The 111,271-nt window shown below is 58.3% G+C and carries 109 protein-coding genes and 1 tRNA gene (2 of these 110 cut by a window edge); 45 read left to right on the forward strand and 65 right to left on the reverse strand.

What is annotated here, in order from left to right; all coding sequences use genetic code 11:
* Nucleotides 1-450, reverse strand: partial view of a DASH family cryptochrome gene (locus tag FIV08_RS01250; protein WP_152437093.1) — the 5' portion only. 876 nt of this gene lie to the left of the window's left edge; 450 of the gene's 1,326 nt are visible here — the first part of the coding sequence; the start codon lies at nt 448-450; its stop codon lies beyond the left edge, outside the window.
* A 153-nt stretch (nt 451-603) separates the two neighbouring features.
* Here FIV08_RS01250 and FIV08_RS01255 point away from each other — a divergent pair, with 153 nt between their 5' ends.
* Nucleotides 604-1,716: an S-(hydroxymethyl)glutathione dehydrogenase/class III alcohol dehydrogenase gene (locus FIV08_RS01255; RefSeq protein ID WP_072678730.1), complete on the forward strand. Its 1,113-nt coding sequence runs from the start codon at nt 604-606 to the stop codon at nt 1,714-1,716.
* Nucleotides 1,717-1,796: 80 nt separating this feature from the next.
* Here FIV08_RS01255 and FIV08_RS01260 read toward each other — a convergent pair whose 3' ends face one another.
* The gene (locus FIV08_RS01260; RefSeq protein WP_152437094.1) at nt 1,797-2,480 is read right to left on the reverse strand and encodes a type 1 glutamine amidotransferase domain-containing protein; all 684 of its coding nucleotides are present in this window, start codon (nt 2,478-2,480) and stop codon (nt 1,797-1,799) included.
* A gap of 174 nt (nt 2,481-2,654) precedes the next feature.
* Between FIV08_RS01260 and FIV08_RS01265 the strand changes: the two genes are divergently transcribed.
* From FIV08_RS01265 to FIV08_RS01275, 3 genes are all read left to right on the forward strand, one after another.
* Entirely contained in the window at nt 2,655-3,422 is a 768-nt protein-coding gene (locus FIV08_RS01265) for a substrate-binding periplasmic protein (protein ID WP_152437095.1), read from the forward strand.
* A complete protein-coding gene (locus tag FIV08_RS01270; RefSeq protein WP_152437096.1) occupies nt 3,419-4,801 on the forward strand; it encodes a ribonuclease J in 1,383 nt (460 codons plus the stop codon). The genes FIV08_RS01265 and FIV08_RS01270 overlap by 4 nt, the downstream gene beginning before the upstream one ends.
* A gap of 71 nt (nt 4,802-4,872) precedes the next feature.
* On the forward strand, nt 4,873-5,565 hold the full coding sequence (locus FIV08_RS01275) for a cytochrome b/b6 domain-containing protein (protein WP_152437097.1): 693 nt from the start codon (nt 4,873-4,875) through the stop codon (nt 5,563-5,565).
* Nucleotides 5,566-5,579: 14 nt separating this feature from the next.
* Here FIV08_RS01275 and FIV08_RS01280 read toward each other — a convergent pair whose 3' ends face one another.
* The gene (locus FIV08_RS01280; protein ID WP_072678726.1) at nt 5,580-6,044 is read right to left on the reverse strand and encodes a c-type cytochrome; all 465 of its coding nucleotides are present in this window, start codon (nt 6,042-6,044) and stop codon (nt 5,580-5,582) included.
* 137 nt (nt 6,045-6,181) lie between these two features.
* Here FIV08_RS01280 and FIV08_RS01285 point away from each other — a divergent pair, with 137 nt between their 5' ends.
* Nucleotides 6,182-6,610 carry a hotdog fold thioesterase gene (locus FIV08_RS01285; RefSeq protein ID WP_106694311.1) on the forward strand — a complete coding sequence of 143 codons (429 nt, stop codon included), beginning with the start codon at nt 6,182-6,184 and terminating at the stop codon, nt 6,608-6,610.
* Here FIV08_RS01285 and FIV08_RS01290 read toward each other — a convergent pair.
* The 5 genes from FIV08_RS01290 to FIV08_RS01310 form a co-directional block, all read right to left on the reverse strand.
* Nucleotides 6,591-7,352 carry an ABC transporter gene (locus tag FIV08_RS01290; RefSeq protein WP_152437098.1) on the reverse strand — a complete coding sequence of 254 codons (762 nt, stop codon included), beginning with the start codon at nt 7,350-7,352 and terminating at the stop codon, nt 6,591-6,593. The two genes, FIV08_RS01285 and FIV08_RS01290, sit on opposite strands and share 20 nt — an antisense overlap.
* Complete coding sequence (locus FIV08_RS01295; RefSeq protein WP_172972235.1) at nt 7,342-8,268, reverse strand: metal ABC transporter solute-binding protein, Zn/Mn family; 927 nt, start codon at nt 8,266-8,268, stop codon at nt 7,342-7,344. The genes FIV08_RS01290 and FIV08_RS01295 overlap by 11 nt, the downstream gene beginning before the upstream one ends.
* Nucleotides 8,258-9,379: a porin gene (locus FIV08_RS01300; RefSeq protein ID WP_228715469.1), complete on the reverse strand. Its 1,122-nt coding sequence runs from the start codon at nt 9,377-9,379 to the stop codon at nt 8,258-8,260. The genes FIV08_RS01295 and FIV08_RS01300 overlap by 11 nt, the downstream gene beginning before the upstream one ends.
* Before the next feature lie 84 nt (nt 9,380-9,463).
* On the reverse strand, nt 9,464-10,762 hold the full coding sequence (locus FIV08_RS01305; protein ID WP_228715470.1) for a hypothetical protein: 1,299 nt from the start codon (nt 10,760-10,762) through the stop codon (nt 9,464-9,466).
* A 45-nt stretch (nt 10,763-10,807) separates the two neighbouring features.
* Complete coding sequence (locus FIV08_RS01310; RefSeq protein ID WP_152437099.1) at nt 10,808-11,446, reverse strand: DUF1826 domain-containing protein; 639 nt, start codon at nt 11,444-11,446, stop codon at nt 10,808-10,810.
* A gap of 235 nt (nt 11,447-11,681) precedes the next feature.
* On the opposite strand from FIV08_RS01310, the gene FIV08_RS01315 reads away from it, so the two are divergent.
* Nucleotides 11,682-12,518, forward strand: coding sequence for a substrate-binding periplasmic protein (locus FIV08_RS01315; protein WP_228715471.1), 837 nt, complete (start codon nt 11,682-11,684; stop codon nt 12,516-12,518).
* Here FIV08_RS01315 and FIV08_RS01320 read toward each other — a convergent pair.
* Nucleotides 12,513-13,472 carry a sensor domain-containing diguanylate cyclase gene (locus FIV08_RS01320; RefSeq protein ID WP_152437100.1) on the reverse strand — a complete coding sequence of 320 codons (960 nt, stop codon included), beginning with the start codon at nt 13,470-13,472 and terminating at the stop codon, nt 12,513-12,515. The genes FIV08_RS01315 and FIV08_RS01320 overlap by 6 nt on opposite strands.
* 165 nt (nt 13,473-13,637) lie before the next feature.
* Between FIV08_RS01320 and FIV08_RS01325 the strand changes: the two genes are divergently transcribed.
* The 4 genes from FIV08_RS01325 (at nt 13,638) to FIV08_RS01340 (ending at nt 16,090) form a co-directional block, all read left to right on the forward strand.
* On the forward strand, nt 13,638-14,312 hold the full coding sequence (locus tag FIV08_RS01325; RefSeq protein WP_138436969.1) for a hypothetical protein: 675 nt from the start codon (nt 13,638-13,640) through the stop codon (nt 14,310-14,312).
* A gap of 70 nt (nt 14,313-14,382) precedes the next feature.
* Nucleotides 14,383-14,850 carry a YchJ family protein gene (locus tag FIV08_RS01330; protein WP_228715472.1) on the forward strand — a complete coding sequence of 156 codons (468 nt, stop codon included), beginning with the start codon at nt 14,383-14,385 and terminating at the stop codon, nt 14,848-14,850.
* Nucleotides 14,851-14,963: 113 nt separating this feature from the next.
* Nucleotides 14,964-15,860 carry an EamA family transporter RarD gene (rarD, locus tag FIV08_RS01335; protein WP_152437101.1) on the forward strand — a complete coding sequence of 299 codons (897 nt, stop codon included), beginning with the start codon at nt 14,964-14,966 and terminating at the stop codon, nt 15,858-15,860.
* Nucleotides 15,857-16,090, forward strand: a complete 234-nt coding sequence (locus FIV08_RS01340) for a DUF3565 domain-containing protein (protein ID WP_072678718.1) — start codon at nt 15,857-15,859, stop codon at nt 16,088-16,090. Before rarD ends, FIV08_RS01340 begins: the two co-directional genes overlap by 4 nt.
* On the opposite strand, the gene FIV08_RS01345 is transcribed toward FIV08_RS01340, so the two are convergent.
* Nucleotides 16,069-16,950: a LysR family transcriptional regulator gene (locus FIV08_RS01345; protein WP_152437102.1), complete on the reverse strand. Its 882-nt coding sequence runs from the start codon at nt 16,948-16,950 to the stop codon at nt 16,069-16,071. The genes FIV08_RS01340 and FIV08_RS01345 overlap by 22 nt on opposite strands.
* A 93-nt stretch (nt 16,951-17,043) precedes the next feature.
* Here FIV08_RS01345 and FIV08_RS01350 point away from each other — a divergent pair, with 93 nt between their 5' ends.
* Nucleotides 17,044-17,817 carry a cation diffusion facilitator family transporter gene (locus tag FIV08_RS01350; RefSeq protein WP_072678717.1) on the forward strand — a complete coding sequence of 258 codons (774 nt, stop codon included), beginning with the start codon at nt 17,044-17,046 and terminating at the stop codon, nt 17,815-17,817.
* A 16-nt stretch (nt 17,818-17,833) separates the two neighbouring features.
* Here FIV08_RS01350 and FIV08_RS01355 read toward each other — a convergent pair whose 3' ends face one another.
* Entirely contained in the window at nt 17,834-19,183 is a 1,350-nt protein-coding gene (locus tag FIV08_RS01355) for a CHAD domain-containing protein (protein ID WP_152437103.1), read from the reverse strand.
* A 233-nt stretch (nt 19,184-19,416) separates the two neighbouring features.
* On the opposite strand from FIV08_RS01355, the gene FIV08_RS01360 reads away from it, so the two are divergent.
* The 7 genes from FIV08_RS01360 to FIV08_RS01390 all read left to right on the forward strand — a co-directional run bounded on the left by FIV08_RS01360 (nt 19,417) and on the right by FIV08_RS01390 (nt 28,532).
* Nucleotides 19,417-21,093 (forward strand): methyl-accepting chemotaxis protein, encoded by a 1,677-nt coding sequence (locus FIV08_RS01360; protein WP_152437104.1) that lies wholly within the window; start codon nt 19,417-19,419, stop codon nt 21,091-21,093.
* Nucleotides 21,094-21,203: 110 nt separating this feature from the next.
* Nucleotides 21,204-22,274 carry a TRAP transporter substrate-binding protein gene (locus FIV08_RS01365; protein WP_416376903.1) on the forward strand — a complete coding sequence of 357 codons (1,071 nt, stop codon included), beginning with the start codon at nt 21,204-21,206 and terminating at the stop codon, nt 22,272-22,274.
* A 130-nt stretch (nt 22,275-22,404) separates the two neighbouring features.
* Nucleotides 22,405-23,526 (forward strand): spermidine/putrescine ABC transporter ATP-binding protein PotA, encoded by a 1,122-nt coding sequence (gene potA / locus FIV08_RS01370; protein WP_152437105.1) that lies wholly within the window; start codon nt 22,405-22,407, stop codon nt 23,524-23,526.
* Entirely contained in the window at nt 23,519-24,376 is an 858-nt protein-coding gene (potB, locus tag FIV08_RS01375; RefSeq protein WP_072678713.1) for a spermidine/putrescine ABC transporter permease PotB, read from the forward strand. The genes potA and potB overlap by 8 nt, the downstream gene beginning before the upstream one ends.
* Nucleotides 24,373-25,143, forward strand: coding sequence for a spermidine/putrescine ABC transporter permease PotC (gene potC, locus FIV08_RS01380; RefSeq protein ID WP_058093013.1), 771 nt, complete (start codon nt 24,373-24,375; stop codon nt 25,141-25,143). The genes potB and potC overlap by 4 nt, the downstream gene beginning before the upstream one ends.
* Complete coding sequence (locus FIV08_RS01385; RefSeq protein WP_152437106.1) at nt 25,140-26,177, forward strand: extracellular solute-binding protein; 1,038 nt, start codon at nt 25,140-25,142, stop codon at nt 26,175-26,177. The genes potC and FIV08_RS01385 overlap by 4 nt, the downstream gene beginning before the upstream one ends.
* Nucleotides 26,178-26,375: 198 nt before the next feature.
* A complete protein-coding gene (locus FIV08_RS01390) occupies nt 26,376-28,532 on the forward strand; it encodes a sensor domain-containing diguanylate cyclase (protein ID WP_172972236.1) in 2,157 nt (718 codons plus the stop codon).
* A gap of 2 nt (nt 28,533-28,534) precedes the next feature.
* Here the strand turns inward: FIV08_RS01390 and FIV08_RS01395 are convergent, their stop codons facing one another.
* The 7 genes from FIV08_RS01395 to FIV08_RS01425 form a co-directional block, all read right to left on the reverse strand.
* Nucleotides 28,535-29,947 carry an alanine/glycine:cation symporter family protein gene (locus FIV08_RS01395; RefSeq protein WP_058093010.1) on the reverse strand — a complete coding sequence of 471 codons (1,413 nt, stop codon included), beginning with the start codon at nt 29,945-29,947 and terminating at the stop codon, nt 28,535-28,537.
* 156 nt (nt 29,948-30,103) lie between these two features.
* On the reverse strand, nt 30,104-30,547 hold the full coding sequence (locus FIV08_RS01400) for a universal stress protein (RefSeq protein ID WP_152437107.1): 444 nt from the start codon (nt 30,545-30,547) through the stop codon (nt 30,104-30,106).
* A 33-nt stretch (nt 30,548-30,580) separates the two neighbouring features.
* Nucleotides 30,581-31,867 (reverse strand): TRAP transporter large permease, encoded by a 1,287-nt coding sequence (locus tag FIV08_RS01405; protein WP_072678711.1) that lies wholly within the window; start codon nt 31,865-31,867, stop codon nt 30,581-30,583.
* Nucleotides 31,868-31,904: 37 nt separating this feature from the next.
* The gene (locus tag FIV08_RS01410) at nt 31,905-32,501 is read right to left on the reverse strand and encodes a TRAP transporter small permease (protein WP_152437108.1); all 597 of its coding nucleotides are present in this window, start codon (nt 32,499-32,501) and stop codon (nt 31,905-31,907) included.
* A gap of 115 nt (nt 32,502-32,616) precedes the next feature.
* Entirely contained in the window at nt 32,617-33,645 is a 1,029-nt protein-coding gene (dctP, locus tag FIV08_RS01415; protein ID WP_152437109.1) for a TRAP transporter substrate-binding protein DctP, read from the reverse strand.
* A gap of 247 nt (nt 33,646-33,892) precedes the next feature.
* A complete protein-coding gene (locus tag FIV08_RS01420) occupies nt 33,893-34,216 on the reverse strand; it encodes a high-potential iron-sulfur protein (protein WP_072678708.1) in 324 nt (107 codons plus the stop codon).
* 127 nt (nt 34,217-34,343) lie between these two features.
* Nucleotides 34,344-34,883, reverse strand: coding sequence for an alpha/beta fold hydrolase (locus FIV08_RS01425; protein WP_152437110.1), 540 nt, complete (start codon nt 34,881-34,883; stop codon nt 34,344-34,346).
* A gap of 112 nt (nt 34,884-34,995) precedes the next feature.
* Here FIV08_RS01425 and FIV08_RS01430 point away from each other — a divergent pair, with 112 nt between their 5' ends.
* Nucleotides 34,996-35,535, forward strand: coding sequence for a glutathione peroxidase (locus FIV08_RS01430; RefSeq protein WP_152439565.1), 540 nt, complete (start codon nt 34,996-34,998; stop codon nt 35,533-35,535).
* On the opposite strand, the gene FIV08_RS01435 is transcribed toward FIV08_RS01430, so the two are convergent.
* The 3 genes from FIV08_RS01435 to FIV08_RS01445 form a co-directional block, all read right to left on the reverse strand.
* Nucleotides 35,502-36,521: an LLM class flavin-dependent oxidoreductase gene (locus FIV08_RS01435; RefSeq protein ID WP_152437111.1), complete on the reverse strand. Its 1,020-nt coding sequence runs from the start codon at nt 36,519-36,521 to the stop codon at nt 35,502-35,504. The two genes, FIV08_RS01430 and FIV08_RS01435, sit on opposite strands and share 34 nt — an antisense overlap.
* A gap of 147 nt (nt 36,522-36,668) precedes the next feature.
* Complete coding sequence (nadN, locus tag FIV08_RS01440; protein WP_152437112.1) at nt 36,669-38,489, reverse strand: NAD nucleotidase; 1,821 nt, start codon at nt 38,487-38,489, stop codon at nt 36,669-36,671.
* A gap of 122 nt (nt 38,490-38,611) precedes the next feature.
* Nucleotides 38,612-41,086: an ExeM/NucH family extracellular endonuclease gene (locus FIV08_RS01445; RefSeq protein WP_152437113.1), complete on the reverse strand. Its 2,475-nt coding sequence runs from the start codon at nt 41,084-41,086 to the stop codon at nt 38,612-38,614.
* 212 nt (nt 41,087-41,298) lie between these two features.
* On the opposite strand from FIV08_RS01445, the gene FIV08_RS01450 reads away from it, so the two are divergent.
* Both FIV08_RS01450 and FIV08_RS01455 read left to right on the forward strand, forming a co-directional pair.
* Nucleotides 41,299-42,444: a mechanosensitive ion channel family protein gene (locus FIV08_RS01450; protein WP_152439566.1), complete on the forward strand. Its 1,146-nt coding sequence runs from the start codon at nt 41,299-41,301 to the stop codon at nt 42,442-42,444.
* A gap of 28 nt (nt 42,445-42,472) precedes the next feature.
* Complete coding sequence (locus tag FIV08_RS01455) at nt 42,473-43,231, forward strand: putative 4-mercaptohistidine N1-methyltransferase (protein ID WP_152437114.1); 759 nt, start codon at nt 42,473-42,475, stop codon at nt 43,229-43,231.
* Between the two features lie 115 nt (nt 43,232-43,346).
* Here the strand turns inward: FIV08_RS01455 and FIV08_RS01460 are convergent, their stop codons facing one another.
* On the reverse strand, nt 43,347-44,132 hold the full coding sequence (locus FIV08_RS01460) for a GntR family transcriptional regulator (protein ID WP_152437115.1): 786 nt from the start codon (nt 44,130-44,132) through the stop codon (nt 43,347-43,349).
* Nucleotides 44,133-44,350: 218 nt separating this feature from the next.
* Between FIV08_RS01460 and FIV08_RS01465 the strand changes: the two genes are divergently transcribed.
* From FIV08_RS01465 to FIV08_RS01480, 4 genes are read left to right on the forward strand one after another with little or no spacing between them, the layout of a single operon-like run.
* Nucleotides 44,351-46,045, forward strand: a complete 1,695-nt coding sequence (locus FIV08_RS01465) for an L-lactate permease (protein WP_152437116.1) — start codon at nt 44,351-44,353, stop codon at nt 46,043-46,045.
* Between the two features lie 60 nt (nt 46,046-46,105).
* On the forward strand, nt 46,106-46,933 hold the full coding sequence (locus FIV08_RS01470) for a (Fe-S)-binding protein (RefSeq protein WP_152437117.1): 828 nt from the start codon (nt 46,106-46,108) through the stop codon (nt 46,931-46,933).
* On the forward strand, nt 46,930-48,372 hold the full coding sequence (locus tag FIV08_RS01475) for a LutB/LldF family L-lactate oxidation iron-sulfur protein (protein WP_152437118.1): 1,443 nt from the start codon (nt 46,930-46,932) through the stop codon (nt 48,370-48,372). Before FIV08_RS01470 ends, FIV08_RS01475 begins: the two co-directional genes overlap by 4 nt.
* A complete protein-coding gene (locus FIV08_RS01480; RefSeq protein ID WP_152437119.1) occupies nt 48,372-49,043 on the forward strand; it encodes a LutC/YkgG family protein in 672 nt (223 codons plus the stop codon). Before FIV08_RS01475 ends, FIV08_RS01480 begins: the two co-directional genes overlap by 1 nt.
* Here the strand turns inward: FIV08_RS01480 and FIV08_RS01485 are convergent, their stop codons facing one another.
* From FIV08_RS01485 to FIV08_RS01510, 6 genes are all read right to left on the reverse strand, one after another.
* Nucleotides 49,044-50,441 carry an NAD(P)(+) transhydrogenase (Re/Si-specific) subunit beta gene (locus tag FIV08_RS01485; RefSeq protein ID WP_152437120.1) on the reverse strand — a complete coding sequence of 466 codons (1,398 nt, stop codon included), beginning with the start codon at nt 50,439-50,441 and terminating at the stop codon, nt 49,044-49,046.
* Between the two features lie 2 nt (nt 50,442-50,443).
* Complete coding sequence (locus FIV08_RS01490; protein WP_058092994.1) at nt 50,444-50,731, reverse strand: NAD(P) transhydrogenase subunit alpha; 288 nt, start codon at nt 50,729-50,731, stop codon at nt 50,444-50,446.
* Nucleotides 50,731-51,891 carry a Re/Si-specific NAD(P)(+) transhydrogenase subunit alpha gene (locus tag FIV08_RS01495; protein ID WP_152437121.1) on the reverse strand — a complete coding sequence of 387 codons (1,161 nt, stop codon included), beginning with the start codon at nt 51,889-51,891 and terminating at the stop codon, nt 50,731-50,733. The genes FIV08_RS01490 and FIV08_RS01495 overlap by 1 nt, the downstream gene beginning before the upstream one ends.
* On the reverse strand, nt 51,888-53,405 hold the full coding sequence (gene mqo / locus FIV08_RS01500; protein ID WP_152437122.1) for a malate dehydrogenase (quinone): 1,518 nt from the start codon (nt 53,403-53,405) through the stop codon (nt 51,888-51,890). The genes FIV08_RS01495 and mqo overlap by 4 nt, the downstream gene beginning before the upstream one ends.
* Before the next feature lie 106 nt (nt 53,406-53,511).
* Entirely contained in the window at nt 53,512-54,249 is a 738-nt protein-coding gene (gene nfsA, locus FIV08_RS01505; protein WP_152437123.1) for an oxygen-insensitive NADPH nitroreductase, read from the reverse strand.
* A 155-nt stretch (nt 54,250-54,404) separates the two neighbouring features.
* Complete coding sequence (locus FIV08_RS01510) at nt 54,405-55,454, reverse strand: cytochrome-c peroxidase (protein ID WP_152437124.1); 1,050 nt, start codon at nt 55,452-55,454, stop codon at nt 54,405-54,407.
* 248 nt (nt 55,455-55,702) lie between these two features.
* Between FIV08_RS01510 and FIV08_RS01515 the strand changes: the two genes are divergently transcribed.
* Complete coding sequence (locus FIV08_RS01515) at nt 55,703-56,248, forward strand: rhodanese-like domain-containing protein (RefSeq protein ID WP_152437125.1); 546 nt, start codon at nt 55,703-55,705, stop codon at nt 56,246-56,248.
* 42 nt (nt 56,249-56,290) lie between these two features.
* Here the strand turns inward: FIV08_RS01515 and FIV08_RS01520 are convergent, their stop codons facing one another.
* Together FIV08_RS01520 and FIV08_RS01525 are read right to left on the reverse strand one after the other, a co-directional pair.
* Nucleotides 56,291-57,253 carry an SLAC1 anion channel family protein gene (locus FIV08_RS01520; RefSeq protein WP_152437126.1) on the reverse strand — a complete coding sequence of 321 codons (963 nt, stop codon included), beginning with the start codon at nt 57,251-57,253 and terminating at the stop codon, nt 56,291-56,293.
* Between the two features lie 83 nt (nt 57,254-57,336).
* Nucleotides 57,337-57,789, reverse strand: coding sequence for a hypothetical protein (locus FIV08_RS01525; RefSeq protein WP_152437127.1), 453 nt, complete (start codon nt 57,787-57,789; stop codon nt 57,337-57,339).
* A 90-nt stretch (nt 57,790-57,879) separates the two neighbouring features.
* On the opposite strand from FIV08_RS01525, the gene FIV08_RS19880 reads away from it, so the two are divergent.
* The 4 genes from FIV08_RS19880 (at nt 57,880) to FIV08_RS01540 (ending at nt 60,262) form a co-directional block, all read left to right on the forward strand.
* The gene (locus tag FIV08_RS19880; protein WP_267313113.1) at nt 57,880-58,008 is read left to right on the forward strand and encodes a hypothetical protein; all 129 of its coding nucleotides are present in this window, start codon (nt 57,880-57,882) and stop codon (nt 58,006-58,008) included.
* 174 nt (nt 58,009-58,182) lie between these two features.
* A complete protein-coding gene (locus tag FIV08_RS01530) occupies nt 58,183-59,049 on the forward strand; it encodes an MBL fold metallo-hydrolase (protein ID WP_152437128.1) in 867 nt (288 codons plus the stop codon).
* Between the two features lie 27 nt (nt 59,050-59,076).
* Nucleotides 59,077-59,502, forward strand: coding sequence for a TIGR01244 family sulfur transferase (locus tag FIV08_RS01535; RefSeq protein WP_152437129.1), 426 nt, complete (start codon nt 59,077-59,079; stop codon nt 59,500-59,502).
* 133 nt (nt 59,503-59,635) lie between these two features.
* Complete coding sequence (locus tag FIV08_RS01540) at nt 59,636-60,262, forward strand: peroxiredoxin (RefSeq protein ID WP_152437130.1); 627 nt, start codon at nt 59,636-59,638, stop codon at nt 60,260-60,262.
* Nucleotides 60,263-60,318: 56 nt separating this feature from the next.
* On the opposite strand, the gene FIV08_RS01545 is transcribed toward FIV08_RS01540, so the two are convergent.
* Nucleotides 60,319-61,422: a PilT/PilU family type 4a pilus ATPase gene (locus FIV08_RS01545; protein ID WP_152437131.1), complete on the reverse strand. Its 1,104-nt coding sequence runs from the start codon at nt 61,420-61,422 to the stop codon at nt 60,319-60,321.
* Nucleotides 61,423-61,517: 95 nt separating this feature from the next.
* Between FIV08_RS01545 and FIV08_RS01550 the strand changes: the two genes are divergently transcribed.
* On the forward strand, nt 61,518-62,345 hold the full coding sequence (locus FIV08_RS01550; protein ID WP_228715473.1) for a fructosamine kinase family protein: 828 nt from the start codon (nt 61,518-61,520) through the stop codon (nt 62,343-62,345).
* Nucleotides 62,346-62,417: 72 nt separating this feature from the next.
* Here the strand turns inward: FIV08_RS01550 and FIV08_RS01555 are convergent, their stop codons facing one another.
* The 4 genes from FIV08_RS01555 to FIV08_RS01570 all read right to left on the reverse strand — a co-directional run bounded on the left by FIV08_RS01555 (nt 62,418) and on the right by FIV08_RS01570 (nt 66,608).
* A complete protein-coding gene (locus FIV08_RS01555; protein ID WP_152437133.1) occupies nt 62,418-63,302 on the reverse strand; it encodes a mechanosensitive ion channel family protein in 885 nt (294 codons plus the stop codon).
* Between the two features lie 56 nt (nt 63,303-63,358).
* Nucleotides 63,359-64,672, reverse strand: a complete 1,314-nt coding sequence (locus tag FIV08_RS01560; protein ID WP_228715474.1) for a peptidoglycan DD-metalloendopeptidase family protein — start codon at nt 64,670-64,672, stop codon at nt 63,359-63,361.
* 130 nt (nt 64,673-64,802) lie between these two features.
* Nucleotides 64,803-66,167, reverse strand: coding sequence for a cytochrome P450 (locus FIV08_RS01565; RefSeq protein WP_416376913.1), 1,365 nt, complete (start codon nt 66,165-66,167; stop codon nt 64,803-64,805).
* Nucleotides 66,168-66,287: 120 nt separating this feature from the next.
* Nucleotides 66,288-66,608 (reverse strand): 2Fe-2S iron-sulfur cluster-binding protein, encoded by a 321-nt coding sequence (locus tag FIV08_RS01570; protein ID WP_152437135.1) that lies wholly within the window; start codon nt 66,606-66,608, stop codon nt 66,288-66,290.
* Between the two features lie 161 nt (nt 66,609-66,769).
* Here FIV08_RS01570 and FIV08_RS01575 point away from each other — a divergent pair, with 161 nt between their 5' ends.
* Nucleotides 66,770-67,822, forward strand: a complete 1,053-nt coding sequence (locus FIV08_RS01575; RefSeq protein ID WP_152437136.1) for an AraC family transcriptional regulator — start codon at nt 66,770-66,772, stop codon at nt 67,820-67,822.
* 29 nt (nt 67,823-67,851) lie between these two features.
* Here the strand turns inward: FIV08_RS01575 and FIV08_RS01580 are convergent, their stop codons facing one another.
* From FIV08_RS01580 to FIV08_RS01615, 9 genes are all read right to left on the reverse strand, one after another.
* Nucleotides 67,852-68,091 carry a sulfurtransferase TusA family protein gene (locus FIV08_RS01580; RefSeq protein WP_152437137.1) on the reverse strand — a complete coding sequence of 80 codons (240 nt, stop codon included), beginning with the start codon at nt 68,089-68,091 and terminating at the stop codon, nt 67,852-67,854.
* Nucleotides 68,084-68,209, reverse strand: a complete 126-nt coding sequence (locus FIV08_RS19885) for a hypothetical protein (RefSeq protein ID WP_267313114.1) — start codon at nt 68,207-68,209, stop codon at nt 68,084-68,086. Before FIV08_RS19885 ends, FIV08_RS01580 begins: the two co-directional genes overlap by 8 nt.
* The gene (locus tag FIV08_RS01585) at nt 68,206-69,378 is read right to left on the reverse strand and encodes a formate dehydrogenase subunit gamma (RefSeq protein WP_152437138.1); all 1,173 of its coding nucleotides are present in this window, start codon (nt 69,376-69,378) and stop codon (nt 68,206-68,208) included. Before FIV08_RS01585 ends, FIV08_RS19885 begins: the two co-directional genes overlap by 4 nt.
* 85 nt (nt 69,379-69,463) lie before the next feature.
* Nucleotides 69,464-70,072: a formate dehydrogenase FDH3 subunit beta gene (gene fdh3B, locus FIV08_RS01590; protein ID WP_058092956.1), complete on the reverse strand. Its 609-nt coding sequence runs from the start codon at nt 70,070-70,072 to the stop codon at nt 69,464-69,466.
* A 15-nt stretch (nt 70,073-70,087) separates the two neighbouring features.
* Nucleotides 70,088-72,973, reverse strand: coding sequence for a formate dehydrogenase subunit alpha (locus FIV08_RS01595; protein WP_152437139.1), 2,886 nt, complete (start codon nt 72,971-72,973; stop codon nt 70,088-70,090).
* An 89-nt stretch (nt 72,974-73,062) separates the two neighbouring features.
* On the reverse strand, nt 73,063-73,251 hold the full coding sequence (locus tag FIV08_RS01600; protein WP_058092954.1) for a twin-arginine translocation signal domain-containing protein: 189 nt from the start codon (nt 73,249-73,251) through the stop codon (nt 73,063-73,065).
* 41 nt (nt 73,252-73,292) lie between these two features.
* Nucleotides 73,293-73,904, reverse strand: coding sequence for a TorD/DmsD family molecular chaperone (locus tag FIV08_RS01605; RefSeq protein ID WP_152437140.1), 612 nt, complete (start codon nt 73,902-73,904; stop codon nt 73,293-73,295).
* Nucleotides 73,905-74,011: 107 nt separating this feature from the next.
* Nucleotides 74,012-74,626: a DUF3306 domain-containing protein gene (locus tag FIV08_RS01610; RefSeq protein WP_058092952.1), complete on the reverse strand. Its 615-nt coding sequence runs from the start codon at nt 74,624-74,626 to the stop codon at nt 74,012-74,014.
* Complete coding sequence (locus FIV08_RS01615) at nt 74,626-75,204, reverse strand: DUF3305 domain-containing protein (protein ID WP_152437141.1); 579 nt, start codon at nt 75,202-75,204, stop codon at nt 74,626-74,628. Before FIV08_RS01615 ends, FIV08_RS01610 begins: the two co-directional genes overlap by 1 nt.
* Before the next feature lie 152 nt (nt 75,205-75,356).
* Here FIV08_RS01615 and FIV08_RS01620 point away from each other — a divergent pair, with 152 nt between their 5' ends.
* The 4 genes from FIV08_RS01620 to FIV08_RS01635 are packed head-to-tail and all read left to right on the forward strand — an operon-like array spanning nt 75,357 to nt 79,374.
* The gene (locus tag FIV08_RS01620; protein ID WP_152437142.1) at nt 75,357-77,336 is read left to right on the forward strand and encodes a 4Fe-4S binding protein; all 1,980 of its coding nucleotides are present in this window, start codon (nt 75,357-75,359) and stop codon (nt 77,334-77,336) included.
* 18 nt (nt 77,337-77,354) lie between these two features.
* Entirely contained in the window at nt 77,355-78,200 is an 846-nt protein-coding gene (locus FIV08_RS01625) for an Mrp/NBP35 family ATP-binding protein (protein WP_076657196.1), read from the forward strand.
* Nucleotides 78,197-78,901: a biotin/lipoate--protein ligase family protein gene (locus FIV08_RS01630; RefSeq protein ID WP_152437143.1), complete on the forward strand. Its 705-nt coding sequence runs from the start codon at nt 78,197-78,199 to the stop codon at nt 78,899-78,901. Before FIV08_RS01625 ends, FIV08_RS01630 begins: the two co-directional genes overlap by 4 nt.
* Complete coding sequence (locus FIV08_RS01635; RefSeq protein WP_152437144.1) at nt 78,898-79,374, forward strand: DUF6505 family protein; 477 nt, start codon at nt 78,898-78,900, stop codon at nt 79,372-79,374. Before FIV08_RS01630 ends, FIV08_RS01635 begins: the two co-directional genes overlap by 4 nt.
* Here FIV08_RS01635 and FIV08_RS01640 read toward each other — a convergent pair whose 3' ends face one another.
* The 7 genes from FIV08_RS01640 to FIV08_RS01670 form a co-directional block, all read right to left on the reverse strand.
* A complete protein-coding gene (locus FIV08_RS01640) occupies nt 79,375-80,652 on the reverse strand; it encodes a molybdopterin-binding protein (RefSeq protein ID WP_152437145.1) in 1,278 nt (425 codons plus the stop codon).
* Entirely contained in the window at nt 80,649-81,140 is a 492-nt protein-coding gene (mobB, locus tag FIV08_RS01645; RefSeq protein WP_152437146.1) for a molybdopterin-guanine dinucleotide biosynthesis protein B, read from the reverse strand. Before mobB ends, FIV08_RS01640 begins: the two co-directional genes overlap by 4 nt.
* Nucleotides 81,137-81,724 (reverse strand): molybdenum cofactor guanylyltransferase MobA, encoded by a 588-nt coding sequence (gene mobA, locus FIV08_RS01650; protein ID WP_152437147.1) that lies wholly within the window; start codon nt 81,722-81,724, stop codon nt 81,137-81,139. Before mobA ends, mobB begins: the two co-directional genes overlap by 4 nt.
* The gene (locus FIV08_RS01655) at nt 81,717-82,586 is read right to left on the reverse strand and encodes a formate dehydrogenase accessory sulfurtransferase FdhD (RefSeq protein ID WP_152437148.1); all 870 of its coding nucleotides are present in this window, start codon (nt 82,584-82,586) and stop codon (nt 81,717-81,719) included. Before FIV08_RS01655 ends, mobA begins: the two co-directional genes overlap by 8 nt.
* Before the next feature lie 65 nt (nt 82,587-82,651).
* On the reverse strand, nt 82,652-83,458 hold the full coding sequence (locus FIV08_RS01660) for a substrate-binding domain-containing protein (protein ID WP_152437149.1): 807 nt from the start codon (nt 83,456-83,458) through the stop codon (nt 82,652-82,654).
* Nucleotides 83,459-83,525: 67 nt separating this feature from the next.
* The gene (locus FIV08_RS01665) at nt 83,526-84,269 is read right to left on the reverse strand and encodes an ATP-binding cassette domain-containing protein (protein WP_152437150.1); all 744 of its coding nucleotides are present in this window, start codon (nt 84,267-84,269) and stop codon (nt 83,526-83,528) included.
* A complete protein-coding gene (locus tag FIV08_RS01670) occupies nt 84,266-84,964 on the reverse strand; it encodes an ABC transporter permease (RefSeq protein WP_152437151.1) in 699 nt (232 codons plus the stop codon). Before FIV08_RS01670 ends, FIV08_RS01665 begins: the two co-directional genes overlap by 4 nt.
* A gap of 118 nt (nt 84,965-85,082) precedes the next feature.
* Here FIV08_RS01670 and FIV08_RS01675 point away from each other — a divergent pair, with 118 nt between their 5' ends.
* Entirely contained in the window at nt 85,083-85,967 is an 885-nt protein-coding gene (locus FIV08_RS01675) for a helix-turn-helix transcriptional regulator (RefSeq protein WP_058092940.1), read from the forward strand.
* 20 nt (nt 85,968-85,987) lie between these two features.
* Here FIV08_RS01675 and pelG read toward each other — a convergent pair whose 3' ends face one another.
* The 9 genes from pelG to FIV08_RS01720 form a co-directional block, all read right to left on the reverse strand.
* Complete coding sequence (gene pelG / locus FIV08_RS01680; RefSeq protein ID WP_152437152.1) at nt 85,988-87,364, reverse strand: exopolysaccharide Pel transporter PelG; 1,377 nt, start codon at nt 87,362-87,364, stop codon at nt 85,988-85,990.
* The gene (gene pelF / locus FIV08_RS01685; RefSeq protein WP_152437153.1) at nt 87,364-88,872 is read right to left on the reverse strand and encodes a GT4 family glycosyltransferase PelF; all 1,509 of its coding nucleotides are present in this window, start codon (nt 88,870-88,872) and stop codon (nt 87,364-87,366) included. Before pelF ends, pelG begins: the two co-directional genes overlap by 1 nt.
* A complete protein-coding gene (locus FIV08_RS01690; protein ID WP_152437154.1) occupies nt 88,869-89,855 on the reverse strand; it encodes a polysaccharide biosynthesis protein in 987 nt (328 codons plus the stop codon). The genes pelF and FIV08_RS01690 overlap by 4 nt, the downstream gene beginning before the upstream one ends.
* Nucleotides 89,852-91,195 carry a PelD GGDEF domain-containing protein gene (locus FIV08_RS01695; RefSeq protein WP_152437155.1) on the reverse strand — a complete coding sequence of 448 codons (1,344 nt, stop codon included), beginning with the start codon at nt 91,193-91,195 and terminating at the stop codon, nt 89,852-89,854. The genes FIV08_RS01690 and FIV08_RS01695 overlap by 4 nt, the downstream gene beginning before the upstream one ends.
* Before the next feature lie 3 nt (nt 91,196-91,198).
* Entirely contained in the window at nt 91,199-91,744 is a 546-nt protein-coding gene (locus tag FIV08_RS01700) for a hypothetical protein (RefSeq protein WP_152437156.1), read from the reverse strand.
* A gap of 12 nt (nt 91,745-91,756) precedes the next feature.
* Nucleotides 91,757-94,930: a tetratricopeptide repeat protein gene (locus FIV08_RS01705; RefSeq protein ID WP_152437157.1), complete on the reverse strand. Its 3,174-nt coding sequence runs from the start codon at nt 94,928-94,930 to the stop codon at nt 91,757-91,759.
* Between the two features lie 3 nt (nt 94,931-94,933).
* Complete coding sequence (locus FIV08_RS01710; RefSeq protein WP_228715475.1) at nt 94,934-97,624, reverse strand: endo alpha-1,4 polygalactosaminidase; 2,691 nt, start codon at nt 97,622-97,624, stop codon at nt 94,934-94,936.
* A 247-nt stretch (nt 97,625-97,871) separates the two neighbouring features.
* Nucleotides 97,872-97,948, reverse strand: a tRNA-Arg gene (locus tag FIV08_RS01715).
* A 91-nt stretch (nt 97,949-98,039) separates the two neighbouring features.
* Entirely contained in the window at nt 98,040-98,585 is a 546-nt protein-coding gene (locus FIV08_RS01720) for a YaeQ family protein (RefSeq protein WP_138436852.1), read from the reverse strand.
* Between the two features lie 69 nt (nt 98,586-98,654).
* On the opposite strand from FIV08_RS01720, the gene FIV08_RS01725 reads away from it, so the two are divergent.
* The 5 genes from FIV08_RS01725 (at nt 98,655) to FIV08_RS01745 (ending at nt 102,013) form a co-directional block, all read left to right on the forward strand.
* Complete coding sequence (locus FIV08_RS01725; protein ID WP_152439568.1) at nt 98,655-99,020, forward strand: CidA/LrgA family protein; 366 nt, start codon at nt 98,655-98,657, stop codon at nt 99,018-99,020.
* A complete protein-coding gene (locus tag FIV08_RS01730) occupies nt 99,013-99,738 on the forward strand; it encodes an LrgB family protein (protein ID WP_072678684.1) in 726 nt (241 codons plus the stop codon). Before FIV08_RS01725 ends, FIV08_RS01730 begins: the two co-directional genes overlap by 8 nt.
* A 97-nt stretch (nt 99,739-99,835) precedes the next feature.
* Nucleotides 99,836-100,042 carry a bacterioferritin-associated ferredoxin gene (locus FIV08_RS01735; RefSeq protein ID WP_061333472.1) on the forward strand — a complete coding sequence of 69 codons (207 nt, stop codon included), beginning with the start codon at nt 99,836-99,838 and terminating at the stop codon, nt 100,040-100,042.
* A 129-nt stretch (nt 100,043-100,171) separates the two neighbouring features.
* Nucleotides 100,172-100,648 (forward strand): bacterioferritin, encoded by a 477-nt coding sequence (bfr, locus tag FIV08_RS01740; protein ID WP_152437159.1) that lies wholly within the window; start codon nt 100,172-100,174, stop codon nt 100,646-100,648.
* Between the two features lie 9 nt (nt 100,649-100,657).
* On the forward strand, nt 100,658-102,013 hold the full coding sequence (locus FIV08_RS01745; protein ID WP_152437160.1) for a phosphomannomutase: 1,356 nt from the start codon (nt 100,658-100,660) through the stop codon (nt 102,011-102,013).
* A 179-nt stretch (nt 102,014-102,192) separates the two neighbouring features.
* Here the strand turns inward: FIV08_RS01745 and FIV08_RS01750 are convergent, their stop codons facing one another.
* Together FIV08_RS01750 and FIV08_RS01755 are read right to left on the reverse strand one after the other, a co-directional pair.
* A complete protein-coding gene (locus FIV08_RS01750) occupies nt 102,193-103,311 on the reverse strand; it encodes a phospholipase A (RefSeq protein ID WP_072678682.1) in 1,119 nt (372 codons plus the stop codon).
* Nucleotides 103,312-103,320: 9 nt separating this feature from the next.
* The gene (locus FIV08_RS01755) at nt 103,321-103,653 is read right to left on the reverse strand and encodes a hypothetical protein (RefSeq protein ID WP_072678681.1); all 333 of its coding nucleotides are present in this window, start codon (nt 103,651-103,653) and stop codon (nt 103,321-103,323) included.
* A 214-nt stretch (nt 103,654-103,867) separates the two neighbouring features.
* On the opposite strand from FIV08_RS01755, the gene FIV08_RS01760 reads away from it, so the two are divergent.
* Nucleotides 103,868-104,281 carry a c-type cytochrome gene (locus tag FIV08_RS01760; protein ID WP_072678680.1) on the forward strand — a complete coding sequence of 138 codons (414 nt, stop codon included), beginning with the start codon at nt 103,868-103,870 and terminating at the stop codon, nt 104,279-104,281.
* 67 nt (nt 104,282-104,348) lie between these two features.
* Here FIV08_RS01760 and FIV08_RS01765 read toward each other — a convergent pair whose 3' ends face one another.
* The 3 genes from FIV08_RS01765 to rep form a co-directional block, all read right to left on the reverse strand.
* Nucleotides 104,349-104,888 carry a hypothetical protein gene (locus tag FIV08_RS01765; protein ID WP_152437161.1) on the reverse strand — a complete coding sequence of 180 codons (540 nt, stop codon included), beginning with the start codon at nt 104,886-104,888 and terminating at the stop codon, nt 104,349-104,351.
* A 10-nt stretch (nt 104,889-104,898) separates the two neighbouring features.
* Nucleotides 104,899-107,202, reverse strand: coding sequence for a galactose oxidase-like domain-containing protein (locus tag FIV08_RS01770; RefSeq protein WP_152437162.1), 2,304 nt, complete (start codon nt 107,200-107,202; stop codon nt 104,899-104,901).
* Nucleotides 107,203-107,316: 114 nt separating this feature from the next.
* Nucleotides 107,317-109,335 (reverse strand): DNA helicase Rep, encoded by a 2,019-nt coding sequence (gene rep / locus FIV08_RS01775; protein WP_072678677.1) that lies wholly within the window; start codon nt 109,333-109,335, stop codon nt 107,317-107,319.
* A gap of 144 nt (nt 109,336-109,479) precedes the next feature.
* Here rep and FIV08_RS01780 point away from each other — a divergent pair, with 144 nt between their 5' ends.
* Both FIV08_RS01780 and FIV08_RS01785 read left to right on the forward strand, forming a co-directional pair.
* A complete protein-coding gene (locus FIV08_RS01780) occupies nt 109,480-111,213 on the forward strand; it encodes an EAL domain-containing protein (protein ID WP_152437163.1) in 1,734 nt (577 codons plus the stop codon).
* A 52-nt stretch (nt 111,214-111,265) separates the two neighbouring features.
* Nucleotides 111,266-111,271: the start of a Tex family protein gene (locus FIV08_RS01785; RefSeq protein ID WP_152437164.1), read on the forward strand. Its footprint extends 2,325 nt past the window's final position; the window shows 6 of its 2,331 coding nt (coding positions 1-6); the start codon lies at nt 111,266-111,268; its stop codon lies beyond the right edge, outside the window.

The raw sequence follows: 111,271 nt of genomic DNA on the forward strand, positions 1-111,271 counted from the left end.
GGAAAAGGTTCCGGGCAGCTCGCTGACAGGCATAGGCAGCGAGCCTTCTGTATACAGGCTCAGGGTTTCGAACTCCTGAAACAGGGTGTTTGGCAGCTTCTGTTGAAGCACCTGCCACTGTTGCGCTTCGATGGTGCCGGGCTGGCGTGAGCGAATAACGCGATCAATGGAATGCTGGTGAACCAGCCCAGGGAGTGCCTGCTCCGGTTCTGCGAAGGCAATGTGCAGCCGCTGCCCCAGGGCCCGCAGGCGGCGCTCCAGGTCGGTCAGACTTTGCCACAGAAACCGCCATCGATGCTCACCCATCGCCCGGCACTGGAATGGCCCGTTGGCAAACCATCGTGGATCCACCACGTACACGCACAGCAACATGTCAGAGCGGGCCGCTGCCAGCAGCGCTGCGTTGTCGTGCATTCGCAGGTCGCGGGTAAACCAGTAAAGCGTTTTCAAAGTATTAAACCTTCTGAAAAAGTTACCGGAACATACGTCAGTAATTGCCCGGAGGATTGGCATCTGTTTCAGGCCTTGAGGGCACTGACGTGCTAAAGTCCAAGGTTAATGCTGGCAGGCAATTCGACTCAACCGGATACCAGGAGATTGAAAGTGATTAAATCCCGCGCGGCTGTAGCGTTTGAGGCTAACAAGCCACTGGAAATTGTGGAAGTGGATGTGGCACCGCCTCAAGAAGGCGAAGTGCTGGTGAAGATTGTCGCCACCGGTGTGTGCCATACCGATGCCTACACTCTGTCTGGTGCCGACCCGGAGGGCCTGTTTCCGACCATCCTGGGCCATGAAGGTGGGGGTATTGTGGAAGCGGTTGGCCCGGGCGTGAAAGATCTGAAAGTGGGTGACCATGTCATCCCCCTGTACACCGCTGAGTGTGGCGAGTGTAAGTTCTGTACGTCTGGCAAGACCAACCTGTGCGGTGCGGTGCGGGCGACCCAGGGTAAGGGCGTGATGCCCGATGGTACTTCCCGTTTCTCGTACAATGGCCAGCCGCTGTACCACTACATGGGCTGCTCCACCTTCTCCGAATACACCGTGCTGCCGGAAATCTCCCTGGCGAAGATCCCGAAAGAGGCGCCCCTTGAGAAAGTGTGTCTGCTCGGTTGTGGTGTGACCACGGGTATCGGTGCGGTGATGAACACCGCCAAGGTGGAAGAGGGTGCCACCGTGGCCATCTTCGGCCTGGGGGGTATTGGCCTGGCTGCTATTATCGGCGCCACCATGGCCAAGGCCAGCCGAATCATCGCCATCGACATCAACCCGGGCAAGTTTGATATCGCCAGGCAACTGGGTGCCACCGACGTGGTCAACCCCAACGACTATGACAAGCCGATCCAGGAAGTCATTGTTGAGATGACCGACGGCGGTGTGGACTATTCCTTCGAATGCATCGGTAACGTCAAGGTGATGCGCGCGGCCCTGGAGTGCTGCCACAAGGGCTGGGGTGAGTCGGTGATTATCGGCGTGGCCGGTGCCGGCGAAGAAATCAGTACCCGCCCGTTCCAGCTGGTGACCGGTCGGGTCTGGAAAGGCTCAGCGTTTGGTGGCGTAAAAGGCCGTACCGAGTTGCCGTCCTATGTGGAGAAAGCCGAGAAGGGTGAGATTCCGCTGGATGTATTCATCACCCATGAAATGCCGCTGGAGGACATCAACAAGGCGTTTGACCTGATGCACGAAGGCAAGAGCATTCGTACGGTGATTCACTTCTGATCAGGGATTTACCCGTATCAGAATGTCAAAGGGGAGGCCGCCGGCCTCCCCTTTATTTTTGCGGTCATGGACTCAGCCTGTTAGCTGGCCTGTAACGCCTGTACCACGGCCTTGGCGGTGCCCTCGGAAGAGGCCGGGTTTTGCCCGGTGATCAGCTTTCCATCCACCACGATGTGCGGTGCCCAGTCGTCGCCCCGACTATAGCGGGCGTTGTTCTGCTTGAGCATGTCTTCCAGCAGAAAAGGCACGATGTTGGTAAGCTGAACGGCGTCTTCTTCGGTATTACTGAAACCGGTGACTTCCCGGCCGCCTACGATGTTCTGATCCGGCTTGACGAACACGTTCTTGAACACGGCAGGCGCGTGACAGACAGCGCCGATCACTTTGTCCTGCTCGTAGGCCGTCTTGATCAGGGCGATGGACTTTTCATCCTCTGCCAGATCCCACAGCGGGCCGTGGCCGCCGGGGTAGAAAATGGCATCGAACTTGTTCATGTCCACATCCGCCAGTTTTTTAGTACTGGCAAGCATTTCACGGGCGTGGGTGTCGTCCATGAAGCGGCGGGTGGATTCGGTGAGGGCGTCTTCGGCTTCACTGTTGGGGTCTACCGGCGGTTGACCGCCTTTAGGGGACGCGAGGGTAATGTCGGCGCCGGCATCCTTGAAGACGTAGAACGGTGACGTGAACTCTTCCAGCCAGAAGCCTGTCTTGTGGCCGGTATCGCCCATTTGGTCATGGGAAGTCAGTACCATCAGTATCTTCATAGTGGTCGATCCTTGTGTCGGAGTTCAGAAACGAGTTTGATGTGCCTTACCCCGAGACCTTGTGACGGGATGGCGATATTTCAACAGGGATTACGGTTACAGGTAGGTTATGGATGCTGCGGCCTACTATACTGTCATCGTTTTACACTCATTTGACCATGGATTGAGGCCGAAATGGACGTGAGAAACACACCGCTGTGGCTGGCATCTTTACTGCTGGCGTTCTCCTTGTCAGCACAGGCGCAACAGGGCACGGAAACCGTCGAACCACTCACGGTGACCGTCGGGGTGAACCATTCTCCGCCCTACCGAATACTGGAAGCCGGTCATAAAGGTGGCCTTTATCTGGAGATTTTCGAGGAAATTGCCGATCGCCTTGGTTGGCAGGTGCAGTACCGGGAAGCGCCGTTCCGGCGTGTTCTGCTGATGCTGCAAAAAGGGGAAGTGGACGTGATGCTGGGGCCGCTGAGAACCGACGGTCGCGAGGACTACATGACCTTCGTTGCCCCCGCTTTTCCACCGGAACGCCGTCTTTTCTTCTATCTGAATGCCGAGCACAGGATCACCCGCTACAGTGATCTTTACGGACGAACGCTTGGAGTCCTGGACGGCGCCACTTACTTCAGCCGGTTTGATCGCGACGGAGATCTGATTAAAGAATCGGCACCGCACTATGAGAACCTGATGCTGATGATGGAAAAAGGCCGGGTGGATGTGGTGATCGCTCCGGAACTTGTGGGCCTGTACACCATCCGTCGATTGCAACTCCCGGCGCAGGTAGCTCCGTTTTTTGTGCCGGGCGAACGTTCCTGGATTGCGGTGTCGGATAAATCCCCTGCGCTAAAATATGCCGATGACATTCGCGCGGCCCTGAAACTGATCGAACGTGAAGGTATCAAGGAAAATCTTGTGTTGAAGTACCTGGAACAGCCCGCCCAATGACCCCTGACCACAACGATTTATGGTTTTTGCCCCTTGGCGGCACGGGTGAAATCGGCATGAACCTAAACCTCTACGGCCACGATGGCCAGTGGTTGATGGTGGACTGCGGGGTGACCTTCCCCAAACCGGGCCGTATCGCGGCCGATGGCACAGTGCACCATCGTGGTGAGCCACCGGTGCAGATGGCAGACCCGGCGTTTATCGCCGACCGGCGGGACAAACTGGCGGGGTTGATCATTACCCATGCCCACGAAGATCACATCGGCGCCGTGCCCTATCTCTGGCCACTGCTGCAGTGCCCTGTCTACACCAGCCGGTTTACCGCTGAAATCCTGCGCCGAAAGCTGGCGGAGTTTGATCTGTTGCATCGGGTGCCGATCATCGAGGTGGACACCGGCGAGCGCCGGCAGATCGGCCCGTTCAATGTGCAGTGGCTGGCACTCACCCATTCGATTCCCGACCCCAATGCCCTGATGATCCGCACCCGGATTGGCAACATTTTCCACAGTGGTGACTGGAAACTGGATGATAATCCGTTGGTTGGTCACGGTTACACCACATCCACGTTTACCGATCTGGCGGAAGAAGGTGTGGCCGCCATGGTCTGTGATTCCACCAACGCCACCGTGCAGGGCCACTCGGTGTCCGAGGCGGCGCTGCACGAAGGCCTGCGGGACCTGATTGCGGTGGCCGAGGGGCGGGTGATTGTCACCTGCTTCGGCAGCAATATTGCGCGCCTGCACACGCTGGCCAGTATTGCCCGGGAAACCGGCCGCTACATGGGACTGTTGGGCCGCTCGTTGGTAAACATGAGCGGTGCGGCCAAGGCTACGGGGCTTTGGCCGGGCTCAGACAAACTGATCAGCCCCGCACACCTGGGTTACCTGCCGCGCCATGAGGTGCTGGGTGTGGCCACCGGCAGCCAGGGAGAACCTCGAACCGCGTTGCGGCGCCTTGCCCAGGGCAGCCACCCGGATTTTGAGCTGGAAGCCGGTGACACGGTCATTTTCAGTGCCCGGGCAATACCCGGCAATGAAGAAGCCATCGAGGCGCTGATCAGCCAGCTGCGCAAACTGGGGGTGATTGTCATTACCGCCGAAGACGCCGGTGCACCCATTCATGCCTCAGGTCACCCGGCACAGGATGAACTCAAGGCGATGTATCGCTGGGTTCGGCCCCGCATTGCCATTCCAGTTCATGGCGAGGCTGAACACATGGACGTACATGCCGACCTTGCGAAAGGCGCAGGCGTGCCCAGGGCCATGGTTGGCCGTAATGGCGACCTGTTCATGGTGCGGCCAGTACCGGGCATTCGGCGTCAGGTTGTCGAAACCGGGCGGCTGGGGTGGCAGAAGCAGGAGTTGGTCAGGGTCTACTGATGGTTGCAAGGAACTTAGTAAGCTTATGATGGTCTATGTCGCCAATCCGTGAGTGACGCAAGGGAATGAAGATGACCACTATTCGATTATGGGATCTACCGGTCAGGCTGTTTCACTGGTTGTTGGTGTTGGCGGTGGTTGGTGCCATCGCGACCACCAAGCTCGGTGGCAGCTGGATGGTTTGGCATGAGCGATTTGGTTTGCTGGTTGTTGGCTTGCTGGCCTTTCGTATCGCCTGGGGCTTTCTGGGTTCCAGTTACGCAAGGTTTACCCGTTTTGTACGCGGCCCCGGCGCTATCATGGCCTATCTCAAAGGCGGGTGGCAGGGCGTGGGCCACAACCCGCTGGGTGCTTTATCGGTTCTGGCCCTGATCGGCCTGTTCGGTTTTCAGGCCGTGACTGGGTTGTTCGCCAATGACGAAATTGCCTTCTACGGCCCTCTGTACCCGCTGGTGTCGTCAGATCTAAGCGGCACCTTGAGTGGCTGGCACCGGCAAACCGAATGGTATCTGTACGGCCTGGTGGCCCTGCATGTGGCAGCGGTGGTGTTCTACACCCACGTGAAGAAAGACAATCTGGTGAAACCGATGATCACCGGCAGGAAAGTGGTCTCACAAGGGCGCGCCGAAGATGCTAAAGGCGGGGGTGCGATGGCATTCGTGGTGTCTCTGGTGCTTGCACTGGCGGTGGTGTGGGCGGCCAGCGGTGAGCTTGTATCACCACCGCCGGCACCCGCACCTGCACCCCAGGATCTGGGCTGGTAGGTTAACTGCGCTGATCAGTCGGCGCGGAAGTTGTCGTGGCAGGCCTTGCAGGTTTGCCCGACAGCACTGAACTGGCGCGCCAATGCACCACGGTCACCGGTGGCAGCCACTTCCTGCAGTTTGTTGGCTTCACGAACAAAGTTGGTGCCGACTTCCCGGACTTTATCCGTTTGCTGGAAAAACTCAGGCTTCAAACGGGTGTTCTCTGCTTTGTCCATGGTCGAGTCCGGGCTGAACAGCGCGCCCATACCAGAGTTGGCAATGGCGGCAATGGCATTGGCTGCCGCTTTCATCTGGTCAGCATTGAATTCCACATCGCCATCAACCGCCTGGGCTTTGATCTTGCCCATGTTCCAGGCCATGAACTGGTAGCCAGCCTGGCGTGCTTCGATCTGGTCTTCCACACTCAGTTGAGCCGCGGCAGGCATGGCAAACGAAGTGGCAAGTATGGCGGCGGCAATCACACCGGTTTTTTTCATCTCAGGTCCCTCTCTTTTAGTCTGATTGGTTAGGTTACCAAAATGCTCTATAAAGGCATGGTTATGAGCATCCTACCTGTATAGACTCATTGCTGACAGTTATAACAGACCAAAGTTCAATCTGGAGAATTTCGCATATGGCGATCTGGACAGTAACCCCAAACCTGGAACACATGGCGGAGGCAAGTAAAAACACCGCCGTCAGCCACATGGGTATTGAATACCTCGAAATTGGTGACGATTACGTGAAAGGCCGCATGCCGGTGGACCAGCGCACGGTTCAGCCGTTTGGCATCCTGCACGGCGGTTCCTCAGTGTTGCTGGCGGAAACCCTGGGCAGCATGGCGGCCAATTGCTGTCTGAAAGACAAGAACACCGTGGCGGTGGGGCTCGATATCAACGCCAACCACATTCGCCCGGTGACCGGCGGCTGGGTATACGGCACGGCCCGCGCCCAGCACATCGGCAGCACCACCCAGGTTTGGGAAATCCGCCTGGAGAACGAGCAAGGCAAGCTGACCTGCATCTCCAGGCTGACAATGGCGGTTACCAAGCGTCCCGGTTGATGGGTTTGCGCGCCAGCACCGCCACACTGGCACAGGTGGCCATGGCAGCGATAACCACGGTTGGCCCGGTTGGCAGATCCTGCCAGGCTGAGATCAGAAGCCCCAGACTGTGGCCCGCCAGGCACGTGAGTATGGCGAAGACGATGCTGGTGCCACGCAGGTGTATCAGTAGCAGTGGGGCGGCAATCAATGAGGTGAACACCACGTAGATGCCGGCCAGGTCGACCGTCAGTGTGATGGCGATAGCGAACATTGGCAGGAACAGCCACCCCCTGTAACTCTGCGGCAGGACGTATTGCCATACAAGCACGGCCAGTGCCAGCAGCACCATCGGGCCCAGCGCCGTGGGTGTGGTCCAGAGCAGATCTCCGTTCAGGGTATGGGCAAGCCTCTGTGCGCCGTGGGGGTCCTGGCTTACCAGCAAGGTGGCCAGGCACGCGCCCAGTGCGTAGAGCAGGCCGATCATGGCTTCACGGTGACGGGTCAGATACCGTAAAACCAGGCTGACCAAGGTAACAGCCAGCAGAGCAAGGGCCAGGCTCCCGGAGAGGCTCAGGGCAGAGCCGCCGGCGGGTAATACGGTACCGACCAGTAAAATGCCCAGCGCCGCCCACTGGGCGATCGCCAGATCCGCAAATACCATACCCCGCTCAAGTACCCGGTTGCCCAGAGGCACCAGGGCGACTGCAGTCAGCGTGCTGGCGGTGAGTGCCGGCCACATCCAGCCCCACTCAGTCCACATTCGTTGGCTCCTGATGATTCAACAGTGTGTCGACGATCAGGTTGATAACTTGCGCCAGAGTCTCTTCACCCGGTTGGCCGGTGACGGTGCCAGGTAGCACTCTCGCCGGTACCCCGGATTGTGACGATAACCACCGGGCCGGACGATCATCCTGATAGGAGGCAAGCATAATCACGCTGGCGCGAGCCAGGTCCGGGGTGGCCAGTACGTTCCGCAGGTGCGTGCTGCCGGGTGGTAACCCGGGTTTCGGCTCCAGGTCGGCAATGACCTCGATGCCCAGCCAACGCAGCAGGTAATCGAAGGTGGAGTGTTGGGTAATCACACCGGTCCCTGTCAGTTGACGGGCCGCAGTGCGCCAGGATTGGCGGTGCTGGTTCCACTCTCCCCGCCACCGAATGTACCTCACTTGAATCTGCGCCTGCTGATCGGGGACCAGAGATGCGAGTCGCTCTGCGAGGGCACTGGCAACCAGGGGAATGGCGTCTGGAGACAGGTGCAGGTGCGGGTCGCCCTCTGGGTGGACATCCCCCATGCTGCGGTCAACGTGCTCATGACTCTGATGCAGCGGCGCATGGTCGGCGGCAAAGAACAGCCCATCGCTACCGGGCTGGATCTTGCGATTGGCCGCCCTTGAGATCAGCGAAGGTAGCCAGCCGGCTTCCAGCGACGCACCCGTGCACACGGCCAGGTCGGCTTTACGCATGGCGGCAATCAGGCTGGGCCGGGCCTCGATGTAGTGCGGGTCTTGCCAGGCGGTGGTCGCGGTGGTGATGTTTGCATCCGGCAGCAACACCGAGACCAGGCTGGCCCACTCCGGTTCGCAGGCGAACACATTCAGATTGGCGCTGGCCGGCATGCTGGCAAACGCCAGCAGCCAGCCAAACGCCCACGCCAGGCGGTTGGGCTTAGAAATCATGGGCACCATGAGCTCCGAAAGTCATCACGTATTGCAGGGTGACGGTGTTGTCGGCGTCCTCGAAACCATGTGCGCTCTGGTGCGTGTACTGCAGACGCAGAGTCGAGAAGTGGGACCGGGACCAGGCCAGCATCACATCGGTTTCTTTCAGTTGCTGATCGTGGAAGTGGTCACCATGGGCTTCCTTGAGATCCACCCGGCCATAGCGGGCTCCGACAGACCACTGTGGGGTAAAGCGGTAGACAGCGGAGGTATACCAGCCCTGGTGGTAATCTGAGGAGCGGGCATGTTCGTTCAGTTCGTCCGCGTACAGGTATTCGCCGCTGAGCGTCAGCTGTTGCTGTCGGGTGTTGCCGTTAGGCGACCATTTCCAGACCAGGTCGGCGATATAGAGGTTCTCGCCGGTGTAGGCGGCGGCATGGCTGTGGTCATGATCACCGTGGTCATGATCATGGTCATGATCGTGATCGCCGTCATGGTCACCATGAACCTGGCGGTTGTTCAGATAGGACAGCCCGGCCTGCCAGCTTTGTGACACCCCAATGTCGCCACCGAAACGAGTGTTGACGGTGTACACACCAATGTCTTCGTCACCTTCCGTCAGGCGATTGCCGTTGAAAGCTTCCGCCCCGATCTGCCAGAAAAACGGTGTGGGCATCAGCAGGTTGACCCGCAGACCGTCGTCGAAGTAGTGGCTGCCCAGCAGAGCCCGATAGGCTGCGGGGCGCTCGACAAAGTTGTCCTCATGCATGTGGCGACTGTTCAGGTAACCGACCTGGGACAGGAATCGGCCGCCCCGAACACTCAGGTTCCAGGGCATGCCGGTGGTCTGCAGGTAGGCTTCTTCCAGTGCTACTTCGGTTTCGCCGTGATGTTCTTCCAAAACTGCAGTCAGGCGGCCTGTGAACAGGTCATCGATGGGCGCAGACAATGACAGCTCGGTGTGCCCAAGCCCAAAACCCTCGTCCCGGTGGGACAGCGCGGTGGCGTTCTGTTTGTAATAACCGTCCAGAACCACGCTGATGTCTGGGTTCATTTCATTGGCCTGGGCCGACGCAAATGGCATCAGCAAGGTGGAGAACAGGCCGGCTTGAAGGCGGGTAAAACGCATGTTGAATCCTCGTACTGCTTGCATAGGAAATGGAGTCGGCGCCGGCGATGCGTTAAGCAGCCGGCGCGGTGTCATTGGTGTTGGTTAGTGAGCGTGATCGTGGTCGTGATCATCCATCAGGCCAAGCCAGACCAGGCTGGCGGCCTGGAAGTCCAGGGCGATGGTCCGCAGAACCTCCCGCTCATGGGTGTCGATTTCGATGATGGACTGACCGTCCGGTGTCAGTACAAACAGGCGGTCTTCGCTGGCCGATTCGGTAAACGCAACTTGGTCGTCCTCTGCCAGAGGCGCCATAACGTCCAGGGTGGCAACCAGTAGCCAGCTGTCGGCAGGGTCGAACAAGCGAAGCTTGCCGTCATTACCGAACACGTAGAAGGTTTCGCCATGACCATCAAAACCCTGGGCAACGCGAGTGACGCCTTCGCCCAGAGTCAACTCCAGGTAGGGCTCGGCGTCTTCCGGGTTGATGACGAAAAGCTGGTTTCCGGCAACACCGACCAGGGCGTCGACGTCATGATGAGCAACCAGGGTGCCAATGCGACTGCCGTCGATCAGGGTTGGTGGGTTATCCAGTTTTTCCGCGGGGAAGGTATCGTCTTCCAGATCGATCACCAGCACACCATCGGAGCAGCCGAAGGCCAGGGCGTGGTGATTGGCTGCCGCGCCATGCAGGCGTGGGCATTGTTCAGCGTAGAGGTGTTCGTGTGTGAAACTGCCACCGTCCAGCTGGTACCGCTCAACTTCCGCCGGCAGGGTCGTATCGGTAATCGATGAATCACGACGGGTGACGAACAGGCGATCCCCTACCATCTTGGCAACGCCATGCATGTTGTTGTCGCGACCCAGAGATGCGACCTCACTGTTACTTTCCAGGGAGTGGTCGGAGAACACTGTCACCTTGGCGTTGGCCGCGCTGGCTGCGCCGTCGTAGAACACCACGCCATACTCTTCGCCGAGGGAATAGTGGGTGGGCCGGTGATCGTTCAGCGTCAGGCTCAGCATGGATGGCGTTTCCGCGTAATCATGCATGTGGTCGCCGTGGTCTTCGGTATAGAGTCCGCTGTCCACAAAGGACACCAGGTCATCTCCGCGCTGGATGACTACCCCATACCGTGCGTTGGGTGATCGGTACAGGCGGGGTGCCTCACCGTCCAGAGGGAATTGTTCCAGGATGCTTCCGTCGTCCAGGTCCATCACCTTGATCTGTGAGCCGGTGCTGTCATAAATGGCCAGGCGCCCGGCGGTATCGATCTCTGTGTGGTCGTGACCGTCACCGGAGCTGCTGCCGCCGCATCCAGAAAGCATAAGCGCTGAGGCTGCGACAATGGATGTAATGATCAGCCTTGGTGTTACCGGCTTTTGAGCGGGAGGTGCTAGTTTCATTGAGTTCTCACTCCTTTGTTCATGTTATAACGTTGCATTTAAAGTTCAGGATGAAAGCCAGTCGAGGCCAACAATCAGTCTTGGGGTGCCATTCGGTTGCGGTGAACGGTGCACCAGTCCCCGGCCCTCATTGCCCTCCCATGCCTCGCCCTTCAGAAGGGCGACAGCGGCAGTGGGTATGGTTTGAATCTGATCTGAGGGAACGCTTTGCTCTGGCAGGGGGCCTTCACCAGCAGGACGGGCAACGAGGGGTTCGGGTAGCCACTCGGTTCCGGGCCCGCGGTAAGTGCAAAGCAGCCGCACCGGTACCCGATCCACATGAAATCTGGGGCACATAGTGTCAGCCAGAACATGTATGCGAAGACCTATCGCTTCAGGCTCAAATAGGCACTGATACATCTCTGCCAGCTCGTCGACATCGGCAATCCAGTGGTTGGAACCCTCGATATCAAGAGCCCACCCGGGCAACGCAGTGGCCGCACTTTGCCCACGTTCGAGGCTGACGAAACGCTCAAGGTTCCCCGCGCGGTTACAGAATTCATTTACGAATGCGGCCCAAAGGTTGTTCCGAGGTCTCTGCCAGACGGCCAGGTTAACGTTGTCACGGAGTATTTCCGCAAGGCACTGTACATTTTGCCCGTGGACACTCAGGGAGTGTTCGAGGTTATGAGGGTGTTGTGTCATTGCTAGAACCTTTTGGTCTGGCGAGAGAAGCCGAATCCGGGCTGACAATGTTATGTTATAACATATGATTTGTGAAGGGCTGACACGAATTGGCGAAACTGGTTTGAGGAAGTTGACCGGGGTTTGAGAGATATCAAGTTTTCAGCCTGCCGGTCGGCAGGATCGGTGATACACTCAATTTAGTTCATTTTATCAACCAGTTTGCAGCGGATGCGTTCTCGCATCAGGAGACTGTGTGTTAATCAAAGTGACGATTGGTGGGGCGATGACAAGGTTCGTGGTTGCCTGCTTGATGATGGTGTCGGTAAGCCATCACGGGGTTGCGGCCGGAGAGTCTGAAAGGTTCGTATGCACCACACTCGTGGCCAGTGGTAATCCTCAGTACCCACCTCTGCTTTGGCGTTCAGACCGGTCGCCCGGGGAGCTGGTTGGCGCTATACCAGCATTTTTGCGGGAGCTGACAGAGCCGCTCGGAGTTAAAGTTGAGGTTCGGGACAAGGGTTCCTGGGCCAGGGTGCAGCATCTTGCAAAGCTGGGTGATCTTGATCTCGTGGCCGGCGCCTTTATGACATCGGAGCGCATTGGTTATATGGATTATGTGTTGCCGCCGATGACTCACTTACCCACCAGCGTCTGGGTGCCAAAAGACCGGCCTTTTGAGTATCGCCATTGGCCGGACTTGTTGATGAAGCGGGGCAGCACCCTGATCAACAACAGTTTTGGTCAGCGTTTCGATCAATACGCAAAAGCAAACCTGATGATCGAGGGGGTGCGCACGATAGAGCAGTCATTCCTCATGGCGAGGGCGGGCCGAGTTGACTATGTGTTGTACGAGCAACTTCAGGGGCAGGTGAAACTCCAGAAGCTCGGGCTTGCCGGCGATTTTATTGCACTGGACCCACCGATTTCGAGGGAGGGGCTGTTCTTTGCGTTTCCGAAAGGCTCACCGTGCAATTCAGAATCCTTCAGGGAAGCTTTTATGGAACGGCTCTCGCACCTGACGGTGAACAGAAGATTGCCAGCGCTTATCGAGGAATATACGGCGCGGTACGTTGGCAATCAGGGCTTATAGCGGTGCATCGAGGTTGACCTGACAACGTCCAAGCTCTTTCGAGCGATAGAGTGCCCGGTCTGCTCTGTGTAGCAGGTCTTCCAGGCGCTGGTCTTGCCGCCCCAGACTGGTGATCCCGAAACTGGCGCTGATCTGGATTGCGCAGCCCCGATAATCTACTGTGAGGCTGGTCAGCGCACTCAGAAGTCGGTGAGCGGTATCCAGAGCTTCCTGCTCCGTGGTTTCCGGGAGCAGGAGTGCGAATTCTTCGCCGCCCATCCTGGCAAGGATGTCATAGTCGCGGATGTTCTCCCCAAGCGTTGAAGATACCTTGCGAAGCACCTCATCGCCCGCCTCGTGACCATGGGTGTCGTTGACTTGTTTGAAATGGTCGAGGTCCATCATGATCAGTGCCGTCGGGGACTGTTGTCGCAGGGCGCGGCTGAGTAGCTGATTGCCGAACTCAAAGAACGCCCGGCGATTCCTGAGCCTGGTCAGTTCATCCTCGAACGCGGCGGCCCGAGCCCGCTCGTGGGCTTCGTGTAACGCCAGCTCCATGTTCTTTCGTTCAGTTATGTCAGTTGCAATCTCCAGCCTCGCCAGCCGACCATCGGTCCACTGAATAGCCTGGTCCCGGCACTGGTACCAGCGTTGGTCGAGCTGGTTCTGGAACTCCCAGACATGAGGTGCGTTGGCGGTGCCGTCATCGGCGACAAGCAGGTCATTCGTGCAGAAAGAGCAAGGGCCGTCGCTGTCTTGCAGCACCTGCCAGCATTTGCGGCCGTCGATGCTGCCCCAGATGCGGCGGCCGTAGGCATTCATGTAAAGTAATTCGTGGGTCTCGAAGTCAGATACATAAACCAGGGCATCGAGATTGTCGAGCACGGCCTGCAGGCCCTCGGCGGAGGTACTGGTGTCCGGAACCGGTTTTTCCGGTTGGGCGGGTAGGTTGATGGATGGTATCCCGGATCTCATTGGTACTTTTGTCTTCGTTTGATTTTTCGCCAATGTGTTGCCGAGTATGGCGTCTTTGGCCGTCGCCTGCACCCGGAATCTGTCCTATTCTTCGGCTTGTACCTACGATTACCTGATGACTTCGGATGGTGTAAGTCAGAGATAAAATGTTTCAGGAGCAACGGTATGGGGCATCGATCTTTGCCACTTTGGTGGTTGGCGTTTGCAGCGGCACTGATTCCCTTGCTGACAATTCACCTCACCTTTGCCGTATCGGTAATGGAGGGACATGTTTCCTGGTGCGTGCCGTACTGGGACAGCTGCACCAGTATCAGCCGAACCGGTCGCCACGGTACCGCCTATTTCATTTTTAAGGGGACCATGTTGCCGGCAGCACTGCTGGGGATTCTGTTCTGGTGGCTGAATGGTCTCTGGTTGCGCCAGCTTGGTGTTCAGGCTCGGCGCGTTGCCTGGATTCCGTGGCTCGGGTTGATTGCCTGTGCTGCCCTCGCCTTTTATACCCTGGCGCTGGGTCATGCCGGGGACGGTTTTAACCTGACTCGCCGTATTGGCGTTGTTCTGTATTTTTCATTCACCTATCTGTGCCAGTTGCTGGTCAGCGCCTGCCTGATGAATCATCCGAGGTGGTACACCTCCGGCCTGCGCTTGTTGCGCCTTTGCCAACTGACGCTGGCAGTGGGTATTCTTTCGGTGATTCTGACCGCGGTGGTGCCGGACTGGTATAGCCAGAAAGACGATGCCTTTGAATGGGTGCTGGCGCTGCTGATCAACCTGCACGCGCTCTGGCTGGCATTGCTGTGGCGGCGCAGCGGGTTCCGGGCGCGCCTGTGGGCAGATTGACAGCCGCGGGGACAGCCCGGGCTTGTCTTGATAGACTGCTGCCCAAACGAACTTTTCAGAGCCTTCCTTCATGACTGTCACTGCATCATCAGACCCTTGTCCCTGCTGCAGCGGCAAGGCCTACCTTGAATGCTGCCAACCCTGGCATTCCGGGCAGCCGGCGCCCACCCCGGAGGCGCTGATGCGCTCACGCTATGCTGCGTTCGTGCTGCGCAATCCGGACTACCTGCTGGCCACCTGGCATCCGGATACCCGGCCCGGGGAGCTGGAGCTGGAACACTCTCCGGACTGGGCATCGTTACAGATTCTGGGTGCCAGTGAGCAGGACTCCCGTGGGCGCGTTCATTTCCGTGCGGTCTACCGGGCTGGAACCGGTTGGGGCTATCTGGAGGAGGTTTCAGACTTTGCACGGGTAGACGGTTGCTGGTACTACGTGGCCGGAGAAACGAGCGAGGGTAGCCTCAAGCCCGGCCGCAACGAGCCTTGCCCGTGTGGCAGCGGGAGAAAGTACAAAGCCTGTTGCCTTAAAGGCGGATAACAGGAAATCCTGCAACATTGAGGAGGTCAGTCGTTGGTGCCGGGGTGGGATAATTCATTGGGTTCCCGTCGCCCTTGGTGTGCTAGATTATCTCGTCCAGTGATGAGGAACCTATGCACTCAAAGACCCCGGTCAACCCGGAAACCACCAAAGGCGTTCTCTATGGGCTGGCTGCCTACACCCTGTGGGGCAGTTTTCCCCTGTACTTCGCGTTGTTTGAGGGAATTCCCGCCTGGGAAGTTCTGATTCACAGGGTAATCTGGTCCTGCCTGTTTCTCGCCATCGTGATTTCCCTTCTCACACGCTGGCCGGCGGTAATCGCAGCGTTGAAGCAGCCAAAGAGGCTGGGTTTCGTACTCGGTTGCGCGGTGTTTATTGCCCTGAACTGGGGTGTTTACATTTATGCGGTGGAAACCCGGCACGTGCTGCAGGCCAGCCTGGGCTATTTCCTTACCCCACTGGTGAACGTGGCGATGGGGCTGCTGATCCTGGGGGAGCGAATTTCACGCCTGCAAGTGGTTGCGGTGGCCCTTGCGGCGGTGGCGATTCTGTACCAGTTTGTCCTGCTGGGTGAGCTGCCCTGGATTACTCTGGTGCTGGCGTTCAGCTTTGGCACCTATGGGCTGCTTCGAAAGAAAGTCGAGCTGGATGGACTGTCGGGCCTGTTTGTGGAAACTCTGCTGTTGCTTCCGCTGGGGCTGTTGACGCTGGCCTGGCTGTCCTCGGAGGGTTTGTCTCACTTTGGCGGCACCAGTTACAGTACCTTGCTGCTGCTTTCCAGCGGTGCGGTTACCGCCATTCCCCTGCTGGCCTTCGCCGGTGCCGCCCGGCGGCTGAAGCTCTCGACGGTGGGATTCCTGATGTACATCAACCCCACCATCCAGTTCCTGATTGCGCTTTTTGTGTTCCACGAGCCCTTGAGCACCGCAAAACTGGTGAGCTTTGGCATGATCTGGATGGCGCTGGGGATCTATTCCTGGTCGGCTTGGGGGCAAAGGGGGAGATCGTGAAACAGCGCATCACCGGCTATCACCAAGACGATGAAAATCATTGGGTGGCGCAACTGGCCTGCGGGCATAACCAGCATGTGCGTCATGATCCGCCCTGGGTGAACCGGCCATGGGTTGTTACCCCGGAAGGGCGGCAGTCCATGCTGGGGTTTGAGCTGGACTGCAAGAAGTGTGATGAGGGGGCGCCGGCAGACGAGCAGCCAGGCCCTCAGGCCATCGTCTCCAGATAGGCTTCCAGTTCGTTGGCCAGCCAGCCTACCACGGCGCCGCCCTGGGCTTGTTCTGACTCCAGGGCGCTGAACACCTTCCACCAACGCGCGCTGCGGTGATGGATGGTTTTCAGCTGTTCTTTCCGCAGTGCCTCAGCAATCAATGGTAACGGCAGGTCCGCCCAGCCGGCGCCGTCCATCACCGCATCGCGGATCAACTCGTACTGGGTAAATGCCAGGTAGTTGGCGGTTTCCGGTGAGTCTGCCACCAGCACGGAATCCTGCATGTAGGCAATGGTGATTTCGGTATGGCTGATCAGATCATCCTGGGTTACCCGTTTCAGTTGGCTAAGCGGATGCTCGGGCGCAGCGACGGTCAGCATGCGCACGTCAGCCAGCTCGCGGAACCATTGGTAGCCTTCATTCATCAGTTCCGGCATCAGCCCGTAGGCGACATCCACCGACTGGTTTCGGACCAGCGAGGGCAGTTCTCGTGGGGGCGCCAGGTAGATCGACAGGCTGGTTTGCGGAAATCGCTGTTTCAGGCGGCGCAGAATGTCCCGCCAAATGTCCTCGGGAATGGCATCGTCCCGGGCGATGCGCAACACCGATTCGGCCCCGCTCAGGTGGTGCTGGCAGCGGGCCTGTATCTGGCCGGCTACCTGATCGAAGCGCCGGCAATCGGTGAGAATGGACTGGCCGATGGAGGTCAGATGCAGCTGGTTACCGCTGCGTTCAAACAACTCAACTCCCAGTTCATCCTCCAGCGAGGCCAGCACGGTGCTCACTGTGGTTCGGCTGCGGTTCAGCTCCCTGGCGGCTGCGGCAACGCTGCCGTTCCGGACCACGGACAGAAAGATTTTTATCTGGGAAGTCTTCATGGTTATCTCGTTGCGCCGGATTTTCCGTCGCTCAGCGACTCACGCCTTCGTGGTGATGCCGATAATATGGCCGGCAATTCTCAGGAGGTCAAAATGTTTACTTCTCTGGCGCGGGAAAATATGGCGCTGACATTATCTGCGGCCGGTGCGGGCTTGTTTGCTGTCGTCGGTATCGGCTGGGGGCTTTGGGTTGATTCCCTGGTCATTCTTTTCGATGGCGCCTACTCACTGATCAGCCTGGCGCTGTCCCTGCTTTCACTCTATGCCGCTCGCCTGGTGCGTCGGCCAGCAACAGAAGACTATCCGTTTGGTTTGGGTGCGGTGGAGCCGCTGGTGATTGCGGTGAAAGGCCTGGTTATTGCCCTGGTGTGTGTGCTTTCGCTGGCCTCGGCGGTGGTTTCGTTGCTGCAGGGTGGCCGTGCGGTGGCCGCCGATATGGCCATGGTGTTTGGTGCGGTGAACGTGGTGGGTTGCCTGGCCGTGTGGGTGTATCTACGCTGGTCCAGCTTTCAGAACGACTCCGGCCTGGTCAGGGCCGAGCAGAGGCAGTGGCTGATGGACAGCGCCCTGAGTGCTGCCGTGATGATCGGTTTTGCCGCCGCCTGGATGCTGGAGAAAAGCCAATGGTCTGCACTGGCAGTCTATGCAGACCCGGTGATGATGCTGGTGATCTCGGTGTATTTCATGACCGTGCCGGTGAGGATGATTCTGGAGTCAGTGCGGGAGTTGCTGCTGGCGGCACCCTCGGAAGAGGCCATGGACGATATCCAGGAAACCCTGGAAGACCTTGGCTTGAATCCGGGCCAGGTGAGAGTGGCGAAGTTGGGCCCTAACCTGCTCCTGGAAGCTCGTATGGTCAGAATCTGAACCTGGTGTTCTGGCATCAGCCAGCCTTCAGCCCGCCGATGGACAGAATCAGTCTGCGGGTGTCGTCCTTTTCGACGGCCAGGTAGTCCAGCAGGGCCTGAAGCGCGCCGTTTGGATCCTCCGGGTGGTTTGAAGCAAACCGTTTGACCAGCTCAATCTGGACATGCAGATCCTGGAAACGGCCATAGAGATCCTGGCGCTGTCGTAGGGTCTTAAGGGCGGATTTCCAGCTGTCGATGTCCAGTTCCATGAGGTAGCGGATGCGCTTCAGGAGTTTGCGGAGATTGTGGATGTCCTCATCTGGCGCGTCGTGCAGCAGTTCGGCGGTTTTCCGGTTGAACATGCGCAGCCGGTGTTCAACGCTTTTTTGAACGTCCCTGGTACTGAGTTTGTCGATCAGTTTGCGGAACTCCCTTGACTGCAGCTCGTCCTCCCAACTGTGCAGGCTCTGCCGGTAACGTTTGCTTCCAAGCCGTTTCGCCAGTTTTTTCTGTTCCTTGCCCACCCGCGCGCAGACCCATTGCTCCAGTGCCCGCAGGAGCTCTGGCTGGTCACTGCATAGCTGCGGCAGATCCTGGCGGAAGACGTGCAGATCCCGCAGGTTACTCGTGGCCTGGGCGTGTCGTTTCAGGTGGGAAATGTGGCTCTTCAGTGATTTGTTTCCGGTTACCTCGGCCAGGGATTCGGCCACGGCGCGGCTGCGACGAAGGGCAATGCGATACTGGTGGAGAAACTCATCGTCCAGGCCGAGCATCACCCCCCGATGTAACTGGTTAAGACTCTCGGCCTGCCCCAAAAGCACTGACGGAGTGTCTTTGACCGTCGCTTTGCCGGCGTTCTTGTGCCGTTTCTGGTTCTTGCGTTTGAACGCCTCATAACTGAAGTCCACCGGGGTTAGAAAGGTTTCAAGCCGACCTTCCCGTTTGCCGAGTTTGCGCCAGTGTTTGATTGGTAAACGTATGTGAATAAAACTGGCGGTGGGGAGTTCAAAGGGAGCGTGCGGCACCAGGGTGGCTGCCAGTTCCAAAAGCGCCGGGTTGTGCCCGACAATGGCCAGGGTTTGCGCCTGATTGTCACAGTTCTGCAGCCACTGTAATAGACGCCGGTAATCAAAGGTATAGAGTTCCGGGTTAGTGTAAATCTGCGCTTCACCCATCGAGGGATGCAAAATGCCTTTAAGCGTTTGTTGGGCGCGCAGGGCAGGGCTTACGTGAATCTCTCCTGCCATGGCCCCGTAACGCAGCAGCGCCTTCCCGAGCGGTGCCAGCTGTTGCTCGCCTCGTGGGTTTAGCGGGCGGTCCTTGTCGCTGAGGTTGTCGTTATCCCAGCTGGACTTGGCATGGCGGATGAGAAAAAGGTGTTTCACGGTGAGCTCTCCCCGGCACGACTGACATGAAACTTTAGTCTGACACAAGCTCAAGTCGTTTACATGACGGCCGATACCCGAACTACCTGAAAGGCTTGATACAAATGGCCTGGCTACCAAGTCGACATGTTTGTACTTGAGTATTGGTATACAGGCGTTAACAAACTGGAACAGCCTTGTACGTGGCACTGTGGATAATCCCGAGGCCAGAGCAGACAATCCGGAGCAGAACCATGACATTGTTGAGCAACCTGACCATCCGAGCCCGCCTGTTGATTGGTGTACTGGTGCCGGTACTGATTACGGCGGGTACCATTGCCTGGATCACCGCCAGCCAGATTCAGGCAAACGGAGAAGCCGAGTTGGAACGCCTGGAGGAAGAGCTTCTGGATGCCCGTAAGGAAGGCCTGAAGAATCTCGTGGAAACGGCCCGGGCAGTGGTCATGGATGCCAAGAACAACTCTGGGTTGTCTGATAGAGACGCCCGCGAGGAGGCTCGCAAACGGCTACGCTCCATCACATTCGGGCAGGATAACTACGTTTTTGCCTACGCCCGTAATCTGGATAATCTCGCCTACGCTCCGGACCCTTCCCGCGAGGGGCCGACGACCAACCCCAATACACAGAAACTGGTTCGGGACCTGTTCTCAGCGGCGGGAACCGACGGCTTTTATGAGTACGACTGGACAAACCCCGCCTCGGGCGAGGTAGAGCCGAAAGTGTCTTATTCAAGCATCATCCCGGGCTGGGACTGGATGATGGGTGCCGGTATCTACGTCACCGATATCGAGCGGGTAGTGGTTGAGGCACGAAAGGAAATCGATTCGGCTATGGCGGCCGCCATGGGCTTTATCCTGTTGGTGACCTTCATTGTGGTTGCTGTGTCCTTGATCATCGGCCTGGTGATCGGCCGCACCGTGACAGCGCCCCTGAATAAAGTCAGCGATATGATGCAGGAAATCGCCGACGGTGATGGCGACCTACGCCAGCGTCTGCCGGAAGACGGCAAGGATGAGTTGGCTGAGCTAGGCCGCCGGTTCAATCATTTCGTGATCAAGATTCAGGATACTATTCGTGAAGTGGGCTCAACCACCGATCAGGTCGCCTCGGCCGCCGAAGAGCTGAGCCGTGTGGCCAACGAAACCCGCCAGTCGGTTCAGGAACAGGGCTCGGAAACAGACCAGATTGCGTCGGCGATCAATGAAATGGCAGCCACCATCCAGCAGATTTCCGGCAATGCCAACGAAGTGGAAAGCGCCGCTTCAGACGCCGACCGCATGGCCCGTGAGGGTGGTGAAACGATCACCAGCGCGCAAGGTGCCGTCAACCAGTTGTCCGAAGAAATGGAGAGCACGGCGGCCAGCATTAACGCCCTGGCGGAGAAGTCCAATGATATCCAGCAGGTTCTGGATGTGATCCATGCCGTCACCGAGCAGACCAACCTGCTGGCGCTTAACGCGGCCATCGAGGCTGCACGGGCGGGTGAGCACGGTCGTGGCTTCTCGGTGGTGGCGGACGAGGTTCGGCAGTTGGCCAAACGCTCTGCGGAATCCGCCGATCAGATTCGGGAAATGATTGACGGCTTTGTGGCCGAATCCAAGGCTTCTGTTGAACGGATGAACCATTCCCGCAAGAGTTCCGAGGCTACCGTCGAACGCATCAATCACGCCACTGGTGCGCTGAACACCATTGTGACATCGGTGACCCAGATCCATGATCAGGTTACCCAGATTGCCACGGCGGCGGAGCAGCAGAGCCAGGTGGCCGAGGAAATTAACCAGAATGTGGTGCGTATTGTCGACGCTGCCCAGCGTAGCGACACCGGGGTTAACCAGACCAATGAAGCCAGTCACGAGCTGGCGCGGCTGGGTGAAAACCTGCGTGAGCTGGTGAGCCAGTTCAAGGTCTGATTCCGGCGAGGCCGGCCTGCCGCATTGGCGTGGCTGGCCTCCACGGTTATCATGGCTTTCCGTTATTTGTTCGTTTTACCCTCAAAGCAATAACAATGGAAGCCAACACCATGTCTATGCACAGAATCTTCGTGGCGGCCCTTACGTTGGTTGCCCTGCTGACCAGCCCGTTTGCGGCGGCCGAGAAAACCTACACCATCCGCCTGGCTGAAACCTGGGGCCCGAACTCCAAAATCCTGGGTGAGACTCCTCGCAATATGGCCGCGATGGCGGAGCGGATGTCCAGCGGCCGCCTGAAGTTCCGGATTGATTCTTCGAACAAGCACAAGGCGCCCTTCGGTATTTTTGACCTGGTGCGCAACGGCCAGTATGACATGGGCCACACCGCCTCGTACTACTACAAGGGCACCATCCCCAACGCCATGTACTTCACCACCATACCGTTTGGCATGATCACGCCGGAAATGTATGCCTGGTTCTACCACGATGATGGCATGGCGCTGATGCAGAAGGTCTACGAGCCCTATGGCCTGCTGTCGTTTCCGGGCGGTAATACCAGCAACCAGATGGGTGGTTGGTTTCGCAAGGAAATCAATTCCCTGGACGACCTCAAAGGCCTGAAAATGCGCACCCCAGGCTTTGCCGGAGAAGTGATGGCCGAGCTGGGTGTGGCGGTTACCAACCTGCCGCCAGGCGAGCTATACACCGCCCTGGAGCGGGGCACCATTGATGCCGTGGAATGGGTTGGACCAGCTCTGGATTTCCAGATGGGATTCCATCAAATCGCCAAATACTACTACTCTGGTTGGCAGGAGCCCAACGCTGAAGTTCAGTTCCTGATCAATAAGAAAACGTGGGATTCGCTGCCGGCTGACCTCCAGGAAATCCTGCGGGTGTCCATGCGCACGGCGGCCTACGACATGTACATCCAGAGCACCCACGAGAGTGGTGTCGCCTGGAGCCGCATGACTGAGGATTATCCGGAGGTGACCCACAAAGTGTTCCCGCCAGAGGTAATCAATGCCCTGCGTGACACCACCAATCGCCTGCTGGACGAGTTCGCAGAGAAGGATGAACTGGCCCGAGAGATCATTACGTCGCAACGCGACTATCTCAGCCAGGTACGGCCCTGGACCAATATTTCGGACAAGGCGTATCTGGATAGCGTTGCAGATCAGTGAGCCGCATTTCGGCAAGCGTGCCGAAGTGAGCTGAGATCAAGGGGCGTCGGGATTGCGGATTATCCCGACGCCCCTTTCTGTTTGCCCCTGTTTCTGGAAAAATAAGCCGCTCATTCTGTGGGCAGGGCCGATGAAACAGACACTGCTATCTCTGAGCAACCTCGCCAAGCAATTTGACGGCAAGACGGTACTGGATTCGCTGGACCTGGAGATCCTTGATGGCGAGTTCATTACCCTGTTGGGGCCGTCCGGTTGTGGCAAAACCACCCTGTTGCGGCTGATGGCCGGTTTCGAGCATCCGGATGACGGTACCATTCTGCTGGGTGGCCAGGACCTGACCCACACACCGCCGGAGAAACGCCCGCTCAACACCGTGTTCCAGAACTACGCGCTGTTTCCCCATATGTCGGTGTTCGACAACGTGGCCTATGGCCTGAAAATGGAAAAGCGCCCGAAGGAAGAAATCCGCCAGCGGGTCGACGAAGCCCTGGCCATGGTTCAGTTGGAGGAGTTTGCCAGGCGCAAGCCGCATCAACTCTCCGGTGGTCAGCAGCAGCGGGTAGCGATTGCCCGTGCGGTCGTCAAACGGCCGAAGATGCTGCTGCTGGACGAGCCCCTGTCAGCCCTGGACTACAAATTGCGGCGCACCATGCAGGTGGAGCTCAAGCGCCTGCAGCGGGAACTTGGGATTACCTTCGTGTTCGTGACCCACGACCAGGAAGAAGCCTTGTCCATGTCAGACCGGGTCGTGGTGCTCAAGGATGGCCTGATCCAGCAACTGGGCACTCCCAGGGAAGTCTATGAGCGACCAGCCAACCTGTTCACCGCCCGGTTCGTGGGCGAAACCAATTTCTTCCCCGGCCGCATCGATAAAGCCAACGGCGATGACACCATTACCGTGGATGTGTTTGGCCTGAAACGCACCTTTCGCAAACCCGACTTCCCGGTGGCCGCCGGCCAGCCCCTGCACGTTCTGTTGCGCCCGGAGGACATCCGGGTTCTGGCGCCGGATGACGATGACGGTGTGGCCGGCAAGGTGGTGGAGCGGAACTACAAGGGCAGCACCCTGGATTCGGTTATTCACCTTGAGGACGGCACCGAGGTACTGGCGTCGGAATTCTTCGACGAAGACGATCCCACCTTTGACTACCGATTGGGTGAGCCGGTGAAGGTGAGCTGGGTAGATGGCTGGGAATGGCTGCTTCCCATGGAGAGCCCGGAAGCTGAAGCGGAAGCCAACCTGGATGAGTAGCGTCACGCAGCAGCCGTTTCGCACGGCGGTACTGGTGCTGGTCTGGGGTTGGCTGCTGTTCCTGGTGCTGACCCCGAATCTGCTGGTGGTGGGCGCCAGTGTGATGACCCGGGACCCAGGCAGCTTTCTGTCCCTGCCTCTGAACCTGGACGCCTACCGGCAGTTGATGAATCCCCTGTATCTGGATGTGTTCCTGCACTCCCTGTACATGGCCGCCATGACTACCCTGATCTGCCTGCTGATTGGCTACCCGTTTGCCTGGGCGCTGACCAAGGTTGGCAAGCAACGGCAGATGCTGCTGATTTTCCTGCTGATCGTGCCCTTCTGGACCAACTCCCTGGTGCGCACCTATGCCCTGAAGCTGCTGCTGGCCACCAATGGCCTGCTGAATAACGCGCTGATGTCCCTGGGCATAATCGACGAGCCCCTGCGGATGCTTTACACCGAGGGAGCCGTGATTGTCGGCCTGGTGTATTTGCTGCTGCCGTTCATGATCCTGCCGCTGTACGCGGTCTTTGATGACCTGAGGGAAGATTTGCTTCGGGCGTCTCACGATCTTGGCGCCGGCCGCCTGGCGACGTTTGTCCACGTGATTGTGCCGCTTACCCTGCCCGGTGTGCTGGCGGGCGTTATGCTGGTGCTGTTGCCGGCCATGGGGCTGTTCTTTGTGCCGGATATTCTCGGCGGCTCCCGCAACCTGCTGGTGGGTAACGTCATCAAGAACCAGTTCCTGGATGCCCGTAACTGGCCCTTCGGCGCCGCTGCCAGCATCGTGTTGACCCTGGCTATGGCGTTTTTGATGTTTGCTCACCGCCTGAGTAAACGGCGCATCGGGGAGGACGGTGTATGAGCCGCTGGTTGCCCCGCACCTACCTGACTCTGGTGTATGTCCTGCTGTACGTACCCATCATCGTGTTGGTGGTGTTTTCCTTTAACGATTCCCGCAGCGGCTACGAATGGGGTGGTCTTAGCCTGCGTTGGTACGAGGCGCTGTTCAATAACCGGGCCATGGTGCAGGCCATGTGGAACTCCCTGTGGCTAGCCCTGTCTGCCGCGACCGTCTCAACCATGATTGGTGCCCTGACCGCCCTGGCCCTTCATCGGTACCGGTTCCGGGGCAAGAAACTGCTCAATGGTATGCTGTTTATCGTGATGATGTCGCCGGAGATCGTGCTGGCGATTTCGCTGTTGGCGCTGTTCCTGTTAGTGGGCCTGAAACTGGGCTATGTGTCGTTGCTGCTGGCCCATGTCACATTCTGTCTGCCGTTTGTGGTGATTACGGTCATGGCACGCCTGAGTGGTTTTGACGAACGCCTGCCGGAAGCGGCCAGGGATTTGGGCGCCAGCGATTTCACCATGACCCGCACGGTGCTGATCCCGGTGATCATGCCAGCTTTGGTGGCAGGCTGGCTGCTGGGGTTTACACTGTCACTGGATGATGTGGTCGTCAGTACCTTTGTTAGCGGCCCGAGTTACGAAATACTGCCCCTGCGTATCTACTCCATGGTGCGGGTGGGGTTGAAACCGGAAGTGAATGCATTGGGCACACTGTTGCTGGTGTTCTCACTGTTCATGCTGATCTTGTCTCAATGGATACTGTTAAGGAGTCGACGATGAAGAAACTGGCACTGGCCGGCCTGCTGGCCGTAGGCCTGACCGGGTGTAGCTCTGAAGACCCGCAGGTGCTGAACCTGTACAACTGGTCCGAGTACATGCCCCAGGAAGTCCTGGACAGGTTCACCGAGGAAACCGGTATTCAGGTGGTTTACACCACCTACGACAGCAACGAAGCCATGTATGCCCGTCTGAAGTTGCTGGATGAGAGTGCCGCCTATGACCTGGCCGTGCCTTCCACCTATTACGTCAGCAAGATGCGCCAGGAAGACCTGCTGATGCCCATTGATCGCAGCAAGATCGAAGGCTTTGGCAACCTCGACGATGATCTGATCAACCTGGACATTGACCCGGACAACCAGTACAGCATTCCTTACCTCTGGGGCACCACCGGCATTGCCGTCGACACGGATGACGTGGAAGGCGAGGTGACCGCCTGGGCAGATCTCTGGGACGAGCGTTTCCAGGGTCGTGTCATGCTGACCAACGACATGCGCGAGGTGTTCCACGTGGGCCTGCGGGTACTGGGTTACTCCGGGAACAGCACCGACCCGAAGGAAATCGAGGAAGCCTACGAAAAACTGGCGGAGCTGATGCCCTCGGTACGCACCTTCAACTCCGATGCGCCCCGCATGCCCTACCTGGAAGGCGAAGCCGACGTGGGCATGATCTGGAACGGCGAGGCGGTTATGGGTAAGGAGACCATGCCGAGCCTGGAGTATGTCTATCCACAAGAGGGCATTATCGCCTGGCTGGACAGCTTCGTGATTCCCAAAAATGCCCGTAATCCGGAAGCGGCCCACCAGTTCATCAGCTTTGTGTTACAGCCTGAAATCGCGGCGTTGATCAGCGAGGATATTGGTTATGCCACGCCCAACCAGGCGGCGCTTGAGTTGCTGGACGAGTCTGTTGCCAACGACCGCGCTAGCTACCCGACCGATGCGGATATGGAGAATGCTGAATTCCAGGCGGATATCGGTGATGATGCTTTGCAGATCTACGCAAAGTTCTGGGAAATGCTGAAATCCGGCCGTTGAGGCCTCCTGCCAGGGCGGCGTCAGTGCCGCCCTGAATTCTTCCCGTCAGAATAGTTCTGTAACTGCTGCCTACGGTTTATACTGAAAACATAGCGTCCAACAGCAGGTTTCGCTTTGCGCCCCTCTTCCTGTCGCACTTTATTCTGCCTTGCCTCACTCGTTTTGGCGCTCTGCCTGTCCCAACCGGCGTTGTCTGCCATGCAGCCAGTGGATGAAGGGTGGCAATATCGCTGGGGCGACTCCCCCTTCCTGGCTGACGGCACACCGCTTTGGCTGGACGAACCGGACAGTGCCGAACACTGGCATGACATTGCTTTCCCTTCCAACCCTCCCGGCCGAAAAGGGCAAGAACATGCCTGGTTCCGGGTGACATTACCGGATGGGGAGTGGTACGCGCCGGCACTATACATCTACAGCGTCGACATCATCCTGCAGGTCTGGTTTCGGGGCGAGTTGCTGTACCAGTACGGCACCTTCGACGAGCACGGCCGTGGCAAATTTGAAGGCTGGCCCTGGCACGAGATTCCGTTGCCTGATGGCTACGAAGGCGAAACCATGTACTTCCGTGTGTTCTCCAATTACACGGATATCGGATTATGGGGAGAGGTGGCCATTCTCGATCACCCTGACCTGGTGCTGCACATCGTTGGCAACTCGGCCGAGAGTCTGGTTATTGCGGCGTTATCCGGACTGATTGCACTCCTTGCCCTGGTATTTGCCCTGATCCAGCGAGGCCAGAGAAGTTTCGCCAGCATTGCCCTGTTTGCATTCCTGACCGGTGTAATGCTGCTGGCGGAAAGCCAGGCCAGCTTGCTGATCCTGTATCAGCCACTGCTGTGGGACTATCTGGCAGCGGGCTCTTATTATTTGATTCCGGTTGCACTGGCGCTCTTGCTTAGCCAGTGGCTCGACGCCCGGCGCCCCCGCCTGGTTCGCTGGCTGATGTGGCTGCATCTGGTATTTGCGGCCCTTGCCCTTATGTTGGCGCTACTCGGGTTAGTGAACCTGTCCTCCACATTCCCGGTGTTTGACGGTGTTTTGCTGATCTCCCTGGCATTAATGGTTGCAGTGGTTGTCAGGAATTTCAGTAGCCTGTATCGGGAGCAGCAGGTGTTTCTGTTTACCTGTGGCGTATTTATCGTTCTGCTGATTCTGGATATGGCGGTAGCTCATGGCTTTCTCCCCTGGGGGCGGGTGCCGGTCAGTTGGGGGGCGCTGGCGTTCTCGCTGGCGCTTATCAGTATTTCGGTGTGGCATTACGGTAAAACCCAACAGGCGTTGCATCAGTTGACCGTTCAACTGGAACAGAAGGTGGCTGAGCGCACTGCTAGAGCTGAAGCGCTTGCTGAGCGAGAGGTAGAGCGGTCAAGGCTGTTAGCGCTGGAGAGCAAGAAAAGTCAGAAATTGGCCGATACCATTGCTGCCCTGCAGGACTGTGCGGGTGTGGAAGAGGCTTTCCAGCCTTTGCTTCAGGCGCTGCCGCAACTGTACTTGCCGATTGCCGGCTGTTTCTACCGGCGCAACCCGGGTGGTGGCTATGATCGGGCCAGCCTCTGGGGTAGATCCGCTGCCAATATCTTTCCACCCAGCCTGACACAGGATCTTTCCGGCCTGACGGAGACCGTTTTGCCTGTGCGGAGCCAGGACGTACCTGCACAACTCTGTTTCCTGCTCCGGGTTGAACCAGCCCAGTTCGGGAATGTTCCTGAGGGCGTGTTGCTTTTGGAGCGCCCGAATCTGCCAGACGTCGTGAAGGATTATGGCACCGCCCGGGTGGTTGCCTGGGTGTATCAGTCTGTCGAGAAGATCGGGATTACCCTGTCCGGGTTGGCCCTGCGATCCGAATTGCAACGGTTTTCCTATGAGGACAGCCTGACGGGTCTTAAAAATCGGCGCTACTTTGATGAGTTATTCCGACATGAGCGGGAGGTCGCCATCCGCTCAGAGCGCCCACTGAGCCTTCTGATTTTCGATATCGACCACTTCAAGCGCTTCAACGACAGTCATGGCCATGATGCCGGAGATGAGGTTCTGCGAATGGTTGGGAGAGTCCTTGAGAACTGTTTTCGCGGGAGCGATACGGTATGCCGTTATGGGGGAGAGGAGTTTACGGTTCTGATGCCTGGGGCGTCACGGGAGGAAGCCCGCCAGCGGGCGGAAAATCTTCGGGTAACCATCGCCGAATCTCAGGTTGAATACCTTGGAAAGCAGTTGGGCAACCTGACGATATCGGCAGGTATTGCATGCTGGCCGGAAAGTAGCCCGGAGTTCGACGAGCTGTTCCGGGCAGCCGACCGGGCGCTTTATCAGGCCAAGGCCGCTGGCCGTAACCGTGTGGTTACGGCCAGCGTTTGAGCTTAATGCCAGATGTTGCTGTCGATTTTCTCGTGCAGCTCCGGGTAATCCTTTGACTTGAAGTGGGGTACCAGTCCCTCTTTCCGTTGGGCCAGGTAGTCCTTGGTCAACTTGGCTACCGTGCCGGACAACAGCACAATCGCCACCAGGTTGATGGCCGCCATTAGTCCCATCGAGGCATCCGCGGCGTTGAATACCGTAACCACGGCTTCATAGCCACCCCAGATCACCATGGCCAGGGCTGCCAGGCGAAGCAGGGTGAGCCCGAGGGTGCTGCCGCCCTTCAGGTAGATCAGGGCGTTCTCGGCATAGGTGTAGTTGGCCACGATGGACGTGAAGGCAAAAAACAGGATGGCGACGGCAATAAAGTAGCCACCGAATTCACCCAGGTGGACTTCCATGGCCTGCTGGGTCAGTTGCGTGCCGGTGATGCCAGAACCGGGCTCCAGCACGCCGGCCAGCAGAATCATCACGGCTGTGGCGGTACAGATAATGATAGTGTCGACAAACACACCAAACGCCTGAACAAGGCCCTGTGACGACGGGTGGTGCGGTGCCGGTGTTGCGGTGGCCGCGATATTGGGGGCAGAACCCATGCCGGCTTCGTTGGAGAACAGGCCCCGCTTGATGCCGTTGAGCATCGCGGCGGTCACCGAGCCGGCGGCGCCCCCGGCGGCTTCTTCCAGACCGAAGGCGCTTTTGACGATCATCGTCAGAATGCCCGGTACCTCGGTGATGTTCATGGCCATCACGCCAAGCGCCAGCAGCACATAGGCGCCCGCCATAAACGGCACGACGAACTCGGCAAAGCGAACGATCTTGCGCAGACCACCAAAAATCACGATGCCGGCGAGCGCCGCGATGACCACACCAACACCCAGTTTGGGCGCACCAAAGGCACCCTCCATGGCGTCGGCGATGGAGTTTGCCTGTACAGCATTGAACACCAGGCCAAACGAGATGATCAGGCAAACTGCGAAGATGGCCGCTGCCCAGGGGGCTTTCAGGCCCTTGGCAATGTAAACCGCCGGCCCGCCCCGATATTGGCCCTTGCCGTCACGCACCTTGTAGAGCTGCGCCAGGGTGCTTTCGGCATAGCCCGTGGCCATACCCACCAACGCCACCATCCACATCCAGAAAATGGCACCGGCACCGCCGAGGTACAGGGCCACGGCCACGCCGGCCAGGTTGCCGGTGCCGACCCGGGAGGCCAGGCTGGTACACAGCGCCTGGAAAGGTGAAATACCGTGAACGTCGCTTTCACGGGAGCCGCGAATGGCCCTGACCATTTCGCCGAAATTGACGAATTGCAGAAAACCCAGGCGGATGGTGAAGAAGACACCAACGGCCAGAAGGCCGTAGACGAGGACATAACCCCAGAGAATCGAGTTGAGAAAATCGACAATTGCAGTCATGGGTAGACGCCTTGTGATTTGAATGTTGTGAATTGAAAGTAATGCAAGGCGGGGGAGTCTAGCACGGTGAAAATCTGATCAGACTGCGGAAATCCGTGATTGTCAGGGGGCCGGTATTTTGCAACACCGGCCCGAGATTTCAGTATCAATGTCTGTTCAGACCACCAATACCGGGCATTTGGCATGGGATGCCACCCGGTGGGAAACACTGCCCAGGAACATGCCGTCTTTATCACTGTTGGTGCCTTTGGTACCAACGACGATCAGATCCGCCTCTTTGTCCTGAGCGAATTTGACGATCACCTTGGATGGCCGGCCTGCCTTCACAAAGCCGCGCACTTTGGTCGCACCGTGTTCCTTGGCCAGTTCCTTGGCATGGTTAACGACGCCCTTGGCGTAGTCCGACAGCACTTTGTCCGGAATGTCCATGTCGTCGGGGCGGCCGATCGACAATGACGCTTCAAACAGGCTGTGGTGCTTGTAGACACACAGGATGAAAATCTCGGCACCCGGAATCAGCTTCTGCAGGTCAATTGCCTTATCCAGCGCCTTCAGCGAGGTTTTGGAGCCGTCGACGGCTACCAGAATCCGTTTGAACATAGGTCTCTCCTGTTACTGGCCGGGGAACCCGGCTCAGTCTCGGTAAGCCAGGTCCCTCAGGAACAGGGCGATATCCGGGAAGGCAATGATCAGCCCGGCGGCCGCCACCAGCATGAAGATAAACGGTGGCGTCCCCCGGATCACTTCCATGTAGGGTCGTTTGAAGATGGCGATGGCGGTAAATATGTCACAGCCAAACGGTGGCGTGGCCGAGCCTATGGCCACCTGCAGGGTGATCAGCACCCCTACCAGAACCGGGTCCAGCCCGGTTGCCTGGATGGCTGGCGCAAAGATGGGTGTGAGCACCAGGATGACCACAATCGGGTCAACAAACATGCAGGCGATGAAGAAGGCAATACAGATGGCAATCAGCACACCCACCGGGCCGGCTTCGTTTACGCCGACGGTTTCCAGGATGGCCTGGGGAATCTGGGCGAAGGAGATAATCCAGGAGAAACCATTGCCAACGGCAACCAGAATAAACACCACGGCGGTGATCAGGCCGGTGGACTTGGCGATCTTGTAAACGTCCCTGAGCTTCAGGGAGCGGAAGATCACGAACTCCAGCAGGAAGGCGTAAAGCACGCACACGGCAGCAGCTTCGGTGGGGCTGAAAATGCCGCCGTAGATACCGCCAACAATGATCACCGGGAACATCAGCGGCCAGGAGGCATCCCGCACCGACAGCGCCCGTTGTTTCCAGGTGGCCTTTTCTTCGGTTGGTACATTGTGCTTGTACGCATAGAAAAGGCAGTACAACGAGAACATGAACAGAATCAGAACGCCCGGACCGATACCGGCAATGAACAGCTCGGCAATAGAGGTCTCGGAGATAACCCCGTAGATAATCATCCCGATACTCGGGGGAATCAGGAACGCGATATCACTGGCGTTGATGATTAGGGCGAGCGTGAACGGGTCAGAGTAGCCCGCTTTCAGCATCTTCGGGCGCAGAGGCGAGCCTACCGCCACCACCGTGGCCTGGGTGGACCCGGAAACCGCCCCAAACAGTGTGCAGGAGGTGGCGGTACTGATGGCCAGGCCACCCTTGATGTGGCCGATGAAGGACATCACCATGTTGATCAACCGGTCGGCCGACTGGCCCCGGGTCATGATGTCGGCGGCCAGAATAAACATGGGTACCGCAATCAACGACGCCGGCCGGATACCACCCATCATTTGCTGGATGAAGGTTTGCATCTGGCCGAAGCCGTCGAACATCATTACAAAACCAACCACCGCCGCGGTGGTCAGTGGGATCATCATCGGGAAGCCCAGCAGCAGTAGCCCGATCATGATCAACATCAGAATGGTTGCCATAAGTAATCTTCCTGTTCCTTATCGGGTTACGGCTGTCTCAGACCTCGGACTCGGTATCAGCGTAGCCATCCACCACGCCGGTCGAGAGGTAGACGTCCTTGCTGGTGAGGTTCTTGATGGCTGTCAGGAAATACTGGATGCCGGTAATGGCGAAACCGATGGGCGCCCATATATAGATGATCCAGATGGGTATGCCCAGGGCGGGCAAAATGCGGCCACGGCCGTACAGGGTTTCGATGTAGCCGTAGGCGTGGTAACACAGGAAAAACATAACCACCGAAGTGAACAGGGCGATGAAGATCATCAGTACCTTTCGGCCCTTGGCGGGCAGAGCGTCGTATACCGCGGACATCCGGATGTGACGGCCATGGCGGGCGGCGTAACCAATACCGGCGAAGGTGATCAGAATGATCAGGATGCGGTTGATCTCACCAGAGAAAAACAGGCCTTCTCCGAACACAAAACGCCCGATCACGTTGGCGCAGGTGTTGATAGCCATGAGGATAACGCCAGCGGCGAGCATGACGGCCTCGACCTTGGCGATCCATTCATCGATGGTGCCCAGAAAGCCCGGCAAACCGGACTCGTAGGTACCGGTATCGTCTTCAACAACCTCCTGGGGATGTTCAGACATGGATTCCACTCCAGAATCATTTGCTCCCGGCCGGTAAAGACCCCGGCGGGGCGGGGGTTAAACCAGGGCCGGACATCAAGGGGTGGCTAATTGCCACCCCTTGAATCCTGCCGTTTTACTGTCCCTGAACGGCTTCGAGATCGGCCTTGAACTGGTCAAGCAGCTGCTTGCCACGTTCGCCGGTCATGTTGATGAAGCGCTCTTCCACCTGCGGTGCGCGGGCGCGGAAGGCTTCAATCTGCTCGTCGTTCAGGCGGGTAACGGTAACCCGATCACTGGCTGCCTGGATTTTCTCCAGGGCTTCATCGGCCAGGCCATCGATGTGCACGATGATTTCCTCAAAGGCGTAGTCCGCAGCATCGCGAACCAGCTTTTTGTCTTCATCAGACAGGCCGTTGTAGAAATTCTGGTTCGCCATCATGGCGGTGGTAAACCAGCCGTGGCCGGTGAATACCAGGTTCGGGGATACCTCGTACAGGCCACCGGATTCAATCCAGAAAATCGGGTTTTCCTGACCCTGGATCATGTTGGTCTGCAGGGCACCGTACACTTCACCCCAGGGCAGCGGCGTGGGTGTGGCACCAAAGGCGGAATAGGTTTCAGACAACAGCGGGTTGGTCATTACCCGGATTTTCTTGTTGCGGAATTCTTCCGGTGAGGTGACTGGCTCATCGACCGTGACCACCATTTCACCCTCAGGGTACATCTTCAGCAGTTCCAGGCCCTGCTCGGAATAGAGCTCCGGGAAGTCTTCGTTGATGGCCTTGGATTCCCGGAAAAACGTGATGACCGTTTCCATGTCGGTCGGCATCAGGTAGGGAATGAAGAAGATTTGTGCTTCGGGAATCAGGGAGCCGGTGAAGCCTGGTGACTGGTTTACGAAGTTGAGAATGCCAGCCTGGGTTTGCTCCATGATGTCATCAGACTCGCCCAGTTCGCCGAAGCGGAACACCTGGACCGTGTGGTCGGAATTCTCCTCAACGTATTCCTTGAATTTGTAGGCGTAAACGTCCTGAACATCACCCTCGTATTCTTCATGGGCATAGCGCCAGTTGGCTGCGTTTACCGAGTTTGCCGCAGTGATCGCTGCAAAGGCGAACGCCGAAAAACCGGCCAGTTTCCTGAATTTACTTGTGTTGCTCATCGCGCTGTCTCCGTTTGTTTTTTTGCTGAAATCCTTTGTTACATTATTAAAGACTGGCAAAACATGAGGGTTTTCGCAAGGAAATGGCCAAAATCAGATAATTCAGGCGACAGGTTTTTCGGCATCGCAAGTTTATGAAATTTCGATTTATTCAGCCGGGAGGTGGCACGGCGGAGGGAATGCCGGATTATTTTCTGAGCAAAATATAACCAGAAGGCGGCCAGTTACGGCCGCCTGTGAAATGGCATCAGCCGCCGGGTACCCAGGTGTTACACCAGCCGTCGGCGTTGACCAGAACATCGCTGAACTGCGGGTGACGACAGCCGCCCCACCCCCCGGAAACTTCCCCGGCCCAAAACGCGCAGTTGGAGCACTTGTTTCCATCCTGATATTTCTCATGACCGCTGGTACTACCGTCGTTCACGTAGTCCAGGGCATGGCCGTCCTCCGCTCTCGGCTTCTCGGCTCGGGCTGCCGGAACGTGTGTGGCCACCCGTGCCAGTGGAACGGCAGCGACACCTAACGCGGCAGTGCGCAGGAATACCCGTCGACTTTTATTGAAATCGCTCATTGGTAACTCCTTTCTCTCTCATCATTTATGGATTGCCCTGCCGGAACCGAGGTTCAGGCAACGGCGAGGGCAGCAGAACCACCCTACCAAAATGATTCGGTCGTGCACCGCGATTGGATGACATCGGTCAATGATGACGCGGGTTTAATCCGGCGTTCATGAGAAAGGCACGGAACTCATCGGCAACCCGCGCAACGCTATGCTCCAGCCGGTGGTTATCGGGTAGCAGCAGGATTGGGAGTTTCTGGGCCTGGGCCAGTTCGACGACTGGCATGGGTGGTACCACGTCGTCCTGCCAACCGTGGATGATCTGGGTATACCGGGCCTGAATGCGTGGCCGGCTTTGGGGGTAATCGGGCAGGGCCAGGGCTGGCGCCAACAGGAAGCACCCCAGTACCGGTGTGTCTGCACTGGTCTGCGCGCACACCCAGCCGCCCATGCTCGAACCGGCAAGGATGGTCCGGGCCGGGTCGGCACCCGCTGCCGCCATGGCATCGCGCATTTGCCCAAAGCGCTGGGCCGGGTCTTTGGTGCTACGATGATCAACGGCTTCGGCGTGGACGCCGGCAAACGACTCCGCCACCGTTTTAAGGGCCTGGATTTTGGTACTCCCGGGGCCGCTTTCGAGCCCATGGGAAAGAAAAACGAAAGTTTCGGGTGCAGACACGGGAATCTCTCCGGTAGTTAATCGTGGGTTTTGCCGTGAAGCCAGGTTATGAGCGGATTGCCCATCTCTGTCGTATCTCTGTATTCAGCAGAACAGGAGTCTAACAATGCACATGACACTATGGCAGCGGTGGTCGCTGATCGCTCTTATGTTTGCGGTTATGCCGGCCTGGGCCGCCGAGTGCCCCGCCTTTCTCGACCATGACCAGCGCAAGCTGCACTCCAGGGATTCCGTCAACCTGTGTGACCTGGCCGCCGGCCAGCCGATGCTGGTGGTGAACACCGCAAGCCGCTGTGGTTATACCGGCCAGTTTGAGGGCCTCGAAGCGCTGCATCAGACATTCCGCGACAAGGGCCTGGTTGTGGTGGGCTTTGCCAGCGATGATTTCCGGCAGGAGGCGAGCACCGAAGAAGAAGCCGCCGAGGTCTGTTTCGTCAACTTTGGCGTCACCTTCACCATGATCGCGCCCGGGCCGGTGACCGGTTCCCAGGCGAACCCGGTATTCCGCGAGATCAACCGTCAGAGCCAGCCGCCGCGCTGGAACTTCACCAAATACGTACTGGATCGGGACGGCAAGGTTACCGCCAGCTTCCCCAGCCGGGTTCGCCCGGACGATCCTCAGTTAATGGAAGCCATCGAAGGGGTGCTCTGATCCCGGGTTTGCGCCAGGATATCAAGGGCATGGCGTCGCTGCGCCGGATCATAGATATCGACGGTGAACATCAGTTCGTCTACGTTGATATCCGCCAGCAGATTATCGAGTTGGTGGCGGATATCATCGGCGTTGCCCATCACCTGTAACGCCAGGAAATCCAGTACGCTGAGCTTCTCACCGGCGTTCCACAGGCCGTCCATGGATTCAACCGGCGGTTTCATCCACAAGGGCTGGCCACGGAACAGAGACAGAATGCGCTGGTAACTGGTGGTGGCCAGAAACTTTGCCTGATCCAGGGAGTCGGCCGGAATGGCCGGAATGGCGAGCATAGCGTAGGGCCGGTTTAATTGGGGGGAGGGCTGGAAATTATCCCGGTAAACCCTCAGGGCTTCCCGGTACAGCCTTGGAGCGAAGTGCCCGGCGAAGGCATAGGGCAGGCCCCGCGCTGCTGCCAGCTGGGCGCTGAACAGGCTTGAGCCCAGAAGCCAGATCGGCACCTCGGTGCCCGCGCCGGGTATGGCCTTGACCGGTTGGCCCGGTTGCAGTGGGCCGAGCAGACTTTGCAGGCGGGCAACATCTTCCGGGAACTTTTCTGCCCCCAAGCCTTCACGGCGTAGTGCCCTGGCCGTGATCGGGTCGGTACCCGGTGCCCGGCCCAGGCCAAGGTCAATGCGCCCCGGATAAAGACATTCCAGGGTGCCAAATTGTTCAGCCACCACCAATGGCGGGTGATTGGGCAGCATGACGCCACCAGAGCCAACCCGAATGGTGTTGGTTCGGCCAGCGATATGGCCCACCAGCACAGACGTGGCGGAACTGGATATGCCCTCCATGTTGTGGTGCTCGGCCAGCCAGAAGCGCTTGAAGCCCAGTGTTTCGGCATGTTGGGCGTAGGCAACACTGTTTGCCAGTGTGGTGCTCACCGAATCACCTTCGCGGACGGAGGCCAGTTCGAGCAGGGAATAATCGGGCAGGGTAGGCATAGTTCTCCGGTGGCTGTTGTAATCAATGGACAGGCAACCATGGTGATGTCGGCGGCCTATTTCAAGAATAGCGAAGAAGTATACCGGGAGGGTAGGTGAAGCCCGGCCAGTCGGGAATGACTGGCCGGAGGTTACCAGGGCGCTGCTTCAGAGGGCTGGTATATAGTTCTGGGTTGAATATTCGTCTGCGGACGGCTTGCTCAGGGAGCCTACCTCAAGAACGTAATCGACAAACGACTGGGCATAATCCAGGAACGTATCGGTTGCCCGTCCGTCGTCAGACACCGCGCCAAAGGTCACATACCCATCGCGGCCGCCGGCGGTGAAGCTGTTGGTAACCACGTTCAATTCCTCGTCATCGGCCAGGGCGCGCCATTCGGCCGAATTACGCGGGTTGACCTCAATGTTGAACAAGCGCTCGCCTTCCGGCCGGTTCATGTCCACTTCCCAGCGCAGCCCTGCCGCGTAGGGGTAGGCTCCGCTGGAGCCGCCCTCAACATGGGCAAACTCAACCGCTTCGTTTAACACCGCCCGGATTTCCGCGCCAGACATGGCCAGATCCGTCAGGGTGTTGGCAAACGGCAGAAGTGTGTAGGCGTCGCCAATCGTGATGCTGCCAGCAAACAGGTCGGTTCGGACGCCACCACCGTTCTGGATGGCCACATCGGCGTTCTTGCTAAGGAACAGGAAGGCCTGGGCGACAAGGTTGGAGATGTCGCTGCCGCGGTTGGGGTCTTCGCCTTCGCACGTGTCATCCCCATAGGGCCGGCCGGGAATTCTGGCCAGGCAGAGATCTTCGGTGGCGGTTCCGATTATCCGGTTGCGGAAGTCATCCAGCTGGTTGGTGTAGTAGGCCAGCAGCTGTGCGGATGTTGGGTCTGGGGTTACCAGACTGAGCTGGTCATCGGCGTCGATGGCCGCCAGGATGTCGGCGCGCTCGCTGCCTTCCGGCTGGTAGTTGTTATCTTCGGCGTCTTTGCGCGTGAAGTTATCACCCAGGAGCAGGTGGGGCGTGCCGCTGCACGAGGTCACTACGCCGTTTTCGTCCCAGGTAACGCTGAGCTCGCCAACCACTCGGGAATACTGCCACGCCTGGGCTACGCATACTTTGTTACCATCGGCATTGGTCAGTTCTGTTGGGTAGGGCCCTGCAGCAGACAGTCCGTAGGCATCGAAGTCTCCGAGCAGGCTATGGGAATCACCACCAATGATGACATCCACACCGGACAGCGACGCTGCCAGGTTCAGGTCGTTTTCGTAATGATAATGGGTTAGCAACACGATCTTGTTGATGCCGGACGCCTCGAGCTCGTCAATCATGGCCTGCGCCGTTTCCATCTCATCGAGGAATTCGGTGGTCGCCAGCGGGCTGGAGCTGTTGCGGGTTTTATTGGCTATGTCGATGCCGACTATGGCCACCTGCTCACCACCGATTGATTTGATGACGTAGGGCTGGATGTAGTCATCCTCGGCAATCGGTGCCAGGGGAGTACCAACCTGGGGCTTGACGTTGGCGGCCAGTACCGGCGTCTGACAACTTCCGCTATCCAGCAGATCCAGGAACTTCTTCAGCCCCTCATCGCCCCGGTCGAACTCGTGGTTGCCCAGTGCAAACGCATCGAAACACACCTGGTTCATCAGTCGGGCATCGGCCTCTCCCTCAAACGATGAAAAGTACAGGGTGCCGGTTATGGCATCGCCCGCGTGCAGTTTCAGAACGTTGTCCAGGGCCGCTTCCCGCTCTGCAATTTTTCCGGCCACTCGTGGAAAGCCGCCAATCGGAAAGGACGTGCTCTTGCCGGCAATCATCAGGGACTGGGAGCCTTCTTCCAGATGGGAGTGGTGGTCGTTGATGTGCAGGATGTTGGCGGTAAAGCTGCTGGCTTCCGGGGCGTTGTTATTGCTGTCGCTGTTGCAACCGGCCAGCGCAGCGAGGGGTAATGCAATCCATAGGGTTTTGCGGATCATGCCTGAACTCCTTGTTGGGTGACTACAGGGAGTCTGCGTTGTTGAGGTGTCAAAGCCGTGATGATTTTGTTGCAGTTTGAAGGGCACAACACCTGCCAGCGGGCAGGTGTTGTGCGACCGGATTATCGGCCTCGAATGGCGTGCACTAGAGCCAGGAAGTCCTGGCCATCCACTTTGCCGTCTGCGTTTATGTCGTAGGTTGGCGCCGGGGCCTTACCAAACAGGGTTGCAAGAATAAAGCGGGCGAGGTCGCGGCCATTCACCCGGCCGTCGCCGTTCAGGTCTGCCCGGTCGGCTGCGGTGCGGGTGTCCATCTCAAGCGCCACCAGCACCGGGTCATGGTCGGAAGCGCGGTAGGGGTCCGGGGCATAGAAGCTGGCCTGTTGCTCAGGAGTCTTGAACTCGGTGTTGTAGTCCAGCGCCCGGGGTTCGTCAGCGTTGATGGTCCAGATGCGGGTGTCCTTGACCTTGCCTGCCAGTGCTTCATTGGCAAGGGCGTGATCAAGGTAACCTGCCTGGCCGAAAAACACGTAAGAGTAAGCCTGTTCGCCTTCGTGGACGGCTACGAGATCCTGATATCCCCGTGCGTTCAGGGCGCGAATCGGATCTTCCTTGGCGTAGGCATTGAGGTCACCGATGATCAGTACATCCTGTTCGCCGGTGCCCGTGGCATCGTTAGCCAGCCAGTCCGCCAGGGCGTTGGCGGCCAGGGTTCGCTCCGGGTTCCAGCAACCCTGACCATCACCCTGATCGGCGTTGGCGCCGTCAGCGTTACTGCAGCCCTTGGATTTGAAATGGTTGACCGCGATGGTCAGGCCATCCTCTGATCCGATCAATCGGAAGGTTTGAGCCAGTGGTTGGCGGTGTAGCTGGTCGAACGGGGCGGTGCTAATGGTGGCTGCGCCGCCAACTGTCTCAACCCGGTCTGTCCGGTAAAGCAGGCCGACGGCGATCGCATCGCTGCCCAGTTGTGCCTGGCCCGGGTTCACATACTGCCAATGGCTCCCCAGAGTGGATGCCAGCTCGGCAATGGCACTGTTGCTGTCGTAGCCGTCATTCTCAATTTCCATCAAACCGATGATGTCAGCATCCAGGGCGGTTAAGGCACTGGCGAGTTTGGCAGTCTGCCGGCTGAGTTCTTCTGGGTTGTCGGCACCACGGGCGGTCGGGAAACCACCGCCCATGCCGTCACCATTGAAAAAATTCAGCACGTTGAACGACGCCACCAGCAGGTTTCCCCGCTCCTCAAGCCGTGGTTCGGTGGGCCGTGGGTTGGTCTGGCTGAAGCTGGGAACGCTGGTTGGTTGCAATCGCCACTCGGAGAACCGGTAATCCAGAATGCCTTGCAGGTCGTTTACCGTATCACCGGCGCGGACAGTCTGGCTGGCACTGAGCTGGGGTGAAGGGTAAGGCACGATGGTGGGGTTCTGTCGATTACTGCCATCGTCCAGAATGATTCTGTCCAGGCCATTCATTTCGGCGACTAATGCGGCATCTGGGCCTGGCAGCGCTACGTTGGTGGGAATGAAGTGCCGTCCGCTGCCCAGGGTCAGGCTGCCGAATCGGCCAAGATCGTAGTTGTCGTTAACCACCAGCGCCTCATTGAAGACGACGCGCATGGATTCGAAGGCTTCCGGAGAACCCAGATCCGGCCATGGCAGGGTCAAAGATACGGGTGGGGGCAGCTCGCCGGAACCACAGAGGGTACTGTCGATGATGTCGGTCAGCTCGGTCAGTCCCTGATATTCCACTACCTTGCCGGCGATTCGGATTCGTTGGCCGGCCTCTACTGCAAGATTGGGTGCGAAGACGAAAATGCCTTCGGATGTCCTCGGATCGTCATCCCTGTGCTGCAGTTCTTCTTCCATAAAAAAGCCGCCCAGTTGTCCGTCTCTGTTGAAACTGGCGGTGACGACCGCTTCAATAACCGCCGTATGGCCAGCCAGCGGGCTCTGGTCCGTAAGGCCCTGGATTTCGGAAATACGGGTTACCTCAGCGCCACAGGTGAGGTCTGGCGTCTCTGGCTCAAGTGGGCCATCGCCGCCGCCGGCTTGACCGAGATCTGAAAAATCGTCCTGTGGGAAACCATCGAAAGCGATGGCAGGGTCGTATGTATCGAACGGATTGGTGTCTGCTACTGCACCGGCTTTTCGGCGCAGTGTACGGTTCTGGGTTCGGGTATCCCCTGAGCCCCAGTAGCTGCCGGGGTCGAAACCGACCTGGCCGATACTGTCAGCCACGGCGCCACCCTTTAGCAACACGACGGCGTCGTCACCATTGAACAGCCCGGCGCCGGTGGTTTGATCGGCCACGGCCAGAATCGCCGGGTCGGCGCTGCTGTGGGCGAACACAAAGTTGGTGCCAGGTGCCACATTGCCGGTCAGATTGAAGGTCTGACCAGCTACGTCCGACCCGTTGAAGTAAACCTGAAGTTCCCAGGCGGCCAGATCAATGCTGGCATCGGTGGTGTTCAGTAACTCAATAGCCTTGTTGTTGCTCGAGCCTTCAACATATTCGCTGATCACCAGGCCGGCCTGGGCCTGGCCGGCCAGCAAACCGCTGATGGTGGCTGCCAGAAGTGTATGCTTCATCGTCATGGTTCTGTCCCTGAGTCATTGTTGGTTAGCGGGAAGCCCGCTACCGACAATTTGGCGAACATCTGTGACGATGGCGTGTGATTTGTATGACCGGTTTTTATCCTGTGGCTTGCGGAAAACAGCCAACGGGAAGATCCGCGACTATGCTTTGAGCGATGACAGCGCGAAGCACCGGGCGTCAGTTACTGACCGATGACAAACAGGAAGCCAACATGATTGAAGGTTTTACCGGGGCAGTAGGAGAACAACTGAAACAGAACCTGGGTGATACCCTGGAGGCGATGGCCGGTGGGCAGGTGGATTGGGCTGAGCTGGCGGTCTACGTGTTCAGCCAGGTGCTGGTGTCGGCTATCTACCTGGGCCTGTTTATCGGTGGTTACCTGTTGATTATTGGTACGTTGCGAATCGTTGTTGGCAAGCGGCGATCTCAGTCTGCACTGTTTTCACAGGTTCGGACCGGCCTGAAATATCTGTTTGCCCTTGGGGCGTTGTTGGTGATTCTGGCCCAGTTCGGGGCTGGCCCAGGGTTTCTCAAAGCGATGGCGAGGGCGGGATTCATGGCCTTGGGCTTCTTTGTGGGTTGGCTGGTACTGGCTCGACTGATGAAAGAGGCAATCGGCCGATATGGCATGGATCCATCCATCCGGCAGCTGATTGAGAACCTGTTCGCGGTGCTGATGGTGACCTTTGCGGTGGTGGCGATTCTGGCCCAGTTCGGGTTTGACGTGTTGTCGATTGTTGCGGGCCTGGGGATTGTCGGTATCGCGGTTGGCTTTGCGGCACAGTCCACTCTGTCGAATTTTATCGCCGGTATCACGTTGTTGATAGAGCGTCCTTTCCGGATCGGTGACTGGGTCAGCATCAACGGTCAGGATGGCAAGGTCGTGAAAATTGCTTTGCGCACAACCTGGCTCCGCACACGGGACAACATATTCACCATGATTCCCAATGACAGCGTGGCGTCGTCGGATATTGTCAATTACAGTGCCGAGGGCGCAACCCGGTTGAACATTCCGGTGGGCATCGCCTATAAGGAATCGGCCCGGGCCGCGCGGGAGGTGATCATGCCCGTTCTTCTCTCCCACCCTGAGGTCCTGAAAGGTGGTGCGATGGAGCCCCGGGTGGTGATGAAGAGTCTGGGGGATTCGTCGGTGGATCTGGAAGTGAAGATATGGATTACACCGGACAATCTGGACGTGCAGCCACGAATCATGGCGGATGTGCTGGAGCAGATTAAAGAGGCACTGGATGCTGCCGGGATTGAAATACCTTTCCCGCATCTTCAGTTGTTTATCGACGACGCCAAGGGTTTGAAGCCCCTGGTGGAACCGCTTTATCCAAAATTGGTGGAAAAGTGAATTTAAGAGCTTTAACCAGGAGACAACCATGAACCGACCGGCGGGCTATTACGAAGACAACACCACTCTGGCGCAATACCTGGAGTTCCACTTCGGAGAGTCCTGGCACGGTGAAGCAAATTTTCCCAAAGAGCTGGCGGACGCCGCCATGGAAGCCCTTGATGGCCGGGAACTGTGCCGGGCCCTCGACATCGGGTGCGCCGTGGGCCGCACGACGCTGGAGCTGGCACGGCATTTTGACCATGTGGACGGAGTGGATTTCTCGCAGACGTTTATCGACAAATGCCGGGAAGTCGTGGCTGACGGCGAGGCCCGTTACGCGAGGCCGGAGGAAGGAGATCTGGTGAGTTATCAGGCCCGTGCGCTGTCGACCCTGGGGCTGGCGGAGGCAGCGCAACGTGTGGCGTTTCATCAGGGAGATGCGTGCAATCTTGGGTCTGACTACCGGGATTACGATCTGGTGCTGGCGGGTAACCTGATTGATCGGCTGTACAAACCTTCGTTGTTTCTGGGGAGTATTCACGAACGCATCAACGATCTTGGTTTGTTGGTCATTGCCTCGCCGTATACCTGGCTGGAGGAGTACACGCCGAAATCCGAATGGGTGGGCGGTTTTATGAAGAACGGCGAGCCTTTCACCACGCTCGATGGCCTTAAAGACATGCTGGGGCCTCATTTCAGGCTGCTGGGCGAGCCCAGAAGCCTGCCGTTCGTGATCCGGGAAACCCGCAACAAATTCCAGCACAGCTTTTCCGAACTGACCATCTGGGAAAAGTTGCCGGATTAACAGGCATTGTCATTGAATGGTCATGTAGGCGGGTTATCGTCAAAACTCATCAGGACGACACGCATAGTGTTGGTGCATCGTGTGATTGCTTTGGCCGGGGTTTTCCCCGGCTTTTTTATGTCTGTTCGTCAGCGTTGTGCCGTTCCCGGCGCAAGGCCCGCTGTTTTCGCCGTTCGTTTTCCGAGTGTTCCGAGATGGTCTGCTGGACAAACTCGATATGGTGGCCGGCAATGGCCCGGGCATCCTCGGCCCTTCCTTCCATAATTGCCTGAAACAGCCGGGAATGCTGGTCTACCAGGCCCTGCCGGGTTTTGGCGGCTCTGGCATACATGCCGCCGATGTTGGTCACGATGTTGTTCTTGAGCATGTTGAACAGGTTACGCATGGTGTGCATCAGCACCACATTATGGCTGGCCTCGGCGATGGCCATGTGGAAGCGGGCATCAGCTGCGCCTTCGGCTTCCAGGTTGTTGCCGGAGCTGTCGCGGTAACAGGCATCCAGGGCGGTCCAGGCTTGAGTGAGGTACTGGCGGTCAACTTCGGTGGCTCTTTGCGCTGCGTAAAAGGCGCAGTCTGCTTCCAGCGTGCGGCGAAATTCCAGCAGGTCGCGATGGGCTTCCGGGTGCGTTTCCAGCAACTTGATCAGTGGGTCACTGAAACTGGCACCCAGCGTTTCGGTGACAAAGTTGCCCCCTCCCTGGCGGCTGTGGAGCAGGCCTTTGGCAGCCAGTTTCTGGATTGCTTCTCTCAACGATGGCCGGGACACGCCGAATTGCTCTGCCAGCACCCGCTCCGGAGGTAACCGCTGGCCCGGTTGCAATGTGCCTTCCAGAATCATGGTTTCCAGTTGTTCAACGATGGTGTCGGCGAGGCGCCTGGGCGCCACCTGATTGATGGCCATGTACGGCTCCGGTTGATCAATAAATTGGTCTTACCAATAAATATTAGCCTTCTTTGTTCTTGTTTTCCCAGTAAAACCCATAGGCAATTAGACGAATGTCGAACGCCATGCTTTTGACAGCCCAAAGGGTGTTCAAATAACGTACTTGGACAGACTTGTAAATTGGTATTACCAATTATCCAAAAATAGTATCCAACAACAATACCCTGGAGAAAATCATGTCGTCCGGATTGCTCGCCCTGCTGGCATTTGCCCCGATTCTGCTAGCCGGAATCCTCCTGATTGGCCTGCGTTGGCCTGCCCGCCGCGCCATGCCCGTGGTGTTCCTGGTTACTGCGCTGATCGGTTACAGCGCCTGGGATATGACCCTGAACCGAATTCTGGCCTCTACCCTGCAGGGTCTGGTGATTACCATTGGTCTGCTGTGGATTATCTTCGGCGCTATTTTGCTGCTGAACACGCTGAAACATTCGGGGGCCATCACCACCATTCGGGCGGGCTTTACCAACATCACCCCGGACCGCCGTATTCAGGCGATTATCATTGTCTGGCTGTTCGGTAGCTTTATTGAAGGCGCCTCCGGCTTCGGGACGCCGGCGGCTATTGCCGCGCCCTTGCTGGTCGCGGTTGGCTTCCCGGCCATGGCGGCGGTGATGCTGGGCATGATGGTGCAGAGCACGCCGGTGTCCTTTGGTGCCGTGGGCACTCCTGTGGTGGTTGGGGTAACCACGGGTCTCGACCGTGCCACGATTACCGAAAGACTGGAGGCCGTGGGCTCCAACTGGGAGGCCTACCTGCAGTTGATTACCTCGGAAGTCGCCATTACCCACGCCATTGTTGGTGTGGTTATGCCATTGCTGATGGTGACCATGATGACCCGCTTCTTCGGCAGGAACAAAAGCTGGAAAGAAGGGTTGGAGGTGCTGCCGTTTGCCTTGTTTGCCGGTGTTGCCTTTGTGGTTCCCTACGCGCTGACCGGTGTGATTCTGGGGCCGGAATTTCCGTCTCTGCTGGGTGGCCTGATTGGTTTGGCGATCGTGACCATGGCGGCGAAGAAGGGCTTCCTGATGCCCAAAAACGCCTGGGATTTTGCCGACCGCAAGGACTGGCCCTCCGAGTGGCTGGGCAGTATCGAGATGAAGCTCGAAGACATCGCGGCCAAGCCGATGAGCGGTTTCCGCGCCTGGGTGCCCTATGTACTGGTGGGCGTCGTGCTGGTACTGAGCCGGACCGTCGACCCGATCAAACAGGCCTTTACCAGCGTTGGTGTATCGTTCTCGAATATTCTGGGTGAGGCCGGCATCAATGCCGGTGTTCAGCCTCTGTACCTGCCGGGCGGTATCCTGGTGATGGTTGTTCTGGCAACGTTCTTCATTCACCGCATGAGCGCTCGTGCCCTTGGGAATGCCGTCAAGGAATCCAGCGGTGTGTTGCTGAGTGCAGGCTTTGTTCTGCTGTTTACGGTGCCGATGGTGCGGATCCTGATCAACTCGGGCGTTAACATGTCCGATTTGCCCAGTATGCCGCTGGCCATGGCCACCTGGGCCGCCGACGCGGTTGGCGGCATCTACCCGCTACTGGCTCCGACAGTGGGGGCGCTGGGTGCCTTCCTGGCGGGCTCGAATACCGTCTCCAATATGATGTTCAGCCAGTTCCAGTTTGGTGTTGCTGAAAGCCTTGGCCTGTCCACCGCCCTGATGGTGGCGGTGCAGGCCGTGGGTGCCGCTGCCGGTAACATGGTGGCCATCCATAACGTGGTGGCGGCCTCAGCCACGGTTGGCCTGTTGGGCCGTGAAGGACAGACCCTGCGCAAGACTGTGTGGCCGACCCTATACTACCTCTTGGCGACCGGTTTGATTGCATTGCTGGCGGCCTATGGCCTGGGTGTGATGGACCCGTTAATGGGCCGGTAACGCTGACATAACGATGACGGGCGAGCGGCCGGTGGCCGTATCGCCCGGAGGCAATGACTGATGAGTGAGCTGTTCTACGATGCCGCCCCGAACGCTACCCGTGTGGCCCCGGAGCGCCCCAAGCCCCGGAGCTACCCGGCCAAGCCGACGGAGGTCACGCTGTTTGGTACCTGCGTGGTGGATCTGTTCTTCCCCGAAGCCGGGCTGGATGCCATCCGCCTGCTGGAACGGGAAGGCATTCGCGTGCACTTTCCCCAGGCGCAATCCTGCTGCGGCCAGCCCGCCTGGACTTCGGGTTACGTGAACGAGGCCCGGGAGGTGGCGCGGGCACAGCTCAACCTGCTGGATAACGACTTGCCGGTGGTGGTGCCTTCTGGTTCCTGCGCCGGCATGTTCCGGCAGCACTACCGGGAGGTGTTTGCTGAAGAGCCGGATACCCTCAAGCGAGTGGAAAGCCTGGCCGAGCGCACGTTCGAGCTGACCGAGTTTCTGCTGCATGTGTGCAAGGTGGATTGGCAGGATCTGGGCCAGCCCACGCAGATTGCCCTGCACACCTCCTGTTCTGCCCGCCGGGAAATGAATACCCACCTGCACGCCCGTGAGCTGCTGGGCAAGCTGGCGAACGTAGAGCGTCTGGACCACGACCACGAAAGCGAATGCTGCGGATTTGGCGGGACGTTCTCCGTGCGTATGCCGGAAGTCTCTGGCGCCATGGTGCTGGACAAAACCCGTTCGCTGCGGGAATCTGGCGCGGCGGAAATGATCACCGCCGATGGCGGCTGCCTGCTCAACATCAATGGTTCCCTGGAAAAACAGCAACAGGCCTTCCGGGGCCGGCATCTGGCCAGTTTCCTGTGGGAGCGGGTCAGCGGTGAGGTGACATCATGAGCCAGCGCATACCGGTCAAAGAACTGACCGACAGCTTCCGTGGCCGTGCGGTGGGCGCCCTCGCGGACGACCAGCTGCGCACCAACTTTCGGGTGGCCATGGACTCCCTGATGAAAAAGCGCGCCGATGCGTTCCCGGATGAACACGAGCGCGAGGGCCTGCGGGAGCTGGGCAATCACATCAAAGCCCGGGCCCTGTCTCAGCTGCCGGATCTACTTGAACAGCTGGAAGCCAAGCTGACCGACAACGGTGTGAAGGTGCACTGGGCCGAGACCACGGAACAAGCCAACCGCATTGTGCACGCCATCATCGAGGCGAAACAGGGCTCTCAGGTGGTGAAAGGCAAATCCATGGTCAGCGAAGAAATGGAGATGAACGACTACCTGGCCGAGCGCAATATCGAGTGCCTGGAGTCCGACATGGGCGAGTACATCGTCCAGCTGGATGGCGAAAAGCCCTCCCACATCATCATGCCGGCCATTCACAAGAACCGCTTCCAGGTCTCCAGACTGTTCCATGACAAGCTGGGCGTGGAAGAAACCGAGGATGTGAACGAGCTGATCCAGATCGGCCGGCGCACCCTGCGCCAGAAATTTCTGGAAGCGGACGTTGGGGTGTCTGGTGTTAACTTCGCCATCGCCGAAACCGGCACTCTGCTGCTGGTGGAAAATGAAGGCAATGGCCGCATGAGTACCACCGCGCCGCCGGTGCACATTGCCGTCACCGGCATTGAAAAGGTGGTGGAAAACCTGCGGGACGTGGTGCCCCTGTTGTCGCTGCTGACCCGTTCCGCGTTGGGCCAGCCCATCACCACCTACGTGAACATGATCTCCGGCCCCCGCAAGGCGGATGAGCTGGATGGCCCGGAAGAAGTCCACCTGGTGCTGCTCGACAACGGCCGCAGCGGCGCCTTTGCCGATGCCCAGCTGCGCCAGACCCTGAACTGTATCCGATGCGGCGCCTGCATGAACCATTGCCCGGTGTATACCCGGGTGGGCGGCCATACCTATGGCGAGGTGTATCCGGGGCCGATCGGCAAGATCATTACGCCGCACATGGTGGGCCTGCACAAGGTGCCGGATCATCCCAGCGCGTCGTCATTGTGTGGTGCCTGTGGCGAAGTGTGCCCGGTGAAGATTCCGATTCCGGAGATGCTACAGCGATTGCGGCAGGAGAACGTGAAAAGCCCGGCGGAGCAGCCGAAAGTGAAAGACGGCGGTGCCAAATACTCCCGCAAAGAGCGTGTGATTTGGCGCTTCTGGGCCAGACTGAACACTTCGCCGATGTTCTACCGGTTGTTCCTGTGGGGCGCGACCCGCTTGCGCAAGCTGGCACCGAAAAACGTCGGCCCGTGGACCGAGAACCACTCAGCACCGGTGCCGGCCCGCCGGTCGTTGCACGATCTGGCCAAAGCCCATCTGAATCAGGGGGATCGGTGATGAGCGCCCGCAGCAATATTCTGAACAAACTTCGTGCCGGCCTGGCCGGCACCACGCCCCGGCCTGATGATTTCGACGAGGGTCTGGTTACCAACCCCTGGCAGTATGCCCCGGAAGACCGGATTACCCGCCTGCGCTCTTTGATGGAAGCGGTACACACCGAGGTTCATCAGGTCACCAGTGCCCAGTGGCCTGCCAAAGTGCAGGAATTGCTGGAGAGCCGAGGTTTGGGCAATCTGCTATACGCCCCAGGCACCGCCCATGGCAGACAGCTGGCGGTGCATTGGCAGAGAAGCAGTGCGAAAGTTCAGTTGATGGTCTATGACCGGCCCATCGAGGAATGGAAAGATGAGCTGTTCTGGAAGGTGGATGCCAGCATAACTGGTACTGTGGGGGGCATTGCAGCCACCGGTTCTCTGGTGCTCTGGCCGGATCGCCACGAACCTCGCTTGATGAGCCTGCTGCCGCCGCTGCACATAGCCTTGCTTAAGGCCAGTGAGGTGGAAGACAACTTGTACGGCATGATGCAGAAGCACAACTGGTCCGCCGGTTTACCGACGAACCTGTTGCTGGTCTCCGGCCCGTCCAAAACCGCAGATATCGAGCAGGTGCTCGCGTACGGGGCCCATGGCCCGAAGGAACTGGTTGTCCTCATCCTTGAGGACGCCTGATCAGAGATCTTTGATTGCGGTGGTGGTTGCCTGAAGTACTTCCTTGGCATCACCTTTCACCATCAGGCTGTTGTCCCGAATGAACAGGCCGTTGGGAATGCCCGCGAAGCCAGCGGACAGGCTTCGCTTGACCACCACCACGGTTTTTGCCTTGTGAACATCCAGGATCGGCATGCCGAAGATGGGCGAGTTCGGATCTTCGGCGGCGGCCGGGTTCACCACGTCATTGGCTCCCAGCACGATGGCCACATCGGCCTGAGGCAGTTCCGGATTGATCGCCTCCATATCCTTCAGCTGATCATAGGGAATCTCAGCTTCCGCCAGCAGCACATTCATGTGCCCCGGCATGCGCCCGGCAACCGGGTGAATGGCGTAGCTGACTTTCGCACCACGGCCCTCAAGTTGGTTGGCCAGTTCCTTGACCGCGTGCTGGGCCTGCGCCACCGCCAGGCCATAACCCGGCACCATGACCACATTGCGGGCGCCATCCAGTAGCAGGGCCAGATCGTCAGGCGTGGCGTATTTCACCTTGCCATCATAGAACTCGCCTTCGTCCTGCTTGTTGGCGCTGTTGCCAGTGGCGCCGAAGACGCCACCGAATAGCACGTTGGGCAGGGAACGGTTCATGGCTTTGCACATGATGGCCGTCAGGATCAGCCCCGATGCACCCACCAGAGAACCGGTGATGATTAGCCCCTGGTTACCCAGCACAAAACCGGTTGCGGCGCCGGCAAGCCCCGAGTAGGCATTCAAAAGTGCCACCACCACCGGCATATCGGCACCGCCAATCGGCTGGACCAGCCCAACCCCGAGCAGCAGGCAAAGGCCGATAAGTGCAGCCAGTGCCAGCGGGCTGGTGCTGGCTTCGGTCGTGAACAGAACGGCACCAATCAGAGCTGCGACCAGTGTGATCAGTGTGACGCTGTGCCACAGGCGGTTATTGCGGCTGTCCCCAATGTTGCCTTTCAGTTTCAACACGGCCACCACTGAGCCGGTCAATGTCACCGAACCAATAATGATTGAGACAAGAATCGCTGCCGTCCAGCCATTGCTGCCCGCACCGGACGAGGCAACCGTTTGAATCCAGGTGCTGGCGGCCACCGCGACCGACGCGCCCCCGCCAATACCGTTCAGGCTGGCCACCAGTTCAGGCATTTCGGTGGTGGCGGTGCGCCGGGCCAGCCAGATACCGATACTGCCGCCTAGAATCATACCGGCGAGGATAGCGGTGTAGTTGATGATTCCCTGGTGCAGGAGGGCGGAAACAACGGCGATCAGCATACCGATGGCGGCGATCTGGTTGCCGCGAACCGCGGTTTTCGGGCGGGTCATGCCTTTAATGCCAAGAATGAAGCAAACCGCCGCAGCCAGGTAAGACAGGTTGATTAGTGCAAACATGATTATCCCTTTCGCTTAAACATATTCAGCATGCGATCTGTAACCATAAAGCCGGCTACAATGTTGATGCTTGCCAGAGTCACGGCGATAAAACCGAGTACGCCGGCAACATTGGGAGAGAGGTCCGAGCTGCCAGCGCTGATGATGGCGCCCACGATGACGATCCCGGAAATGGCGTTGGTGCCACTCATCAATGGCGTGTGGAGTGTTGGTGGCACCTTGTTGATCAGTTCAATGCCAACAAACAGTGCCAGAATGAAAATGGTGAAGCTGAGAACAAACAGTTCCATCAGGCGGTTTCCTTGCTTTCGGTGGGTTCGTTTTTTGGGGCGGAAGGCTCAGCGCCGTGAAGCACCTGTCCGCCCTGGGTGACCAGGGTTGCGGACACAATGTCGTCGTCAAAGTTGGGAACAAGCTGCCCGGCTTTGGTCATGTTGAGAAGGAAGGCGGTTATGTTCCTGGTCAGCAGTTGGGAGGCATGAACCGGCACCCGGGAAGGGTGGTTGGCGTGCCCGACAAGTGTTACCCCATCCACCACGATTTTTTTATTCAGCACGGTGCCCTCTACGTTGCCACCTTTATCGGCCACCAGGTCGACAATCACCGAGCCACTCTTCATGCGATGAATCATGTCGCTGTTAATCAGTTTCGGTGCCTGTTTGCCTGGAACCGCCGCGGTCGTGACCACCATATCCGCCCGTGCAACACAATCTGCCAGTTGCTGGCGCTGTGCTGTATAGAAGGCTTCGCTCTGGGCTTTTGCATAGCCGCTGTCGCCGGTGGTCTCCGATGATGGCACCTGAATTTCGATAAAATCGGCTCCCAGGCTCTGAACCTGCTCTTTTACTTCTGGTCGCAGATCGTAAGCCTCGACTACGGCGCCCAGGCGCCGCGCGGTAGCGATGGCCATCAATCCGGCGACGCCGGCACCGATGACAAGTACCCGCGCCGGGTGAATGGTGCCGGCGGCGGTCATCAGCATCGGGAAGTATCGTGGCAGTGCCATGGCGCCGCTGAGCACGGCTCGATAGCCACTGATGCCGGCCATGGCACTCAGCACATCCATCGGCTGCGCCCGGGTTGTTCTGGGCACGAGGTCTAGCGCAAATGCCTGTACTTTTCTGGACGCAAACCGCTCCAGAAGTGGCTTGTTGAACCATGGGTTCAGCAAGCTGATGATCGTACTCTCTTCCTGAATAAGATCGGCTTCCTCGAGGGTGGGGGCCAGCACTTTTAGAATGACGGATGCTTGCCGATACAGGGCACTGGCATCGTCAGCGATGATTGCGCCGGCATGGCGATAATCGTCATCGGTAAAGTGTGCGGCCAATCCAGCGCCGCTCTCGACGATGACTTCGTAGCCAGCTTCGAGCAGCGTCGAAACACCGGTGGGTATGATAGCGACCCGGTTCTCATTCGGGACTCGCTCTCGGGGTATGCCAATCATCATGCGTAAAGGCTCCGTTCAGTTTGAGTGTTTTCCATGCCATTACCCAATGCCAGGGTACTGAGGGTGTGCTTGCGGATGTCTGCCAGAAGCTGGTGATCCTGCTGCAGCGACTGGCCGTAGCTGGGGATCAGTGCCTGAAGGGTTTGTAGGGAGGCGCCCTGAACCAGTTCGGGCAGGCAGCGCTCTATCACATCGAGCATGGCGGCGACGCAGGTGGACGCGCCGGGGGAGGCGCCCAGCAGCGCTGCCAGACTGCCATCGCTGGTGCTCAGGACTTCCGTGCCGAACTCCAGTAAACCGCGGCCTTGGCTATCGGGTTTAATGATCTGCACCCGTTGCCCGGCTCTCACCAGCTTCCAGGCGTCGGGATCAATGTCCGGGATAAAACGCTGCAGCTGCTCAAGGCGCGATGATTTCGGGCTGAGCGACTCCTTGATCAGATAGCGGGTCAGTGGCCAGTTGTGGATAGCCACATCAAGCAGCGGCTTCAGGTTGTGGTGTCTTACTGACCGAACCAGATCCATCACGCCACCTTCTTTGAGAAAGCGTGTTGTGAAACCGGCGAAGGGACCGAACAGCAGAGCAGCCTTACCGTTGATAAAACGGGTATCGAGGTGCGGAACAGACATGGGCGGAGCACCCACCGGGGCCTGACTGTAGACTTTGGCGTTGTGCTGGAGAGCCAGGCTCTGGTCATTGCAAGCCAGCCATAGTCCGGAAACGGGGAAGCCGCCATACCCGCGGGCTTCCTGAACCCCCGCTTTTTGCAACAGGGGCAGCGCGGCGCCACCGGCGCCGATAAAGACAAAGCGGGCCGTGAGAACCTGTTGTTCGCCACTCTCATGATTGGTAAGCGTCACCCGCCATCCGCGGTTGTGACGTTCAAGCCCCGTCACCCGGCGCTGAAGGCGGATATCGCAGGCCCCGGACTGGGTGAGTGAACGCCCCAGCAGGCGGGTCAGCGAGCCGAAATTGACATCACTGCCATGCGTTACGCGGGTGGCTGCCGAGGGTGTGAATGTTTGCTGCGCTCCGTGGATCAGAGGCAGCCAGTCTGAGAGCGTCGAATCCTGATCAGTGAATTCCATACCCTGGAAAAGTGGGTGGGTCTGCAATGCGCGGTGCCTGGCGCGCAGGAACCGGCAGTCGTCCTGGCCTTGCACCCAACTGAGGTGCGGTACGCTGCGGATAAAGTTTTCAGGCCCCGGCAGCAGGCCCTTCTCGACGAGTGAACTCCAGTATTGAAGGGATACCTCAAACCGCTCATTGATGGCCAGCGCCCTGTCAATGGCGACGCTGCCATCGCCCTGTGCCGGGGTATAGTTGAGCTCGCAGTAGCCTGCGTGACCCGTTCCGGCATTGTTCCAGGCGTCGGAGCTCTCGCCGGCCAATTGCCGGCCCTGCTCGACCAGTGTCATCGAGCGCGAGCTGTCCAGCTGTGAAATAAGAGACGCCAGCGTAATGCTCATTACGCCGCCGCCAATCAGAAGTACATCTGTATCGAAGCTCGCCATAGTATGACCCTTTCGGTAGCAAACGAATAAAAGGGTTCATACTTTAGTCGAACGTCTGGTTCGTAAAAATCGTGTTTCTTGGTATTAAAGGATCGAAAAAACCGACCTATTTCAGGCCGAAGCCTCTTTTATTCAGGAACTCCTTCATGTGCGGCCGGAGCTTGCTGGTAAACAGCGGCTTGAGCTGTTCAGACCAGCTGGTGTCTTTGTTGCCGCCGGTGCGCTCGCGGTAATAGCGGGCCATTGTATCGTCGAAGCTGGCGACCAGCCGCTCGTCAGTTGAGTCGTCGTAGCTGTCTTCCTTGAGAATGGCTGCCAGAGGCAGGCGCGGCTTCACTTCCGGTTGCTGGTCCGGATAGCCCAGGCACAGACCAAATACCGGGTACACATGTTCCGGTAATTTGAGTAGATCGCTCACTTCCTGCGGGTTGTTGCGAATACCGCCAATGTAGCAGATACCCAGTCCTTCCGATTCAGCCGCTACCACCACATTCTGCGCAATCAGGGCGGTATCAATGCTGGCCACCAGCAGTTGCTCGGTCATACCACGAATCACATCCGCTCCGGCTTTCTCTGCCGATTCGGTGGCCCGCTTCATATCGGCGCAGAACACCAGGAAATCCGAGCAGCTTTCCACATAGGTCTGCCCCCCAGCCAGTTCTGCCAGTTTCCGACGGCTTTCCGGATTGACCACATGAATAATGGTGTAGGCCTGGACGTGGTTGGAGGTAGCTGCGCATTGCCCGGCACGGATCAGGTCTTCAAACAGTTCCCGGGGAATCTGCTGATCCTTGAATTTGCGGATGGAGCGATGGGATTTCAGGAGTTCAATGGTCGGATTCATAGGACCTCATCTGCTGCAGGTAAAGGCAGACGATAGCTTGCTTATCAGGACGGACACAACAGGACAAAGGTGGGGATTTGTTCGTATGGCCCCGTGCCCTGAACGAAAAAGCGCGCCCGTAGGCGCGCTGTAAACGATGTCAGCCGATCAGACGATCACGGCACCATATCGGTTGGCCGGGGGGTAGTGGCTGTGCTCGGCGGCAGGATCGGATACCGGATTTCCGGCACGTTACCGGTCAGGGTCTTGAGGAAGGCAACGATGGATTGAACCTCGCTGTCGTTCAGCTCAGTGCCCAGCTGCGCAGTACCCATTACAGCGACGGCTTCATCCAGGCTCCAAACCGCACCAGAGTGGAAGTACGGAGCAGTCAGTTCGATGTTGCGCAGTGGCGAGGCACGGAACACATACTCGTCGGTGGCTGTCTGGGTCACTTCGAAGCGGCCGCGGTCACCCTCGGGCAGAATGGCACCGCCTGGGCGTTCGACCAGACCAAACGGATAGTATTCCTGGCCACCCAGGTTCACACCACTGTGGCAGGCCGCGCAGCCACGATCCATGAACAGGGCCAGTCCCTCTTTCTCTTTTTCATTCATCGCCTCAGTGTTGCCACGCAGGTACTTGTCGAAATCTGAGTCCGGAGTGATCAAGGTTGCCTCGAAAGCTTCGATGGCAATGGCCATATTATCGAAGGTTACCGGGTCATCCTGTCCCGGGAAGGCATCGCCAAAGCGCTCAACATAATCCGGCATACTCTTCAGGGTAGAAACCACTCGCTCCGGCGTGCTGCTCATTTCCACGCCCGCCTGAACCGGGCCCTTGGCCTGTTCGGCAAGGTCGGCTGCCCGGCCATCCCAGAACTGCGCTGCGTTGAACACCGCGTTGAATACCGTCGGGGAGTTACGGGGGCCTTTCTGCCAGCCGTGACCGATGGACACCGGCAAGTAATCATCTCCGCCTAAACCGACGTTGTGGCAGGTGTTACAGCTGATCAGATGGCTGGAAGACAGGCGCGGTTCGAAGAACAGCATCTTGCCCAGTTCCACCTTGGATTGGGTCAGCTCGTTGCCGTCAATCACTGGCGGGTATTTGGGAATCGGTTCGAAGGTGCTTCTGGCCCGGTCGAGCAGCTGATCCGCGGCAGCGGAACCTGCCATGAATCCAAGACTCAGAATCAGGGCTTTGGTTAACGGACGTTTTATCATGGTTCACTCTCCTTATGAGACAGGTCTGGTCTCTCTGAACCAAAGTTAACAAATGCCCCGGCAACTGCACGGAAAACCGGTCAGAGTTGGCGTCATAATTGATGTCTGTCAATTTTCACTTTTTGTCGTGGATATTCAGGGTTAGCTGCGACATTTCGCCGCTGAACGAAGCGGTTTGGTGGGTGTAAAATGGTAGGTTATATCGTTATGCTCGAAGAGAGATCCTAGACTCAAAACAGGAGATTGCCATGAAATCGTTACTCGTGATGTTGCTGTTCAGTTTTGGCCTGGTGACCACGGCCCAGGCAGAGGAAGCGCTGTCAGTGACACCACAGGAAACCCTCGATATGGTTCAGGAACAGGGTGACCAGGTGCTGTTCATTGACGTACGGGACCCAGTGGAAATCATGTTCATCGGCTTTACCGATGCGGTGGATCTGAACATTCCGTTCCAGGTGGTGGATCGCACCCGGTTCAATGAAGAAAAAGCCGTCTTCGCCATGGACATCAATGAAAATTTCGTCGCCGAGGTGGACGCCGCGCTGGCCGAAAAGGGCCTGGATCGGGATTCGCTGATCATCACCATGTGTCGTTCAGGTTCTGCCCGTGGTAAGCCCAGCGCAGACTATTTGCTGGAGCGCGGCTTTACCAACGTGAAGTATGTGGATCACGGCTTCCAGGGGGACTCCCTGAAAGAAGGCCCCCAGAAGGGCATGCGCCTGAAGAATGGCTGGCAGAATTCCGGAATGCCCTGGTCTACCAAAGCCAACCCGGAAAAAATCTACCGTCCTTAATCGTTGGGGTGCCTGCGATGGCAGGCACCCGTTCTCTTCCAGTTATTCCTCAATGCAGATTTCCCGTCGGCGTACGGCAATCGCCGTTCTCAGCACAAGCCCCGCGATCAACACCACCAGAATTAACAGCAGGCCAACGCCCAGCCATTTGAAGAACGGGCTGTCCAGGCGCTGATACATGGTTAATGTAGCGATGGTGATGGCGGCCATCGGAAACGAATAAGCCCACCAGGACAGGAAAAACTGCAACTTCAGGAATCGCGACACCTGGGTAAACAGCATCAGGGTGAGAAACAGGGCGCTGTAATAAAGCACCCGGGCAAAGCTGTCGAGTTCACCGGTAAGCTGGAGCCAGGACACGAAGCCTACTCCCGGCGGCGCGATCAGGATGAACAATGTGGGTAGCAGCTTGCCAGGCAACGGGTGGTGGAAAAACATCCGGTTGAAGATGATGGTCAGTAACACCAGCCAGAACACCAGGCCAATGCTGAAGAAAAACCAGGAAAGCTCGGTAAAACCATGTTGCACCCCGGCAATGGGCACCAGAATGTTACCGACAATCGGGATGAACCAGGCCGGGTTCATGTGGTTGATCTCGAAGTGAGTGTGGTGAATCCATGCCGAGAGCACGTAAAGCGTGAAACCCAGATGCAGTACTGTGCCTAAACCCCAGATAATCAGAGACGCGCCCTGACGGTGAGGGAGCAGAGCAATACTGATCAGAATCAACCCGATGGAAATGGTCGGAGCAAAATTGAGTTTGATCGGGTGGTTCAGTTCTGCCTTCACCTGCTGAGGGTATCGTGCCGCCTTCAGGGCATAGAGCAATGCCAGGCTGGTAAACACCGTTATGGTCAGAACCAACGCGGTGAGGCTGGCGGTTGAGGGAAGGCCAAAGACCGCCTCGGCCCGATGCAAGGCAATGGTCAGGCCGGCCAGGCCCATCACCGTGGCAAACCATGAGACGGGGAAGTTTTGCAGGCGGGAGGATTCAGCTTGGGCCATTGTTTACCTCAGTTGTCTGTTTAGAACCTGAAACGCCAGCCCTAGGGCTGGCGTTGTCGCTATAACGCGGCTACCCGATCACCTCAGAAGGTGAAGGTGCGCATTTTGCGGTCTAGCATCTGGTCGGCCATCTGCGGCGGCATGGCGACACCAATACCGTCAATCAGGTCGTCTTTGCCGTGGTCGCTGTTAGGCAGGTACAGCGCACAAACGTGTGCAGTACCACCCGCTTTCAACAGTCCACGCAGCATTTGACCGGGCGTCACGTTACGCGGTGCCAGGGCTTCGCCTTCATAGGATTTCAGAGCCAGGTCACCGGCTTCATCGCACAGCAGCACGTTAACCTTGGCGCCTTTCTCCGCCATGGTATTGGCCAGCACCATAGCCATGCCCTGAGTCTGGAGGGAGTCGCTGGACAGAATCACCAGAACTTCTTCTACGGCGTTACCTTTGTTCCCGTGGCTAGCGGCCATCGCGTGCATCGGTGCCAGTGTAACCAGAACGGCCAGGGTGAAAAGTTTGAGAATATTTGTCATTGGTTGGGCTCCTTGAGTGAGTATGTCGCTTACCAATATAGAGCGGCGATGGGAGCGAGTTCAGTGACATTGTCACTGTCGGGCGAAAGAGTGAGATGCAAATTCAGGGTAGTGCCCGGACTGTCTGCCCACGTCTACATGGCCACCATTGGCACGACGGTGACCAGTCAGATCAAGCCCATGATCACCGGTTACGAAGATCTTGAGGAACGGCACTAGCCGCTCCTACTCACCGTCCTCGTTATTCATTGATTGCTATCGAAAATAGTTGGTCGATTACCTTCCCCTATAATCGATATAGAAATGTATATTGCTAATAGGTATATCGTTATTCATTTATGTATGGTTTAGTGGTCGGCGAGTGATCCACACCATTCCGAGGAGGAAACGACTATGCAACAGCCAATAGTCACCCACTTCTTCGACGAAGCGACCAATACCTTCAGCTACGTCGTGAAAGATCCGGGCAGTGATGCCTGTGCCATTATCGATTCGGTGCTTGATTTCGATTACGCCGCTGGCCGTACCGATGTTCGCTCAGCCGACGAGATCGTGCGTTATGTCCAGGACAACGGCCTGGTGGTGGAATGGATTCTGGAAACCCATGTCCACGCGGACCACCTCTCGGCAGCGCCGTATTTGCAGGAGCGGCTTGGCGGTAAGACCGGTATCGGCGCGCGCATCATTGTGGTTCAGGAAATCTTTGGTAAGGCCTTCAATGCCGGTACCGAGTTTGCCCGGGACGGCAGCCAGTTCGGACAGTTGTTCGAAGAAGGTGACCGTTTCCGGATCGGTGCGCTTGAGGGTTATGTGCTTCACACCCCCGGCCACACACCGGCCTGCCTGACCTATGTCATCGGCGACGCTGCGTTTGTCGGGGACACCCTGTTTGCCCCGGATTCCGGCACGGCTCGGTGTGATTTCCCGGGGGGAGACGCCAAGGTGCTCTATCAATCAGTGCAGAAGGTGCTGGCACTGCCGGTCGAGACCCGCATTTTCCTCTGCCACGACTATAAAGCCCCGGGCCGGGATGAGTATCAGCATCAGACCACGGTCGCTGAACAGCGGGCACGCAATATCCACGTTCGCGAGGGTATGGCGGAAGAGGAGTTTGTGCGCCTGAGAACCGAGCGGGATGCCACCCTGGATATGCCGCGGCTGATTCTTCCTTCGGTGCAAGTAAACATGCGCGCCGGAGAAATGCCTGAGGCGGAGCAAAACGGTCAAGTTTATCTGAAAGTACCGGTCAACCGGTTTTGAGCAGGTTGACCCAGAGGAGAGCAAGTAATGAAAGTGCATTTTGTTGAACCCGGATTTGCGATTTCGGACGAGATTACCCCTGAGGATTTCGAGAGCGTTCGCCAGCAGGGTTTCAAAGCGGTGATTTGCAACCGGCGGGTGGGCGAAGAAGGCTACGAAAGTGAGGATGTTTTTCGTGAGTCAGCGGAGCGCGCGGGGTTGCAATGGTTCTGTGTGCCGGTGGCCTCCGGCGAGTACACCGCCGCCGATGTCGAAGCGTTCGGCAAGGCGCTGGATGCGGCGCCGACACCAATCCTGGGCTTTTGCAGGACCGGCCGGCGAGCGGTGCATATGTGGGCCCAGAGCCGCGCCCAGAATCCGCAATGCAACATCCCGATGTTGCTTAAGGCCGCGCACGAAGCAGGGCACGACCCGCAATCCATCCGTGATTTGCTGGATAAGAAGGCAGGATGATCAAGCCATCGATCATTTGCTTAAAACTAATAGACCTATAGATATATTGAAATTGATATAACGAAAGGACTCGCTTACTCTGAACTTGCTGTTAACAAAACCACTGATGTGAAAACCCGACAGGAGAAATGACATGACAATTCGACTCGGCGAAACCGCCCCGGATTTCAACGTAGACACCACCAAAGGCAAGATGAGCTTCCACGAGTGGGCAGGCGATTCCTGGGTGTTCTTCTTCAGCCACCCGGCGGACTTCACCCCGGTATGCACCACTGAAATGGGCCGGACTGCCCAGCTGGCGCAAGAGTTCGCAGCTCGCAACGTCAAGCCTCTGGGTCTGTCTACCGACTCGGTAGAAGAGCACCTGAAGTGGATTGACGACGTTAACGACACCCAGAGCTGTGATCTGCAGTTCCCGATCGTTGCCGACGAAGACTTCAAGATTGCTCAGCTGTACGAAATGATTCACCCGGGCGAGAGCGAAACCGCCGCTGTGCGCAGCGTGTTCATCATCGACCCGAACAAGAAAGTACGCCTGACCATGACCTACCCGATGGCGGTTGGTCGTAACTTCGACGAGATCCTGCGCGCCATTGACGCACTGCAGTTTGCGGATGCCAACAAGTGTGCGATGCCCGCCGACTGGCGCAAGGGTGGTGAAGTAATCATTCCGCCGTCTATCGACAACGAAAAGGCCAAGGAAATGTTCCCGCAGGGCTGGAACGAACTGCGTCCTTACCTGAGAATGACCAAGATCTGATCAGGTCTCCGGTCCAGAAAGCGCCCCGTTAATCGGGGCGTTTTTCGTTGTAAAACTCAGCTTTCGTCAATGCTCAGCAGGTCGCTGGGCGATTGCAGGCCACCGCTGGCCAGGCGGATCTTCACCTCAAGGTTGTGCCTGGAGTTGGCATTGCTGAGTGCCTCTTCCCGGGTAATCTTGCGCTGATCGTAAAGTTCAAGAATGGCCTGGTCGAAGGTCTTCATGCCCTGTTCGCCGCCCCGGGTCATGATGTCGGCAATGCCATCTATCTCACCCTTGGAGATCAAATCCCGAATGTAGGGGCTGGCAAGCATTACTTCCACGGCGACCACCCGTTTGCCGTCTTTGCCCTTCAGCAGTCGCTGGGCCACCACCGCTTTCAAGTGCATGCTCATATCCATGAACAGCTCCTTGTGGGCGTGCTCGGGAAAGAAGTTCACAATCCGGCGCATGGTATGGTCCACGTTGCTGGCGTGCAGGGTGGAGATGCACAGGTGGCCGGTTTCAGCATAGGTGAGGGCGTGTTTCATGGTGTCCCGATCGCGTATTTCGCCAATCATGATGACATCCGGCGCTTCCCGCATGGCCCGGCGCAGGGCTTCGTTATAGGAGCGGGTGTCTACCCCCACTTCCCGCTGGTTAACCACACTTTTCCTATGGTTGTGGGTGTATTCAATGGGGTCTTCCACCGTCAGAATGTGGCCAGACTGGTTGCCGTTACGGTGGTCAATCATCGAGGCCAGGGTGGTGGATTTACCGGAGCCGGTGGAGCCAACCACCAGTATCAGTCCACGGGGTTCCATAATCAGTTCTTTCAGCACCGATGGCAGGCCAAGACTTTCAATGGAGGGAATGTCGTTGCGCAGATGGCGCACCACCATACTGACTTCGCCGCGTTGCCAGAACACATTCACCCGGAAGCGCCCAACCTCGTTCACCCCGATTGCCATGTCCAGTTCCAGGTTCTTCTCGAACTCGGCCCGCTGCTTGTCGTTCATCACCGAATAGGCCAGTTGCCGGACCGCGCCCGAGGCCAGGGGGTTCTGGGTGATCGGGCCGGTTTTGCCCTCGACCTTCATCATCACCGGTGAACCGGTAGAAAAGAAAAGGTCAGAGGCGCCCTTGTTGGCCATGACTTTCAGGTAGGCGGGCAGTTCCATGGAGGCTCCTTGAATGGCTTTCCTCGAAGCATAGGCTAGACCCAGGGTTATGGCGATTGGCCGGACAACCCTATTTTTACTTGCAGGTAAAAATTATGCTTTACGTTTTGTGCCGATATGCAGAATTTTATCTAGTAAGGAGGCACTTTTGCCCCCACGGTCGAGGTGATCGAATGTTCGTCAAAACCAACACCACCGGATTTTCTGATGCATTAACCCGCGAGGCGGAGGGGCTCGAAAGCCTTCGCGAAGCGTTGGTGCAGGTTGGTGTCGAGCATTTGAGAATTCCGCAAGTGGCTGAGGTCGATCAGCACCAGCTGGTGATGACCCAGATCGTGTCGGTTGCCCCGGACGACCGATGCCTGACCCTGCTCGGTGAAGGCTTGGCCCGATTACACCAACAAAAGCGGGAACACTACGGCTGGGGCCGGGATAATTACATCGGTTTGTCACCGCAACCCAATGAGTATATGGACTCCTGGGGGCGGTTCTTTGTCGACTATCGACTCCGGTACCAGGTCAGCCGGATTGCTGATCCGGTTATTAGAGAAAGGTTTCAACGCGTTCTTGACCAAAGTAGCGCTGCGCTTACCCGCTGGCTGGACAGCCACTGCGAGCACCCCAGCCTTCTGCACGGTGATTTGTGGAATGGCAACGTGTTGTTCGATTACGACGGCCCTTGGTTAATTGACCCTGCGGTGTACCAGGGTGACCGGGAAGCGGACATTGCCATGACGGAAATGTTTGGCGGCTTTGGTGCGGCCTTTTATAGCGCTTATGACAGTGTTTATCCTCGCTCAGAGGTCTATACCACCAAGCGCGAGATCTATAACCTCTACCATTACCTGAATCACTACAACCTGTTTGGCGCCGGTTATCTGGGGGGATGCGAACGGGGTATGAAGGTAGTTGCGAGGGTCTGACCAGCAGATGCGACCACTGAAAGCAGATCAAAACGACAAGGTTCGACTATTTTTGACAACTGGAAGTTTGAACTATTCCTTCGTGGGTTTGCTTGTTTCGGGCTCAGCTTTCTTGGCAGAAAAATCATTGTTCAGAAAAACCTCTGACAGAATGGCCTGCTCGATATAACTGCGTTGCCCAGTGCGGGTGGGTAAGCGGACGGTTAGATGAATCTCTCCGGCGGCTGGAGCCTGGATCGTGACCCTGGGATCGACAGAGGGCACTTCCAGTCCTCGGGCCGTACCCACTTTGCTCATGTACTTGCGGGCAATATCTAGATACGGCTCGCAGTGGTGGTTTGCGGCATTTAACAGGGCCTCCCGGGCCGCTGGCCAGTTATCTTCGCGTTTGAAAGGCACAGTAAAGACATGAAAATCCCAGTGGTCGGTAAAACTCTCATTAGTGACTGGCTCCGATACAAACAACGCATTGGGCAACACGATCATCCGCCCGGTGCGCTGATGGCTGGCCTTGCCGGGCCCAACTTCCAGCAGCGTGGTGGTCAGCAGGGTCTGGTCGATCACATCACCCCTAAAATCCTTTACCTGAATACGATCGCCAATGCTGAATGAGCCGGCACCGCCTTTGAGAATGGAGCCGGACACACAAAGAATCAGTTCCTTGGTGGCCACTACAAACGCTACCGCGATGGCGACAATCGACAGGGCCAGGGAGCGAAGCTGCTCGCCCCAGATAAAGACCAGGCCGAACACCGCCAGTAACACCAGTGCGTTTCGGGAATTGACCAAGAGCCGGCCGCGCAGTTCAGAAGACGCCACGTTGCGCCGGATAACCCCTGCGATGACAACCCTCAGGGCAATCACACCAAGGATCAGGAGCGTGGTGCTGATCAGCAGTGGTAAGGCGGAATCCGGCAGGGTGAGGTTGTCTGGAAACCAGGCCAGGCTTTCGGGCATAGCTAGCATCCTTGGGCTATAAGCGGTTGATGGTTACCCGTGCTGAATGGTCGGGTTCAGTCAAACGAAACCCGAGCGCCCGCCAACATCAGATTCGAACGGCTACCCGCCCGCTCCATCACCGCCAATTTGTAGGAAGCGTCCTCTTTGAACGCCTTGGCGTATTCGCTGGGGATGTCTGCGGCGGTGGGAATGTCAGCCTTGAGAGGATTCACCGGCCGGCCATTCACGTGCAGTTCAAAGTGCAGGTGAGGGCCGGTGCTGCGTCCGGTGTTGCCAGACAGCGCAATTCTCTCACCCCGCTGAATGGACTGTCCTTTCTTGACCAGAATCTTGTGCAGATGCAGGTAGCGGGTTTTGTAAGCGTTGCCGTGGTCGATGTCGATGTACTTGCCTGCGAAAGGATGGTTACCTACTCGCTGCACGATGCCATCGCCGGTACTGAAAATGGGGGTGCCAATGGGGGTGGCCAGATCAACGCCGTTGTGCGGGGCGATTCGCTTGGTTACCGGGTGCTTGCGGTTCAGATTGAAGTGGGAGCTGACCCGGTAAGGCGTCTGGGTGGGCCAGCGGCGAAACGCGGGCAGCACACTTTTTCCGTTTTGGTCGTAGTAATTGCCGTCCTCAAACCGGAACGCGGTGTGTGTGCGACTCCCCCGCTTCAGCGAAACCGCTTCAACCCGGGTTTTACCGGTGCTTTGATCATCGGTCATTTCATGGCTGATGATGACGGCAAACTGGTCGCCGGCACGTAAATCCCGCCGGAAATTCAGGCGGTTTTCAAGCAACTGGTTGACCGAGGCAATCTGGTGCGCGGTGAGCCCTGCTTTTACCGCAGAAACGTAGAAGCTGCCTTCAATGGAACCTCTCAGCACTTCAGACACCCAATGAGTGTCTGCTTCCATCCGTCGGTATTCGAACTGGTCATCGTCGGTGCGGGTATAGAAAACGGTTCGGGCGGAATCAAGCACAAGGGCAAGCTCGGTGAACCTGTCCTGATCGTCAAAGGTCAGCCGCAGCTGGGTGCCGGGTTGCAGGGTTTCCAGGGCCAGGTATTCCACATCCGTTTCCATGATCTTGTACAGATCAGACGTGGGTGCCCCGTGGCGGCTGAAAATACTGCTCAGGGTATCGCCGGGCTGAACTTCGTGGTGCTGGGTGCGGGTGTCTGAACGGGATTCGGCAAGCGTATTGGGCAGCGTCTCAACGCTGGCAGAGGGATCTGCAGGGGTAACCAGGGGCTCAACCGGAAGGGCGGGTATCTTCGCGGATGAGCTTTGTGTGGACCAGAAGCTGGCAATCAGCACCATGAGCACGGTGATGCCAAGCAGCACCTTGTGAGTTGGAGTGAATGCCTGTTGCTTTGCCATCGTTCAATAAACCCCGCTCGCCCTGAAACCGTTCCGACAAGCTTTAAACCTGATTGCGTACTGCACGCCCTGCGGGCATGCTCCGAAAGCAGTTTAACAGGTGATGCCCATCCGGTGTTAACCCTCCTCGTCAGGGCTTGGCGGAGAGTTTTACCGTCATCGCACTGTAGCCTCGTACAAAATTGGACTGAACGTACTCGGGCTCTGCCAAAACTTCAATACGGTCAAAGCGTTTCAGTATCTCCTCCCATAAGATCCTGAGCTGCAATTCTGCCAGGCGGTTACCCATGCAGCGGTGCACGCCGAAACCGAAGGAAAGATGCTTACGCACGTTTTTCCGATCAATAATGAACTGGTCCGGGTCTTGCTCGAAGGCCCGCTCATCCCGATTGCCCGAGGCGTACCACATCACCACCTTGTCACCCTCTTTGATGATCTGGCCGTTTAGTGTCACGTCTTTTTTGGCCACTCGGCGCATGTAGGCCAAGGGTGTTTGCCAGCGGATGATCTCGGACACCATATTGGGAATCAGCTCGGGATTCTGTTTGAGTTTTGTGAACTCCTCTGGAAACTGGTTAAGCGCCAGCACGCCTCCGGTCATGGAATTACGGGTGGTATCGTTGCCGCCGATGATCAGCAGCACCATGTTGCCCATAAACTCCATGGGGTGGTTGATCATATCCCGGGTGTCCTCGTTGGCCAGCAGCAAGCTGATCAGATCGAATCCGGTTTCTTCGCCAGCAGCTTTCCGTGCCTCCTTTTCTCGCCACAACAACGACATCTGCTGCGCCATATCGGCGGCCGCCCGGAAAAACTCGTCACGGTTGGCGTGCCCCCCGGTGGATTCCGGCGCGCCGGAGGCCACATCCGACCAGTAAGCCAATTTGTGGCGCTGCTCAAAGGGGAAATCGAACAGGGTGGCCAGCATACGGGAAGTGAGTTCAACCGATACCCGTTGGACCCAGTCAAAAGGCTCATCCACCGGCAGGTGGTCCAACACGTCGGCGGTGCGGCTACGAATCAGCGCTTCCATTTGTGCCAGGTTCTTAGGCGCCACCACTCCCTGCACGGCCTGGCGCTGGGCGTCGTGTTTGGGCGGGTCCATGGCAATAAAGGTTTCAATCTCCAGGCCCTCGGGCTGAGGCCCGATGGAAATGATGGGTTCCGCAGAGAACAGGTCATGGCGGGTGTCGACAAATAGGATGTCTTCATAGCGGGTGATCGACCAGAACGGGCCGAACGGACTGTGCTTCTGGAAATGCACCGGGCACTCATCCCGCAACCGCTTGAAATAGGATCGCCACAGGCCTTGTCGATACAGGAAGGGGTTGCTGACGTCGATGTCTTGCAGTGCCAGGGTCGATACATCCGGCAGCGGAGCCTCCTGGAATACTGGGACGGCCCGGCTCCTGCCGGTCCGCTGTTTGACGTTCTGAACGGCGTGGGCGCCGCGGACTTGCCAGTGAACAGGGATCATCGCCGCAGCCTTATCCATAACCGGCTTCAGTGCGGGCTCAATCAGTGAACTCAGAAGGCTCATACAATACCTCGTTTAACTCCGTTGTTTGGTCATCGCCGAATATGCTGCGCCGGCATCTACAACCCTGTTGGCCGCCTACATCTGAAACTCGGGCAGACGCACGATCAGGCCATCCAAGGCTTCCGAGACGGTGACCTGGCAAGACAAGCGGGAGGTGTCGGTTTTCTCCGGTGTGAGGCCGAGCATGCCCTGTTCATCGGCATTGATGTTGCCGGTGGACTGAATCCAGTCCTGATCAACAATCACATGGCAGGTGCCGCAGGCACAGGCGCCGCCGCAATCGGCGTCGATTCCGGGGATGCCGTTGTCAACGGCGGTCTGCATCAGCGTCTGGCCCTCGGCAATCTCGACCACATGGGTGGTGCCGTTGTGCTCGATAAATGTGATCTGACCCATAGGTGCTTTACCTCTGTTGTTTTTGGAGTTAACTCAGTGAAGGCCAGATTACGTTCAGTGAGAGGTGGGTGGCAGGTCATTAATTGACAGAGCGGGGTCATTTAAAGACACTCAAAACATCCGCCTGTCTGCATTAGCGGACGGTTATCCGGCGCTCATACATGGATACAAGAATAACGATGCGCGACATTGACCTGAGCCAGCCGTGTATTCCCTCGAACTACAGCCGTTTGATTGCCCGGGAGCTGGGCTTGCAAGCCAGGGGTGTGTCAGACCTGCTGGCGATGACTCAGTTGTCGGTTGATCAGCTCCTGCAGGAAGACACCTTGCTGACCCCGCAGCAGCAACTGCAGATACTGCAAAACAGTTTGCAGCTGGCGAATGACGACACCTTCGGGTTACGCCTGGGCCGGCGCCTGACGTCGCCCACCCACGGCGCCATGGGGTTTCTGGTCAACAGCAGCCCGGACCTGCTGACGGCCATTCGGGCTTTCCAGGTCTTCCTGCCAACCCGGATGAACCTCGCCCGCCTGGAAATGGCCACCAGGGATGGCTGGCTGGAGCTGACCTGCCATTTTCATATGGAGCTGCCCGAGCAGCTGCAGCGGGTGCTGAGTGAAAGCTTTGCGGTGATCTTTTTTGATTGTGCCGAGTTTATCGTGGGCCGGCCGGTGAAGGAGGTGGCGTGTGGTTTCCTGCATGAGGCGCCGGCTTACCGGGATTGCTACGCTGACTACATTCCCGGTGCGATTACGTTTGGGGCAACCTCCCTGGCGCTGAACATCCCGCTCGACGTGTGCAAGGAGCCCAATGCGTCCGCCAACCATGAGAACTACATGATGGCGCTGAAGCAGTGTGAAGGCATGCTGGCGCAATTGCAGTCAGACCGTGAGAGCTGCAAATACCAGGTACAGAAAATGATGCTTTCTCATCCGCCGGGAGTCTTGACAGAGGAAGAGGCCGCCGCCGCGCTGTTTATCTGCAAGCGCACACTCGCCAGAAGACTGAAAGCGGAAGGCACCAGCTTTCGACAGCTCAGGGACGGCATCCTGTCGCAGCAGGCGATCGGATATCTCCGCGACAGCTCGGTGTCTGTTGAAGCCATTGCGGAGCTGCTTAATTACCACGATGGCGCCAATTTCCGCAGGGCATTCAAGCGGTGGTTTGGCGTTGCGCCGGATCAGTATCGTCGGCAGCTGATATCACAACCGTGATTGTCGGGGCCGACGCGGTGGGCTTGGTCTCAGGCGAGACAAATACGATAACGGATCACACCGTTATCTTCTTCGTGGACCGATTCAATCCTGTGGCCCGTGATCTCGCACAACGCCTGTAGATCACGGCGGCCGCTGACGTCATCCGCCAGGAATTCCACCCGGGTGCCACTGGGCAGTCCCTGAGTGCGTTTCTTGAAGCGCAGAACCGGAAGCGGGCATACCAGACCGACAGCGTCGATCTGGTATACCTCTGCCTGGTCAGTCAAGGCGCACACTCGTGGAGCTGCCTTGTTCCGCAGAGGACCAGCCAAACTGGTTCAGTACCACCGGCGCACAAACGGCAATGACCAGGGCCACAACAAACGCGGCTGCCATAACTTTCATGATGAACCCCCTTTGCCTTGTTTCGCTTCAACCTCTTCCACCCACAGGTCGTGATGCTGGCGCGCCCATTCACGGTCAACCTGGCCGTTGCCCATGGCATCAAACGCGCCTTCCATGCCAACCGAGCCGATGTAGATATGGGCGATGATGGCCACCATCATCGCGAAGGCAACGATTGAGTGCCAGATATTGGCGTATTGCATTTCTTCATGGGGTGTCAGCGCGGTCGGGAAGTCGGTACCGATAACGCTATTGATGACGCTGAAGGTGCCGGCGAACATGGGCATTTCAAACGGGAACAGCAGCGACAGGCCTGACAGGGACACAGAGACACCCAGCAGCATCACGGTCCAGAAAATGATCTTCTGGCCGGCATTGAACTTCTTCGAGGAGGGGTGGGACTTGGTGAAGATGCCGCCGCCCGCCTTGATCCACTGCCAGTCCAGCTTGTTGGGTATGTTGTGCACTACCCACATGCAGAAGGTCATTATCAGGCCCAGCATAAAGGCCCAGGCAATGTTGTTGTGCAACCACTTGGAGCCCACGGCGAGGGTTGAATAGGCCTCGTGCCCGATGACCGGGATCAGGAAACTTCGCCCCATCAGGGTGATCAGGCCGGTCAGGGCCAGGGCGATAAACGAACCTGCCAACAGCCAATGGCCAAAGCGTTCGATGGCTTTGAACCGTTCGATTTTGGTACCGGAAGGGCCACCATCAATCATGATTTTGCCGCGAACAAAGTAGAACACCACCAGCAGCAGAATGATGCCCAGAAGGGCGCCACCGCCGTAAGTGATCATGGGGCCTTCCCGGAGCTTGTACCAGGGCATGCCGCCGTCCTGAATCAGCACATCGGCCCCGGGGCCCCTGGCCTGGGTTTTGATATCGCTCTGGTTATAGCGGATGCCCCGCCAGACATCGGAGTCTGACACACCGCCCCGGGTGCCCAGTTGCTCCGTGATCGGTTTGGCGTTGGCCGGGTTGCCGAGGTTTTCAGACCGGAATGACTCGTCCATTTTCAGCTGTTGCTGGCGAGCCATGATATCTTCGAGGGTTTGTGCGCCCCCGGTCGCGGTTCGATCAACCGCCGGAGCATTATCCGCCCAGGCAGGGTTGAAAAGCAGTGTCGCCATTGCAAGCAGGGCGGCACCCAATAGTGTTGTTTTCATCAGAGTGCTCCAGCGGAATGGACCAAAAGAAGACGTCGCCGCAATCAGTTCCGGGGCCCTGGGGCCCCGGAACTGTCCGGTGGGCTTAAGCGCCCTTCTTCTCGTAAGCTGTGCCCCATCCCCAGGCGCCGGAACCGAAACCGCGGTTCACCACTCGCTGGCGATAGATGTCCGAAACCGTGTTGCCATCACCGGCCAACAGGGCTTTGGTTGAGCACATTTCCGCACAGAGCGGCAGCTTGCCCTCTGCAATACGGTTGCGACCGTACTTGTTGAACTCCGTGGTTGAATGGTCTTCCTCAGGACCACCTGCACAGAACGTACACTTGTCCATCTTGCCACGGCTGCCAAAGTTGCCCGCCTGGGGGAACTGCGGCGCGCCGAAGGGGCAGGCGTAAAAACAATAGCCGCACCCAATACACAGGTCCTTGGAGTGCAGCACGATGCCGTCTGCGGTCTGGTAGAAGCAGTCTGTTGGGCAAACGGCCATACAGGGCGCGTCTGAACAGTGCATGCAGGCTACCGAGATAGACCGCTCACCGGGTTTACCATCCTCGATGGTGACCACGCGGCGGCGGTTAATGCCCCAGGGGACTTCGTGCTCGTTCTTACAGGCTGTCACGCAAGCATTACATTCGATGCAGCGCTCGGCGTCACAAAGGAATTTTGCTCTTGCTTGTCCTTCAAGTGCCATGGTCTACACCTCTTGTTATGCTGGTTCGATGGCACACAGGGTGCACTTGGTCTCTTGCATCTGCGTGACCGAGTCGTACCCGTATGTCTGAACGGTGTTTGTGGATTCACCCAATACGTAAGGATCGGCACCCTTTGGATATTTGTGCCTGCGATCCTCGCCTTGCAGGTGACCGCCGAAGTGGAATGGCATGAAGGCCACGCCTTCACCAACCCTTTCGGTAACCATTGCTTTCACCTTGATGCGCGCGCCCTCCGGGCCAGACACCCAGACATCCCTGCCGTCGCGAATGTTCATGTTATTCGCGTCGCGCGGATTTACCTCAATGAACATGTCCTGCTGGAGTTCTGCCAGCCAGGGGTTTGAGCGGGTTTCGTCGCCACCCCCTTCGTATTCCACCAGTCGACCGGAGGTCAGAATGATGGGGAAGTCCTTGCTGAAGTCATTCTTCTGAATCGATTCGTACAGCGTTGGCACTCGCCAGAAGGTCTTGTCAGCGTAGGTTGGATAGTCCTCGATCAGGTCGCGACGATTGGTATACAGCGGTTCACGGTGCAGTGGCACGGGGTCCGGGAAGTTCCAGACGATGGTGCGGGCCTTGGCATTACCGAAGGGCGCGCATTCGTGCTTGATGGCCACCCGCTGGATACCGCCTGACAGGTCCGTTTTCCAGTTCGCGGTTGGTCCGCCAACAGCTTCGATGGCAGCCCGTTCCTCTGCGGTCAGATCGCTGTCCCAGCCCAGATCCATCAGCATTTGCATGGTGAATTCCGGGTAACCATCCTTGATTTCGGAGTCTTTGGAGTAAACACCGTCTGCCAGAATGTTCTGGCCGTTGTGTTCCACCCCGAATCGCGCCCGGAAGGTGAGGCCGCCTTTGGAGACTGGCACCGACATGTCGTACAGGATATGCGTACCCGGGTGGTTCATCTCCGCTGTGCCCCAGCAGGGCCAGGGCAAACCGTAGGTGTCTCCATCACAGGGTCCGCCCACTGCGCGCAAGGTGGTCTTGTCGAAGTGGTGCTGATACTGCATGTGTTTTTTCAGGCGCTCTGGCGACTGGCCGGTGTAGCCAATGGTCCACATGCCACGGTTGAACTCGCGGGTGATGTCCTCAATCAGTGGCTCGTTGCCCTCAATGGCGATATTGCGGAACATGCGATCGGTGAAGCCAAACTTGTCCGCAAGGAGCTTCATGATTTCGTGGTCGACCTTTGAATCGAACAGAGGCTCAATCACTTTTTCACGCCACTGCAGAGAGCGGTTCGAGGCGGTCACCGAACCTGTAGTCTCGAACTGGGTGGTGGCCGGCAGCAGGTAAGCACCATCTTTACGATCATGGAGCACCGCTGACACCGTCGGGAAGGGGTCCACCACAACCAGCAGGTCGAGCTTCTCCATGGCCTCTTTCATTTCCAGCATACGGGTCTGCGAATTAGGTGCATGGCCCCACAGCACCATGGCCCGGGTGTTGTCGGGCTGCTCGAGGTTTTCCTTGGCTTCCAGAACGCCATCTATCCAGCGGGATACCGGAATGCCTTTTTCGTTGATCATGGCCCGGGATTTGCCATCTTTGTCCCAAGTGGCAAAACGACCCTTCAGCCAGTCCATGTCCTCTTCCCAGACCCGTGCCCAATGGGCCCAGGAACCGGCGGTCAGGCCGTAGTAGCCGGGCAGGGTATCGGCCAGTACGCCCAGATCGGTTGCGCCCTGTACGTTGTCGTGGCCGCGGAAAATGTTGGTGCCGCCGCCGGCTACGCCCATATTGCCCAGAGCCAGTTGCAGTACGCAGTAGGCACGGGTGTTGTTGTTGCCGTTGGTATGCTGGGTACCACCCATGCACCAGATCACCGTGCCCGGGCGATTGTTGACCAAGGTACGGGCAACCCGCTCCAGTTGCGCTCCGGGTGCACCGGTTACTCGCTCTACCTCCTCGGGGTTCCAGCGTTTAACCTCTTCGCGAATCTGCTCCATGCCATAAACGCGGGTGCGGATAAACTCTTTGTCTTCCCATTTATTTTCGAATATGTGCCAGAGAATGCCCCAGATCAGCGCGACGTCTGAACCTGGGCGGAAGCGCACAAACTCGTCGGCATGAGCGGCCGTTCGGGTGAAGCGTGGATCGCAGACAATCAGTGGTGCGTTGTTTTCTTCCTTGGCTTTAAGAATGTGCAGCAGCGATACCGGGTGTGCTTCGGCCGGGTTGCCCCCTATCAGGAAGATGGCCTTGGAATTGTGGATGTCGTTGTAGGAGTTGGTCATCGCCCCGTAGCCCCAGGTATTGGCTACACCGGCAACGGTGGTGGAGTGACAGATCCTGGCCTGGTGGTCGACGTTGTTGGTGCCCCAGTAAGCGGCAAACTTCCGGAACAAATAGGCCTGCTCGTTGTTGAACTTCGCGCTGCCGAGCCAATAGACGGAATCCGGGCCGCTCTCGTCGCGAATCTGGAGCATCTTGTCGCCAATCTCGTTGATGGCGTCGTCCCAGGAGATCTTCTGCCACTGACCGTTCACCATTTTCATGGGTGACTTCAGACGGCGCTCACCGTGGGCATGCTCCCGTACCGAAGCGCCTTTGGCGCAGTGGGCGCCCATGTTGAAGGGGCTGTCCCATCCAGGCTCCTGACCAATCCAGGTGCCGTTCTGAACCTCCGCTTCCACCGTGCAGCCTACCGAGCAGTGGGTACACACGGATTTTCTGCGAACGACGTTTCCGCCTTCAGTCGATGGCGTTGAGGCCTGTACCCGTGTGGTTGGTAACGACAACGCAGCCAGCCCGCCCACGGCAACTCCGGAGGCGGTCAAAAAGCCCCGTCGGTCCATGGTGGTTGCAGCGAGGGATGAAAGTAAAGAACCCGCCCGGGGGCCTTTCGCTACCCCGTTGGTTTTCTTCCTTAACATGTCCAATACCTCTCTCTTTTATTGTTCTCGTTCTACCGGGGGCAGGGTCATCCAAGAGCATCACGCAATCTTGAACGGCCTGGCTCCGGTCAAAAGCGAGCCGATTCGAAATACTTGCGCGTATGTTCTGTGTCGCGCAGGCCGCTGCTTTTCGGTACGTCTTTAACGACCTCGGCTGCGGCGTTCGGTGCTACCGTCATTGCAACTGCAGCGGGGGCAGCGGCAACGGCCATCCGCAAAAAATGTCGGCGGCTGTTTTCTTTATTACGGTCGTTCATACAACATCTCCACCTGGTTCAGGGGATCGAGCTGATCCCGGTTACTGGATTGCAAAGGCGTCTGCTTCTACGGCCATGAATGCTTTACCAAGCGAGCCCACGGGGGCGTAGAAGATGGCACTTTGCGCTTGCTCCAGATCGGTAAAAAACAATCGCGCCCACTTTGCCATGTGGGCGTCAAAAAACGCTTTTTGCGACGGCAGGTCGCTGTCGCACTCAAATTCGCCGGTGATAATGCCCGCCATGGTTTCACACAGCGTGCCCATGTGATCTTCCGGCTCTTTGACGTCGGCACGGGCACGGATGCCCCTTGCCATCAAATCACTGCGAAGGTTCGCAAGAGGCTTTTCGTTCAGGAACCCGGTCAGGTAATAGCTGGCGTAAGGCAGCAGCTCTCCACGGCCAAGGCCCACGAACAGATTGTTATACTCTCGCTCCGCGTCGGTGGCCGAGGTGCGTTGGGCGAGGGCCGCAAGGTTCTTCGAGGCAGACCCAATGAGGGTGTCGTCGCCCTTGAGAGTCGCCAGCCCCCTCAGCAACTCACTTGACGGTGGGTTGCTCAACAGGGTGCCCAGTAGCTGGTAAATCTGGGCTCTGGCTCGATCCTCTTCACTGATCGAGCGAGGACAAAGGCTTTCAGCAGTGTTGGCCAAATCACGTTCCTTCATGTTGTTGTTCAAATTTTGTGCTATCTAGATTTATAGTCCCGAAAGGGCGATGGCGCAACCAGTCTCGAGACATGTCCGGTTTGTGGTGGTGTTTAATCAAACCTCATTCTTGGCCGGTAACGTGGGGCCGGTTCTGCCTCTTCATCCTGCGCGTCCGACAGCGATGGTGGTTGCCTGGGCTGGCTTGAAGAGTCAATGGCTGGCTCTGGTTCCGAAGACCCCTCCGGTGGCGAAGTTTCCCGGGTATTGACTGGTTCCGGCTCGCCGGTCTGCGGTTCTGCGTGTTCTATTGTTGGTTCGGTCTTTGTCGCCGTTTTGTCGAACATGCCCTGGCCGACTTTGTACAACGTCTTGACGGCTTCGCCTGCGGTTGCCGCGTCTGTGTAGTCCTCGTCGTAGTCGTTGAGGCCATCCAGCACCGCCAGGACTGGGTTGGATTTCCAGAGTGCGCGCAGTGCCTTGCGGCGCAACAATTCGGGGATCTCCTTGCGCATGAACCCGGTGATGTCGGTGCCGAGTGTGATGGTGTCCGGATCCGGCAAGCCGTATTTTTCGAGCACTTCGTGCTCAGGCAGCGCCTGGTTAATTGCGAGCTCCTGCTCTTCGGCGGGGGGCTCATTCTCAACAGGTAAGGGGGTGGTGGGGCCAGCCTGCTTGCTGGCTTCGGCTTTCTTGCGCGACCATCTTTGCAAACGTGATTCAGTCATCACTGCACATTCGGTTTTTTGATGTTTGTCGGAGCCCGGTAAACGTCGCTCTCCTGACGAATACGGGGGTCGCCTTTGCCCTCTTCGACGGCATCTACGTCAACCCGGTCGCGGCGGCGTTTCTTGAAGGGCTCATCGACGAAGTGCATATCAATAAATTCTTTGATCCAGGCCGCCAGTGACTCTGGGATCGGAACGGGTTCGACGATGCTTTCGCCGCTGTCCAGGGTATCGAGGGCTTCATGGGCGCTGGCGGTGATGGTGGTGACGACCCATCCCGCCGGGGACTGACCGGTGGTATCTCTGTCCAACACGACCCAAACAGAGGGGACGGCCATGTTGAGGGAAACAAGGTAACCTTCCACATCAGCACGAAACAGCTCCATGGTCACGGTGCCGGCGTGGTAATCCACCACATCGCCATTGCGGACCATTTCTTTCCAGAACGCCTCTGGCGCACCGGGAATCACAGCAACGGGTGTCCAGATATCACGTGCCCACCGGGTGATTCCGGGGGTACGCCGAACCACCGCGCCGACCGGCAATTCTCGTTTCCAACTGTCCGTACGACTGCTCATGATGTTTCTCTTTCTTATTGTCTCTTGAAGCTAGCAGAGCCCCGGCAATTATCCAATTATCCGATTGTCCAAGGCCAAACAGCTGTGGCATGCTCGAAGAGCCACGGTTGAAATCAATACGTACAAAAATAACTAAAAGAGTAATTTTCCTGATGACGCCAACTAAAACCCTTCTGTTATGCACCTGCGAAAAAACGCAGGCCGTCAGTCCCGAGGCGCTGAAAGCGGCTTCGGCGGCCGGGCAGGTGATTGTTGTGGATGAGTTGTGTGGCAAGGACATGGCTACGGCCGCCGAACACCTGAGCGGTGCTGGTGAAGTGCTCATTGCCTGCGGCCAGCAAGCGGCGTTATTCGAGCGCCTGGGAGAGGATGTGCAAGCGGAAGTGGGCCAGTCCGCACCGTTGAGCACCATCGATATCCGGGACCGTGCAGGCTGGAGCGCGCCGGATGCCGATCCCAAACGCCTGCATGCCAAGCAGGCCGCGTTGATGGCCGGGGCGCAGCTGCCGGCAGCCATGGCACCGGCAAAGCTCATCCAGTCCAGTGGCGTATGCTGTATCGTTGGCCCAACCGACCAGGCCATCCGGATGGCTGAACTGGTGCAGGATGAGCTTGGCGTTACCTGCGTTGTGAGTGATGCGGGCCCCGTCCAGTTACCCTCCGCCAGGTACGACGTAGCCAAGGGTAAACTTACCTCGGCCAAGGGCGCACTCGGTAACTTCAAACTGGAATTTTCCCAGCTGCAGATGCTGAATCCTGCGGGCCGGGGTGCACCGGCTTATGGCGACGCCAAGACCACGGCCCGCAGTGAATGTGACGTTTTTATTGATTTGCGGGGCGGTGCCCCGGCATTTCCCCACTACCAGAAGCGCAACGGCTACTTCTGGGCGGATCCGGCCAAAAGCGGTGAGCTGGAGCGTATTGCCCTGACCGCCAGAGAGCGGGTGGGTGAGTTTGAGAAAACCGTGTATTTCCGTCTGGAAGAATCCCTGTGCGCCCACTCGCGGGCGAACCAGCCCGGTTGTACCCGTTGCCTGGACGTCTGCTCCACGGAGGCGATATTTTCAGCCGGCGATCACATTCAGATCGATTCCGATATCTGCGCCGGTTGCGGGACTTGTGCGGCGGTTTGCCCGACCTCCGCCATTACCATGAACGAAACCCCCTTTGAGTCCATTACCAAAGCGCTCGACGTGATGGCCAGGACCTACCGGGAGCATGCGGGCGAGGCACCACGGCTGGTCTTTCATAGCCTGGGTGCTGGTGCCGAGGCCATTGCCTACCTGGCCAGGTATCACGACGGGCTGGCGGACGACCTGATTCCGTTTGGCCTGGAACAGATTGACCGCATTGGTCATGCAGAGATACTGGCGGCCTTTGGTGCAGGCTATGCCGAAGTGCTGATGCTGGCCGACAGCGAACTGGATCGTCGGGCTGTCGCCGCTGAAGTGGAACTGGCCAAGGCCATGCTGGTGGGCACCCACAATTCTCCCAGCCGTATTCGGGTCATTGCCGCGGAACATCTAGGTGAAGCCGGTGACAATGCCGGTCGCCTGAGTGAACCTGTGTTGCTGGTGGGTGGCCGCCGGGATATCACCAGAGTTGCCGTCACCGCTATGGCAGACAAAATTGAGGCGCCCATCCCCCTGCCGGCGGGCGCGCCCTACGGCGCCATCGAAATTGATTCAGACAAGTGCACGTTGTGCCTTGCCTGTGTATCCCTGTGCCCGACCGGTGCGCTTGGCGATCACCCGGACAGGCCGGAAGTTCAGTTCACCGAGAACGCCTGCGTGCAGTGCGGTGTCTGCGAGAGCACCTGCCCGGAAACCGCCATCACTCTGAAACCACAACTGGACCTGTCCAAGGCGGCACTGAGCGCCCGTGCCCTGCACGGTGAAGATCCCTTCGAATGTATCCAGTGTGGTAAACCCTTTGGTGTTGCCAGCACCATTAACCGGATTGTTGAAAAGCTGGAAAACCAACACTGGATGTACACCAAGTCTGACAACGTCCAGCTCATCAAGATGTGTGACGATTGCCGGGTGAAGGCCCAGTTCCATGGTGACAGTGCGCCCATGGCCAGCGGCGAGCGCCCCCGGGTTCGCACCAGTGATGACTATCGCGACCACTAAATCTGATCGGGACATTGTATGGTTCAATACGTTAACGCCGACAAAAGTAATCTGATCGGAACCGATGCGCCTCGGCCGCAGGACAAGAATCCGAGAGGCATCAGCCGGATCATCGCCATTGCCTCGGGCAAGGGGGGTGTTGGCAAATCCACCGTGGCCTCCAACCTGGCGGTGGCGCTGGCATCGAAGGGGCTCAAAGTGGGGCTGCTAGATGCGGATGTCTACGGGCCCAGCCAGCCCCGTATGCTGGGGGTTTCCGGCCGCCCGTCCAGCCCGGACGGGCACACCATTCTGCCCTTGCGCAATCATGGCGTAACACTGATGTCGCTGGGCCTGATGACTACCGAAGACGAAGCAATCGTGTGGCGTGGGCCGATGCTGATGGGTGCCCTGGAACAGATGATGAATCAGGTGGACTGGGGCAGGCTGGACGTGTTGCTGGTGGACCTGCCCCCGGGCACCGGCGATGTCCAGATGACGCTGAGCCAGAAGTTCTTCGTGGCTGGCGCCGTCGTGGTGTCGACACCCCAGGACATTGCCCTGATGGACGCGCGCAAGGGCATCGACATGTTCAACCGTATGGAGGTGCCCCTGTTCGGGTTGATCGAGAACATGGCGTCGTTTGTCTGCGACGGTTGCGGCAAGGAGCATCATCCCTTCGGTTCTGGCGGCGCCAGGGCGGAAGCGAAAAAGCTTGGGGCGCCTTTCCTGGGCGAAATCCCGCTGGACCTGGATATCCGGGTCGGATCCGACGGCGGCGTGCCGATTGTGGTGTCGAAACCGGAAAGCCCCCAGGCCAGGGCATTCCAGCGAATCGCCGACGAAATTGTTGCCTCTGATGTGTATGCCCGGGCTGTGTTATGAACCAATCTCCCCAGTTCCCGCCACTGCTGACGGGCGAGGTGGTGCCCAGGCATACCGACCCTTTTGATAAAGCCATCAGCCGTGCCATCGCCGGGGTCGATTCCGGCACCATTTTTTACACGCAAGGAGAGGATATCTTGCGTGCAGCGCTTGTGTTGGCTCCAGAAACGCCCCTGGAAGAGGCCATTCAGGCTGTCTACGTGGCCCAGATCGGCCTGGCCGAGAGTCTGGGTGCCTTGGCGCCGCCTGAGGTGCCGGTTCACTTCCAGTGGCCGGATCGTATCAAGGTGAATGGTGCCGTGTGCGGTGGTGTCCGCTTTGCCGCAGACGTGTCTGACCCGAAGGCGTACCCGAACTGGCTGGTGATCGGGATTCATGTGCCGTTCACCATGGCTGGCAACGAGCCTGGTGAAAACCCGGACGAAACCTGCCTGTGCGAAGAAGGCTGTGTTGGTATCACCCCCATGTCACTGCTGGAGAGCTGGTCAAAGCACACGCTGCTGTGGCTGACCTACTTTCTGGATGGCGGGTTCGAGCGCATACACGCTGACTGGCGACCACGTTGCGACACCCTTGGCATGCAGATTGATTACCCCAGGCCGGGGCTTTTTGTCGGCCTGGATGACAAAGGCCGGATGTTGTTACGGGAAGATGTGATGACGGAAACCGTAAGCCTGATTGAATTCGCGGAGCACCTATGAAACTGGCCCGAACCCTGCGACTGGATGTGTCCGATGACAATGTGTTCGAGAACCCGGCGCCGAGTGGCGAGTGGGCCATTTCCGGTGGGTTCGAGTTTTCCAACTGGACCGAAGCAGAGCTGAAGGGCAAAGCCCGGCAGGCCTTCAGTAATGGTTGGTACAGCATCGAATCCGGTGGTCGAGCCAGTTTCGTGGGTGTCTGTGACATTACCGAAACCGAACTGGAACAGTTGCGCAGAACCCTGGCGCAAACCTTTGTCGAGCAATACGGGGCGCCAGACATAGACGCGGCCTACCCGGTGGCTTGCGAGGAAATCGATCAGATGCGCAGCATGTGTGAGGACTTCGAAGACAACACCCTGCTGATGGTCAGCCGAACCCTGACCGAACTGGGGGTTGAGGAAACCTACCGTTCCCGGGCCCCGCAGGATGCCTCACTGGAAGCCTTCGCTGTGCACGGCAGCGTCGAGTAATTACAACCCGAAGCTGCCATAAGGAATAAAGCGAACGGGCGTTCCCGGCTCGATTTTCTGCGCGCTTTCGTCCAGCTCCACCAAACCTTCAGACCAGGCCAGTCCGGTGACCCGCCCGGAGCCCTCGGAACCGAATACCTCAACCTGCCCGTCCCGCACCCGTGCCCGCAACATCTCACTGCGCCCCGGTTTTTTGTTCTTGGAAAAGTTGGCGGGAATCAGGTAACTCCGGGGTTCAAACCACTCACCCCCGGCCAGCAATGCCATGGCCGGTGCGGCAAAGCGTAGTGCACACACCCAGGCTGCCACCGGGTTGCCCGGCAGGCCCGCCACGGGTGTGCCTTTGAACATGGCCAGCGCCAGGGGACGCCCGGGCTTGATGGCAATGCGCCAGTTGCTGATCTCGCCATGGGCTTTCAGGGTTTTCGACACATGATCCTCATCCCCTGCGGAAACGCCGCCGCTGGTAAGAATCAGGTCGCAGAGTTCCGCACCGCGCTCCAGTGCTGCTTTAACGTCCTCGGACCGGTCCAGCGCATGGCCCAGGTCGACCAGTTCATAGCCCAGTTGCGTCACCATGGCGCTGAGCATCGGGCGGTTGGCGTCGTAAATCTGCCAGTCAGTGACCGGAGCACCTACGGGCTTGACTTCGTCTCCCGTGGACAACACGCCAACACGCAGCCGCTGGTAAACATCCACCGATTCGATGCCGACGCTGGCGAGTACCGAAATCTGGGTGGGCGTCAGCCGGGTGCCGGCGGTCAGAATACAATCCTGTACCTGGATATCCTCGCCGGCTTGGCGCCGATTGGCGCCGGCCTTTAACGTGCCATTCAGGTGGAGCTGGCCATCGATGACCTCGCAGTCTTCTTCTAGCACCACGGTGTCTGTGCCTGCCGGCATCACCGCGCCGGTCAGTATGCGTATGGCGTGCCCCTCGGGAACCTGGCCCTTGTAGGGTTCACCGGCCGCACTTCGGCCATCTATCAGTGGCAGCACGCAAGGGACTTCGGTTAGAGGGCCGGCAAGGGCATAGCCATCGACGGCGGAATTGCTGCTCGGGGGATGGGCTCTGGGGGCATAGACATCCCTGGCCAGTATCCGGCCGTTGAGCTGAGCCAGCGGAACGTCTTGATCCACACCCACCACCGGGTGCAGGCGGGAACGCAGCCGCGCCAGCGCTTCGTCTACCGGTGTCCAGTTCACCCCGGGCGGCAGGGCAAAGCAGTCGTTGCGGAGCGGTGTCGTGGGGCTCCCGTTATTGGCGGCGTTGCTCATGGTTGTTCACGCTTCAGAATAAAGTCAGTGATGCCGGTGACATCGTTGATGTCGAAGACCGGGCCCGGGAAATCCGCGGCATAGTCCGCCGCCACCGCTACAATGCTTGGGTCCTGCGGATACAGGGGGGCGTGGGAGCTGTCCTGCCGGTGAACTTCAATTTTGGGATGGGCGTTGGTTTTGAATCCCTCAACCACGACCCAGTCGCAGGGGCCCAGCCTGGCCAGCAACTCATCCAGAGTTGGCTCCCGGGCGCCCCGGAGTTCATGCATGATGGCAAAGCGTTGGCCGCCCGCGAGGATCACTTCCTGAGCGCCAGCCTGCCGGTGCTTGTAGCTGTCGGTTCCGGGTTGGTCTATGTCCACCAGGTGGTGGGCGTGTTTGATGGCGTTAACGGTCAAACCTCTGCTGGACAACTCGTGAATCACGGCGCTGGCCAGGGTGGTCTTGCCCGAATTCTTCCAGCCTACGATACCTATCACGTTCACGTCAGATGCTGCTCCGCCCAAGCCAGGTCTTCCGGTGTATTGATGTTGAAGAAGTCGGCCTCATCGAACATCACCAGGGTTTCACCGTTGGCCAGAGTCCACTGGCGAATTTTGCGCACACCGTCGTTCAGGGCCGCTCGCAGGTCATGGCGCAACGCCACCTGCCAGCGGCCAAATGTGGGCTGTGGTATCCGCCCACGTTCCGGGTCTGGTGTGGCTGCCAGCACCACCGGGGCGCCAGATTCGGACAGGCGCTCGACCATGTCCAGGGGAAAAGAGGGGGTATCCGCCGCAACGCTGATCAGCCACTCATGGCCCTGTTCTGCCGCCCAGTCCATGCCCGCCAGAATGCCCGCCAGTGGGCCGGCGTAGTCGGGTATGGAGTCGGCGACCACCGGCAATCCCAGATCATCGAACCGGGACAGATCGCCATTGGCATTCAGTACTACGGCGTCTACCTGCGGTGTTATCCGCTCGATAACCCGATGAATCAGGGAATGATCCCCCAGCATCAACCGGCCTTTATCGCCACCGCCCATTCGGTGGGCCTGGCCCCCGGCAAGAATCACGGCGCACTCAGTCATGCTCGGCCCCTTTTCGACGCATTTTCTTGTCCTCATCGGGAACCTGGGACAGGTCCTGGTCAAACACCAGGCGGTGCTGGCCGCTGAGGCAGGTAAATTTTTTGCCCCGCATCCGCCCGATCAATGTCAGCCCCACCTGCCGGGCAATATCGACGCCCCAGGCGGTGAAACCGGAGCGGCTGATCAGGGTCGGAATCCCCATCAGGGAGGTCTTGATCACCATCTCGGAGGTCAGACGGCCTGTGGTGTAGAGCACTTTGTCGGCCGCGGAAACGTTGTTCTGGTGCATCCAGCCGGCAATCTTGTCGACCGCATTATGGCGCCCGACATCCTCCATGTAGGCCAGAATCTGTCGGCCCTGGCATAGCGCGGTGCCATGAATGGCGCCGGTTTCCATATACAGGCTGGGCGTGTGGTTGATCTGGTAGGACAGGTCGTAAAAGGTACTGGTGTGTACCGGGGTGTCTGGCAGCGAAAGCCCGTCCAGCCCTGCCATCATGTCACCAAACACCGTGCCGACCGCACAGCCGGAGGTGCGGGTTTTCTTTTCCAGCTTGTCCTCGACATCGGTGACACCGGCGGTGCGCACCACGACGACTTCCAGCTCTTCGTCGAAATCAATCCCGGTGACTTGATCTGTCTCTTTCAGCATGCCCTGATTCAACAGGAAACCGAGGGCCAGGTATTCCGGGTGATCGCCAATGGTCATGGCGGTGACGATTTCCTGGCTGTTCAGGTAGATGGTCAGGGGGCGCTCTTCAATAACGCTGATGGCTTTCGGTTGGCCGGTTTCATCAACACCCTCGACTGCCCGGGACAGTCGAGGGTCTTTCGGGTCTGGAAGTATGGAATCGATCGTCATTGTTATTCTGGCTCTCTCAGGGATTCCGCATACCGCATTATCTACGGACATAGCCAGAGATTAGCCTATTTGGCATTCGGGAAAAACAGCTGTTGTTCATTGACTTTAAAGTCAGCAATCGCTTGCTGACCCGCTTCGGAAATCAGCCAGTTATGCCACTGTCGGGCCAGATCGTGTTTGAGGTGGGGGTGTTTCTGTTCCGAGAGCAACAAGCTGCCGTACTGGTTGAACAACACGTCGTCGCCTTCAAAAAGCAGGGTCAGGTTCTGACGGTTACCGAACGCCACCCAGGTGGCGCGATCCGACATCACGTAGGCGTCCATGGCCGCAGCCGTGTTAAGTGTTGGCCCCATGCCGCTGCCCAACTCCCTGTACCAGTCGCCGTCGGGCTCAACACCGGCGTTCTCCCAAAGGCGCAACTCGGCGCGGTTGGTGCCACTGTCATCTCCCCGTGATGTGAACGGGGCCCGGGCATTGGCGATGGCCGCGAAGGCCTCGGCGGCGGTTCCGGCGTTGCGGACATTGGCGGGGTCGTTTGCTGGACCAATCAGTACAAAGTCGTTGTACATCACATCCGCCCGCCCGGTGGCATGTCCGTTGTCAATAAATCGCTTTTCGCCGCTGGTGTCATGTACCAGAAGACTGTCGGCGTCGCCGCGGCGGGCAAGCTCAAAGGCCTGCCCGGTGCCCACGGCCACAACCCGCACGTCTATGCCCATGGCGCTTTTGAATTTGGGCAGAATAGAGTCGAACAGCCCCGAGTTTTCCGTCGAGGTGGTGGAAGCGAGAATGATGTATCCGTCGGCGTGCGCACCGAGCGATATGCCCATCGCCATCACACTTGCAAACAGCAGATTCAGGGTCTTTTTCATCCTGTTTTTCCTTCCGTGCGTTGGGAGTGTTTTTCGGGTTACTTGATGTCGAAGTCCTGAGGCGGAGTTATTCCACCAGTTCTCCAGTAACGAACGCCTGCCCTTCGCGGGATACGGGGTTGCTGAAGAAGGTGTCAGCCGCCGTGTGTTCGCGCACTTTTCCCCCAGACAGGAACAGAACGTCACCGGCGAGCCGACGGGCCTGATGTAAATCGTGGGTGGTCATCACAATGCGTGTGCCTCGCTGGTGAAAATCCAGCACGGCGGCCTCTACGGCCTTAATCGCGGCCGGATCAAGCGCCGAAGTGGGTTCGTCAAGAAACAGCACCTGCGGCGAGAGCACCCAGGCCCGGGCCAACGCAAGGCGCTGTTGCTGGCCACCCGAAAGCACCCGTGCGGGTGTGTGAGCGCAGGCCGACAGGCCGAAGCGTTCAAGGGCATCCAGTGCCAGTTTCGCCCGTGCCCGACGGGGGACGTTGTTGACCGCCAGAGCGTGCCGGAGATTGGCCACCGCGGAGCGGCGCAGAAGCACCGGTTGCTGGAACACCATGGCCTGGCGGGGAATGCCCTCATCCGACCAGATAATCCGGCCCTGGGTGGGCGACAGCAGCCCGTGAGCCAGGCGTAGCAGGAGGCTTTTGCCGGCGCCGTTGGGGCCCATCACCAGGGTAGGGCCGGGGCCGTCCAGGGTGAAGGAACAGGGGCCCAGCAATGTGTTTTCCTCATGATGGAAGGCGACACCCTGGAAGGACAGGGCCGGTGGTGGAAGCAGAACGGATCTGGAGAAGAAGGGTGCGTTCAGTGATGTCATCCTGTCCGCCTCCTGCTCAGTTCACCCACAAGATAGGCGCCGGCGTTAATCAGCATGACCAGCGTCAAAAGCACAATGCCGAGCCCGAGCGCCAGGGGCAGATTACCTTTGCCAGTTTCCAGCACAATGGCGGTGGTCATTACCCGGGTGACCCCATCAATATTGCCGCCCACCATCATCACCGCGCCCACTTCGGCGCTGGCCCGGCCAAACCCGGCGAGCAGCACCGTCAGCAGCGCAAAACGGGCATCCCAGAGCAGGGTGGGCATCATGCGAGCCCGGGACATACCGAGAGACACGAACTGCTCCCGGTACTCGCCCAGCATCTCTTCCACCTTCTGGCGCGACAGCGCAGCCAGGATGGGCAGCACCAGCACCACCTGGGCGATCACCATGGCGCCGGGTGTAAACAGAAGCCCCCATTCACCGAGCGGCCCGGCGCGGGAGAGCAGCAAATACACCATCAGCCCGGCCACCACCGGCGGGAGTCCCATGAGTGCATTCAGCACCACGACCACGGCGCCGCGTACCGGGAAGCGCCACAGCGCCACTGCAGCGCCAAGCGGAAACCCCAGCACCGCTGCAATCAGCACGGCCAGAAGCGACACCTGTAGCGAGAGCGCGACGATCTGGATTAGCGAGGCGTCGAGGCTTAACAGCAACGACAACGCCACATAGAACGCATTATTTTCCACTGCTGCGTCTCCTTATTATTTGAGCATCGTGGCGTTTTTAACTACGCTTTGCACAGCCTTCCGGAATTCATGCAGCCTGAAGCAGTCCTGTGCTTTCCCCGCGCAGCTGGAGAAAATGATGCCCCTTCCTGCTTATCTCACCACCGCTGAGGCCGCCGAGTATTTGCGGCTCAAAGAGCGCAAGGTTTACGACCTGGTCAGCCAGGGCGTGATTCCCTGTGTACGGGTGACAGGCAAGCTTCTCTTCCCGCGCCAGCGGCTGGATCTGTGGTTGATGAACCACCTGGAGGGTGACGATGCCGTCAGCACGCCGATCCCGCCCGTTCTGGCGGGCAGTCAGGACCCGCTGCTGGAATGGGCGGTGAAGGAAAGCGGCGCGGAACTGGCTTTGCTGTGCCAGGGGAGCGGTGATGGCGTGCAGAGATTGGTGGATGGGCGCGCCATGCTCGCCGGCATGCATATCTGGCACGAAGAAAGCCAGTGTTACAACGACCCGGCCACCCTGGGTCTGAGCGGCATGCGCGACCTGGTGCTGATCCGCTGGGCAAAACGTCAGCAGGGGCTTCTGCTGGCCGCCGACAACCCTCACCAATTGGTACGGCTAGAGGACATCGCCCGCCCCGGCATCCGGGTTGCCCATCGCCAGCCCGATGCCGGCGTCAGCCATTTGCTGCAGAGTTTACTCGCTCGACACCGTATTGACGCGAAACAACTCAGATGGGCTGTTCACCCGTCACTCAGCGAGGACGATCTTGCCCTGGCCATTCGCCAGGGCGAAGCGGATATTGGTCTGGGTATCGAAGCGGCAGCGCGCCGCCAGGGCTTGGCGTTTATCCCTTTGCAGCAGGAGCATTTCGACCTGGCCATGCGCCGGCGCCACTACTTTGAGCCCGCGATGCAGCGCTTGCTGGCGTTCGCTCGCTGCGAGCGCTTTGGCCAGCGGGCAGAGGCGTTGGGGGGGTATGATATCAGTGAGTTGGGGCGGGTGGTGTACAACGCGTGAACCCTGCTCCCCCGTGGCGATCATCGGCCCTGCAGCATGAACGTTTCATATTCCAGACGGTCGAATTTGCGCGATAACAGCGCCAGGCCGGCCAACGCCGAAACCAGGGTGGCACCGGCATAGCCGTAGCCATAGAAAGACGCGCCCAGTTCGATGGTGGTCAGGGTGAACAGGATGTTGGTACCAAAAAACAGGGCGCAGAGCGTGAGGTTGATACCACGGGCGTCGAGATAGAACAGCACGTTCTGGATTGCCAGCAGGATCAGCTGGATGCTCACGGCCACCAGATCAATGTAGAACAGTGGCAGGTATAGAGTGGATATCCCAATCGCGGCCAGAAGTTCTTCACCCCACAGGAACAGAAGGATAACAGTCAGCCCCTGCACCTTGCAGATCTCATAGATGCCGTTGCGGGCTACCTTCACCATATCGTCCCGGAAACCGTTGATGCGTCCTAGGGTGTCGCCCTCTCTCACCGCATTGTAGAAACGGTCGTAGGCCTCGGAAAAGTCTGTTTCCATCCGGACAAGGAATACCGCCATGCCGGGGATGATGGCCAGGTAAGCCAGGAAAATGGGCAGATCGTAGATCACCGAAGCGCGCAGGGCGCCGATCACTGGCTGCGATGTATCCGGGTGAAACCAGAAGATGAACTTGTCGGCCCAGACAGCGGCATTGAACAGCAACCCGGTAAAGATCAGCGTGGGGAAGATCTGACCGCGCCGGGTAAAATCTGATCGGATCAGGCCGTCGCCCGGGTACTGCCGGATGATGGTGTAGAAAAAGCTGAAGAACAGCAGGCTGTGGCCGAGCAGGAGGCCGGCAAGCAGACCCTCCAACCCATATTGCCCGAGTATCAGCGAGGCGGTGATCGCGGTAGCGTAGCCAAGGGCGAAGATGACGACGATGCGCCGGTAGGATTTCATGCTGGACAGGAAGATGGTCACCGGCCACAGGTTGCACAGCACCACGAAGTTGGCAAGCATCAGGAGCCGGTAGGCCGCAGAAGTGCCGGGAAACAGCCAGAGTACGGCAGGCAGCCCTACCAGCATTGCCAGCAGGGAGGAGGTCCAGATCACCCCCATCAGATTGGGGAGTATCAGGCCGCTCTTTCGCTCGTAAAGGCGGTCGGCCACCCAGCGGGTAAACACATGTTGGAACAGGCCGGAGAGGGTAAGCGAAACGGCCATCAGGTAGGTGACGGATACCAGAAACTGCACGACAGCAAGGCCTGTGACGGCCAGGTTGATGCTGATGATACCGATCAACATGACACCCAGCACCGACAGCACCCAGGGGCCGGAACTGATGACGCCGGCCAGACCATAGGCCCCCATCAGCCCTGTGAAACTGTCCCGCTTCAGAATTCGCCTCAATTCGAACCCGATACCTGCCATCAGTACGTCTCGCCAGAGGTTTGCAAAGCGGCGCGGTATATACCCCGGTAGGCATTGAACATGCTGTCGAGCGTATAGTAGCGCCGTACCCGCTCAAGTCCCGCCTGCTGGGCCTGCTGCCACCGGCGCTCGTCGAGAAGCAGGCGAATGGCTTCCCGGGCGGTGGCTTCCGGGTCCGCAATGGGCACTACTGCACCACTGTGTCCAAGCTGCTGATCTTGCTCGGACATGCCCTCAATCAGCTCCCGACAGGCACCCACGTCGGTGGCCAGGCAGGGCAAGCCTGCGGCGTGGGCCTCAAGAATCACCAGGGGCAGCGCCTCGGAAATTGAGGTGAGTACCATCAGCCCCAATTGCGGCAGGATGTCGTTGACGTTCTGGAAGCCCAGGAACCGGACTTGACCTTCCAGCCCCAGGCTGTGCACCAGGTCACGGCATTCCGATACATACACTGGGTCTTCATCTTCGGGCCCGACAATCCAGCCTTGTGCATCGGGAATCACTTCGCACACCGAACGCATTGCCCTGATAAAGGTCTTGATGTCCTTGATCGGTACCACTCGGCCAACCAGACCGAGTACCTTGGGCACTTCCGCCGGCCGTGAAGCGCGGGCGGCGTCGAAGCGGGTTAGGTCAATACCGTTCGGGATGATGCAGGTGCGCTGGGGCATCGCGCCATCAGCCAACTGCCGGGCCTGATTACCCCGATAGAGAGAGACAATTGGGTCGGCCTGCTGGTAGGTTAGCCGGCCAAGGACCTCAAAGAACCGTATCCACAGCCTCCGAATGTAGCCTAATTGGTCATTGATATTGGCGCTTACCTGGTCGCTGGGGTCCTGAATCCATGCAGCCTGGGAGAGATCAATCTTTCGTTCTTTTGTGTAGATACCATGTTCGCTCAGCGCAAACGGGATGCTTCTCTGCTGGCTGATCATGGTCCCCAGCAGTCCCGCGTAACCGGTGGAAATCGAATGCACCATGGCGGTTTCAGGGATGTTGCGGGCGATTTCGGCCAGTTGGAACAGCGGGGAGTGCATGGTCCTGACGGTCCAGAAATAGTCAACGAACGAGGGCTCTGTACAGAACTGGCGGTAGCTGTCGTCGATCATTGACCAGCTTTCCTCGCTGTACAGGAAATCTTCGTGACTGATGCCAGTTCGACTGCCCAGGTCCCGAAAGATATCGTGAAGCATCTCCGCCGGCGCCTCACTGCCTTCCCGAAAGTGCGAGTGCAGGGCTCTCTGGTGTTTGAATGCCTTCGGGTTGCCGCGCCTCGGACGGGGTTTGTCTACCAGCCGGGTATCCATCAGGTAGTGGCATTCCAGGTGAACGACGTTGTCGGGCAGACGATACTGCTTTTCCCCATAGTGGGCCGGATCGCCTCCTAGAAAGATCAGCGAAAAGCGATGCTCAGGCAATCCGCTGATAATCTGGTGAACCCAGGAGGATACACCGCCCCGGATAAACGGGTAGGTGCCCTCCAGCAGCAGTGTGATGTCCGCTTTCATAGCCAGCCCTCAATCACGGCGCGCACATTCTGTTGTGGCCGGTACCGGGTGAGATTCGCCAGGCAGAAGCGCACTCTCCGGTAATCCCTTTCGATGTAAGCAACTTCCGCTTGGTAAGGTAGGATCAGTTCCTGAGGAGCACCTTGCTCAAGCGCTTTCTCGAAGGCATCCCGGGCCGCAACAACATTACCCAGGGCAAGTTCACACCGCCCCAGCAGTCGCCAGTCGTTGTGCATGGCCAGGGTGCTTGTCAGGTCCTGCAACAGCCGTCGCGCGCTCTCAAGGTAATAGCTGCGGAGACTGCCCTGGGCCAGACCCAGGTAGGCCATTTCCCACCACACCTGGGCCAGTCGTCGCTTGAGCCGGGAGGGGTTGTCCGAGCTTGCATCCTCCAGCGCCAGTTGGAGGCGGCGGGCTTGGCTGGCCAGAGCCTTTTCCTTTTGTTCCAGCATGGAGTAGGCCAACAGCCGGACATCATCCGCCGGGTCTTTCAAAGCCTCCCGGAGCAATTCCACCGCGTCCCGCTCAGCCATCTGGCGGGTGGCCAGCAACGCCTTGAGGCGTTTGTCGATACTGCCTGCCTCCCGCAGCACCTGGCGCAGGCCGCCTTCGCTGTAAATGATCTGCTGGCTCATATCCACCGGCTGGAATGGCAATTCCGGAATGTCTACCTCTTGCCAGGGGATCTCGCGAGTGGTCCGGGGTAGGTAGAGCGCCAGCAATACACCGGTAAACACCCCAAGGCTGCCGAGAAAGGGTATGGAGAATTGCAGGGTAAACAGGAAAAGTGACGTGCGCAGTGTGTTACCGCGGTAGCGGGGCGGTAGCAACGGCAGCAGAACCAGCGTCAGCAGGGCGCACGCAAGGGCGTGTGCGGCCAGATAGCTGGCCAGTGACATGGCCGGCGGCAAATCTGACATCAGGGTGGCAATTCCCCCTGCCTCCAGGGAAACCGCGAGAAAGGACAGCCAGGTGCCAGTCATGACAGCCCCGCTCCTCCGGGACCGTTGAGCCAGGCCTGAGTTTCCTGCACTTCGTCCACCATTCGTGTACTGACCTCAGCCAGCTGCGCGAGCGGTTGCCCGGTGTGTTCGCGTACGGCGTCATCCAGTCTCTGCAGGTAGGCTGCCTGACCAAGCTCGTCGGTCAGCGGCAACAGGATGGCGAGGCCAATGGGATCATCAGACGGCAGCTCGGTGATCACATCGAGCCCCCGCCGCAGACGTCTCATTCGCTCCTCCACGAGGGCCAACTGTTGCCGGCTGTCAAATGTGAGCTTGATCAGTGAGGCTGGCAACCCATACTGCCGGTTATCCCGGCAGGCTCGCAGAAGCTGGAAATAAAACTGCCGCCATTCCTCGCTGCCGGGGCCGGGAGTCTGAAGTTGTTCCTGAATCATGTCGGCCATATGCCCGGCGAGAATGGCGAGCAGGCGAAGTGTGCGTGGCTGAAAATTGAAAAACGGCATGGCTTTGACCGCCACCACCCCTAGCAGGGTCTGGCGTGAATCGATCAGAGGTATGGCCATTAGCAGGTCGGTATTCAGGTTATTGAGGTTCTGCAAGTACTCGCTCTGAACCGAAACCAAGGTCTTCTCGCCGATCGCGTGCAGCAGTATCGGATCATCACTGCGGATGTCCTCGAAAGCGCCAATTCGAGCGATCGGCTTTTCGGCCAGACCTGTGTCGGTGATGGAGTAAATGGCTGCGATCTGCAACTGGCCGTAGCGGATCAGCAGCTGCAGCATTAGCTCGGCGGTTTCGGCTGTCAGCCCGTCGCCTTGGGCGTGAGCGATTTCCTGGTATAGCCGGCGCAGAGCTTCCCGAAGACTACTGGAACTGCCAGCCAGCTGTTGTTCAAGCCGGTCGTGGGATACTTTGAGCAGGTAGAAGTTACGGGTGAATTCTTCAAGCCGCACCTGCCGGTAGCGATTGCTGGCTTCGAGTTTTTCGATCTGTCGTTCCCAGTAGTCCCGGAACTCCCCTGCCAGCAGGCTGAAGATCAGTACGCCAATCGCCCATACGTAGGGGAAACCGGTGACGGGCACCCAGCCCTCCCGGTAACCAATTCCGAGGGCGCCGAGCAGGATGAGCGACGACACCAGCGCAAAGAAGAAACCGTATCGTAGCCCCATCAGCAGAGGTGCCAGTACCGGCCAGGGGAAACTGCCGTTGAGGTAGAAGGGATCCTCCGGCCGGTTCCAGGCGCCCACACCGACAAACAGCGAGGTTACCACCACGGTTTCCACCCATCTGAGCCAGGTTGGTGCCGGCGTGCTCTCGAAGCTGGCGGCTTCTTCCTGCTGTGCCTGGAAATCGTTCATGGATCAGCGAGCAGCCTGTTCCAGAGGCATTGCATCAACCAGGCCCTGCAAGACTTTGTGTCCGGCGACGCTCAGGCCTTCGCGGCCCCAGCCTGTGCGCGCGGCGGTCCCTGACCAGACGATACCGTCACCATCGGCGGCCCGGACCTCCAGCGTAATACCCACCGCTGGCTCACCGTCCAGGCCGCTCTTGTACCGCCACTCGTCGACGGTGCCGGTGACAATCAGGTCGGCGCCGCTCTCCTGGGCGTCTGCAAGTGCCTGTTGTTGTCGGGCACGGTTATCGTATGCCATGGGATTGGCGTCTTCCGGCAGATATAGCCGGACGTTCCCGGCGCCCCTGGCCCGGAGAATGGCGCTGAGGATGCTGGCCGCCTGGTCACCGGCCTGGGGGGTCTGAGACAGGTTGGTCAGTGGTATCACCGCGAATTGGCTGTTAAGGGCGACAGGTTCGCTGCCCCGCTGGCTCTGCATCACCGAGCAACCAGCGAGTAGAAATAGCGCGAGGGCAAGGCTGGTCAGACCGGAAACAGGGATTCTTGGGGTCATGGCAGGTCTCCTTTAACGACCGAAGTAAATGGTATAGGTGAGGTTCAGATCGGTCCGGGTGCTGCCGTCCAGTCCGTCTGAGGTGTAATCGAGCGACAGTGCGAGCTCGTCATCTCCAACCACGCGCCAGCCCATACCGAGGTTGACTCCGAAATCCGGGCTTGAGGTGGATAGTACATAACCGGCGGCCAATCCGACAAAAAAACGGGGTTCCGGCGCGGTGCGATAGAGTGCATGGGGCTCCCCGTGGTACCAACGGCTCTCGACGCCAATCCGCTCATAGTCTGCCGCAACGAGGCTGCCCGGCGAGGCTCCAGGCTCGAGCTGCCGTGCGGTGTTTGTGTCCAGGGCCCCTGCCAGGTTGAGCGATTGACGGCGGTAGCCAAGTGACAGCTGCCAGCCAGGGTCTTCCCGGAACAGGGTATAGCTTCCGATGGCGTCCAGTCCGTAGCCACTGCCGAGGGCGGTGCCGGTGTTGGTGTCGAAAGACAGGCTTTCCAGCCTGGAGAACAGCAAGAGTCTCGGGAAGGGTTGGTAGGTCGCCGAAGTGTAGAATGAGTCGCGGCTGGCAAGCCACCAAGCCTCGGCGCTGTCCAGAGGCCGTTCGTTAAGCTCGGCCCCTGCAGTGATGCTGAAACGGTCCCCTGGCTGGCCGGAAATCTCCGCGCCGGCCGTTGTTTTAGATCCTCCCGAACGCGTGAGGTGACCAAGACTTACGGTCAGCAGGGTATTGCTGGTGTTATTCTGCAATTGCAGTCTGGCATCCTGGCCGGTGGCCGGCGTTGACAGCAATAGCCCCCGACCGCTGGCGGATAGTGTGGAGGTGCTGAACAGCCAACGGAACCGGTCGTGGCTGAACTGGCCTTGTAACGTTTGGTCCCTGATCGAGAAACCGCCGATATCGCGGTTCCGTATGCCAAGCTGGGGGGCGCGGTTGTTGAAACGGTAAAGCGGGCCGGTCACCTCGCCGGTTTGCTGGGGGGCGGGGAACAGAGCCGAGTCCTTGGCCTGCTCGAGGTTTGCGCCCTTCAGGGTAATGGCTCGTCGGCGCATCGCTTGCCCCTCCGCCCGTGCACCGGTCTGTTCTGCCAGGGGAGCCATGGCCAGCAGCCAGTCAGCGTCTCCGGGGTGGGCCTGCCGTCCTTGAGCGAGCCAGGCCATGGCTCGGGCCTGGTCACCCATAGCCTGGTAGCCGTAAGCAAGAACGCCATAACTCTGGCGAGACGGATTGGCACTCAATTGCTGCAGCAGCTGCGGCAAGTGTCCAGGCAGTCGCTCTGGATGCGCCAGTAAAAACCAGCTCCAGCTTACCAAAACGTCGGTGCTGTCCGGAGCCAGGCGGGCGGCGTTCTCGAACGCCACGGATGCTTCCCGGTCCTGGTCACGGTGTTGATGCAGCAGTGCCCGCAGCGTCCAGTAGCGGGGACTTGTCTCCGCACTTTCTGCTTCGGCTTGCCAGGTGTCCAGCGTCGCCGACAGCCCCGTCCAGTCGTTCAGTTCGAGCTGGTACTCGGCAATGGCGCCAAGGTAACGGGGGTCATTGGTTTCCGCCAGGCGCTGGCGAGCCAGCTGGACCGCTCGGGGAAGGTCGTTGAACATGACGGCGAGATTCAACAGCTGTTCCCGACCGTCTGGTGTTATCTGCTCCGGCGCTCGGTTGCTGAGCCGCTGGTATTCAGCTTCAAGGAACCCGGTCTGACCCAGGAGAGTAGCCAGTTGCAGTCGCATCTCACTCGCCTCCGCAGCCAGTGCCGGATCATCCAGTTCAACCGAAAGTACCTTGAACGCAGACTCCGGATCCCGGGTCCTCCAGTACAGCCGGGCCAGTTGGAGCCGTTCGGCGTCGGTTAGCGTACGCCGGGTCTCCAGCAACGCAATAACCTCCGGTAGGCGACGTCGATTCAGCAGCAGCTCTGTCAGTCGCTCGGCCAGGGCGCTGCTCTCTGGGAAAAGCTTCAGGCCCTGCCGAAGTCGGGTCTCCGCTTCGTCCAGCTTCGCAAGGCTTACCAGGGCGTCGGCGAGTTCCCGAAAGCCATCCGCGTTCAGGGATCCCCGTTCGCGGGCGGTGTTGAACAGGTCGGCGAGAAGCTGCCACTGAAACAGTTCAGCGGCAAGACGGGTAGCGCGATCAAAGGCGAGCCGGGAATCTGTTGCCCGGTACAACCGGCGCCAGTAGCCGAGCGCCTCGGCAGGCTGACCGTTCCACTCCAATACCTGAGCCGCTGTCTGCCAGTCCCGTTGGGGTAATGGTTCGAAGTTCGATTGCATCCTCCGCAATGTCTCGAACGCGCCTGCGATGTCGCCTTCGCCGAGCTGGGTCTGCCACCACTCACGTTGGACGCCGGGGTTGGCCGGCTCGGCCAGTGCCAGCATGCCAAGCCATGACCGACGCAATTCATCTGCGCCAGCAAGGCTTGCCAGACGGATCCCTTCCCGTAGCCGGGCCGCGTCCATGCTGCCATCGTCAAAGGCTGATCGAAACAGCGCGAGCGCCTTTGCAGGCTGCCCGGCCGCAAGCTCAATACGGATCAGGTTCTGGTTGTAGGCGAACCTGCGAGCCTCTGGCACCAGATCCCGGGTCGATTGCAGGATATCCGCGGCTCGCCCGGGCTGTTCCATGGCCTCATATTGGCGCGCCAACTGGGTGGCCAGCGCCAGGCGCTCCGAACCACTGGCTTCCTCGAACAGCCTCTGCCGGATGACCAGTTGCGCCTCAGGTTTCAGCAATGGCAACGCCGGTTCGGCCAGGGCGAGTTTCCGTTCCACTGAGTAATCATTGGAAAGCGTTTGCTGGAGGGCATCTGCCAGACTCTGGGTCAGCGTTTCCCGGCGCTCCGGGCCGGAGGCGGAATGCACTTGGCTTACCAGCAGCTCGAGGTAGCTTTCCATGGCCCGGGAGGGAACGGATGATAGCTCAAGTAGCGGCGCCAGGGTTGTTCTGGCCTTATCGTATTGCCCGACCTGATGTTGCATTCGGCCCAGATTGATGCGAAGCGGCACGTTGTCCGGGTCCGATCTGAGCAGGGTTTCCAGGTACGCCAGCGACACCGGGTCTGGGTCGCTCAGGTAGCGCAAGTCGTCATACGCGCTCTGACGGGGAAAGAGCAGGTAGAGCACGAGTGCCAGGAGGGCTCCCATCATTAACAGGGCTGGCAGACTGAAAAAGGCAGGCCGGCGCTGTCTCATCGCTTACCGGCACTCCAGTTCCAGTGGGCCGCCATGGCGGGTCTGGCTGCTGAATACCATGCCTCTGCTGTTTTTATGACGCTGCAGGGTCGGGCCTCCGGTTTGTTTGCAGTCCGAGGCGCCGGCGATCACCACCTCAAGTGGCTGGTGACCCGTAAAATCTGCCGCAATCTGCCAGCCCGAGCGAGTGCGATTGCGCCGCCAACTGTTGATTGAGGCGTTCGCGCTCCGGAGATAGGGACCGGGGGAGGGCGTGTCTCCCAGGTATAGTTGAGCTTCAGTTCCTGCCAGGTGCACAAACCGTTGACCGCTGGCGTCGTTGAATCCGGCAACACCCCTGCTGCGATCAAGGTCCGGATAGAGGGATAGGTCAATCCGAGCGGTCGTGGGGTGATGCAGCCCGCGCCAGGTAAACCCACCGTCTTCGTCTACCCGCAAAGCTGAATAATAATGTGACTGCACCCGTCGAGCGTAGTCACTCAGGAACAGGGGGGTTACGTCCTGAGCGAGAGCGTACCGGTAGACTTCTTCAAGGGCCGACAGAGATTCTGGCTTGGTTCCCGAGTAATAGTGGTAATAAATACCGATGGGCTTCAAACGGCCCCGCTCTTCCAGAATCTGGAAGCTGTCGGTAACGTTGCGGAAGCCATAGAAGGGGCCCGTCCATAGATTGGTGAACACGTTCTCGTTCATGACGGGTGCATAAACCTGCAACTCGTCGCCAATGGGGCGGGCGTCCGGCCAGACACCGGCGACGCCGGAATCGTAGGGCAGAGGATGAGTGTCGCCACCGTTTACGTTCACCAGCCCGAGCTCCCGTACCATGGCCAGAGATTGCTGGCCGGGCCGGGCATCGCCGGTCCAAAGGAACACCGATACCGGTTTCTGTGTCGGGGCCAGAGCACGGTTGATGTAGTCGACGGATCCGGTGATTTCCCGCTCCGGCGTTGCGTGATAACCGGGGATGGTCATGGCATATCCATACAGGGTGTATTCCAGCCTGGGCGCATTCCCGCCTTCAATGGCACCCCAGAAAAAAGGATGGCTGTATGTGTGAGAAGCTACCTCCACATGTCCAAGCCGGAACTGGCGGCGAGCCAGCGCTTCGGCCTCGGCACTGGCTTTTGGGTAAAGCCCCTTTGGCGACACTTCAGCCTCAATGACCGACACCGTATGAGGAATGGCAAAGCGCTCAATAATGCGCTCGCCAATGACCTGGGCGGCCAGGGGGCTGCCGGGTAGCTCGGCCCGGGACACGAAGCCGTCACCGTCGATATGGGCGGTCAGGATACGACGACCGCTCTCCGTCGTGGTGTCGACGGCTGGAAATGAGCGTAGTTTTAGCGCTGCACGGAGGAACTCGAACGGATCGAACAGCCAGAAAGCCTGGTCGCCGGGCCCCGTTTCCAACACGAACGGCGTGATGGCAGCGCCGCCCTTGGTAAATGTGTAAACCGGATGATAGACCTCGCCGTTGGACCCGGTGGCGATAAGCCAGGGCTCACCGCCGGACTCCGTGGGCAGCAGATCGGGCCGGGACACCGGCAGCCGGCCTCCCTCATAGTTGAGGACCGAGCTGTGTTGCCTGTCAAACGTCAGAGGAACCGCTGGTGACGTCGCCCGAGACCCGCCCAGAAGAGACTGGCAGTCAGATTGAGCTGGTGCCAGGCCAAAGGTGACCACGGGCAGGTCTGGGGACTGGTGTGCAGTCAGCCAACGGCAGATTTCAGAGTGCCTGTTACCCGTTTCCCACCAAAGTACAACCCCAGCGAACCGGTCCTGAACGGGTTCCCGGGGCGGTGGTTCCAATGCTGAGCGATACACAGGCACCAGGCCCAGCCGCTCCAGAACGATGCCCAGACGCCGGTGTGCGGCGCTCCGATCCATATTGTCGGTGGGGAGATCATGAAAGACCAGTACGTGGCGTTTAACGGTTTCCGGATAGGTCGGCCCCAGGCGGTTCAGAGCGCCGTTGCTGACGTAGGGGATAAAACCCTCGGATCGCAGTTGCGTCGCATGACTAACGGCCGATGCGACATCCCTGACATAGTCGATGGCGATCAGGGGTATGCCCGGGTGTGCGTCTTGCCAATGGGCAATCTGTCCGGCTAGCCAGTCCCGGTCACTATCAGTGACGGAAGTGTAACGATCCCCTGCGGCATCGTATCCGCCTCGCCAGGACTCAAAGGCGAGCGCATCGACCATGCCGTGTACAGCCTCGGGCAGATGAAAGCCTCGGTTGATAATAAGCACGATGCCTGGGTAACGCTCGCGGATATCCTTGATCAGTTCAGCCTGTCCGAGGGCAAAGTCCTCAGGCGCCGCGTTGCCTTCGGCCGTAAGCAGGTGGCTGTCCAGCGTATCCATGAACAGCCCGGAAAACCCTCGGGACAGTGCCGGTGCGACCAGCCGCTCGAGCAGGAAATCCCGGACTTCGGGTTTCCTCAGGTCCAAAACCGAGCTCTTCCACGCGGCATTGACGCCAAGTTTCCAGGCCTCTGGTACCTCGCGGAAATACCGGTGTGATTTCGCAATTTCGCCAACACTGAGATAGGAGATTGGCCGGGTGCTACCCTGTTTCAGCAGATCAAGGCGTGCGTCGGTTGTCTGGTTCTGCTGCAGGACCACCCAGTCATAACCATAGAGCGCGCCGATCGGCGATTCATGGCCGTAATAGAAGGCAATGTTGTTCACTGACGTTGCGGCAGCGTGATTTGTCAGAGCGAAAAAAGCCAACAGAATCAGACAGCAGGTTCTTGGCATGGGTAGCGCGGTTGCTCAACACGTGGTGAAAAGAAAGCTTCGGGAAAACCAAGCATGAGTGAGGAAGTATAGTGTCTTGGTCGCCACTTTGCCGCATCGGTGCTATCCATATCCAGGCCAAGGACACCGACATCACACCACAAAAAAAGCCCACTCAAGGTGGGCTTCTTGTGCAATATGGCCCGCCCGAGAGGATTCGAACCTCTGACCTCTGCCTCCGGAGGGCAGCGCTCTATCCAGCTGAGCTACGGGCGGATTTCGAAACTGCGGATTGCTCGTCAATTTCGAGTGCGCAATCTTACGTGCGCCGGGCGCGTCTGTCCAGCCCCTCGCGGTAACTCTGTTTTCACACCTTCGGCAGTTTCTGTTCCGGTGTGATACTGACCAGATCAGTGTCATTGCTGAAGGTGACTTCGCCGTCCTGCATCGACACCTGTAGCGTCATTGAGCGCTCCACCAGGCGAGCCAGTGCGGCGGTGTTCTCCGCGGGAAGATCGACGATGGTCAGGTTGCCAAATCTTTCCAGCTTGTTATGGTGTTTCTCCCACCACACCGGCACGGCACGGCCGCCGTAGGTATACAGAATCACCTGCTGCGACCGGTTGCAGGCTTTGCGAACCCGGTCTTCGTCTGGCAGGCCCAGCTCTACCCAGAGTTCGATGTCATCGGTCAGGGATTTCTGCCACAGCTCCGGTTCGTCATCGGTGCTCAGGCCTTTGGTAAACTCCAGCGTATCTGTGGCGTTCAGGGCAAAGGCCAGCAGCCGGATCATCATTCGCTCGTCGGTTTCTGACGGGTGGCGGGCGATGGTCAGGTGGTGGTCGGCATAGTAATGCCGGTCCATATCTGCGATATGGAGTGTGGCTTTGAAGATAGTGGCTTTCAGTGCCATTGAGCGTCCTGTGTTTTGGGTGGCAGGGCAATAGTGTAGAGCAATTTTGACTTGGCAGGGCATAGCGGCATGGTGGTGTTGCGGGGTTTTCTGGTTCTGGTGGTGTTTTTTCTGCTGGGTGAGGCGGTGCGGGTACTGGTGGGGTTGCCCATCAGCGGCGGTGTTCTGGGTATGGTGATGGCAACGTTTACCCTGATGCTTCGCGGTCGGGTAACCGACGAGCTGGCGGCAGCCAGCCAGGGGCTGATATCGGTTCTGGTGTTACTGATCACGCCCGGTGTTGTTGGTGTGTTCTTTATTGCTGATCAGTTTGCCGGGCACTGGACAGCCGTGGTGGTGGCGTTGGTCGTAGGCACGTTGTTGAGTGTATTCACCACGTTGCTGTTGATGAAGAAACTGACGACAGAGCAAGCCCGAGGTGATCAACATGACTGATCAACCGGGCGGATTCAACGCTTTGCTGGCGGCCTGGACGGCTGGCCCCATGTTGTCTATCGGTCTTACCCTGGGCGCCTTTATCGTGGCCCAGTGGCTGTTTGCCAGGCTGCGGCGCCCGTTGTGGTTGCCGCCGGTGATGATTGCGGCGCTGTTGCTGGCGGCGGTGGTTGCCGCCAGTGGCCTGGGCTTTGAACGTTACGAGGCGGGTGCGCGCTGGCTAACGGTGCTGCTTGGGCCGGCAACGGTTGCACTTGGTATTCCCCTGTATCAGCAGATGCATCACATCCGGGCGCTGTGGCGGCCGATTATGGTGACTTTGCCCCTGGCCGCAAGCCTGGCGGCGATCTATGCCCTGGCTATTGCCTGGTTGATGGGGGCGGCGCCAATGGTGTTGGCATCACTGGCGCCAAAATCCGTTACGGCGCCCATTGCGATGGGAATCACTGAGGAGTTGGGCGGGTCGGTGTCGCTCACACTGGGCGGACTGCTGATCACCGGTGTGCTGGCCTCGTTGTTCGTGGACTGGTGCGCCCGCTGGCTCCGGATTACCGACCACCGAATCATCGGTTTTGCCCTTGGCCTCAATGGTCACGCCATTGGCACGGCCCGTGCGTTTGAGATCAGTCATACTGCTGGCGCCTTTGCGTCTCTGGGGATGGGGCTGACGGGTGTGTTCACGGCGTTGTTCCTGCCGCTGGCCTTCTGGATGATCTGATACATTTATTAGCAAAAAGTTAAGTACAAATGGTTGCAATTCTCGTTTGTAATGACAATAATTATCACTAACGTTTTTCAGTTGGTGAGTTCCTCCTATGTATGTATGCCTGTGTGTCGGGGTAACAGACAGAGAAATCCGCGAAGCGGCGGATAACGGTATCAGCTCCATGCGTCAGTTGGGCAAGGAGTTGGGTGTTGGGCGCCAGTGTGGCCGTTGCGCCTGCACCGCCCGGGAAATCCTGAAGGAAGCACGCTCTCCTGACTACCTGACCCTTGCTAATATGCTGGCCCAGCCCGCCTGACACTCGCGGGCATCAGACTCCTCATCGTGGAGCGGGAAACCCTCGCAATATCGCCACAGACATTTTTTATCAGCTACAAACCGGCTATCCTGATTAACTGACAACTCAGCAAATCAAAGGACTCCGGCTATGAAAGGCGATAAAAAAGTCATTCAGTTCCTGAACAAGGTGCTCGCCAACGAGCTGACCGCCATCAACCAGTACTTCCTGCACTCGCGCATGTACAAGGACTGGGGTATCGCCAAACTGGCGGCCAAGGAATACGAAGAATCCATCGACGAAATGAAACATGCCGATCAGCTGATCGAGCGCATCCTGTTTCTTGAAGGACTGCCCAACCTGCAGGACCTGAACAAGCTGCTGATTGGTGAAAATGTCCAGGAAATGATCGAGTGTGATCTCAAACTCGAGCACACCGCCCACACCGATCTCAAGGAAGCCATTCTTTATTGTGAGCAGGTGCAGGATTTCACCAGCCGTGAACTCTTCCGCAGCATCCTCGACAGCGAAGAAGAACACATCGACTGGCTGGAAACCCAATTGGAAATGATTTCCCAGATGGGCATCCAGAACTACATCCAGCTTCAATCCTCAGCCGCGGAGTAAGCACTGACAATGGACCTGTCATGTTTCAAGGCCTACGACCTCCGTGGTCGGGTGCCGGACCAGCTCAACCCCATCCTGGCTGAAAAGATTGGCCGGGCCTACGTAGCCATTACCGGCGCGAAAAAAGTCATCGTGGGTTACGACATCCGGCTCTCGAGCCCGGAGATCACCGAGGCCCTGAGTTCCGGCCTGATGGCCGCGGGTGCCGATGTTTATGACATCGGCCTGTGTGGCACCGAGCAGGTGTATTTTGCGACCAGCCACTACGGTATGGACGGTGGCATCATGGTCACTGCCAGCCACAACCCGAAAGATCACAACGGCATGAAAATGGTTGGCCCCGAGTCACGGCCGATCAGCTCCGACAACGGCCTGAACGACATTCGTGACCGGGTTCTCGAGCCCTTCGCCAACGCCCCGGAACAGGGCCGTTACGAAACGCTGGAAGTGATGAGTGCCTACGTAGACCACCTTCTGGGCTACATCGATGCGGCCAGCCTCAAGCCCATGACCATCGTCTGCAACGCGGGTAACGGTGGTGCGGGACTGGTGATTGACGAACTGGAACAGCACCTGCCGTTCGAGTTCGTGAAAGTGCACCACCAGCCGGATGGCCACTTCCCCAACGGCGTACCCAACCCGATCCTGCCGGAGAACCGCACCGCCACCGCCGACGCCGTGATCGAACATGGCGCCGCCATGGGCATCGCCTGGGACGGCGACTACGACCGCTGCTTCTTCTTCGACGAAAACGGCCGGTTCATTGAAGGCTACTACGTCGTGGGCCTGCTGGCTGACCAGTTCCTGCGCAAGACCGGCGGTGGCAAAGTCATCCACGACCCCCGCCTCACCTGGAACACCCTGGACCTGGTCAAAGCCGCTGGCGGCCAAGCCATCGAAAGCAAAACCGGCCACGCTTTCATCAAGCAGAGAATGCGCGACGAAGACGCCGTCTACGGCGGCGAAATGAGCGCCCACCACTACTTCCGCGACTTCGCCTACTGCGACAGCGGCATGATCCCCTGGCTACTGATCGCCGAACGCCTGTGCCAGTCCGGCAAACCCCTGTCGTCCCTGATCGACGCCAGAATAGAAGCCTATCCGGCCAGCGGCGAAATCAACCGCACCATCCACGATCCCGCCAAAGTCATCGCCGCCATCGAAGCCAAATACAGCCCCGGCGCCAAAAACGTCAGCTTCGTCGATGGCCTGAGCGTCGAATTCGACAACTGGCGCTTCAACCTCCGGATGTCGAACACCGAACCGGTGGTCCGCCTGAACGTGGAATCAAGGGCAGACAAAGCGTTGATGGAAGAGAAAACGGAAGAGTTGTTGCAGGAAATGGACAGGTTGAACACCAACTAAAGCGCAAGCAGGAAACCAGGATAAGTCTCTGGGGCAGGATAGAGGGGGAGCCTTCCAAAACAATCAGGAAAGCCACGGTTTCCGTTTTGGAAGGCTCCCCCTCTATCTTGCCTGACCCCCAACCCCAAGGTTTCCGTTTTGGAAGCCCTCCCCCTAACCCCGGTCTTGCACTAAATTCACTACAGCCAGTTATTCAACATAATCCCCACCCCAAACCGCTCAATACGCTCGTTGTAATCAATCAAACTCTCCCCATACCCGTTGTAGTACTGGAAAAAGCCCTTCAACGTATCCCCCATCGGGAAACTGTAGCCAAACTCCACCGACGTCCGATTGGTCGAGCGCATGTTATTCAGCAGCTTCAAAGAAAAAGTACGATCCTCCGTCAGCTTATAAACCGCATGGTAACTGCCATGCCCCAGGTATTTTTCAATATCTGAGTTATCGTCATCATTGCTGCTCTCCGGCAGCCGGTACCACGGATGCACCATGAACAGCCATCGATCATAGCTGTAGGCCGCCGCGCCGGTGATCCGGTTCCAGCTGCGGGAGCGAGGCTCTGACTGGCCATTGGACTGATGATTGAAACCAAGGGAAACCGCGCTCAGCGTTCCCGGGCCGATATCCCAATTGAGGCGGTGACGGAAGAAAATCTCCGGCTCGTAGTTGGTCTCCCGGAACGGAGCCGAATCTTTGGTGTTGTATACCTGCCAGTAGGATTGCTGGGTATAACCGAACCAGAAGGTCGTGCGGTCGTCGAAGATACCGGTCAGAAGGGGAATCTTGAAGCTGATCTGGTATTTCGCTTCTTCCTGCTCCAGACCATAGTCATACCCGCCTGTACCCAGTCGCGGGCTGACCGGCCTCGGGTTGGGGTCGTCTACATAGGTGATCGGCAGAATATAGTTTGGCCGGTGAGTCACAAAACTGCCTGTGAAGGAAAAAATCGCCTTCTCGGCGGTCAGGTAATTATCCACCAGCGCGGCCATCACGCCGGCATCCGGGTCGTCGCCGAGGGCTTCGCTGACCCTCTCCTCCCGGCTGACATTATCGGCTACCAGGGCCGCTGCTTCCTCATCTGCCTGCTGTAACGCCTGGTCGTCAGCAGACTCTCTGGCCGCCTCTGGATCATTCTGGGCGTCGTAGCAGGCCAGGCGCTGGATGCCATCACGGATAAGGGCGCAGTTGACCCGTTCACTATCATCCCCGGAGTTTGCCTGGGCGGAGACTGACGAGCTGGCCGCCAGAAGAACCATGGTCAGTACAGCGACTGACAATCCATGTCCATATCTTTTCATCAGAGCGCCTCAGTTTGTGGTGGTCAGGCTGAGCCAGGTATTGGCAATACTGTAAACCCAGACGCCGAGCAGGCTCAGGGCGAGGAGAACAAAAATCAGCTTGTGCCGGGTATTGCCTTCGTTGCTGGCCGATGCCACCCAGCGCAGGTACATCAGGCCGATAAAGCTCAAAAACACGCCGAGGCTGGCCACCGTCGGAACAAGCAGCCAGACAGCGCTCACCGGCGTCTCAGCAGTGGACTGGTTGCCAAACCAGGCCATCGAAACCAACAGGATCGCCAGGCTCGAAAACTCAACGATCAACAGCGGTTTGCGCAGGCGGTGGGGGTTGTTGTAAGACATGCGACTCCCTGTTCTGGCCGGAATAATGTTAAACCACACGGTTAGCAGGTATGGTAACCGCAAATAGAGAAGTTCCGTTATAGCCTACGAAACTGTCACTAAAATGGTTGAAATCAAATTCTGTTTCTGGCCTTTGGTTTTTTTGCGGGGGCTCAATCGCTATAATGCTGCCACCGAAAGATTATAACGCTCAAATGCGAGGTGCATTGTGAAGATGAAGAGAGTCCTGGCTGTTGTTGTTCTGGGTTTTGGCCTGGCCGCTGGTGCTGCACTGGCAAGTGTTGAAGATGAGATCCGTAACCGCATCAAACCAGTGGGCGAAGTGTGCCTGCAGGGTGAGGAGTGTGGTGAAGCAGCAGCTGCTCCGGCCGCCGCCAGCTCCGGCCCGCGCTCCGGTAGCGAAGTTTACGATGCAGCCTGTATGGCTTGTCACACCACCGGTGCCGCCGGTGCTCCGGTTATTGGCAACGCCGATCAGTGGGCGCCTCGCATTGACAAGGGCATGGACACCCTGATTGATCATGCCATTAACGGCTTCAACGCCATGCCGGCCAAAGGCGGCTGTGCCAGCTGCTCCGATGAGGAAATCGTTGCTGCTATTGAGCACATCATCGATCAGAGCCAGTAATCTGGCTTGAGAACCTCTGGTTGAATAAAACAGCCCCTTACAAAGGGGCTGTTTTATTTTGTGCAGGTCAGTGGTGGTCGTCCTTGGGTAGTGGGTTTCTGGTTAGCCGCCCCTTGATCTCAGACTGAGCGCCCGAATCAGTCATAACGGGAATTCGCCAGAGTCGCTCCCCGTCTTCAACACCCAGGCGTGGATCCAGCCAGCCAAAGCTGGGCGTTGCAGACACCTTTACCCAGGAACTGTCCTTGTTGCGGCTGCTGACCATGCCCGGTCTTGCCTCGCTCAGGCCGGGCCAGTCCGCGCTCGAACGGTTCGCCATCACGCCTTCCGGGCTGAACCTCAGTAAACCTTGGCCTTGAGTGTCTTCTACGGTAAGAACATTGCTCCCACGGTAAGACACCAGGATGCCCGGTTGTGGCGCATCCAGGATAACCGCAGACAGCCCGGGAATCGCTGCAGACTGGCTGATGCTCGCCTGAATGATGTGCTCGGGCGCGTTGTCTACCTCAACGGCTCCGTGCGCCAGCAAGGTTGAGGGTAAAGCTGAGCCTAGCAGTGCAAACATAGCGGCCTTAGCCAATGTCGGCGCCTTTTTCGTCATCTGCATGATCGCCTCCTTAGCTGGATGCGCCAGGCAACAGCTCAAGCATCTCCTGGCCCAGCTGTGCCATGGTGGCATCGGCCTGGCACTGGAGCGATTGGTTAACTACCGCAATCGGTGCAGAAACCGAGGGTACCAGCCCCTCCGGCGTGGATTTGCTGACGAACAACATATACTGCCCGGCCGGCACCACGCTCTGTTTTCCGGGCATTTCCAGCTGCAGGTTGCGGCCGTTGCGAGCCTTGACCGGCAGCTCAATGGCCCGCTGATCGCCATCGATCAGGTGAGTCATCACGGTTCTTCGGATCAGCAGCACCTTGTCGATGTCCTGGGCCTGGTCCACTTGAATGGTAAAGCTATCACCAACACTGAGCTGCTCCGGCGCGGACAGAATGTTGGGCCGATCATTACGCATAGCGTAGGGCGGAGTGTAGATCTCGAAGCTTGGGTCCCGGCCATCGTTTGGGGACAGTCCGAAGTCTTCCAGGCTGATGTGAGACAAATACGCCGTGTTGATCGGAGCGTGGCCGCCAATCATGACCCGGCCATCGGCCATCAACACCGCGGTGTTGTGATAGGTTCTTGGGCGATGGCCGCTGGCCATTTCGGTCCAGGTTTCGGTGTCCGGATCAAATCGCTCCGCGGTCATAATGGCGCCTTCAAGCCCCGGTAATACGACGCCGTCTCGGGTGCCACCACTGAATACCATTACGCTGCCGTCGGGCATCACCACATTGGTGCCATACCAGCGTGGCTGGTTCAGGGGGTTGGTGAGCCGTGATTCATAGCCAATCTGGTCACCATTGGTTTCAATCCGGTCAATCCGGCTCTGATCCGTGGGCAGGTAACCGCCTGGGCTGGTCAGCAGTGCGTAGCTGGGCACACCGCCGGCTGTGAGTAATTCAACGTCGTTGTACTCGCCGTTCTCGTCTGGCTTTAACGGCAGCATGGTTGAGGAGGTGGACCCTCGCATACCGCCGCCGATGGCTTTAACCAGCGTGTCGGTTGTCAAGACTGAGTCGTCCGGACTGGTCAGCAGATCGGTGACGGAGCTGATCAGTCCATCGGTGCTGGATAACAGATCTTCGGTAAACGATTGGAGCTGCTCTTCGGTCAGGTTGGTCAGATTGAGCGTGCTGGCAAGTTGCCCCAAACCAACTTCATCTAGCCGCAACGGCAGGCCCGCATAGCCAATGTCATTCCAGCGCTGGCTGGCAGGGTCAAAGGTGGCAACGATGTTCCAGAGAGCCTGGTCATAGCCCTGGCCAAAGGGATTGAAAGCCTGCCCGCCGGCGTTGTAGAGCACGTGGCCGTTAGGCAGCAGGTGCAAGCGGGGGTATAGCGGCAGTGAGCGGTCTGCGGTGCTGGGGTTCTGGGTCCATACGCCGGTGCAGGGGTTGAAGGTTTCCGTTTGCACCACGTTGCGACCGGAGTTGATGGGCTCCTCGGGATAGACCGGCTTCAGCAGTTTGGTGACGCCACTGGCAACAAAGATCTTGCTGTCTGGCAACGTGACCATCGAGGGATACCAGCGGCCGAAGTTCATGTCTCCGGTTTGCCGCCAGGTATTGGTGGTTGGATCAAAGATCCGGGAATTCTTGATGCCTTCCAGCTCAGCTACCCCCAGGGGTAAGCCATCAATGCCCGGCTCGGAATAATAGTCGGTGCCGCCTACGGCCATGACACTGCCGTCCGCGAGCCCAATCACGTCGGAGCAGAACAAGGCGCCATCGTTCCTGTCAGTGTTGTCGGCGGTATCCAGCAAACCGTCCAATGGTGTTCCGCCCAGCAATGTCTCGCTGTCGTTTCCGTCCGGGTTGGCGCCACCGCGCAGCGGGGAGGGTTTCAGCCAGTCAGGGCGATCGTCGTTACCCAGTGATAGCACGCGTGTCTGGTCGTTTACCGATACCTCGCCGAACTCCGCGACAATGGACAGCTCAACGTTCTCGGTTCCCTCCAGTGCATTCAGGTAGAGAATACGGTCGTCAGGAAGCAGCGCCATGGTGCCGGCGGCTGGCTTGCATTCCTGCAGACCGTCTTCGGTGGTGATGCACTTTTCGTCGGTTTCGACCACTTCCCCATCCACCACGATGGTGGGTTCGGCGAACGGTTCGCTGAACACGCCGATAGGTGAGTAATTCTCCGGGATGGCGGGCAGCGGCCTGGGCGACGGTTGGGCCGCGTCTGCGACTGCTGGCGACTCGGTGCTTGGGTTGGCGGTATCGCCCGATTCAGCACCGTCACCGCCGCAGGCTGAAAGATAGGCGGCGCCCAACAAAATGGGGATGCCCCGGTATAAACCGATTTTTGTTCTATTCATCGTATGCTCCCTTGTCTTGTATTTGTTTGGCATGCGGTGGTCTATGCGACCACGATCTGTATATACGAAGGGGAGCGAAAAAAGTTTCAAAAGATGTAATATTGTCTGACAGTGTTACTCGCGGAGGTCGCCCAGCAGGGCGCTCAGGGTTGCCTTGCCTTTCTTCTGGTTGACCTCTTTGTCCTGGTCCCCGAGACCTTCCCAGCGAACATCGTCTTCCGGCAGCTCGTCCAGAAACCGGCTGGGAATGGTTTCCAGTTTCTCGCCGTACTGTTTGCGTGAGGCGGCATAGGTCAGTGCCAGGGTTTCCCGGGCCCGGGTGATACCCACATACATCAGGCGACGCTCTTCTTCGATGTTGCCCTCCTCAATGCTGGTACGGTGCGGCAGGATTTCCTCTTCCAGGCCCATGATGAAAACATGGGGGAACTCCAGGCCCTTGGAGGCGTGCAGGGTAAGCAATTGCACCTTGTCGCTGTCGTCTTCCTCCTCCCGCTGTTCCATCATGTCGCGCAGAATGAGTTTGGCGATGGCATCTTCTATGCCCAGTTCATCGGCGGTCCCCTTGCCGTCGTCCAGCATGCGTTGGATCGATTCCACCAGGTACCAGATGTTCTCCATTCGCCGTTCGGCCTGCTTCGGGCTGCCGGAATGCTGGTGTAGCCATTCCTCGTATTCAATGTCGGTGAACAGCTGCTTGATCACCGGTATCGGATCTTCCGAAAACAGCCGTTCGCAGGTTTTGTCCACCCAGTGGGCAAAGCGGCGCAGCCGGTCCAGGCCTTTCTCGGTGACATGGGTTTCCGCGCCCATATCGCCCAGTGCCTTGAACAGGCTGACGTTGCGAGCGCGGGCGTAGTGGCTCAGCTGTTCCAGGGTGCGCGGGCCAATCTCCCGGCGAGGCACGTTCACCACCCGCAGGAAGGCGGCATCGTCATCCGGGTTGATCATCAGGCGCAGGTACGACATCGCATCCTTGATCTCGTTCTTGGAGAAGAACGACTGTCCTCCGGAAATCCGGTAGGGTATCTGATACGCCTGCAGTTTCATTTCCAGTAACCGGGCCTGGTGGTTGCCCCGGTAGAGCACGGCAAAGTCTTTGAAGTCGAGCCCGTTCTTCAGTTTCTGGTCCAGGATCTCCGTGGCCACCCGTTCGGTTTCCGCGTCTTCGTTACGGCAACGGATGATGCGGATTTCCTCGCCAATCGTGTGGTCACTCCACAGGGCCTTCTCGAATACGTGGGGGTTGTTGGCAATTACCGTGTTGGCGCTGCGCAGAATCCGGCCGGTGGAGCGGTAGTTCTGCTCCAGCTTGACGATCTTCAGGCTGGGAAAGTCTTCTTTGAGTTGTGCCAGGTTTTCCGGCCGAGCACCACGCCAAGCGTAGATGGACTGGTCGTCGTCGCCCACCACGGTAAACGCTGCCCGCTCTGCGACCAGTTGTTTGACCAGTTCATACTGGCACACGTTGGTGTCCTGATATTCATCCACCAGCATGTAACGGATTTTCCGGCGCCATTTGGCCAGCACGTCCGGGGTGTCCCGGAACAACTGCACCGGCAGCAGGATCAGGTCGTCAAAATCCACCGCGTTGTAGGCTTTCAAATACTCGTTGTAGTGCTTGTAGACAATGGCGATGCGCTGCTCACGCTCGTCAGCCGCCTTGCTGTAGGCTTCCGACGGACTGCGCATGGCGTTCTTCCAGGACGAGATGGTCATCTGTACATCGTTCAGCTCGTCGCCGGCCTCGGCGCTGGCCTCCCGCATCATCAGGTCCTGCAGCAGAGCTTTGGCATCTTCGGCATCGAAGATCGAGAAACCGGGGTGGTAGCCTAAATGAGCGTGTTCCTCCCGAATGATGTTCAGTCCCAGGTTATGAAAAGTGGACACGATCAGCCCCCGGGCCTTACCCCGGTCAACAATCCGGCTGACCCGTTCCTTCATTTCCCGGGCAGCCTTGTTGGTGAACGTCACTGCGGCAATATGTCGCCCGGGAATACCCAGTTCCTCAATCAGATAGGCAATCTTGCGGGTGATCACACTGGTTTTGCCACTACCCGCCCCGGCCAGCACCAGCAGCGGGCCTTCGGCGTAGCGAACCGCTTCGCGTTGTCTCGGGTTGAGCTTGTTCACAATGTAGAGACCAAATAGGGAACCATGGGGAGGTATTTAGCGTGGGGCTATTCTACACCAGCCAGACTTTCTGTACCTTGACGATCTATCAGCTATGCTTCCTAGAATGGACTCTGCTGTTGGCCGACACATGGATTTTGCTCGATGACACTGTCTCTGGACACCAGACCTGATCGTCTACGCCTGCTGGTGCTGACCCCGGAATACGCGGATTTTCTGTGGTTATCCGCGCTGCTGGACGACGATCCGGAAATCAGTCCGGACGCCATATGGTGCCCGGACCTGGTGGATTGTGATGATCTTATCCGCAACGCCAGTTTCGATGTCATTGTCTGGGACTGCATTTTTCACGGTGGTGACGAACAGGCCTTTCTGCAGTATCTGTCCGTATCCAGTGAAGACAAACCGGTGCTAGCGCTGAGCGCGGAACCCTGTAACGAGCGTGCAGGAGAGCTGCTGCGTGACGGTGCATCCGATTATCTGTGCCGGCAGACTCTGGATCGTTGGAGCTTCCGTCGGGCGGTGAAGTATCTCTGGTATCGGGTGCAGCTGTCCGAGTCGGCCCACGGCCAGTTAGGCCGTGAGGTGGCAACCGGGTTTATCAATAGGGACCTGTTCTTCGATCGCCTGCAGCAGGCCCTGTTGCGGGCGGAGAGAGCTGGCCACCGGCTGGCACTACTGCACCTCAATGTCGATGATTTTCGCAGTATCAACGAATCCTTCGGTTATCAGAAAAGCGACCAGTTAATGTTCCGGCTAGCGGAGCGGCTGCGCCAGAAGATGCGCCGGGTGGATTCGCTGATGCGCATCGGCGGCGACGAGTTGGCGATTATTATCGAGAAGGTGGAAGACTCGCTCGATATTACCCAGATTATCCGTAAGGTGGTGGTTGCACTGGATGAGCCGCTGACGGTTGACGGCCAGATGATTGTGGTCAGCGCCAGCCTGGGCGTGGCCACCTATCCCGAGGCGGGCGACAGCCCCGAAGAACTGCTGAGGCGGGCCAACCGGGCCATGTTCGAGGCCAAACGGGACCCCGGTACCAGTTATCGGTTCTATGACCGGCAGTTACATATTTCTGCTGGCTACCAGCTCCGGCTGGAAGCGGATTTGCGCAACGCTTTACGCGGTAAAGAGCTGGAGCTCTACTATCAACCAAGAATCGATCTGGCGACCGAAGAGGTTCGTGGCGTCGAGTGTCTGCTGCGCTGGAATCATCCTAAACGAGGCCTGGTGGGGCCCGACGAGTTCATACCGGTGGCGGAGCGCAGTGGCCTGATTGTACCCATTGGTTACTGGGTTATAGAGCAGGCCTGCAAGCGCCTGCAGGAAAGCGCCGAAATGGGCTTTCCCGGCCTGGTGTTTGCGGTCAATCTGTCGTTCCGCCAGTTCCACGACCGCAAGATGACCGAAACCATTTTCCGAATCATCTTCAACGCCAATGTCGACACCAGCCTGCTGGAGCTGGAACTGACCGAAAGCGCCATGATGCACGATCCGGATTACGCCCAGCGATGCCTGCGGGAACTCAATCAGCTAGGCATCAGCTTTGCCCTGGATGACTTCGGTACCGGTTTTTCATCCCTGAGCAATCTGCAACACCTGCCCATTTCCCTGGTGAAAATAGACAAATCCTTCGTCCAGGAACTGGGGCAGTCGGCGGATGCCGAGCACATCATCCGGGCCATCATCAGCCTGGCCCACAGCCTGCAGATCAGCGTGGTGGCGGAGGGTGTTGAAACCGAAAGCCAGCTGGAATTCCTGCGCCAGCAGCACTGTGATGAGATCCAGGGCTATTACTTTGCCCGCCCCATGCCCTGGAATGACCTTGTACAATTCCTGAACCACCGTAACCAGTCCGCTTGCCTGCAGCAGTAAGCCGCTGTACCTTTGCGCATTAATTCCGAACGCGATAATACACAGAGGTTGCATGAAC

Source organism: Marinobacter sp. THAF197a, assembly GCF_009363275.1.
GTDB lineage: Bacteria > Pseudomonadota > Gammaproteobacteria > Pseudomonadales > Oleiphilaceae > Marinobacter.

What these genes read in the sequence shown, in the direction of transcription:
- FIV08_RS01690 (WP_152437154.1), bottom strand. Translation starts at nt 89,855, where the DNA reads ATGACTGGCACCTGGCTGTCCTTTCTCGCGGTTTCCCTGGAGGCAGGG.
- FIV08_RS01275 (WP_152437097.1), top strand. Translation starts at nt 4,873, where the DNA reads ATGACCACTATTCGATTATGGGATCTACCGGTCAGGCTGTTTCACTGG.
- FIV08_RS01520 (WP_152437126.1), bottom strand. Translation starts at nt 57,253, where the DNA reads ATGGCCCAAGCTGAATCCTCCCGCCTGCAAAACTTCCCCGTCTCATGG.
- FIV08_RS01675 (WP_058092940.1), top strand. Translation starts at nt 85,083, where the DNA reads ATGCCCCTTCCTGCTTATCTCACCACCGCTGAGGCCGCCGAGTATTTG.
- FIV08_RS01420 (WP_072678708.1), bottom strand. Translation starts at nt 34,216, where the DNA reads ATGAGCGATTTCAATAAAAGTCGACGGGTATTCCTGCGCACTGCCGCG.
- FIV08_RS01435 (WP_152437111.1), bottom strand. Translation starts at nt 36,521, where the DNA reads ATGCCTACCCTGCCCGATTATTCCCTGCTCGAACTGGCCTCCGTCCGC.
- FIV08_RS01455 (WP_152437114.1), top strand. Translation starts at nt 42,473, where the DNA reads ATGAACCGACCGGCGGGCTATTACGAAGACAACACCACTCTGGCGCAA.
- FIV08_RS01550 (WP_228715473.1), top strand. Translation starts at nt 61,518, where the DNA reads ATGCTTTACGTTTTGTGCCGATATGCAGAATTTTATCTAGTAAGGAGG.
- FIV08_RS01325 (WP_138436969.1), top strand. Translation starts at nt 13,638, where the DNA reads ATGGGGCATCGATCTTTGCCACTTTGGTGGTTGGCGTTTGCAGCGGCA.
- FIV08_RS01395 (WP_058093010.1), bottom strand. Translation starts at nt 29,947, where the DNA reads ATGACTGCAATTGTCGATTTTCTCAACTCGATTCTCTGGGGTTATGTC.
- FIV08_RS01765 (WP_152437161.1), bottom strand. Translation starts at nt 104,888, where the DNA reads ATGCAGATGACGAAAAAGGCGCCGACATTGGCTAAGGCCGCTATGTTT.
- FIV08_RS01750 (WP_072678682.1), bottom strand. Translation starts at nt 103,311, where the DNA reads ATGAAAAGATATGGACATGGATTGTCAGTCGCTGTACTGACCATGGTT.
- FIV08_RS01755 (WP_072678681.1), bottom strand. Translation starts at nt 103,653, where the DNA reads ATGTCTTACAACAACCCCCACCGCCTGCGCAAACCGCTGTTGATCGTT.
- FIV08_RS01735 (WP_061333472.1), top strand. Translation starts at nt 99,836, where the DNA reads ATGTATGTATGCCTGTGTGTCGGGGTAACAGACAGAGAAATCCGCGAA.
- FIV08_RS01515 (WP_152437125.1), top strand. Translation starts at nt 55,703, where the DNA reads ATGAAATCGTTACTCGTGATGTTGCTGTTCAGTTTTGGCCTGGTGACC.
- FIV08_RS01495 (WP_152437121.1), bottom strand. Translation starts at nt 51,891, where the DNA reads ATGATGATTGGCATACCCCGAGAGCGAGTCCCGAATGAGAACCGGGTC.
- FIV08_RS01390 (WP_172972236.1), top strand. Translation starts at nt 26,376, where the DNA reads ATGCAGCCAGTGGATGAAGGGTGGCAATATCGCTGGGGCGACTCCCCC.
- FIV08_RS01695 (WP_152437155.1), bottom strand. Translation starts at nt 91,195, where the DNA reads ATGAACGATTTCCAGGCACAGCAGGAAGAAGCCGCCAGCTTCGAGAGC.
- FIV08_RS01570 (WP_152437135.1), bottom strand. Translation starts at nt 66,608, where the DNA reads ATGGGTCAGATCACATTTATCGAGCACAACGGCACCACCCATGTGGTC.
- FIV08_RS01410 (WP_152437108.1), bottom strand. Translation starts at nt 32,501, where the DNA reads ATGTCTGAACATCCCCAGGAGGTTGTTGAAGACGATACCGGTACCTAC.
- potB (WP_072678713.1), top strand. Translation starts at nt 23,519, where the DNA reads ATGAGTAGCGTCACGCAGCAGCCGTTTCGCACGGCGGTACTGGTGCTG.
- FIV08_RS01720 (WP_138436852.1), bottom strand. Translation starts at nt 98,585, where the DNA reads ATGGCACTGAAAGCCACTATCTTCAAAGCCACACTCCATATCGCAGAT.
- mqo (WP_152437122.1), bottom strand. Translation starts at nt 53,405, where the DNA reads ATGGCGAGCTTCGATACAGATGTACTTCTGATTGGCGGCGGCGTAATG.
- FIV08_RS01625 (WP_076657196.1), top strand. Translation starts at nt 77,355, where the DNA reads ATGGTTCAATACGTTAACGCCGACAAAAGTAATCTGATCGGAACCGAT.
- FIV08_RS01260 (WP_152437094.1), bottom strand. Translation starts at nt 2,480, where the DNA reads ATGAAGATACTGATGGTACTGACTTCCCATGACCAAATGGGCGATACC.
- FIV08_RS01525 (WP_152437127.1), bottom strand. Translation starts at nt 57,789, where the DNA reads ATGACAAATATTCTCAAACTTTTCACCCTGGCCGTTCTGGTTACACTG.
- FIV08_RS01280 (WP_072678726.1), bottom strand. Translation starts at nt 6,044, where the DNA reads ATGAAAAAAACCGGTGTGATTGCCGCCGCCATACTTGCCACTTCGTTT.
- FIV08_RS01310 (WP_152437099.1), bottom strand. Translation starts at nt 11,446, where the DNA reads ATGACACAACACCCTCATAACCTCGAACACTCCCTGAGTGTCCACGGG.
- FIV08_RS01460 (WP_152437115.1), bottom strand. Translation starts at nt 44,132, where the DNA reads ATGGCCATCAATCAGGTGGCGCCCAGGCGCCTCGCCGACACCATCGTT.
- bfr (WP_152437159.1), top strand. Translation starts at nt 100,172, where the DNA reads ATGAAAGGCGATAAAAAAGTCATTCAGTTCCTGAACAAGGTGCTCGCC.
- FIV08_RS01565 (WP_416376913.1), bottom strand. Translation starts at nt 66,167, where the DNA reads ATGGATAAGGCTGCGGCGATGATCCCTGTTCACTGGCAAGTCCGCGGC.
- FIV08_RS01270 (WP_152437096.1), top strand. Translation starts at nt 3,419, where the DNA reads ATGACCCCTGACCACAACGATTTATGGTTTTTGCCCCTTGGCGGCACG.
- FIV08_RS01385 (WP_152437106.1), top strand. Translation starts at nt 25,140, where the DNA reads ATGAAGAAACTGGCACTGGCCGGCCTGCTGGCCGTAGGCCTGACCGGG.
- FIV08_RS01545 (WP_152437131.1), bottom strand. Translation starts at nt 61,422, where the DNA reads ATGGAACTGCCCGCCTACCTGAAAGTCATGGCCAACAAGGGCGCCTCT.
- FIV08_RS01615 (WP_152437141.1), bottom strand. Translation starts at nt 75,204, where the DNA reads ATGAGCAGTCGTACGGACAGTTGGAAACGAGAATTGCCGGTCGGCGCG.
- pelG (WP_152437152.1), bottom strand. Translation starts at nt 87,364, where the DNA reads ATGGCAGGTATCGGGTTCGAATTGAGGCGAATTCTGAAGCGGGACAGT.
- nfsA (WP_152437123.1), bottom strand. Translation starts at nt 54,249, where the DNA reads ATGAATCCGACCATTGAACTCCTGAAATCCCATCGCTCCATCCGCAAA.
- FIV08_RS01345 (WP_152437102.1), bottom strand. Translation starts at nt 16,950, where the DNA reads ATGAAGACTTCCCAGATAAAAATCTTTCTGTCCGTGGTCCGGAACGGC.
- FIV08_RS01760 (WP_072678680.1), top strand. Translation starts at nt 103,868, where the DNA reads ATGAAGAGAGTCCTGGCTGTTGTTGTTCTGGGTTTTGGCCTGGCCGCT.
- FIV08_RS01665 (WP_152437150.1), bottom strand. Translation starts at nt 84,269, where the DNA reads ATGACATCACTGAACGCACCCTTCTTCTCCAGATCCGTTCTGCTTCCA.
- FIV08_RS01480 (WP_152437119.1), top strand. Translation starts at nt 48,372, where the DNA reads ATGAGCGCCCGCAGCAATATTCTGAACAAACTTCGTGCCGGCCTGGCC.
- FIV08_RS01360 (WP_152437104.1), top strand. Translation starts at nt 19,417, where the DNA reads ATGACATTGTTGAGCAACCTGACCATCCGAGCCCGCCTGTTGATTGGT.
- FIV08_RS01540 (WP_152437130.1), top strand. Translation starts at nt 59,636, where the DNA reads ATGACAATTCGACTCGGCGAAACCGCCCCGGATTTCAACGTAGACACC.
- FIV08_RS01560 (WP_228715474.1), bottom strand. Translation starts at nt 64,672, where the DNA reads ATGGCAAAGCAACAGGCATTCACTCCAACTCACAAGGTGCTGCTTGGC.
- rarD (WP_152437101.1), top strand. Translation starts at nt 14,964, where the DNA reads ATGCACTCAAAGACCCCGGTCAACCCGGAAACCACCAAAGGCGTTCTC.
- FIV08_RS01700 (WP_152437156.1), bottom strand. Translation starts at nt 91,744, where the DNA reads ATGACCCCAAGAATCCCTGTTTCCGGTCTGACCAGCCTTGCCCTCGCG.
- FIV08_RS01640 (WP_152437145.1), bottom strand. Translation starts at nt 80,652, where the DNA reads ATGAGCAACGCCGCCAATAACGGGAGCCCCACGACACCGCTCCGCAAC.
- FIV08_RS19885 (WP_267313114.1), bottom strand. Translation starts at nt 68,209, where the DNA reads ATGAAAGTTATGGCAGCCGCGTTTGTTGTGGCCCTGGTCATTGCCGTT.
- FIV08_RS01295 (WP_172972235.1), bottom strand. Translation starts at nt 8,268, where the DNA reads ATGATTTCTAAGCCCAACCGCCTGGCGTGGGCGTTTGGCTGGCTGCTG.
- FIV08_RS01510 (WP_152437124.1), bottom strand. Translation starts at nt 55,454, where the DNA reads ATGATAAAACGTCCGTTAACCAAAGCCCTGATTCTGAGTCTTGGATTC.
- FIV08_RS01405 (WP_072678711.1), bottom strand. Translation starts at nt 31,867, where the DNA reads ATGGCAACCATTCTGATGTTGATCATGATCGGGCTACTGCTGCTGGGC.
- FIV08_RS01475 (WP_152437118.1), top strand. Translation starts at nt 46,930, where the DNA reads ATGAGCCAGCGCATACCGGTCAAAGAACTGACCGACAGCTTCCGTGGC.
- FIV08_RS01610 (WP_058092952.1), bottom strand. Translation starts at nt 74,626, where the DNA reads ATGACTGAATCACGTTTGCAAAGATGGTCGCGCAAGAAAGCCGAAGCC.
- FIV08_RS01285 (WP_106694311.1), top strand. Translation starts at nt 6,182, where the DNA reads ATGGCGATCTGGACAGTAACCCCAAACCTGGAACACATGGCGGAGGCA.
- dctP (WP_152437109.1), bottom strand. Translation starts at nt 33,645, where the DNA reads ATGAGCAACACAAGTAAATTCAGGAAACTGGCCGGTTTTTCGGCGTTC.
- FIV08_RS01365 (WP_416376903.1), top strand. Translation starts at nt 21,204, where the DNA reads ATGTCTATGCACAGAATCTTCGTGGCGGCCCTTACGTTGGTTGCCCTG.
- FIV08_RS01330 (WP_228715472.1), top strand. Translation starts at nt 14,383, where the DNA reads ATGACTGTCACTGCATCATCAGACCCTTGTCCCTGCTGCAGCGGCAAG.
- FIV08_RS01485 (WP_152437120.1), bottom strand. Translation starts at nt 50,441, where the DNA reads ATGTTTGCACTAATCAACCTGTCTTACCTGGCTGCGGCGGTTTGCTTC.
- FIV08_RS01450 (WP_152439566.1), top strand. Translation starts at nt 41,299, where the DNA reads ATGATTGAAGGTTTTACCGGGGCAGTAGGAGAACAACTGAAACAGAAC.
- FIV08_RS01305 (WP_228715470.1), bottom strand. Translation starts at nt 10,762, where the DNA reads ATGAAACTAGCACCTCCCGCTCAAAAGCCGGTAACACCAAGGCTGATC.
- FIV08_RS01780 (WP_152437163.1), top strand. Translation starts at nt 109,480, where the DNA reads ATGACACTGTCTCTGGACACCAGACCTGATCGTCTACGCCTGCTGGTG.
- FIV08_RS01350 (WP_072678717.1), top strand. Translation starts at nt 17,044, where the DNA reads ATGTTTACTTCTCTGGCGCGGGAAAATATGGCGCTGACATTATCTGCG.
- FIV08_RS01400 (WP_152437107.1), bottom strand. Translation starts at nt 30,547, where the DNA reads ATGTTCAAACGGATTCTGGTAGCCGTCGACGGCTCCAAAACCTCGCTG.
- FIV08_RS01705 (WP_152437157.1), bottom strand. Translation starts at nt 94,930, where the DNA reads ATGAGACAGCGCCGGCCTGCCTTTTTCAGTCTGCCAGCCCTGTTAATG.
- FIV08_RS01445 (WP_152437113.1), bottom strand. Translation starts at nt 41,086, where the DNA reads ATGACGATGAAGCATACACTTCTGGCAGCCACCATCAGCGGTTTGCTG.
- FIV08_RS01290 (WP_152437098.1), bottom strand. Translation starts at nt 7,352, where the DNA reads ATGTGGACTGAGTGGGGCTGGATGTGGCCGGCACTCACCGCCAGCACG.
- FIV08_RS01745 (WP_152437160.1), top strand. Translation starts at nt 100,658, where the DNA reads ATGGACCTGTCATGTTTCAAGGCCTACGACCTCCGTGGTCGGGTGCCG.
- mobA (WP_152437147.1), bottom strand. Translation starts at nt 81,724, where the DNA reads ATGACTGAGTGCGCCGTGATTCTTGCCGGGGGCCAGGCCCACCGAATG.
- FIV08_RS01655 (WP_152437148.1), bottom strand. Translation starts at nt 82,586, where the DNA reads ATGACGATCGATTCCATACTTCCAGACCCGAAAGACCCTCGACTGTCC.
- FIV08_RS01630 (WP_152437143.1), top strand. Translation starts at nt 78,197, where the DNA reads ATGAACCAATCTCCCCAGTTCCCGCCACTGCTGACGGGCGAGGTGGTG.
- FIV08_RS01660 (WP_152437149.1), bottom strand. Translation starts at nt 83,458, where the DNA reads ATGAAAAAGACCCTGAATCTGCTGTTTGCAAGTGTGATGGCGATGGGC.
- FIV08_RS01635 (WP_152437144.1), top strand. Translation starts at nt 78,898, where the DNA reads ATGAAACTGGCCCGAACCCTGCGACTGGATGTGTCCGATGACAATGTG.
- FIV08_RS01430 (WP_152439565.1), top strand. Translation starts at nt 34,996, where the DNA reads ATGACACTATGGCAGCGGTGGTCGCTGATCGCTCTTATGTTTGCGGTT.
- fdh3B (WP_058092956.1), bottom strand. Translation starts at nt 70,072, where the DNA reads ATGGCACTTGAAGGACAAGCAAGAGCAAAATTCCTTTGTGACGCCGAG.
- FIV08_RS01770 (WP_152437162.1), bottom strand. Translation starts at nt 107,202, where the DNA reads ATGAATAGAACAAAAATCGGTTTATACCGGGGCATCCCCATTTTGTTG.
- potA (WP_152437105.1), top strand. Translation starts at nt 22,405, where the DNA reads ATGAAACAGACACTGCTATCTCTGAGCAACCTCGCCAAGCAATTTGAC.
- FIV08_RS01555 (WP_152437133.1), bottom strand. Translation starts at nt 63,302, where the DNA reads ATGCCCGAAAGCCTGGCCTGGTTTCCAGACAACCTCACCCTGCCGGAT.
- FIV08_RS01600 (WP_058092954.1), bottom strand. Translation starts at nt 73,251, where the DNA reads ATGAACGACCGTAATAAAGAAAACAGCCGCCGACATTTTTTGCGGATG.
- FIV08_RS01300 (WP_228715469.1), bottom strand. Translation starts at nt 9,379, where the DNA reads ATGCGTTTTACCCGCCTTCAAGCCGGCCTGTTCTCCACCTTGCTGATG.
- pelF (WP_152437153.1), bottom strand. Translation starts at nt 88,872, where the DNA reads ATGAAAGCGGACATCACACTGCTGCTGGAGGGCACCTACCCGTTTATC.
- potC (WP_058093013.1), top strand. Translation starts at nt 24,373, where the DNA reads ATGAGCCGCTGGTTGCCCCGCACCTACCTGACTCTGGTGTATGTCCTG.
- FIV08_RS01730 (WP_072678684.1), top strand. Translation starts at nt 99,013, where the DNA reads ATGACTGATCAACCGGGCGGATTCAACGCTTTGCTGGCGGCCTGGACG.
- FIV08_RS01465 (WP_152437116.1), top strand. Translation starts at nt 44,351, where the DNA reads ATGTCGTCCGGATTGCTCGCCCTGCTGGCATTTGCCCCGATTCTGCTA.
- FIV08_RS01470 (WP_152437117.1), top strand. Translation starts at nt 46,106, where the DNA reads ATGAGTGAGCTGTTCTACGATGCCGCCCCGAACGCTACCCGTGTGGCC.
- FIV08_RS01595 (WP_152437139.1), bottom strand. Translation starts at nt 72,973, where the DNA reads ATGTTAAGGAAGAAAACCAACGGGGTAGCGAAAGGCCCCCGGGCGGGT.
- FIV08_RS01725 (WP_152439568.1), top strand. Translation starts at nt 98,655, where the DNA reads ATGGTGGTGTTGCGGGGTTTTCTGGTTCTGGTGGTGTTTTTTCTGCTG.
- nadN (WP_152437112.1), bottom strand. Translation starts at nt 38,489, where the DNA reads ATGATCCGCAAAACCCTATGGATTGCATTACCCCTCGCTGCGCTGGCC.
- FIV08_RS01585 (WP_152437138.1), bottom strand. Translation starts at nt 69,378, where the DNA reads ATGAAAACAACACTATTGGGTGCCGCCCTGCTTGCAATGGCGACACTG.
- FIV08_RS01620 (WP_152437142.1), top strand. Translation starts at nt 75,357, where the DNA reads ATGACGCCAACTAAAACCCTTCTGTTATGCACCTGCGAAAAAACGCAG.
- FIV08_RS01265 (WP_152437095.1), top strand. Translation starts at nt 2,655, where the DNA reads ATGGACGTGAGAAACACACCGCTGTGGCTGGCATCTTTACTGCTGGCG.
- FIV08_RS01530 (WP_152437128.1), top strand. Translation starts at nt 58,183, where the DNA reads ATGCAACAGCCAATAGTCACCCACTTCTTCGACGAAGCGACCAATACC.
- FIV08_RS01490 (WP_058092994.1), bottom strand. Translation starts at nt 50,731, where the DNA reads ATGGAACTGTTTGTTCTCAGCTTCACCATTTTCATTCTGGCACTGTTT.
- FIV08_RS01320 (WP_152437100.1), bottom strand. Translation starts at nt 13,472, where the DNA reads ATGAGATCCGGGATACCATCCATCAACCTACCCGCCCAACCGGAAAAA.
- FIV08_RS01575 (WP_152437136.1), top strand. Translation starts at nt 66,770, where the DNA reads ATGGATACAAGAATAACGATGCGCGACATTGACCTGAGCCAGCCGTGT.
- FIV08_RS01535 (WP_152437129.1), top strand. Translation starts at nt 59,077, where the DNA reads ATGAAAGTGCATTTTGTTGAACCCGGATTTGCGATTTCGGACGAGATT.